Origin of the sequence: Streptomyces sp. NPDC018019 (assembly GCF_044327805.1) — a bacterium.
Classification (GTDB): Bacteria; Actinomycetota; Actinomycetes; order Streptomycetales; family Streptomycetaceae; genus Streptomyces.
The window spans coordinates 226,611-339,356 of the sequence record NZ_JBIRGD010000005.1; the positions used below are offsets into that span (position 1 = coordinate 226,611).

Sequence of the window (112,746 nt, forward strand, 5' to 3'; positions counted from 1 at the left end):
TCTGGTGACAGAAAGACTGCCGAATGAGCGCCTGTGACAAGTCAAATGTCTCACGTGTGACAACCAGGCTGCCTCGGTCGTCGCCATTCACCAGCTCAGCCGGTCCCGCTAGTGACAACTCCTGAGCTTCGGCTCATTTCGCTCACCTCGGCCCCCAGCGGCGGGGCACGATGCAGCAACAATCAGTTCGTCGCTGCGGTCACGAGCGGAGCCAGATGAGGAGTGCGGCGGCGGTGACAGTGCCGAGGAAGACGTATCCGCGCTTGTCATAGCGGGTGGCGACCGCTCTGAACTGCTTCAGCTTGTTGATCGTCCGCTCCACCGTGTTGCGATCTTTGTATCGTGCCTTGTCGAAGCCCGGCGGGCGTCCGCCGCGTGACCCCCGTCGCAGGCGGGCGGACTTGTGGTCCTTCTTCTCGGGGATCACGTGCCGGATGCCGCGCTTGCGGAGGTAAGCACGGATCTTGCGGTTGCTATACACCTTGTCGGCGGAGACGCTGTCCGGGGTGCGGCGGGGCCGCCCGAGTCCTGTGCGGGGAACGCGGATCTTGTCCATGACCGGTTCGAACTGAGTGCAGTCCGCCCGCTGCCCCGGCGTGATGAGCAGGGACAACGGGCGGCAGCGGCCCTCGGCGGCTACGTGGATCTTGGTGGTCAGCCCGCCGCGGGAGCGGCCGAGAGCCTCGCCCGGGGCACCGCCTCCTCCGGCCGGAGCCGCAGGGAGATGTGCGCACGCAGGTGAACTGATCTTTGTGGCACCCCTTTTGAGGAGCCGACGGGGGCAGGCGGCGGCTTCTTGAGGGCACCGGCGGCATGCTGATGGGCGCGCACGGAGGTGGAGTCGACGTTGACGTTCCAGTCGAGGTCCCCCTCGACATCGGCAGCGGCTTGGAGGTGTTGAAGGAGTATCTCCCAGGTGCCGTCGGCCGACCACAGCAGATGCCGCTTGTGGACGGTCCTCCATGAGCCGAAGCGTTCGGGCAGTTCACGCCACTGAACTCCGGTGCTGAGCCGATGAATGACGCCGTTGATCACTTGCCGGTGGTCTCGCCACCGGCCGCACCGGTTGTTGCTCACCGGCAGCAGCGGCTCCAGTACTGCCCACTCGCCGTCCGTCAGATCCCCTCTGCTGAGCATGCCCAGGACAACGAACTACCTGATCGAAGAGACACGCCCTAGGCCCACGGCCTACGTGGCACCCCGTTGTCTTCACACACCTAGGCTCCAAAGCATGAGCACGTACGAGGAGCACCGTCATGTCCGCATCTGCGCCGCGCCCGACGAGACGACGATTGCCGAGATCGACGGCCACGATGTCGCCTCGTCGGTGGAGGCGTACCGGATCACCCAGACCGTGGACGAGGGACCCGAGGTCACGCTGTACGTGGCCCAGGGCTGGAACGGTGTGCGGTTCGAGGGCCTGGCGGACGTGGTGATCGAGCCGGCGGATGTGCGGCAGGTCGTGGCCGGGTTCCTGGACGCGATGGACTGGCGCAAGCTCGATGAAGCCGTCCTCGCCCGTGATGATCTCGACGGTGAGCCGGGGGAGCTGACGCGCGGGGTGCTGGCGCAGCTTCGGGAGTGGGTGCTGAGTGCTTGATCTGCGCGGTCTCGCCCGGTTCGCCGAGCGGCACCTGATGCCGGACACGGTGCTCGTCACCCGTGAGGTCGGTGAGGACGCGCTCGACCCGCGGACGGGCGCCCTCGTGCCTGCTCCTGCGCTGGAGGTGCACTCGGGCAAGGCCGGGCTGTACGGGCACCAGGAACGGATCCGCAGCAAGGGCGGCCACGAAGGTGCGTGGGTCGAAGAGGTGCGGGCCGGGTACCGGCTGTTGCTGCCGCTCGATGCGCCCGAGCTGCGCGAGGACGACACCGTGAAGATGGTCGAGGCCCGTGACAAGCAGGCCGTCGGCCGTACCTACCGGGTCGCGGCGCTCGGCGAGGTGTCCTCGGTTCCCGCGCTGCGCACGGTGTGGCTGGAGGAGCACAACCGCAAGGCGGACGCATGAACGGCGGCGCGTTCACCGACCCCGCGGCGCTGGCCGCCGCCCTGGAACGAAGGGCCGCCCAGACGCAGGCCGCGATGAACGCCGTGATGCGGCACCGCGCCCAGGCGCTGGTCGAGCAGGTGCAGCACAACGCCTCCGGCCGCCCGGGACCGCGCGTGATCACCGGCAAGTATCGGGCCTCCTGGCGCTCCGACGTACAGGCCGCGGGCCCTGTGGTCATCGCCGAGGTAGGCACCACTGCGGCGCAGGCGCGGCGGCTGGAGTTCGGATTCGTCGGCGCCGACAGCCTCGGCCGACACTACGCGCAACCACCCTTCCCACACCTGGGCCCGGCCGTCGACCAAGCCGGGCCTGTTCTCGTGCGGGAATTGACCGACGCGGTGAAGAGGTCGCTGTGAACGAACTGCCCGAAGAGATCGAAACGGCCTTGGCGGAAGTCTTCGGCGACTGGGAACTGGGCATGCTCGCCCGCGCCGTCGTGATCGCCGAGGTCCTGGACGAAGACGGCGAACGCACCCTGCCCGTGATCACCACACCAGGCGTGCCCGACTGGGACACCGTCGGACTGTGCCGGTACGGAACCCTGTCCATCGAAACCGGCAGAGGATTCCCGGGAGACGACCAATGATCGACCGCGCTGCCGTGTCCCAAGCCTTCCGCCGCACACTGGCCGAAGCCACCGGCAGACCGTGCGGGCTCGGGAAGCTGCCGATCGTCGAAGGCCAGCCGGCCGAGATGCCGTACCTGGTGCTGTACCCGCAAGGCGGCCCCGTTGGCGGCGCGCCCCTGGCCGACGCGTCGGAGGACTCGGAGCTCCTATACCAGGTGACAGCCGTCGCCGCCCGTACAGATCAGGCGGAGTGGATGGCCGACCGAGTACGGCGCGCGGTCCTCGAACGCACCGCGACCGGCGGCTGGTGCTGTCCGATTGACGTGCCGGACGTCGACGTCTGGGCGCGGGAGCTGAAGGTCGATTCCGGCACGGACGACGTGGAGTCCGCCGCAGGTGTCGTCAGCTACCCACAACGGTTCTGCCTGTCTGCCAGCGGGCGAGCGTCCGGGGCGAGATCGCCGCGGCTGGATGTACGTACAGCGAGTACTCCCGAATGCACTGCGGAGTGCGTTGGGTGGTCTGTAGAGTCTTAAGAGACATTGCGTTAGCGCGCGATGGAGGCTGACGAGAGTGCTGACCTTCCCGGGACCTGCACCCTCGCCGCCTCTTCACCGCGGGGGATCAGTCGTTAGGTCGGTCAGGGCAGATCGAGATCAGCAGGCCGATATACGGGCCCGCTGCCTTGAGCACCTTGACTAAACCGCGACTGATCCTCCGCAACCGGGACAACATCGACCCTCGACCACGCCGGTGTTTACCGGTCATGCTCTGCCTCCTCATCTCCATCTGCCGGAACCGCTTGGAGTGAGGGAGTGAGGTAGGCACGTCTCGTTGCTGCCTGAGCGTCAGGCTACGTGAACGCACCGACGCGCGCGCGTGATTGTCGGTATCTCGGCCGATCAGTTGTCACGGCCAGGTGTTGAGCCACCAGGCGGGCGCAGTTGACAGTAGAGCTCTGGCATCGGCCGTTCGTCTGGAAGTGCCAACCTGTGCGCGGAAAGCCGTTCGGCTGGGCGCAGTATCGTGATCAGTGCACGACTCGGCATTCGGCTTCGCTGAGCTGGTCGCGCCCTCACCGCGGAGGCCCCGCGCGGACGCCCACCCGGTTCTTCGGGATGGGCCGGTTCCCCGACACGACGTCGAGGGGCGGGGCCATCCCACCACTGCACGTATGGCTGCCGTCCCGGAATCGGACAGCAAGCCTTGCAGGTCAAGAAGTACAGCCGCCGGGGCGTCACCCGTGTTCTGTGGCTGGAGAAGGTTGCCGACAGCGGCAACGTGCCCACCCGCCCGGAGCTGAAGGCCGGCACGGACCTGACGAACGCCATCGCCTCCATCGACGGGTGGACGCTCGCCAACCAGCCCATCGAAACGCCGGACCTGGGCAGCACGTTCGAGAGCAGCATCCCGGGCAGCGACAAGGCCGACGACTCCTCGCTGGGGTTCTACGAGGACAAGGTCAGCGACGAGATCGAGCAGCTGCTCACCAAGGACGCCACGGGCTGGGTCGTGTTCCTGCGCAAGGGCGACGTGCCCGGCAACCGGTCCATGGACGTCTTCCCCGTCCGGATCGGCTCCCGGTCGCCGAACTACTCGACCGACAACGAGGCCGCGAAGTTCACCGTGTCGTTTTCGATCACGGAGAAGCCGACGCAGGACGCCGAAGTTCCGGCCGCTGATACCCCGTCGCCGCCGAAGTTCGACAAGTAACCCGGCCCCCTCCCGCTCCCGGCCGGGTGCGCACGCAGCGGCGTCCCACCCCCTCCTCGGCGCCTGCCCGCGGCCCGGCCGGGCCTGTTCTCCTGGAGTCCTCCATGCCCGGCACCTCCCCCTTCCCCGCTGCCCCGCCCGCTGAGGCGGTCGCTCGTGACGCGCACTGGGCGCGCAAGCTCGCCCGGCTCCGCGCGAGGCAGCTTCCCGAGTACACGCTGCGTCTGTGTGACGACCTGGCTGCGAAGAAACGTTTGGACCAGGCGAAGCTGGAGGCCGCGCGGCTGCGCATGGCCGACGCCGAGACGGGCGCTGATCCTGCGGAGGTCGAGCGGGCCGAGGTGGAGCTGAAGGAGGCGCAGACCGCGTACGAGGCGGCGTCGCTGTCGCTGACGTTTCGGGCTCTGCCGCGGCCGGTGCTGGACGGTCTGATCCGGCGGTTCCCGCCGACGGAGGAGCAGGCCGAGGACGGGGATGCCTGGAACCCCGAGACGTTCCCGGCCGCTCTGGTCGCCGCGGCGCACATCGAGCGGGACGAGTCCGGGGCCGAGGTCGAGGGCCTGTCCGAGGAGGACGCCCAAGATCTGCTGGATTCCTGGCCGGCGGGTGAGGCGAACGCGCTGTTCGCGGCGGCGTGGCAGGCGCAGCAGATCAGCCGGGCCAGTACGGAGGAGTTGGGAAAAGACTGATCGCGGACGCGCAGCTTCGGGCGGAGCTGGAGCTGTGCGACCGCTACCGGATCCCTCACTCGTTCTTCCTCGGGGCCGGGGACGGCCGCTGGTCGCAGACGGACCGGGTCAAGGCGCTGGCGTTTGAGGCGTACCGGCGCAGCGTGTGTGAGCAGTGCGGAACCCGGGCCGCGGAGTGGGACGAGGAGCAGGGTGGTGACCGGTATGCGTACGTGACGACCACGGTGCGGTGCGTGGGCTGTGAGCTGATCGCCACGGAGCAGGACCAGGTGCCGGACGGCCCCGCCGGCTACGGGGTGCGTATCGGTCTGGTGCCGCGCGAGCAGCACCACCAGCAGTAGCAGTAGGACCTCCGGCGGCGTTGGGGCGACGCCGCCGGGGTGAAGGGCAGGGCGCGGGGAGTTAGGGCGCCGCCCGGTGTCGAACTACACGCTCAGCGTGCAGATGCGCGCTGATGCGGCGCATCTGCTCTCGCAGGTGCGGCAGGCGTCGCGCGCGATGCGGGAGCTTCGGCGCGACACCGACGCCCTGCGCGGCGGCCTGGGCCGTATCGGCGACGGCGGCCGGGCCGCTGCCGCCGGCCTGCGGTCGGTGGGCCGCTCCTCCCACGAGGCCGGGGCGGGGCTGCGGCGGGTCGGCGCGGACGGGCACGCGTCGATGAGCCGCCTGCGGCACGGTGTGCTCTCCGCCCGGCAGGAGCTGCACCACCTGCGCGACCTGGTGGTGGGCGGCGGCATCGTTGCCGGTCTGGCGGAGATCGCCAAGGAGGGCAACGAGTACCAGCGGTCCATCAACAAGTGGGGCGCAGTCACCGGCGCCTCGGGCGTCGAGATGGTCCAGGCCGCGGCCAAGGCCCGCGAGCTGGGTGCGGACCTGACGCTGCCGGGCACGTCGGCGGCCAAGGCCGCGGAGGCGATGCTGGAGCTGGCCAAGGCCGGTCAGACTTCCACCTCGTCGCTGGCCAACGCCCGCGCCGCGATGCAGCTCGCCGCCGCCGACAACCTGTCCGCGGCCGACGCCGCCCGCTACCTGGGCGACGTGATGGACCAGTTCGGTCTGTCGTCGAACAACGCCGGACGGGCCGCGGACGTGCTCGCGGCGTCGGCGAACGCCGCGTCGGGCGGGTTGCAGGATATCTACTACGCGATGTCCTACACCGGCCCCGTCGCCGCACAGCTGGGCATCTCGATCGAGGACTGTTCGGCGGCGGTGGCGATGCTGGCCCGCTCGGGCATCCTCGGCTCCAAAGCAGGAACGTCCTTGCGCGGGATGCTCACCAACCTCGCCAAGCCGACCGCGGCCGCGAAGCGGGGCCTGACGGAACTGAACATCGAGGCGTGGGACTCGCAGGGCAACTTCAAGGGCCTGCGGACGGTGATTGAGGGCTTGGAGAAGGCCCAGCACCGCATGTCCCAAAAGGACTTTCTCGCCGCGGCCTCCGCGGTGGTGGGCAAGCCGGCGCTGGCCGGTGCGGCGGCTCTCGCCCACCAGGGCGCTGCGTCTTTCGACCAGATGCACACGGCCATCGCCCGTACGGGCGCGGCCGGGGAGATCGCCGCATCGCAGACCAAGGGCCTGTCGGGTGCGGTCAGCCAGCTCAAAACGCAGTGGTCCAACACCGGGCAGGTCCTGTACACGGCGGCGGCGCCGGGGCTGGAGAAGGTCACCCGGCTGCTGACGGCCGGGCTCGGCGCCGCCACCCCGCACATCGCGTCCGGGCTCGACTACCTGCATGACCTGTACACCCTGGCCCGGCCGGGGCTGGCCAAGGCTGCCTCCGATGAGATCGACGACCTGACGGACTCGTTTTCCGGGCTCGGCAAGCCGCTTAAGGATCTCGCCCTCGACACCGTCGCCGCCGGGCTGAACATCCTGGTCAACGTCGGCCGTGCGGGCCTGCGGGTACTGCACAACATCGGGGATGCCGCCTCCCCCGTCGCCGAGGCCATCAGCGACGTGGCGAGCGAAGCGGGCGGCGGAGCGTCGGCGCTGGACATGGTCGTCACGGCCGCGAACCTGGCCAGCCGCGGCTTCGGAATGCTGTCGGGCGTGCTGGTGCCTATCGGGCATTTCATCGCCGCGCTGGTGCACGGTTTTGCGGCGTTGCCGGGCCCGGTGCAGACGGCGATCGCCGCGATGCTGCTGGCGCGCCGGGTCACGCCGATGATGCAGAACCTGGCCCGCACCGTGACCGGGCCGGTGGTCGGGGCGTTCCGGTCGGCCGGGGCGCAGATGCGCGAGCAGCAGCAGCTCGCCGCCGCGAACGGCCGGGAGATCGGCCGGATGGGTGCGGCGTTCGCCGTGCTGGAGAACCGGGTGCCGGTCGTGGGCCGGATGGCGTCGGCGTTCCGCTCCGCTAACGGCCCGGCTTCCGGGCTAGCCCGCTCGATCGGGGCCGGGCTCAGCGGGGCTGCGCGCGGGCTGATGGGGGCGCTGGGCGGGCCGTTCGGTGTGGCGATCGCCGGTGCCGGTGTGGGGCTGTCGATGCTGGCCGACCGGCAGCAGCAGGCGGCGCAGGAGGCCGCCGAGCATCAGTCGCGCATCAGCACGCTCACGCAGGCGCTGCGGGAGTCCAACGGGGCGATCACCGACAGTGTGCGGGCGACGGCCGCGCAGTCGGTCATGGACACCAAGGTGTTCGACGGCAAGAGCCGCCTGGTGGATGTGATGCGCGGCGCCGGGGTGAGCGTACGGCAGCTCACCGACGCCTACCTCGGGCAGAACGGCGGGCTGGAGGCGCTGGAGCGCAGCCTGCGGCTGACCGCCAGCGCCAACAGCGACATGCGGTACACGGCCGCGGGCGCGTTCCGTACGTACTCGGAGAAGGGGCAGGCCGCCTACGACGCGGCCAAGGCGCTCGGCTCGGTCAAGGGCGAGATGAACCAGGCCGCCAAGGACGCCCGGGATCTGGCGGATGCGACCGGGCGCAGCGGGGCGGGGGCGAGCGCGGCGCTGGGCCCGTTCGGGAAGTTCTCTGACGCGATGCGGCGCCTGTCCGACACCACCTCGGACGCCGACAGCCGGGCCCGCGCCCTGCACGACGCCCTCAACGTTCTGGCCGGCGGGTCGGTGAACCTGTCGGCCGCCCAGGCCAGGTTGAACCGGTCGGTCTCCGACGCCAAGGACTCGCTCAAGGGCGGCGTGGACGAGGCGGACGGCTACCGCGATGCGCTGCTGAACGTGGACGGCTCGCTGTCCACGGTTACCCGCAACGGCCAGAAGCTGTACGACACCCTTCAGGGCCTGTCCACCAACTCCGCGGACGCGGCGCAGGCGGCTTACGAGTTCGCGCAGTCGCAGGGCAAGAGCGTGCCGGAGTCGCTGAAGGCGGCGCAGGCGGAGATGGCCAAGGCCCGCGCTTCGGCGATCGCCACGGCCGAGGGTTACGGGCTGAGCGCCGAGCAGGCCGCGAAGCTCGCGGATGCGGCGGGCCTGGTGCCCGCCAACGTGTCCATCCTGCTGCAGACCGCCGGCATGGAGCCGGTGATGGCGCAGCTCATGGCCGTGCAGCAGACGCTGAAAGCCACCCCGGACCAGAAGACGATCACCGTCTCCAGTCTGGACAACGAGGCCCGGGAGAAGCTGACCAGCCTCGGCTTCAAGATCAAGGACCTCAAGGACCGCACCGTCCAGGTGACCGCGCCGACCGATGCGGCGCGCAGCAGCCTGGACCAACTCATCGCGAAGATCGCGGCGACGCCCGGCGCGAAGCACGTCGCTGTCTCCTCGTCGACGCAGGCGACGATCACGAGCCTGGAGGCGGTCCGGCAGGCAGTCGCGGGGGTGCCGGGCGGCAAGACGGTCACGGTCGCCGCGCCGACCGGTGAGGCGCGTGCGCAGCTCGAAGCTCTGGGCTTCTCGGTCAATGACGTGCCCGGCAGCAAGACCGTGACGGTCACGGTGCCCACCGGACCGGCCACCTCCAATGTGTCCGCGATCCAGCAGGCGATCAACTCTCTGAGTGGGCGCACCATCACCAACTACGTCCAGACCCGCTATATCGGCGCGCAGGTCAACGGTGTGCCGCTGATGAAGCAGGCCAGCGGCGGCATCGTCACCTACGCCGACGGCGGTACGCGCGAGAACCACGTGGCGCAGATCGCCAAGGGCGGCGAATGGCGCATATGGGCGGAGGACGAGACTTTTGGGGAGGCATACATCCCTTTTGCCTCCTCCAAGCGGGCCCGGTCGAAGGCCATTTTGGAGCAGGTGGCCAACCGCTTCGGCGGCACCGTCACCTACCACGCGGCCGGCGGGCTGTCGGACTGGTCGTACCAGCCGGTGGGCAGCACCGGGCTGACCGTCTCGGATGTGGTGTCGAAGTCGCAGCGCAAGGACAAGCACGGCGACGAGCACTTCGACTTGGGCCTGTTCGAGCGCAACCTGCACTCCTCCGTACGCACCGCGCAGGCATGGCGCGGCGATCTGGCCACCGTCGCGCGGCGCGCGGGGTCGGAGGTCGCCAAGGCGCTGGAGGACATGGGCGAGGACGGCATCGCCCTGACGCGGAAGATGGCCCGCGGCTCCAACCGCTACATCAGCGACATGGCCGCCCAGTTGCGGTCACTGGCCGGGGCGGCGCGGTCGTCGCTGGCCGACTACACCGGCCAGCTCGCGGGCGCGGTCAAGGACGCCACCGCCTTCCAGAACAACCTGGCCCGCCTGGCGGGCAGCGGCTACGGCGACCTGGCGAGGCGCCTGGCGCAGCAGGGCGACGCCAACGCCGAAGCCCTCGCCGCGCAGGCCGTCAAGGACAACAGCAAGGCCCGGCAGGCCAACCAGGTCGCCAAGGACGCGGCGAAGGTTCTCGACGGTGACCAGCTCACCGACCTGGTGAAGATCATCAGCTCCCTGGCGAAGGGCCGCGGGCTGCATGCGGTCGCAGAGCTCGCGGGGCTGGAGGAAGACCGGCTGATCGAGGTCGCCAACCTGTCCACAAACCAGATCCGCGGCACCGGCAAGGCTGACCGGTTCCTGTCCGACCTGGTGAAGGCGAACGCCGGGCGTGCCTATGCGGACGGCGGCATGTGGGCGCCGGGCATCTACTCCTCGCCGTCACCGAACGGGCTGATTAAGTTCGCCGAACGCTCCACCGGCGGCGAGTCCTACATCCCGCATGCGGCGGCCAAGCGCGGCCGGGCCACGGCGGTGCTGGCGCGCACCGCTGACCGGTTCGGCTACGACCTGGCGCCGCGCCGTCTGGTCGATGCCGCCGCCGGCCGCTCCCGGGTGGTGATCGTGCACCAGGCCCCGGCGATCGGCAGCCAGACCATCCACGTGCGCCAGAGCACGGCGTCGGCGAACGACATCGCCGACGTGGTCGCGTACCAGATGCGTCGGGCCAAGCGCGGAGGCGCCCTGCGATGAGCGCCCCGGAACTGAAAGAGTGGCAGTTGGAGTTCGGCGGCATCGTGATCGGCCACGGCACGCCCGTGCCGGTCGCGGAGATTGAAGGGCTCGGCCGCGCCGGCGTGCGCGGTGAACCGGTCCCCCGGCCCGGCGCCGACGGAGCCTGGCCGTCCCCGGACTTCTACGAGCCGCGCACGGTCCGCATCGACTGCGCGGTCAAGACGCCCGGCGATCCGGCAGCGGCACGGCAGATCGTCGCCGACCTCCAGCGCGCGGCCGACGACCCGCGGCTGCGCCTGAGCGGCGGGGCGGTGATGCCACTGCGCATCAAGTGGCCCGGCTCCCCGGTCCGCGTCCTGTTCGGGCGGCTGACCAAGCTCGATCCCACGTGGGCGGATGCGGCCCACGGCTGGGTGCCGCTCGACATCGAGTTCACGGCCACCGACCCGCGCTTTTACGCCGACGCCGAGCAGCAGACTGCGCTGCGGCTCGGCTGGCTGTCCGGCGGCGGCTTCACCGCCCCCGTGCACGCCCCGATCAAGGTCACCAGTGGCACGGCGTCCGGGCAGCACCGGCCGGGCTGGGTCACCAACGCAGGCGATCTCGATACCCACCCGGTGATCACGGTGTACGGGCCGTGCGCCAACCCCGCGATCATCCATGCCGAGACCGGCCGGACGCTGCGGCTGCCGGTGGTGCTCGGCGCCGGCCAGTGGGTGCGGGTGGACACCCGGCCCGGCCAGGCCATGGCCGTGCGCGACAACGGCGGCACCGTCGCCGTCCCTGACCGGCTGGACACCTTCGTTCTGTCGCCCGGCCGCTCCGAAATCCGCTGGACCGCTGCCGATCCGACCGCCACCGCCCGCCTGACTGTCGCCTGGCGCGACGCCTTCATAGCTCTCTGAACAAGGACACATACGACCGATGACGCTCGCCCAGGCCCCGCTGCTTGTCGACGGCGCCACGCACTCCGCCCAGACGTTCCGCATGATGATCCGCGATCTGTCCCGCGGCGGTGAAGGCATCACCGAGGCCGCCGACCTGAAGGTCACCCCGCTGCCGGTGCCCGGCGGAGGCGTGCAGATCGCGGACGGCTCGGCCGTCATCCGGGGGCAGGCCAACGCCTGGCAGGGCTCCTACACCGCCTACAACATCGGCGCCGCCACCATCCCCATCGCACCCACAGGCGCTACACCGCGCTCGGATTTGATCGTGCTGCGCATCACCGACCCCGAGTATGAGGGCGGCCTCGACCCGGCGAAGGACGCCATCAACACCTTCGATGTGATCCCCAACGTCCCCACGACCGCCACGGCCCCGCCCCCCGGGGTGACCGGCATCGCGCTCGCCCGGCTCGACATACCGGCCTCCACCGCCACCATCACCGCCGGCATGATCCAGGACCTGCGCAACGTCGCCAACCCGCGACGGGAGCGGTCGCTGCGCACCTCCTACCCGCACACCCTGTCCAAGGCGTGGCAGGACGACGACCAGTGGCACACCTGGCCCCCGGAGGCCCAGTGGAAGATCACTATTCCCCCGTGGGCAACGAAGGCGATCATCGTGCTCACGCTCGCCGGGCTGCGCCTGGACTTCGACAACGTCTACGGCGTCGTGCGCCTCGTCCTGGGCAACCGGCCCAGCGAGGGCACCGTCATCGACGACGACCAGGGCAAGGGCGTGCGCCGCACCACCGCCGTGATCGCCGACACCCTGGCCGTGCCAGCCGAATACCGCGGCACCACCCAACAGCTGTACCTCGAAGCGCGGATGGCCACGACCATGAAGGGCGACCTGTCGGCTGATGAGGGGACTTCCATCGTCTGCGATGTGGAGTTCACCGAGGGCCCGGTGTGAGCTACCGCTACCTGACCCAGCACGCCCTGACCGGCCAGTGGCTCACCCAGCACCTGCCGCTGACCGACGTGGAATTCGGTGAAGAACTCAATGGGCCCGGCCACCTGCGCGGCTCTCTGAAACCGCACCTGGCTGGGCTGGTTCCCGAGCTCGCCAGTCCGGGAACGGTCGTCCTCTACGCCGAGCGCGACGGGTTCCTGCGCTGGGGCGGCCTCGTGTGGCAGGCCGAACCGGAGGGCAACGAGTTGAAGATCGAAGCCGCCGGTTGGACCTCGTACCTTCAGCGCCGTCATGACCTGGACGGCGAGCTCGGCGGCCGGGGCCCGTACGTGCACGGGGACCCGTGCCGCATCATCCGCGACATCGTCGCCTACGCCCAGTCCATCCCCGACGGAGACCTCGGAATCACCGTCGATCCGGCCGTCTCTCAGGGGACGGTGGGCACGCCCGGCGAGCCGTGGCATTCGCGCTGGTGGGAAACGCCGGTCCTCGGCGACCAGATCGATGACCTGGTCAAGGCGCCCGACTCCCCCGACTACTCCTGCACCACCTGGTGGGACGCCGACGGCCGCCCGGTGCGCCGCATCCGGCTCGGCTACCCACGGCTCGGCACCCGGCGCCGCGACCTGATGTTCGCCAGCGGCCTGAACATCACCGACCGCGCCCCCGTCACCTACAGCGCCGATGAGTACGCCCAGGTCGTCATCGCCACCGGCTGCGGCGAAGGCCGCGCCCAGCAGCGCGCCATCGACGCTGTGCGCAACGGCCGTCTGCGCCTCGAACACGTCCTGGAACTGCCCGATGTACGCAGCACAGACGTCCTCGCCCAACGGGCGAAGACCGAACGGGCCTGGCGCCAGCAGATGGGCGAAGTCGAGCAGATCACTATCCGCAACCACCCCGCCGCCCCCTTCGGGTCCTGGCAGGTCGGGGACGACGTACAGGTCACCATCCGCGACGAGTGGGGCGACTGGTCCGGCTGGTGCCGCATCACCGGCTGGACCCTGCACCCCGACACGGATGCCGGCGAGACCGCCACCCTCGACCTGCGCCGCGCCGACACCTTCCACTACGCCACCGCCGTCTGACCTCTGACGAAGGAGATCCACACAGTGCCTGCTGACCTCGGTGCCCGCATTACCCAGATCGAGCGGATGCTGCGCACCGTCATCCGCTCCCCGCGCCTGACCAACGCCTCCATCGAAGGCGGTGCCGTCCAGGTCTACGACGAACACGGCTCTCTGCGCGCGCTGGTCGGCCAGCAGCCCGACGGCACCAGCGGCGTCACCGTCGTCAACGGACCCCAGCCCCCGACCCCAGCGCCGCCGACCGTGGCTCCGGCACTGGCCGCCCTCACTGTTACGTGGGATGGCGCGTTCACCGACGAGGCTGCCGCGCCACTGGACTTCGCCCGTATCGAAGTACACGTCGGCCCGGATGCCGGCTTCGAGCCGTCGCAGGGCACGTTGCGCGACACCATCGAAACCGCCCAGGGCGGCACCGTCACCGTGCCCCTTCCCTACACCGCCTGGTGGGTCAGGCTGCGGGCGCGGACCCTGGCCGGCGTCGCCGGGCCCGCGTCGACTGCCGTGGAGAGCACTCCACGCCAGGCTGCGGCGGCTGATATCCAGGCCGGGGCGGTCACCGCCGAGAGCCTGGCGGCCGACGCCATCACCGGCAAGCGCATCGTCGGCGGCCGCATTGACGGCGCCATCGTCACCGGCAGCACGGTACGCACCGGCGCCGACGGCAACCGTGTCGTCGTCACCCCGACCCCGCCCGCGCCGCTGGAGCAGATTCCTTCCGTGCTGCTGCACTCGGCATCCGACCTGGAGAAGGCTCCCGGTGCGCTGCGGGCCAACAACAAGTCGGACGGCACGGCCTTTCCGACCGTGGAGCTGACCGCGCCGGCCGTGCAGATCGACCGCTGGAACCGGCCCGATACCTCCGCCCTGCAACTGCGCTCGCCCCAGCTTCACGAGCACGGCGGCGCTTTCACGCTGACCGCCTCAACGGGCCTGAACCGGGAGCAGGGCAACGTCACCATCTACGGTGCCAGCGGCAGGGGCCCCGCCGAGACCGCGTTGTTCCGCATTGATGTGGAAGACGGCCCCGAAGCCCCCGGCGACTCGGACGGGCAGTTGCGCGCCAACACCACCGTTGAAGCCACCGGCACCCAGTTCTCCGTCACCACCGTTTCCGACCGGAAGGTGGCCTCAGCCACGCTGACCTCGGACGGCATAGCTGTGGAGGGGTGGATCACGCGCCCCGCCAGCGACTGGCAGCCGCTCACCCTTGTGCCCAACGTCACCTCGGGCTCCCAGTACCCGCACGTACGAGTGACGGCAACGGGCACCCTCGAACTGTGCGGGTACGTCAACCTCGCCGACCCTGAGATCCGCAGCGGACGCCTGATCGCCGCCCTCCCCGACGGCTACCAGCCCCCCGGCGTTCGCCGCGTCCTGGCACCGTCGTCTGCCGGCGGCACCATCATCCGTCTGGACATCAACGCCGATGGTTCACTGCGGCTGTACCCGATGGTCGGCAGCCGGGCCTCCTGGATCGGCTTCGACGGCATCACCTGCCGCGCCAGCTGAGCGCCGATTTTCTGATTCTCTGCTCCGGCAGCGGTCGTTCGCCGTAGGCTCCCCACCGTGTGACAGCACGTGCTGCCTCCGTTCACTCGTGTACCCGGACATCGGGTCCGGGGCGAATACCGGAGGTGGGCATGCGTCGCCGTTTAGGGAACCTGGTCAACCGGCTGGGCCGACGTGAACTGGCGCTACTCGTCATCGGAGCAGTCGTCTCCGCGGTGGCGGCCAAGCTCGTCGACTCCGTGCTGTAGCTGGCGAACCTGGTGCCTAGGCCGCACCAAGTTCGCCAGCCGCTCAGTGAGCCTGTCAGCGTTCCGCCCCGGGAGGGCGCTCCGGCGCCCTCCCGGGCCTCATCGACCGGCACTCGCCAAACGGCATGCCACCCGGGGGCAACGACTCGACTACCGGGCCACACCCGTTACAGCTCCATGCCTGACCACCCCCTAAAGTTCGGGGGTGGTCAGCGTCGTTCGAGAATGTCACATCCCAACTTGACGGGGGGGCGGGTATGGCAAATTAGTACAGCGCACGTCGCCGGGCCGCCCCCGCCCCAGCGCATTCATCAGGTCGGTAGCAGTCCGCGCGACGGCGTCCTGCCTGCACGGTCCTGTCGGCCGGTGGGAAGCACCACGAAGACGTAGGTGGGCCCGAAGGTGAGGATCAGTGCGGTCACAGGCAGGTTTCACGGCCAGAGCGTATGGCCGCCCAGTCGGCACCTGAGACACGAAGCCTCTCGTAGAGCCGGGGTGGATACTCGCGCCGAGCCGCTACGGCTCACGCATGGTTGCTGGTGCAGCCCGGATGGCCAGGCCAGTCCGCGCAGAAGGAAGGATTTCCTGATTCTCCGATCAGGCAGTGGCGATTCGCCGTAGGCTCCTCACCGTGTGACAGCACGTGCTGCCTCCGTTCACTCACGTACCCGGGCATCGGGTCCGGGGCGAACCACTGGAGGTGGGCATGCGTCACCGTTTAGGGAACCTGGTCAACCGGCTGGGCCGACGCGAACTGGCATTGATCGTCATCGGAGCACTCGTCTCCGCGGTGGCGGCCAAGTTCGTCGACGCGCTGCTGTAGCTGGCGTCCCCGATGCTTGCGACATCGGGGCCGCCAGCAGCTCAGCGGGCCGGACAGCGTTCCATCTCGGGAGGGTGCTCCGGCGCCCTCCCGAGCTCGCTGATCACCGTGTGGTTGTCAAGTTCGGCTCCGCTCAATTTGCGAGCACACTTAAGTTACCGGTGGCGTGAGCCTCCCACATAGCTGTTGTGTACGCACCCGTTAAATTCAAATCGACGCCGCCGCACTTGCCGGTCGGACCACGGTTCCCCACTTCGTTGGGCACCGTACGATCGTGATCAGGCGTGGGGTTGCCGGGAGTGATTGCGGTGTCTGTGCCGCCGGGTGCCGAGCCCACGCTGTGGGAGCTGCATCGTGCTGTCTCGCAGTTGCGGGAGGACCTGCGCGGTGACCTCGCCCAGCTCGCCGCCCGTCTCGATCATGTGGTGACCGAAGATGTGTATCGGGCGGATCAGCGGGTGGTCGAGCAGCGCATCGGTCAGGTCGAAGCCGGCCTGTCGGCGCTGCGGAGTGAGCATGAGCAGGTGGTCGAGCGTGGTGCGCAGCAGCGTCGGGAGGATCAGGCGCAGGCGGCTGCGACGCGGCGGCTGGTGATCAGTTCGTTCGTCTCGCCGCTGCTGGTGATGACGTTGCAGCTGTGGCTGGCGTCGCACGGGTCGGCGTCGTAGCCGGTCGAGGGGTGAGTTTGTGGGTGCGGGGAGATAGTGAGCGCCGAGTTGGCGACGCCGATGAGCCCTGACCGTCTGGTGACTGCCTTGCGGGCAGAGGGTGTGAAGGTGGTGGAGCGTCCGGGCTGGCGGACGCACAACCGCAATGGAAAGGGGCCGTGGGGCCCGGTGAACGGGGTGATGATCCACCACACCGTCACCTCCGGCACGAGCAGCACGGTCAGCATCTGCGAGAACGGTTACGCGGGTCTTCCGGGGCCGCTGTGCCATGGAGTGATCGCGAAGGACGGCACGGTCTACCTGATCGGCAACGGCCGTGCCAACCATGCCGGCCGTGGGGACGGCGATGTGCTGCGCGCTGTGATCGCTGAACGGGCGCTGCCCGCGGCTGACCAGGCCGATACCGACGGCAACACGCACTTCTACGGGTTCGAGTGCGAAAACCTCGGTGACGGCTCGGATCCGTGGCCGGACGTGCAGCTGGAGGCGATCGAGCGGGCGGCGACCGCGCTGTGCCGGGTGCACGGCTGGGGCGCCGGGTCGGTGATCGGTCACCGGGAGTGGCAGCCCGGCAAGGTCGATCCGAAGGGCTTCGGCATGGGTGATCTGCGTGCGCGAATCGCCGCACGTCTGAAGGGGCGGCCGACCGGTGGCGGCTCCAGCACCGGCGGGGCGACCGCTTCGACGTACACGGTGCGGCCGGGCGAGACCCTGTCGGGCATCGGCGCCAAGCTGAAGATCAGCTGGAAGGCCATCGCGCAGGCGAACGGCCTCACCGCCCCATACGTGATCACCCCTGGCCAGCAGCTCAAGCTCCCGGGCACCGGCGCGCCCTTCGGCGGCGGCAGTTCGTACAGTCCCCCGCCGTTCCCCGCCGGGCTCGCACCGAACCACAGCTCACCGTCGGCGCGCGGCCTCCAGCAGGCGCTGAAGGACACCGGCTGGCTGGACCCCTCGGTGCCGCTGTCGGACAACTACGGGCCGCAGACGCAGAAGGCCGTCGCGGGCTTCAACCGCAAGCACAACCTGTTCACCACCGGCCATCCCTATGACCCGGCCATCGGCCGCCGTGGCTGGGACCTGCTCCACCGACTCGCCTACGGAAGCTGAAGCCTTTGCTCACCTTCATCCACACGCACAGCACCCGGCTGTACGCCATCGCCGCAGCCGCCCTCGCCCTGGTCGCCTACTACGTCCCCGACCTTCCGACCGAACTGATCCTCGCCCTGGCCGCCGCCATCCTCGGTACGGGAGAAGCAGTCCAGCGGATCGAGGACGCCAAAACGACCAAGGCGCTCAGCAGCACCGCACAGGTCACGACTGCCAGCACCCAGTAGATGCCTGATGGTGGTCCCCCTTCGCTCGGTCAGCGAAGGGGGACCGACGCGTGCTCCGAAAACCTGCCGTCGGCTATCACACGCACAGCACCCGGGTGTAAGTCATCACCGAAGCCGCCCTCCCCCTGGTTGCCTAGTACGTTCCCGACCTGCCAACCGAACTGCTCCTCGCCATGACTGAAGTTATCCTCGGTTCAGGCGAGGCGACCCAGCCTGCCGAGAACGCCAAGACCACCACGGCGATCAAGGCGCAGTGCCGCCCGCGGCCCCCGCCACCTAGTAGGAATCCAACGCTACGGCTCCTGCGTCCGATCGGCGGGGGCCTTGCGGTTCACCTGCTGAAGTGCGTCGGCCTGGCCAACGAACTGGATGGTGACCGCAAGGGCGAAGCGCCCCCTGCCACCCGCCGCGAGGTGCAAGGTGCTTCCGGGTGGCCGTTCGCAACGACGAAAGACCACAACTGAGCGGGCCAACCCACTAGTTGGCGCGTATGCGCAACCTGCTACTGGTACGCTACTTCCCAGGCAGCAGCGCCGCCCGAGCCGCTACGTCGTGCCCACACCACGACGTTGCCCCCGGCCAAGGTCCTTGGTGGATCGCGCATTACTGGTTCGCGTGCAGACCAAGGCGAGGTGTGGGTAATCGCCGGTGACGGAACTAGATGGTTCGCCATGCAACCAGGAAACGCGCCGCACAGCTCGTCAAAGCAGCTTCAGGGGTGCCTTACTCCGTAGCGCGCCAGCAGCGCAATTCACTCAGGGTAATTTCACGCGACGTCTTTCACCATCCGTACATCGCAGCAGTCATCAAGCAACTGGACTGCTCGGGTGTCAGTGTCCTGCATTGGTTCGCAAAGTTCGATCAAGGGCACAGGTCGGCAGAGATCAACTTCTCACCTTGTGACGGCGCCGCTGGCATCGGGCTGCTCTGCTGGGAATACGCCGCCTCGCACCCTCGCGGGTGGGGCCTGAAGACTTGCACCACACACACGGAGACCATCGCCCTGCTGCCCGGCGAGGTCGCGCCTAGGCCGAGTGATCTTGTTGAGGCCGTAAAGGCAGCGTACGCCAGTGAGGCAAACGAGCAGCCGCTGATCGAGTACCCCTACAGGCCGCTCGTTTGGGACACTGGCTACGACGACTTGAGTGTGTTGTTGTCGCGCTACGTGAGTAGTGCTGAAAAACTTAGCGGGGTGGCGCGTTGCTGTGCCGCCGGGTCCTGCTACCCCACCAAAGAAGGGGTCCTCGGTGACGCGCTCGCCTGACGGAACTGGTCGAGGCCATGGCTCCTCTGTCGCTCTAAACTGGTTCCTTGCCATAACCGGGTTCCTGGCCGTCGTGACTGCGGCATTCCTGTCGTGTAAGGGAGAATTTGCTGCTGCTGTAGCCGTAGCTACAGCCGGCGGCAGTACGTGCTTCGCCAGTCACATCCACGTCAATGTGCAGGTGCGCAGGCGCGAGCCACGTTAACCAGGCAGGCCCCGCCACTGGCGGGGCCTTCAGCCTATTCCCGTGGGTCCGGCGGAGCAGTCAACCACGCCCTCCTACTGCGTGTCAGCGTGGGCTTGCCATTCGTCCTGGAGGATCGCGTACGTGATGGAGTCACGCCATGCTTCCCGGACGTAGACGTGACCGCGGATGCGTCCCTCCTCAACCATGCCGGCGGCGAGGAGGGTCTTGGCGGATGCCTCGTTGCGCGGGGCCCGTGCTGCCCATACGCGGTGGAGGCCGAGTTCGGTGAAGGCCAGGTCGAGGGTCAGCCGTACGGTCTCCCGGCCGTAGCCGACGCCCCAGGTGTCGGGCCGCAGGGCGAAGCCCATGGTGGCGGCCTTCTGCTGGTGGGGGTCGGTGGCCAGGCGGGTGACGCCGATGAGGTCGCCGTCGTCCCCCTGCGTGACGACGGCGAGTACGTACTCTTGGCGCGGGGTGGCGGTGGCTGCGGCGATGCCCCGGGCGACGATGCCGCCGACCTCATCGCGCGTGCGCGGCGTGAAGCTGAGGTGTTCGGTAACCTCCGGGTCGCCGTAGATGGCGTGCACGGCGTCCACGTCGTCGATCGTCAGCTCGCGCAGTGCGAGGCGGGTGCTGTGGCGGGTGACCGGGTACATGACCGCGGATGCTACTCGCCGATCACCGGGGCAGAGCGAGGGGGCGCAGACGACCGAACGCTTCGATCTCCTCCCGCAGGTCGCGCGCCGCCACGGAGTCGCGGCTATATCCGGTGTTCAGCTGGCCAGCGACACGGTTGACGGAGTAGACGATGCCGGCGTTGCGTTGCCGCAGCGGCAGGTCGAGGACTGGGCGGACGGCTTCCATGGCGCCGTCCAGCTCGGCGGTGTACAGCCGGGCCAGTGCCAGGTCGGTCTGTGCTCCGGCGGCGTCACCGAAGGCCCAGTGCGGGTCGGTGGGGTCGCTGTATCCGCGGACCGTCTCCTCGGCCTGTGCCACCAGCCGGGCGTCCCCGTGGCCCAGGAGGGCCTTGGCTTCGACTTCGTAGTAGTCCTGCCGGATCTTGGGGAAGACGAGCAGGCCGCCGAGAGAGTCGAGCTCGTCCGGCTCGCAGAATTCGCGCAGTTCGGTGGCGCGCCGGTTGGCCTGGCGGACGGTCTCCTCGTCGCCGAGCAGGGCGGCGGCGCGGGCTTCCAGGCTGGCCGCCCAGACGGTGACGCTGCCGCGCTGGCCCTCAGCGGTCTTTGCGGCGGAACGCGCGAAGTGCAGGGCCCGGCCGGGCTCGCCCGCCCAGTAGGTGATCAGGGATTTCAGGCCGCTGACCCAGGCTTGCATCGGGGTGTGACCAGCTTTGGTGGCGCAGACGCTGGCGGCGCGGGCGTGCATCATCGCCGAGCCGGGATCGGCCAGGTCGTGACATGCCTTGGCATACATGCCGCTGGTCAGGGCCGACAGCAGGTACAGGTCCCGGGACTGGTCCGGGGTGGCGCGGTCGCCTTCCAGCAGGGTGAACGTTTGCTCTTGGGTTTCGGTGAGGTCATCGAGGATTTCCGCGAGCGGGACGCGGGTGTACCGGGCGGCGAGGTCGCGTACGCGGTCTTGGACGTAGCCCATGGTCTCCTCTCCGATCTGCCCGTGTTCGGCTCCTATCGCGAATTGCATTGCGCGCCGTGCGGCCATGGCTGCTTGCCGTCCCATCTGTTGTAGGTGTGCGCCGTCGTCGGCGCTGGTGTCTGTTGCTGCGGCGCCGTGCGGGTGGGCCGGGGGTAACTGGGCGGGAGCCTGGGCCCACAGTTCATCGATCGAGTAGCCGAACATGTGGACCAGGACTCGCCGGGCGTCCCCGCGAGGGGTGTGCGTGCCGTAGTACCAGCGTTCAAAGGTGGCGTCGGACAGCGTCAGAGCCTTGAGTGCCGGGTTGTTGTCCTCGGCGGCGGCGACTTCCTTGGCTGCCTGCTGGTACCGCGATCGGAATGCCGGGAACGCCTTCCACTCGCGTTGGTCGATCAGCGCCCGGAACAGCGTGTGCATCCTGTGCCTTCCCCTCGGCTCAGCACTTCCCTTTCGACGGTAGAGCTATCTGTTCCCAACTCTCGGCAAAAAGCGGCTGGTTTGCGGACTATGAGGCGCATATGAGGGAGCCGCGCACCGCCCGCCCGCCGCAGTGAGGGAGATGTGAGGTGGGCCTGCGGATGGATCTGGGGTTTGTCAACGAACAGGCTCATAGCGTCTCGCCGAAACGATCGCGGTCCCGGACTCTGCGGAAGCTGTGCCCGTCGTACACCGGTGTGTTCCGTACCGCAGCTGCCGGCTTCGGTCCGTTGGCGAGGCACCTGTGCAAGCACACCGAAGAGCCCGGGGTGATGCTTCCCCGGGGCCCGCCTGCGCCACGCATTGGAGCGCACATGATGCCCCCCGCGAGAATCACGGCCCACGCCTTCGAAGACACGCACCCGTCGTTGATGATGGAAATGGCGCACAGGGATCGGGAGCCGCAACGCCCCTGGGGTGTCGAAGAGTTACAACGAGCTTTGGTCTGCCTCAGGGCTGGCCGTGACGGCGACATCGTCCGCGAGGCTGCCCATGCGGCCGATGCGGTGTTGATGAAGGACGCGCCGCTGCTGGCGGACGCCGAGGTGCACCGCCGCATCGCCGGGCTGAAGAAGCACCTCCAGGACGTGACGGCCCTTCTGAGTGACCAGGCCGCTGAAGACTCTTCGCATGTCCTGCGGCTGCTGCTCGCCCGTGCCCGGCACGTCCAGCAGGAGACGCCGCCCGGCCCGCTGGGCCCGACGCTGCACATGGTGCACCTGGCGGAGGTGCTCCAGCAGCAGGTGTGCTATCTGAGGGCGGGGCCTGACGCCTTGAACCGCTGCCCGGCCCCGCCAGCCGCCGCCGTCGCCGCGCGTCTGCCCCGGCACCGCACCGGGCCGGTCAGCCAACGGCCACCGGCACCGTCCCGGACCCGCCGCCGGCGTGCGGGGTGTGCGCGCCGTGCCGCCGGGGTGTTGCGGCGGCACCCGGGCGCAGCGGTGCTGACGGCCGTGGTGTGCCTGCCGTCCCTGTACGGCCTCGGCGAGCTGGTCACCGTCCTGCGCGCCTGACCGGACGACGTCTTCCGGCCTCCCGTATCGCCCCTTCGCCGGGCCCCGTGGTCCATGCCTGCTCCCGGCGGAGGGGCCCGTCCCTCCCGCTCACTCGCCTCGAAAGAAGCCATGACCTCCCACTCCCTCGTACCACCGTGGTCGGTGCGCCGCCCGGGCCCGGCCCCGCAGTACCTCGGGCGGGTGCGTATAGAGCGCACCCCCGCCGGGCCGATCACCGTGCCGCTCCACGCCAGCGCGCCCCTGCCTGCCACCGCACCTGAGCCCCTCCACACTCCGGATGGTGCGTCGTGAGCGGCATCGAGGTGGAGGTTCGTGACGAGACCGGCCGGGCGCGCCGGCTGGCCCGGCAGATCCGGCAGGTGCTGACCGAGGCGGCACCGCGGCTGGAGGAGATCACCGGCCTGGCCACGCCCACGGTCACCTTCCGGCTGGTCACGCCCCGCACCTGGCGGAGGGAGGTGGTGGCCTACGTCGAGCGTGGCGTGCAGCAGGCGTTCGCCGGCTCTGAGGTCTACGAGCGCGAGCGGGCGGAAGCCGCGCACAAGGTGGAGTCCTGGCGCAGGAGGACGGCGCTGACCTGGCCGCTGCAGGAGGGCATGACGCTGACCGACCCGGACGGCCGGCCGCAGACGCTCATCGCGCCGCGGGCCCTGCACCACACCGGGATCCGGCGCGACCGCCTGGCCCTGCACCGGTTTCTGGTGCACGAGTGCGTTCATCACGGGCAGGTGCTCGCCAGCCAGGGCGCGGTCGTCCCGCCCCGCCTGTCGGTGCGCCGCTACGCCTTCGACGACCGTGCGGTGCCCGTCCTGTTCGAGGGCCACGCCGAATGGGCCGAACGCCACTACACCAGCGAGACGTTCGGCGGGCCGTCGGCCGAGAACGTCTTACGTCGTTCCTGGCGCTACCGGCTGCATCAGCGGCTCTGTCGCGAGCAGAACCGCCGCGCACAGCAGCACACCCCCGCCCCGCCGGAACCATCTGGTACGGCCCTGGACCCGCGCGACGACGGGGCGCGCTTCGTCGCCGCGGCCGTGGCCGGTGTCGGTGACATCGCGCGATTCAACAAGGTCTGGCACGAGCTGTGCCTGGTGCCGACCGACGAAGAGATCCACCAGCCCGAGGCGTGGCTGCGCCGCGTCGGCCTATGAGACCGCGCGCCCCCAGCCCCGTACTCCTCTCCATGGACACAAGAGAACGAGCCCGCCATGACCATCCCCGTAACCGCACCAGCAGAACCCGCCACCGGCGTCCCCTGGCCGCCGGAACTCGTCCCGTACGTCAGCCGCTGGAGCGCCGAGCATGAACTTCCCGCCCCCGTCATTCTCGCCCGGGGCGGGGACGGGATCGCCTTCGCGGACGAGCAGCTGCACGACCGGGACCGGCACGGTGTGCTGTGGGTCCGGCGCCAGGTCAACCAGGGCGCAGGCAGTCCGCTGTTTGCCAAGGTGCACTCGGTGCGCCAGCGGTACGCGATGCGGCGCCTGCGCTGCCAGGTGTGCCGCCAGCCGGCCGACCGCAACGGGCAGGGCATCAGGTGGCTGCTGGAAGACGGCCGCGCCGACCGGCCGGACTGGCCGGACGGCGAGCTGACCGTCCACCCGCCCGTATGCCGCGGCCACTGCGTCGAGAAGGTCACCGAGCGGTGCCCGCACCTGCGGGACAACTGGGTCACCGTGCGCGTACGCGAACCGCTCCTCGACGGCATCTTCGGACGGCTCTACCTCCCCGGCCGGCCGCTGCCCGTCCCGGCCGCGAAGGTGATCCGGCTCTACGACGCCCCGGACGTGCGCTGGGTGCTGGCTTCCCAGCTCGTGGCCACCCTGACCGGCTGCACCGTCGAATCGGCCTGGGCACCGCAGCCCTCCCCCGCCACCGGCACCCGCCCCGGACCCGCCCCCTCACGCACCGGTGCCACACACGCTCGAAGGAGAAGCCGATGACAACCCCCAACCCGGCGCACGTCACCCCGCGGGAGAAGCAACTGCTCATCCTGGTCGCACAGGGCAAAAAGAACCAGGAGATCGCAGACGCACTGTTCCTGGCCCCGACGAGCGTGCGCACCTACCTGGTCTCGCTACGCCGCAAACTCGGCGTCAACGGTCACCGCGCGGCCTTGGCCCGCATCGCCTTCCGCGACCGGCACCTGGACCCCGGCATGCCTCGGGGCCAAGCCCCCACGCTGGACGGCGGTGAGAAGCGTCTGCTGCGGACCGTGGCCACCGGCCTGACGCTGACCGAGATCGCAGAGCAGACCGGCCAGTCCTCCGACCAGGTCAAAGTCCGCGTGGCGCAGCTGTTCAGCAAGCTGGGGGCCGAGGACCGCATCGACGCGATGCGCATCTGCGAGCAGCACCGCCTCCTCAACGAGACCGCGTCCGGCTCCGGCCCGGCCGACCCTGCCCGCACCGGCCGGGCGGCCTGAAAGCGTCCGCTCGGTACGCCGGAGCGATCACACCCGGCGCACCGAGCGGCACCCACTCACCATCCCTCCATCCACGCCGCGAGGAACCCCATGACCGAGCACAACACCAGCGAGCCGGACGACCAGAACCCGCCGGAGGGCGAGGGCTGCATCGGCTGCGGCACCACCGAGGGCCGCTGCATGGACCCCAGCCGGCACGGCCTGATGTAACGGCCGTCAACGCGTCGTGAAAGGACTGCTCATGTGCCAGCACCAGCCGCCCTGCCCGACGGCCGACGCCACCGACCGGGACGCCGCCCACCTGATCGCCTCCCATCCGGAACAGGGCTGGAGCCTGTTGTGCAACGGTGTCGTGCACTTCGAGGACACCGGGGATCTGCTGCCCGACGGCCAGGTGATCCGCCCGTGCCGACCCGGCCGCCGTGAAGTGGCAGGCAGGGTGACGTGACCTACCGCCTCAACCCCCAATCACGGCTGCTGAAGGGCACGACTTGGCAACCGTGTGAGGCTCCCGCCACCGCGCTGCGGGCCCCGCACACCATGTACGTCTCCCCCGCCATCAAGGGCGCCTTCGCCGGCATCCACCGCATCGACACCTGGTTCGGCGCCCGACTGCTACGGGCACTCACCATGCACCTGATCATCTCCGGCACCTGGACGCACTCCGTCGAGCGCGGGCTGTACTGCGTACGCGACCGGAGCAACAACCGCGGCCTGTGCCACCAGATGGTCGTGGGGAAAACCGGGCTGCACGCCTACGAGTACCGCACCAGCCACCCGGCGGCGTCCTGCCACCTCCAGGCGAACCCGCCACCGCAAGGAGCACGGTTGTGGCTCCCGCCGGTACACGGAGCCCTGCCCCCCGCCGACAGCATTCTTCCCTGGCGCTACCTGCTCTCGTTCAGTTCATCGCTGCCGGTCAGGATGAGCGAAGACGTGGTGTGGGACTACGCCCAGCACGTGAACAGCGGCGGCGTTCTCCCGCCGCTCGCCGACGCCTACATAGCCGCGGCGCAACGCGCACGAACCGTTGCCGAGCTGGCCCCCCGCCGGCCCGGCCGCTACGAGGTCAGCGACGATGACGGCCTTGCGTGGCAAGTGCTGGTCGACCGCCGTATCCACGAGAAACCTCTCGTCAGGGGCATCCGGCACACGGTAGGGCGGTTCGACAAGCCCGTTCGGCGCATGCGCAGCCCGGGCATCCCCTTCCAAGTGCCCATCGCTGATCGCCCGCCGCTCCGCGGACGCCCTGGGCACAGCGAACACGCTGATCCGTCCAGTGCCAGGTGCGAATGGTGAAGGCCCCACATGCGTAGGACGCGGGGCCTTCACTACGCCTTCTGGAGAGTGCGGTTCCAGTTGTTCAACGGCGAGTAGGCCGGTGTGCGGCCTCCCATAGTCGGCCGGCCGCTACGGGCGAGTTCCAGACTTCTCATACCACTGGCGCCACAGTGACGTCTGAGCCACGAGCAGCCCAAAGCGGCTCAGTCGACGCACGGTAAACAGGCGCTTGAAGCGGAAGTTGTTATTCAAGTGAAGCATGATGCTCATGGGACGCAAAGGATGCTCGGGTTCCCTGGGGCTGACGCATTCAAACCCTGCTTTGAGAGACGTCCAGAACACTGAACATAGGGCCGCTAATCGCACGGACGCTCGACTTCGTGTTGGTAGCTTCCTCCTCGTCGCCTCAAGAGGGGCGACATGCTGAGAAGGGGGAACAAATGACCATTGTCCGCCGTATGGCTGGCGTTGGGCTGTCGACCGTTGCCATGGTGGGGGCCATGGCGGCCTTCGGGCCGTCGGCTCAGGCCGCACCTGCCATCACCGCCGGCACCTCCTGCGTCAACACCGGCAGTGGCAGCCTGTGTCTGTCCGCCGACCCGAAGGGTTACGACATCAGCTACCACAAGACGCGTGGTGGCAAGGCACACGCGGACTTCAACCTGGTGTGTGACAACGGGCGTTGGTTCGGTGACGAGGGGTCGTTCTACATCTCCGCGGGGCAGGTGAGGACCTACGTCTTCTCCGTGGGCAGCCAGGGCGCCTGCCGTGGCAAGCTGATCGACAAGAACACTGGGGGCACCTGGATGACCGGCAAGGTCAGCCGGTAACCAAGCCAATACCTGGGCGCATCAGCGTCCCAGCACCAACGCGGGGCCGGAGCAGGGATTTCCCTCTCCGGCCCCGCCGGTGTTTCCGCCCGCCGGCCGGATGCCCTCTACCGCTGGAACAGGTTGCGCCCCACGTCCGCGGGCACCTGTTCACGGACCGGAGTGCTGCCGGGACCGGGACGGCTCCTGCCCGGAATAGGTACGGGGCTCACGCGGCGCAGCAGCACCACCCCGTCCCGGCGCCACACATCCTGATACCCATGGGCCAGCAGCAGACTGATCCGGTCGCGCTGTTCGGTCACCGTGGCGAAGGGGAAGGCACGTTTCTTCTCCCGCATCAGGACCCAGTCGGCTCCGCGCGGGGTCGCATCGACGATGACGACGTCGGTTCGGGCCGTCAGACGCGGGGCGATGGTGTTGTCCGCCTCGACGGTGGCTCCGTCGGGGATGCGCCCGGCCGCCTGGGCCAGGGCGCGTTTGTCTGCCGGGGGCCGCCAGGAGCCCGGGTACACCAGGATGCCCAAGCCGAGGAAGACCGCGGCCGCCGAGCTCAGCATGAGGCCGGCGATCGCCCATCGCCCCGGAAGCCGGGGGCACCGGGCAGCCGGTTGCCTCACTCGGCGTCGATGCCGCCGCGCCAAGGTTTCCAGGGCGGCGGTGAGCAGGATCGGCCACAGGAAAGCGTCGTAATGGTTGATCACGGGCCAGTGGTTGGGGTTGTCGGACAGCACCCGTTCCGCCAGCAACGGCAGCGCGAGAAGCATGGTGGGCGAGCCCAGCGGCAGCAGCGCCAGAGTGCCCAACACCCATGCGAGCATGGCCACCTTGATGGCCGGGGTACAGGCGACCTGAAGTAGCACCCATGGTTCGGCGAGGATGTGCCGCAAGGCGCCGCCCGGGGCTGCTCCCAGGCGGCCGTAGGACCAGTAGTAGCCGGCTGGGCTGCCCATCACCGGCAGGAACCAGGTGATCACGGCAGCGGAGACCAGTGGCCCGGCCACCATCACCGCTACGCCTATGGCCCGTCCGGCGCGGTGGCCCGAGCGGTGTGCGCGTACCGCCAGGACGAGCCCGAAGATCCCGGCCACCAGCCCCATGTCTTCTTTGACCGTGCACAGCAGAGCCGCCCACAGCGCCGCGGCGCCGTAGCGGCGGGCCAGGCCCCGCTCGATCATCAGCAGGGTGATCGGCACGGCGAAGGCCACCTCGTGGAAGCCGGCGTACGAGGCGTTCAGCAGCGGCCAGCCCAGCGCATACACCAGCCCCGCCCCATCGGCCGCTCGCCGCGTGACAGACGGAGCGGCGTCTGCGAAGCAGTACCGGGCGATCCTGCGCACCACGGGCACCCCGGCGGCGAACAGGATCGCCTGGGCGAGGATGAGCATCCGCGGGTCGTCCCACACCCAGTACAGCGGCGCCAACAGTGCCAGCACAGGAGAGAAGTGATCACCCAGGAGGGAGAAGTCCGGCGGGAACTCGTGATGCACGTTCTTGATCGGCGACCTAGGCAGCTCAAAATGGGCATACGACCGAATTGCCTGGTCGAAGATCCCGAGATCGAAGCCCGTCACCCGCAGGGCCGTCCAGGACTGCCACCCCAAACCGCAGCACACGAGAAAACACAACAGCGCCAGCGCCCAGCCCCGCCCTGCGCCACCGCGCCACGGCGCAGGGGTCGACGAGCACGGCCGCTCAAGGTCGCCAACCGAGACAGCAGCCTGCCCAGCCGGGCGCTGACGTGGTAAGTAGACGGCGCCCTGGCCCGGTATTCGGTCCCGTCGCAGAATCATGGCGACGACGCTACTTCGCCCGGCCGCGCCGCGTCCCGAAACTTGATCCACACGCCCTGCACCGGCCTACCCAGGTCAACTCTGAGAGGCAGCGAACAAGCTGATGCCTCCAGCGCCAGGTGTGAACGGTGAAGGCCCCGCATCCATGGGAGGCGGGGCCTTCACTACACCTCTTGGAAAGGGTGCCTTCACCCTAGCAGTGGCTACCGACAGTCCCGCCCGGCATTCGACCACACGACGCTTAAGCGTATTCTGCTACTCCTGGTTCGGGACGGGAGAGGAGACCGTTGTGGCGAAGCCGCTGCTGTTTGGCCGTAAGGAAATCGCGCGGGTGTACAACATCGCACCGACAGCGGTCAGTGACCGATGGGTGCCGGCCGGGATCTTGTCGTACGAGGATGCGGCGATCGTCTCCGGCAAGCCGTTCTGGCCGGGCGGGCTCGTCATTGACGTTGCGCTGCCGCCCGGCGGCAAGGGGCGCCAGTTGGATGAGGGTCTGCTGGAGGAGGTGCTGGAGGAACAGCAGGCGACCTCACGCCCGAAGAGGAAGGGCGAGCTGCCGCCCCTGGTCGGCACGCAAGAGTATGGAGAGCTGTTCGGGGTCGGCGAGGTGGCAGCTGCCCAGGCGGCGACTCGGAACACGGGGATGCTGCCGCCGGCGGACTATGTGCTGTCGGGCTCCCGCGTGTGGCTCCTGGACACGGTGCTCGATGCCGCCGAGGTGACGATGCAGAAGTCCCGGAAGTCCACATGGCAGCTCCAGCAGGAGGTTGCGGAGGCGTTGCGGGCGGGCCGGTACGACGGGCCGGGTTCGTTCATCGCGAAGCGCGGTGCGGCCGCGAAGAAGGCGCAGCAGGAGCAGTAAGGCGGGGCAGGTGGCGGTGGTGACCAGGCGGTCATCGCCGCCATTTCCGTAGTTGACCCCCACCCCAAACATAGTAGAATTTATTCACCGAAGGGGGGCATGTTGATCAGGTGCGCCCCATGCCGCAAAATAGGCCGCAGCATTTGAACGGAGGGGGAGGATCATGGTTCCCGAACAGCTGGAACTGCCCGTTGCGCCTTTGCGGCACCCCGAGACGCCCGGAAGCGCGAGCATCCAGGACCGTTTCGAGTCGTTTCACCAGCTCAACCCGTGGATCCTGGACCAGCTGGAGGCGCTGACCGCCGACTGCGTCAATCAAGGAATCAAGCGCGTGGGCATCGGGATGCTGTTCGAGGTCCTGCGCTGGCAGTACGGCAGGGCGACTCGCGGCGAGTCGTGGAAGCTGAACAACGACTACCGGTCCAGGTACGTGCGCAAGCTCATCGACCTGCACCCAGAGTGGTCGCACCTCTTCGAGCTTCGGGGCCTTCGCTCGGCTTAGTAATAGGCCGTCGTTTTTAAAACCTCTTGGACTGGAGCTACCGTATGACCACCCCTACCGTCCCGAAGCTGCGCACCCGCAAGCCGACGGGCGCCATCCCTTGGCCGAAGATCCTGCTCGAAGGTGAAGAGAAGGCAGGCAAGAGCTACCTGGCCGCCTCCTTCACCGGGTGCGACCGCACCGGCCAGGCGTACTGGCTGGAACTCGGCGAGGACACCGCCGACGAGTACGCCGCCGTACCCGGGGCCGACTACTTGCTGATCGAGCACAACGGCACCTACCGCGACATTCTCGGCCAGATCGAAGCCGTGCACGCCGAAGCCAAGCGCGCCGCCGCCGCAGGAGAGCCGCCCGTCGTGCTGGTGATCGACTCGGTATCTCTGCTGTGGCGGATGCTCGTGAACTGGACGCAGGACCGCGGCCGGCGCAGCAAGGCCGGGCAGAAGAAGCTGCGCTTTGACCCTGACGCGGAGATCAAGCCGGGCATGAACCTGTGGAACGACGCCACTGAGCGGTGGAACCGGGTGATGTACCTGGTGCGCACCATGCCCGGCATCGTGCTTCTGCTGGCGCGCGGCAAGGAAGTGCAGGCCATCGACGGAGCGGGAGAGCCCATACCGAACACGAAGACCTGGCGCGTCGAGGGCCAGAAGTCGCTCGCGTTCGACGCCACCGTGTGGGTGCGGCTGCTGCGCGGCGACGATCACGCCTACGTGGTGGGGGCCCGCTCCCTGAAGTTCCAGGTCCCCCGCGAGGGCAAGCCCAAGGCGATGCCGAACTTCTCGATCGAGTCGCTGGTCTTCGACCTGATGGGCTGCGGCCCCCACTCGGCGCCGCGCCAGGCCCCGCAGTTGACCGGGGACCTGGCTCAGCCCTGGATCGCGAAGGTGGAGGAGACGGCCGAGAAGCACGGGGTTCCGGGGCTTCAGAAGCTGTGGAAGGAGGTCGGGGCGGACAAGACCTTGACCCGGGACGAGGTCAACGTGGTGCGTCACGCGATCACCCAGCAGGTAGCGGCGTTGAAGAACCCGCCGAAGATCGAGGACCCGACGAGCGACGCGGCCAGGCTGCGTGCCGCGGTCCTCGCCGAGCAGGACGAGCAGGGCGAACCGGAGCCGGATCCGTTCGATGAGGACCCGTACGCCCCCACCGCCTGATCTTCCCTGCCTCGTTTCACGCTGGCCCGCCGTTGCGGGCGAGCCAGCGTGCCCTTTTGGAGAACCGCGTGACTGCAACACTGACCGAGCCTGCCCCGGTGTCGATCTGGGATGCCGCTGCCGCCGTCGACGCCCGGCGCCCCCGGTCACAGCAACGACAGCTCGGAGCGTCCGACACCGTGTGCCAACGGCGCGCCGGATACGTCGTGCACCAGGTACCGCCCACGGACACGCCGGACAAGAAGGCCGCGATCCTCGGCACCTACATCCACGCCGGACTGCTGGAGTCGGCCCGCACCGAATACGGCTGGCTGGTGGAACGCGCCGTCGCCGACGACCGGATCCGCGGGCACATCGACGTCGTACAGCTGGATGCCGCAACGGCTGCTCGCCTGCCGAAACGGCACCGGCCACGCCAGCCGGCCGAGGTGCTGACGGTGGAGGACGTGAAGACGAAGTCCAGCCGCGTATGGGACCGGGTCGTGCGGTACGGGCCGACGGCCGCTGAGATGCGGCAGGTCCTGCTGTACGCCGATCTGCTGCGCACAGTCGGATTCGCTGATGTGCCGGGGCAGCGATACCTGCACCGGATAGGCCCGGTGAACGTCGAACGAATCCGCTTCCGCTTCATCTGCCGGGACACGGGCGAAGAGCACATTGACGAGATCGACTTCGATCCATGGCTGGCGGATGAGGCCCGGTGGTGGGTGGACCGGGTTCTGGAAGCAGACTCCCCCGAGGAGTTGTCCCGTGATCACGACGGTCCGGGGTTGCCGACGAAGACGCTGTGCGACTACTGCCCGTGGGCGTCGGCGTGCTGGCCAGGCGCGGCTCCGGGCACCCCGGTGCAGACGATCTTGGTGCACGACGACGAAGACCGCGCCGCGGCCCTGGCGGAGTACCACCGTCACCGTGAGCGGGAGAGCGCGTCGAGGAAGCGCAAGCAAGTGCTGCGGGCGATGCTCGACGACTCACCCGAGGGCGCCTACGGGGACAACGCGCTGAGCTGGGGCGGCGGTAACCCGAAGGAGGAGCCCGACGTTCAGGCGTTGGTCGACACATTCGAGAACGCCGGGCTGACGGTTCCCATGGTTCCGGACGTGGACGGCATGGTGGCCGTGGCCCGTCGCGCCGGCGTGGCGGTGCCGATGCGCAATGCGGCGGGGCAGAAGACGCCGCGCACCATCAACGTCACACGTACCCGCAAACGCCCCTGAAGCCCTCTTGGGCGGCCCCGTACGCGCGGTGCGGGGTTCGCCCTTCCTTTTGATCTTTTCGCGCCCTGTGCTGCCTTGGAGGCATGTTCCGTGACCATTCTGCGCCGCCACCTGAGTTCCGGGTTCACGGTGTTGCCCAACAGCACCTTGAACGATGAGCGGCTCAGTTTTCGGGCTCGGGGCATCCTGGCGTGGCTGATATCGAAGCCGGACAACTGGCAGGTGCGGATCACGGCGATCGCGGCTGCGGGCAAAGAGGGCCGTGAAGCCGTGGCGGAGGCGGTGCGGGAGCTGAAGAGGTTCGGCTACTACCGGGTGGTGACCGAGCGGGGGCCTGGTGGAAGGTTCGTGCGGTTCACCGAGGTGTACGACACGGCACAGGACTGGGCGGCTGAGGAGTACGAGCAGCTGGAGGTACGCCGGTTGTCCAGGAAGCTGGCCAAGAAGCTGGAGTCCGAGGCGCAGGATCCATCGGCGACCGAAGACGGGTTTCCGGGGGTCGGTTCACCGGGGGTCGGTTCACCGGAGGCGGGTGCTCCGGGGGTTCTAGGTAGTAACCACAACCAACACCTTCAGAAAGAGATCCCCCCTACCCCCGCGGCTGATGCCGCAGGGGAGCCGTTGCCCGGTGGCGGTGGGGAGCCTGCGTCTGCCGCCGTGGAGGTGGAGGGGATGTCGAGCCGGGGGTGTGCCGCTCACCGGGATGTTCCGGGGCGTTCGTGCCGGGCGTGTGGGACGAGTCCGCGTGCGCAGCGTGAGGCGGAGAAACGGGCAGAGAGGGAGCGGGTCAAACGGGCTGAGCGGGCGGCGAATGAGAGCACGTTGGCGGAGGTTCGGAGTCGGCCGGGTGGGGATGGCTTGTCTGAGGTGGCTCGGCGCCGGATTGAGGAGATGCGCAAGGCGCGGCAGCGGGCCGTGGACGAGTGCGCTGAGACGGGGGTGACGCCACCCAAAAATAGGCCGCCGTTTATGATTCCGAGCGGACCTTTCACCGGTCACCACCCCTGGAGCAAGCAGGGCAGCCAGCCAAGGGACGTCAGCGACTACTGGCGCCCGGCAAAGGCAACGGGACCCCCACCGGAGGCGGCGAGCAGAGACAGGCAGTAATAGGCCGCAACTTTAGAGATAGGTAGGACATGGTGGACACATCCACTCCCGCGCCGACCGACCCCACAGAGCCGCATGAGCCGACAGCGCCCCCCTCCGCGATCACGACGGAGCTGGCGGAAGAGGACCGGCAGATGGCCGTTCACGGATTCTTCTCCGCGGCCGAGCTGCTGGAGTTCATCGATCTCGCCGACGCGAAAGCGCGCGCCGCGTGGGCGGTGCGCCACTTCGCGCGACCGACAACCCCCCGCCGCATACGGCGCGTACAGGGCGAGCCCGACGCCGGAGCCCCAACCCGCTGGACTCCCGACCGGGGTGGATTCACGTACGAGGTGCAGACGTCTTCGGGCACACGCGCCGGGCGCCTGTCATGGACGGACGTGCACGACAGGCTCACCGAGCGGCTGACGCCCGTGCGCTACGGGGCCCTGCGCCAAGCAGTCGAGGCCGAACAGGCCCACGAAGCGGCGTACGTGACGTGCCCCCTCCCCTACCGGACAGCCGAGCTGTGGGACGCCCTCTTTTACCGCTCATGGTCACGCCGCTCGGCCGCCCTGTCCCTGCGCTCGACAGCCGCACTGAACGCTATTGCGCCTGCCGCCGCGGCCCACCCGCCCCTCTTCTGACGTCGCGAGGAACATTTCGTGATCACCCCCACCAAGCCGTCCACCTGGATCGACCTTGTGCCGTGCGCCGCCAGGGACGGCTACGTGCCCGACGCCTCACAGGTTGACTCCCCCAGCGAGTTGATCGCCGCGAGCACTCCACTGATGCAGGATTGCGCGGACTCCTGCCTATTCATCTCACGGTGCTACGAGCGGGTGCGCCCGGAAGCCGGCCGGTTCGACGGCGTGTGCGCAGCCCGGTTGTGGATCAACGGAAGGGTGATCGCGAAGGCCGAGGGCGCTCCGGCGCTAGGCAAGCTGCCGTCGCGGGCCGGGAGTTGCGGCACCAGTGGCGGGGTGGCCGGTCACGAGCGAGTGGGGGAGCCTTTGTGCGGACAGTGCCGGGAAGTGGCGCTGCGCGCCCAGGTGCGCTCGGCCGGCCCGGCGAGTATCCGCAAGCGGTCACGGGGCAAGAGTTCCGCCACGGCGGCGGCGTGATTGAACTGCGGGCCGGGGGGAACTGCAAGCCCGCGCGCAGTGCGCCGCCAGGCTTCTGGCCTGCGCGTTCGTGATTGACACCCCCACTACGCATAGTAGAATTTAGCTATAACAGGGAGGGGGAACCCACCTGCTGAACGAAAGGACTCCCCATGAACGCGCCCACACCCGACCCGCTGACCGTGCTCGCAACCGCCACCGAATACAGCATCACCGAGCGCCAGGCGGAGGCCGCGCTCCTGCTGGCAGCGAACTACCTGGTGGACAGCTGGCAGTTGCACGCCGACGCGAGCGGCCAGGACCGCAGCGACGGACCAGCCATGGAGCGGTGGGCGCAGCAGTTCACTCCCTGCCACCGCCGAGCCGTACTTGAGGAGTCCATCACCGCCCTCCTCGCCGCCGGCACCGAGCCCTCCTCGATGTCCCGATGCGCGTTCTCCGGCCCCCGGCTGCCGCGCGTCATGCGCACCAGCCGACCCCGCGTACACATCCGCTGACCACTCCTGACACGCAACGGCCCGCCCCGACCGGGGCGGGTCGCGTCACGCGCCACTCGCTCACCCGAGCCAGTCGGCGTCCCGCCACTTCCTGGAAGAACTTCGCCCCTGATGCCGCATAAACACCTACCACTACTGGCGGTTGCCGAAGTCATCAGCAACCTCGACCTGGACTCGATACAGATCCGCCGCGCCACCGCGGCCATGGAGCACATCGTGCAGCGGGCGTTCACCCGGCGTACCGACGCCAAACGGCACCTGAATTACGAGGAGTTCGCGGACACGGTGCCCGAATGCCACTGGACGCTGATGTTCGAAGTCTGCGCGCTTATCCACCTGGGCCGCCTCGCGGAGGCTTACGCACTGACCAGCGCAGCACAAGCCCTTCACTCCTCCCCGACGCCGATTACTGACCCGGCGCCGAAGGACCGCGAATCCACTGCAACGAAGAGAAACCAATCGTGAGCGACAACGCATCCCTGTACCGCACCCTGATATCCACTTCCCGCTTCCTGGCCGACTTCTCTCACCCCGAACCGCACCTCGCGCTCGCCAACCACCAAGCACTGCTGCACTTGTGGGGGCAACTCTCCCCCACCCGCCGATGCCGGTTGCTGCTGGTCGCCTCATGGGCCGCACGCGACACCCAGGCCGCGCGGGGGACCTTCCACGAGGACCGCTTCGCCCACGAACTGATCGATGCCGCGCGCAAGTGGACGGCCGACAATGAGGGCGGCTCCCTGGACCAGTTCTGCGACGGACTGCACCCCGCCTTCTTCGCCTGCACCTGGCTGACCAGCGAGACGAACAACAACCTCTCCCTGACGGTCTTCCTGTCCCTGGCCGTACTGCTGTCCGCAGGTGACAACAACGGGGCAGTCGTGAATTCCGGTGACTTCGTCTGGCTGCGTCACACCGATGGACGCCACGTCCTCGACTCCGAGGGCTCGCCTGTGAACTTCGAGATCACGTCCGTCGACACTCTCGCCGCCGGCACCTGGTACCTGCTGGCCACCGACCATCCGGCCGGTCACGAGATCTTCAGTGGCTGGTACCCCCGCCACCGCGTCACCCGCCCCCGGGAGGAGATGCGGCAGCGGCAGAACACCGCCGCGGGCGCTCCCTCGGGTGACGCAGCGTAGTTGACCCACGCCTCAGGCATAGTAGAATTTAGTTAATGGTGAGGGGGAGCCACACCCCCTCACCCACCCCACCGAGACACCGGAAGGAAACACCCGACCGTGCACCACGACATATCTCCCAACGGCGCCCACCAGGACGACCGCGCCCTCGCCCCTTACCTGATGGGCCTTACCCCCACCCCCCGCAACCTGGTCTCAGCCATGGTCGCCTTCGCCCGGATCGACGAACTCGGCTGGGCCCCCCGCTCCGGCTACCCCGGATCCGACGTCCAGTGGCCCGTCCAGTGCATGGTCTGCGGCTGGCAGGGCGAACGCTTCTACAGCCACCTGCGACGAGCCAAGCCCCTCAAGCGCCACGAGGGCTGCGCCTCGATCAACAAGCACGGCCGCGCCCTCAACGCCCTCAACTCCTACGCGGCCAGCACCTGCCCCTGCCGCACCCCGCACGCCACCAGCCCAGAAGACATCGCCAGCCTGGTCAACATCACCGAGCGCGCACGGCGCCACCGCGACACCGGCCGCCTCCTCGCCGCGATGAAGCACCTCCTCGACCCATGCCCCGCCACGGCTACGCGCGCCGCCGCCGCGAAGGCGTACGCCACCACAGCCCAGAAGTGACCAGAACCGGAAGAGAGCACATGACCGCCCCCGCCCCCTACAAGCCCGGTGACCGCGTCTGCGCGGCGTACGACGCCCAGGACGGCCCCGCCATCGTCTACAACCGCTTCGTGATCGAGGTCGGCCCCCGCGAGGAGTACGGCCACCGAGTATGGATCGACCTGCCGGAAGACGCCGTCGGCGGAACCGTCGGCATCTACCACACCAGCATCGCCAACTTCACCCTGATGGACATCCCACTCCACCTCCAAGCCCCACTTCAGATCGGCGCCAACACCCACTGGCACGCCGACCACGCCGCGCCCGGCTCCACCCGGCCGACCTGGCCACGCGGGCGCCACCACGCCCGCGTAGATGTTCCGCTCACCCGCAACGAGCGGGAAAAGCACGCAGCATTCGCCGCCCTCTACTCCGAGCACTGGATACGGCACGACCCCGCCGGCTTCGGCCTGTGGCTGTCACGCATGGTCTCCGAAGCATGGGGAGACGACCGGTGAAGCGCGCGCCCCATCAGGCGGAGCCGTTCCACGGCGCGTGGCGCATCGACTTCCACGACCCCACCCGCGACAGCGGCACCTCGTCGTACCTGCTGTCCCCCAGTGCCGTCACCACCGAAGCTGCCGCCAGGACCATCGCGTGCGTCAGGCACCTAACGGCATCGGCAGGGACGGCCAGGCGACACCTGACCCCGATGGTGATCTGCGAGGTGGCCTTCAGGCCCAGCACCTCGTGCCGGGGGTGCGCTCTGTCCTGGGCAGCCCGCGCGGACGCTGGCGCCGCCGAGCCATCGGAGCCCCGGCTGCCGATCGAGGAGTATGAAGCGAAAGTGGTCGGATTCGGTGATTCCGTGGCTGACGTGATCGTCTCTGCCAGCCCCGAAGGTACCTGGGGCGTGGAGCCCTACCGGGACCCGTTCGGCCGTGTGAACTGGGCGAACGTTCGAGTCGACATCAGCAAGGCGGCAATGAGCACGCTGCGGCAGACCCCATACGGGCTGCTCTGGCTCGACCAGGGCTGAATACGGGACTCGATCGTTTGACCACACCGCCATCCATAGTAGAAAACGCTCTACATGGATGATGCTGCCACGGCGGCCCGCCTGGTTTGGCGGGCCGCCGCCCGATTGGAGAAACTCCATGTCTGACAGCATCCGCAAGCTCCGCGCGGAGAAGAATCCGGCCCGTACGACGATCACCGATCCACCCGTGCTCGCCCCGCGCACTGCGGTACGGATGGAGCGCGCACGCCTGATAACGGCCGCCGCGGAGGCTCGGCCATCTGCGCGAGGCCGGTACGGGACTTGGCGCATGTGCATTCGCCGGCCCGAGGACAGCCTCGCGGAATGGCACTACCTGTTCTCCACGAAGCGCGCTCGCACGTTCAGCCAGGCCCACCGCCTGGCGTACGAGCTGCACTCCGAGCTCATGGAGCGGCAGGGGCGTCCGCCGCTCGGCAAGGGGGTGGCGCTCGGCGCCTGGACGTTCACCCCGGCCGCGCGGTCGCGTGAACGCGCGGTGGCGTGGGCCGCCCTCATGGATGCGGCGGAGATGGAGCCGGACTGCGGCTGGCAGCCGACCAGCGACGGTCCCCTGCGGCGTCACCGGCTCCGAGACCTGCACGATTCTTATCGGAAGCAGGTCGTGGCGTTCGGCAACAACTACACCCAGCTCTTCGCCTCGGTAGTCGGTACGCGTGCCGACTGGGACCTGGAGCCGTACCGGGACCGGTGCGGGCGGATCGACTGCTCGACGGTGGCCGCCGCCATTGAGGAGCACGCAGATTTCGCCACGCGGGTTACTCCGTACGGCGTGCTGTGGCTCGGCCACGCTTAGGCACTGTTTCTCGGCTCTCCTGACGGCAGTGAGGCTTGGGTCCAGGCTGGCTGCATGGGACGCGAAGACCTCACGAACGCGGAGTGGGATCGGCTTAAGTCGTTCGTGCATCGCGGCGGCACGCGGAGGCCGGTGGAGAAATCACCGGCGGGTGAACGACGGGGACACCCAAAGCTATCTTCCAGCTGAGTGCCCGCTGCCCGATGAACCAAGCGCGTCCCCCTTCCAACGGGCGCGGTCGTGGTCCCACCGGTCACGCTGGGACCAGGTAAGCCACGCATTCGCAAAAGTCAGATCCCGACGGCCCCGGTGGTGCTTCCCTCACTGTCATCCGGCGGCCCCAACGAGGCGGGCATTCCTCCCCCGGGGCCACCGGACTTGCACTCCATGTCGTACAGCTTGCAGCCGTCAGGCCTGGTCGGCTCGGCGGTGGGCCGGGACCGTCGGCGGCTGCGACGGCATCGGGTCGGGCGTGATATCACTGCCATCGAAAGCCTCGATCTGGCTCGTTGATGACGGGAACGGCACCGGCGAGAGCGACAGTGCGCCGCGAGGGCGGGGGAGCACTCATTCACGAGTCCTTCCGTGCAGGGATGGGTCGCCGCAGAAGGTGGCGGGTTCGTACGGTTTGCGTCGCGCGCTGGCCGCGCGCCGCCGGCGTGAGTCGGCCACCCGCCCGCAAGGCGCGAATGCCCAGTCGAGGCGAAGACCGCTCAGACCGATAGTCGTGAGGGGTTCTAGCTGCCCACTCAGATACTGAACTTGGAACCTGATCACGCATGGCAACCACGGCCCAGCTGCCCGTGCCCGCCGCAAGGTGACAAACACCCGCCGACGGGATGTTATGACGGGTTGGAAGGTGGGGGTTCCGCGGATGCTGCACGCACAGCGGCCAGGTTTCTTTGCACCGCGGTCGTCAGAGGATGCGCGTCGCTGAGGACGCGGTCGCACGCGCTGAGGGTGCGTTCGTACAGGGAGATGGCGCGGGTGAGATCCCCCGCCGCCTGATAGGCGGCCGCCAGGTTGCTGCGTGAGGTCAGGGTGTCGGGATGGTCGTCACCGAGGACGCGTTCGAACGCGGTGATGGACCGTTCGTACAGAGAGATGGCGCGGGTGAGATCCCCCGCCGCCTGATAGGCGGCCGCCAGGTTGCTGCGTGAGGTCAGGGTGTCGGGATGGTCATCACCGAGAATGCGGACCCGGTCGATGAGGGTGCGTTCGTGCAGGGTGATGGCGCGGGTGAGATCCCCCGCCGAGCAGTAGGCAACTGCCAGGTTGTTCCGTGAGTTTAGGGTGTCGGGGTGATCGTCACCGAGGACGCGGACCCGGTCGATGAGGGTGCGTTCGTGCAAGGTGATGGCGCGGGTGAGATCCCCCGCCCAGTAGTAGGTGGTCGCCAGGCTGTTGCGTGAGGTCAGGGTGTGGGGGTGGTCATCACCGAGAATGCGGACCCGGTCGATGAGGGTGCGTTCGTGCAGGGAGATGGCGCGGGTGAGATCCCCCGCCGCCTGATAGGCGGTCGCCAATCTGCTGCGTGAGGCCAGGGTGTCGGGATGGTCGTCACCGAGGACGCGTTCGAACGCGGTGATGGACCGTTCGTACAGAGAGATGGCGCGGGTGAGATCCCCCGCCGCCTGATGGGCGGCCGCCAGGTTGCTGCGTGAGGTCAGGGTGTCGGGATGGACCTCGCCGAGGACGCGTTCATACCCGGTGACGGCGCGTTCGTACAGAGAGATGGCGCGGGTGAGGTCACCCGCCGAGTAGTAGGCGGCCGCCAGGTTGTTTCGTGACCCCAAGGTGTCGGGGTGATCGTCACCGAATATGCGGACCCGGTCGATGAGGGTGCGTTCGTGCAGGGTGATGGCGCGGGTGAGATCCCCCGCCGCCTGATGGGCGGCCGCCAGGTTGCTGCGTGAGGTCAGGGTGTCGGGATGGTCGTCACCGAGGACGCGTTCATACCCGGTGACGGCGCGTTCGTACAGAGAGATGGCGCGGGTGAGATCCCCCGCCGAGTAGTAGGCGACTGCCAGGTTGCTGCGTGAGGTCAGGGTGTGGGGGTGGTCGTCGCCGAGGACATGTTCGTACGTGGTGTGAACGCGTAAAAAGTATCTGATGGCGGATGCTGTTGCGCCCTGTCCAAGGAGGAAAGCGGCGGTCCGGAACAGGAGTGCGGTTGTCGTGGTGTCGTGGTCGGGCAGGGTGTGCTGGGCCAGGGCCTCTACGTGGGGCAGGAGGGACCGGCACTGCGGCCAGTGGCCAGGCTGATCGATGTCCGCGGGAAACGTGTCTTCGAGACGTGTGGCGGCGTGGTCGCGAGCATGGTTGATATCGGCTGCTGGACGGTGGGGGTCGTCGAGGTCGGGGGTTCGGGCGAGGGCTTGGAGCAGGCGGTGCACGCTGAGGGTGCCGTCACCGTTTTCGGTGATCATGCTGTACCCGAGCAGGCGCCCCACAGCGTGGGCCAAAACGGGTGGTGGGGCAAGGCCGCCGAGCAAGGTACGGGGGATGTGGTCGGGGGCGTACCAGGCCAGGATGCGCAGGATCTGACCGGCCAGTGGTGTGTCGGTCAGACGGTCGAGGGTGATGCGCCAGATCCTGGCGATGGTGCGCTCGGAGTCGCAGCCTTCGGGGCCGGCGGCGAACATCTCGGCCGGCCACTGGCGCAGCATGGCGAGATAGGCGCGGGGGCTGGTGGCGGTCTCGGCGCAGAACGCGGCGGCTTGTTCGACCGCGAGCGCCAGATGCCCGAGCTCCGCGCACACCTGGGCTGTGCCGTCGCCGTCGCGGGGACCGTTGTGGGTGAGGACCTGGATGAACAGGGCGGTGGAGTCGGCCGGGGTGAGGACCTCGAGAGGAATGGTGGTGGCGAGCCGGTGCCAGCCGGTCGACCGGCGGGTGGTGATAAGGGCCCGGCCGCCCGGTACCCGGTCCACCAGAGGACGGATGTGGTCGGGGTGGTCGACGTTGTCCAGCACTATCAACCAGTCACCGTGTCCGGCGAGCCAGTGCAGGGCTCGTTCCTTCCGCAGTTCGGCGGGCAACTCGGTCAGGCCCGGCTGCAGGGCGACGGCCAGGTCCGCCACGCCCTTGTCGACAGCCGCCGCGCTGTCGGCGGTGATCCACCAACGCAGGGCGGCGGTGGCCCGGTGCGCGGCCCAATGGGCGGCCAGCGCGCTCTTGCCGACCCCGCCCAGCCCATAGACCGCGTGCAGCACTACTGCCCCCGGGTCGGCGAACGCTGCATCCAGCGTATCCAGCTCGTCGGCGCGGCCCACGAAGCCTGCGGTCCTAGGGATGTTCGACAAGCCGTTCTGGGCGGCTTCGTCGGGGATCAGCCCGTACGCCGCTTCTGGCAGCAGTTTCGCCTGCTCCGCGTACAGGGCAACCGAGTTGATCACATCGCGGCCCGCGGCATTGGCCCCCTGCGCCGCGGACACCTGCGGCGGCTCAGCGTCCTCGCGGCGGCGGGGCGCTTTCAACGCGGGCTCCGGTGTGCGGTGGATCCTTCGATGTCCTCGCCGGCCGCGTTCGATCCGCCGCTCGCCGAGACGCCCGTCCCGCCTGTCGCCGTGGCTGCCCGGGGCGCGGCATCCCGAGCCTGGGAGTCGCGGATGGTTCCCCCCGCGGCGTTCGCCCCGCCCTCAGCCCGCACCGGCCTCGGCGGCACCCGGACGGGCGGCGCCGTCACGGAGGCCTTCAGCTGCCACAGGGCGACCCCCAGAGCCAAGACCCCGGCCAGCGAACCGACCACCCCCCAGGCCTGACTCGACCGTTCCAGGTTCGCGGCTGACACCCACAACAGCAGCCCGACCGCCGCGCCAGCACCGGCCGCCGCCAGCCCCCACCACCAAGCTCGCCGCCACCCCGTCATGAAACCGCCCCTCCCGCCAGAGCGCATGTCCTGGATCCTCCTGCCGACACCACGCACCGGCCCACCGCACACTGCTCCCTGCGGGCGCCTGTGCCGCGCGCACGTCGCCGCCTGACGTAGGCCCGTACACGAGCGATCGTCACACGAACTAGGCAGTTTCGTTTGGATCGGTTGGTCGTTGGTCCAGGTATGCCGTTAACCGACGTGCAGTGGGCACGGATCGAGCCGTTGCTGCCGGACCGGGCACCGAGGCGGGGTGGTCGCTGGCGCGATCACCGAGTGGTGATCGACGCGATTGCCTTCAAGTTCCAGACCGGCACGCAGTGGGTGCACCTGCCGGAGAAGTACGGCAACTGGAGAGGTGTCTACAACCGGTTGCGGATGTGGGCCGTGGACGGCACATGGGAGCGGGTGTTTACCGCGCTGATGGCCCAGGCCGACGCCGACGAGGACCTGACCTGGGCCGTCTCGGTGGACTCCACGATCGTTCGGGCTCATCAGCACGCGGTGGGGGCCCGCAAAAAGGGGCCCCGGCCGGCGAGCCGGCCGACCACGCCATCGGCCGGTCCCGCGGCGGACTGACCACGAAGATTCACCTCGTCGCCGACGGCCGCTGCCGTCCCCTCGCCTTCGTCCTCACCGCCGGGCAGGCCGGGGACGCACCCGCCTTCGAGGCGGTCATGGCCCGCTTGAGCGTTCCCCGGCGGCGTGGCCGCCCGCGTACGAGGCCGGACGTGGTGCTGGCGGACAAGGCGTATTCCTCCCGTGCGATCCGTGACCACCTGCGCAAACGCGGCATCCGGGCGGTGATCCCGGTCCCGGCCGACCAGCGTGGCCACCGGCTGCGGCGGGGCAGCCGAGGCGGCAGGCCACCAGCCTTCAACCGCGAGGCATACAAACAGCGCAACACCGTCGAGCGGTGCATCAACCGTTTGAAGCAGTGGCGCGGGATCGCCACCCGCTATGAGAAGACCGCCACTATCTACCTGGCCGGACTGCACATCGCTGGCATCTTCCTCTGGTCCGCTCGCTGATCCAAACGAGAGCCCCTAGCCCTCAGCGCGAACACCGATAGCCGGTTCCCCTTCAGGTCTTCCGCAGCAACGCGCTCCGAACAGCGATGAATTGTCTCCACTAGTACTCCAACCGCCCAGCCAAGCCCACAGGCCAGACAGCGAAGTCCTACTGTGGCACCAACTCGGCGTCGCACCAGAGCAGTTGACCTCACCCCTGAACATAGTAGAATTTACCTATCGGTTGGAGGGGCCCTCCGACCCTGGCCCGCCCCGCACCCACGGGGCGGGCCGCCGCATTTTCACCACCCCGACAGAAACGAAGACCCATGACGCAGCAGCTCGACCTCTTCGCCGGCCTCCAGCCATCCCCCGCTCCGCCCCGCACCAAGACCCCGGCAACCTTCACCGCAAAGCCCAACCGCAACACCGCCCCGCCTTCACCCGCACCGCGGCCAGCCCACAAGCAGCTCACCGCACCGGCACGTCCGCGCACCACCAGCATCCACCCCCCAAGCAACCCCCACGCCCAGGCTCTGGAGATCGGCGAAGCCGTCGCCGGCGCCTGGAACCGGCAGCACGGGGGCAACCACATCCACGTACCGATCGGCATCGTGGCCGCCCTTGGCCTGATCGGGCAGAAGGACCCCAACGGCCCCGACCTCGCGACACAGATCCTCAGCCTGAACGACACGAACTTGATCGCCATGTACCGAGAGATCTGGTCCACCCACTGGGCACACCGGCCCGACCTCATCGACCGGGCCCGCATCCTCCACGAGTGGCTGAACGACACGGACGTCGACAAGCACCGCATATCCGCCGTTCGCGCCGTCACGGAAGCGGCCCTGAAGAACGGCCTGCTCACCCTGACCGGGTACACCGACCCCTACCTGCGCTCCATGACCGACGTACTCTCGCCCGTGATGATGCTGCTGCGGAGCCGCGGCGCCCAACAGGGACTCGGCGAGTTCCACACCCCGGCTTCCGTCGCGGAAGCCATGGCTGAATTCATGGGCTTCAACACTCTCGACATCATGATGGCCGCCACTGAGGCTGGCCAGCCGCAGCCGGGCCAGCACATTCACGACCCGGCCGGCGGCAGCGGTGGCCTGCTGCGCGCCGCAGCGCAGAACCTGCGCGAGAAGCACCTGGACCCCGCCGATTTCCAGTGGTCGATGTGCGATATCGACGAGATCGCCGCCGCCTGCGCAGCAGTCAACGCCATCATCTGGGGCCTCGGCCCCCACGTCACCGTGGCCTGCGCTGACACCTTGGCCAACCCCAAGGCCATCGAAGAGGCCGCCGAGCATGCTCGCGCCGTGATCGAGCACCGCAACACCGTCCTCGACAAGGCCAAGATCATTGCCGCCATCCGGCAGACCCAGCGACTGCTTGACCAGAGCGCGGAGCGCGCGGCGTGAACGTGATCAGCTACGGCGGAGGGGTGCAGAGCACTGCGCTCATGGTCTTGGCCGCCCGCCACGAGATTCCGTATCGCACCCTGCTGTTCGCAAACGTTGGCGACGACAGCGAAGACCCGGCAACGCTTGAGTACGTAGCGAGGCCGTACGCGGCAGCCAACGACCTTGACCTGCATGTCCTGCATCGCACGCTGCGCGCCGGCGGGAGGGAGACACTGTGGGGCCGAATGATGAAGCAGGGCTCTCGCGCCCTGCCCATACCCATCCGCATGTCGAACGGTGCGCCCGGAACGCGAGGCTGTACCCGGGACTTCAAGATCAGCGTCACGGGCAGGTGGCTGAAGGCAAACGGCGCGACTCCCGGCAACCCGGCGACGGTCGGCGTCGGCATCTCGCTCGACGAGGTCACGCGAGCAGCCAACCGGCGAATCGAGCCGTACGAGCAGCTGGCCTACCCGTTGCTTGACTTCAAGCTTCGCCGCATCGACTGCCAGCAGATCATCGCGGACGCGGGCCTGCCGATCCCCCCGAAGAGCGCATGCTGGTTCTGCCCTCTGAAGTCGCTCGGGGGCTGGAAGGAAATGCGTCGCGACCGCCCAGGGCTTTTCCTGCGCGCCTGCTGCCTTGAGGAGACGCTGAACGAGAACCGGCAGTGGGGCGGCAAGGAGGATGCGGTGTTCCTGACCCGCACCGGTCGGCCGCTGCTGGAAGCGGTCGAGGCAGCACAGGAGGAGCTGCCATTTGATGTGGGCTGCGACTCCGGCTGGTGCATGACCTAGCCCCTCTGACCTGCAGCTTCGCAGTTGACGCCCCCCTTAGGCGTAGTAGAATTTAGTCAACGGGTTGGGGGAAAACCACAACCCAACACCTCTTGGAGACACCCCCATGACCACCAACACCACTCAGACCCCCGCCGCCGACAACGAGACCGAACCCGCCCCCGCCAGCCTCTCCCTCATCGACCTCTACCTGCTCGCCGACAACATCGTCGAAAAGCTCGGTGACGGCTGGAGCAAGGACGACGACACCAGCGACAACTCCGACCCGGAAACAATCCACTTCGCCCACCAGGACGGGCGCGCCTTCGGAATCCGCCGCCTGTGGAACGGATCCGCCGCCCAGACCTTCGCCCGCGACCCCAAGACGCCCGGCCCCCGCTACAACGCCGCCTGCCACTTCACCACCACCGAAGCACCCCTGGACACCCTCCTCGACACCCTCCTCCTGCGCCTGTTCCCCGTCTTCCAGGGCCACCGCGCCAAGCTCCGCTACGACCGCACCCGCATTCCCGCCCCGGCCCCCACCGAGACCACGCCCCAGCAGACCGACCAGCCGGACACGCCCGCGACCAGCGAGCCGGCCGCAAAGGACGCCCCCGCGAAGAAGACGGCCGCCAAGAAGGCCGCGCCCGCCAAGACCACCCCCAAGAAGCCCACTACAGCCAGCAAGACCAAGCCCGCCCCCAAGCGCCCGGCGAAAAGGGCCCCCGCAGCCACACGCACCAAGACCACCACCACGGCGCAGGCCAAGCGCAAGACCAAGCCCAAGGCCGTACCGGCCGCCGCCTGACCCACACGCCGGGGGGCGGGTGCCGCGCCCGCCCCCTCCTCTTCACCCTCGGAGTTCACATGACGACCACAACCGCCCCCACCTCCCCCGACAGCACTGAACCCCCGCCTGCACAGCCAGCCTTCGAAGGCCGCTTCGCCTGGGTCGATCCCTACGAACTCGTCATCGACCCGTACAACCACCGCCAGCACCGCACCGAAGGCGAACCGGACGGAACCGAACCCGACCCGGACCTGATCGCCTCCGTGGAAGAGGTCGGTGTGCAAAGCCTGGTCCTGCTGCGCCCGCAGACCGGAGACAACGAAGGCAAACTCGGCATCATCTTCGGGCAGCGCCGCTGCAAGGCAGCGATCATCGCCGCCGACAAGGCCAATGACGAGGGCCGCTCCTACATGCTCGTTCCCGCCTTGATCCGCGACGACCTCCGCGGCGTCGATGACGAAGCACTGACCCTGTCGGTCATCGAGAACAAACACCGTCGGGACGCAAACGCCCGCGACTACGTCGAAGCCGCCCGGCAGCTATCCCTGATGCCGCTGCCCCAAGCAGCCAAGGAACGCCACGCACGCGCGCTCGGCCTGTCCGCCGCCGAACTCTCCGCCGCCGGCAAAGCATCGAAGCTGGACGACAAGAACCTCAGCGCCGCCGCCCACGACTTCGACCTGGTGGAGCTTGCCGACTACCAGGAAGTCGCACACATCAGCAACGCCCGCAGCCGCCTCGAAGCGGCGAAGGCCCGGGACCGCAACGACGGCGCCGGCACGCGCGGCCACTGGGCACACGCCCTTCAGTGCCTCAAGGACGAAGCAGCCGAGAAGGCCAAGCGCGCCCAGCTCAAGCAGGACCTCGCCGCCGCCGGAGTCACGCTCGTGGACTGGCACTGGCAGTGGCGCGAGACACCCACACGCCCCCTCACCGACCTGGCCACGGCACTGGGCACCCCCATAACCGCCGACCAGCACGCCAAGTGCCCCGGCCACGCCGCCACCCTCAACCCGTTCAAGCCCAAGGTGGTCTGGCTGTGCACCAGGTGGCAGGCCAACCAGCACAAGCTGAGCCCCGAAGCATCCGGATCAGCAGCCCCGAACGCCGCCGAGATGGCAGCGAAGCGACGCAGAACCATCCGCTACAACGCGGCCTGGCGCCAAGCCCGGCCTGTGCGACAGGAATTCATCGCCAACCTGTGCGCCCGCCCCGGCGACGCTCCCGATGAGATCTGGAAGCTGATCCTCACCACGATCACCGGCACCTCCGACACCTACTCCCGCTACATCTCACGCCAGCGCACCGACCTCATCTCGACCTTCCTGAAGATCAAGGACCCCAACCACGACAGCGAACCGTGGCGACGAGTCCAAGACCCCTTCGGGCCGCTCATCGCCCGCACCGGACCAACCGCACGCTGGAGGCTGCTCTTCGCCCAGGTAGCCGCGATGTACGAACACCAGGCCATGTCCGACCAGGCGTGGCGGGACCCCATCAGCAAAGACACCACTGACTGGCTGGCCTTCCTCCAACGACAGAAGTACGCACTCAGCGACGTCGAGGCCGAAGTCCTCGACACCGTCCCCGAACGGTCATCCGGCACCGCGGCCTGACCACTTCCGGCACCACACCACGCCCCTCTCTTAGCCCCCGGCACCACCCCTCAGCCATAGTAGAACCTAACCTACGGCCTGGGCGGGGTGCCGGGCCGACCCGAAAGCCCCCATGCCCGAGCACCAGCGCACCCTCCTCGTCGGAGGCGCCACCGTCAGCGTCAGAACCAGCGACCGCACCACCCTGGCACTCGACGTCACCACATCAGGCACCATCGTCGTCCGAGGCCCCCGCCACACCACCGACGCCGAAGCGACCGCACTCGTCGAACGCCGCCGCCGATGGATCTACCGGCAGCTCAACCACCTCGCCGAGACCACCCCCCGCTCCCCTAAGCGGCACCTCGCCGACGGGGAGCAGTTCACCCTCCTCGGCCGCCCGCACCGATTCCGCATCGTCCCCGACGACGCACTTCCCTCCCCTGCCGCACGGCAAGAAGACCCCAAATCGGGCGCCGCTGTCCTCATGCAGCGCACCACCTCGCTAAACCTGGACAAAGCACGCCGAGAGCTGATCTACCTCCACACCAAAACCGCACAGGAATGGCTGAAAATCTACGGGCCCCATATCACCCGATACACCAACACACCAGACATGCCCCTCATCGCATCCCCCCGCCTCCGCACCACATGGGCCCGCCACCACCCCGACCGCGGCCTCACCCTCCACTGGGCCACCGCCCAACTCCCACCCCCACTCCTCCGAGAACTCCTCCATCGCTCACTCGACCTCCACACCATCGCCGACACCCACCAGCTCGACAAACAACTCCGGAACCTATGGCTCGGCGACCTCACCGACACCCCACTCCCACACCCGAAGCCGGCACCGAACGGCACCTGCCCCGCCTGCTCAGCCCCCCGCGGCGCCCTCCACTCCGCCCACTGCGACATCGCCCGCTGCGCCCTCACCGGCCGCCAGCGCGGCAACTGCCACCCCGCCGAACTCTGCAACACCGTCTGGACCGGCCAGTACCCCGGCGAAGCCGAATGCGCCGAGTACGGCTTCTACTACCGCCACGGCCCCAACGGCTACGAACCCTGCAACGCCGACGACCCCGACGCCCACCACGACCTCAACCGTCTCTACAGCGAATGCCACTGGGACATCGCCACCCAGCGCATGGTCCTCCCGGCATGACCTGACCTCACGAGAACCCTCATCTGCCCACCTCTGGCCTTGAGGACGCGCGGCTTCCCTCAGCCGCCCGCGCGAGCCCTCAAGCGCCACCGAAACGACGCGGCTACCAGGCCCCGGCAGGCTGCTGGAGCAGACTTGCAGGCTCGGTAGAACCCGGGAGAACAGCTCCGCTGCTCTCCGGCCCCTGGGTTACGCGTTGTCCACGTTTTGTCCACGGACCGGCTTCAGAGGGCGAAAAACGCCCCTCCGGAGGATCTTCCGGAGGGGCGTTCTCGGCGCGTTTTACCTGGTCACAGCTAGAGCCCCCTGTCGGATTCGAACCGACGACCTACGCTTTACAAGAGCGTTGCTCTGACCAGCTGAGCTAAGGAGGCGTGCCTGGTGAAGTGTACCCAGGCACGCAGCCTACCTGGCGCCGCTGTTTCGTGACCCGCGGGCTACTGACACCGGGCGTCGGCGCGGGTACCGTCACGGTCAGTCCACAGCAGTGGACTACACCACTCCTTTTACTCGGATCGTCCGGCACGTTCCTGCCGGTGAAGGGACACACCATGGCTACGGTCACGTACGACCAGGCAACCCGCATCTACCCGGGTTCCGAGAAGCCCGCCGTCGACAAGCTGGACATCGAGATCGAGGACGGTGAGTTCCTCGTCCTGGTCGGGCCGTCCGGGTGTGGGAAGTCGACCTCGCTGCGGATGCTGGCGGGGCTGGAGGACGTCAACGACGGTGCGATCCGCATCGGGGACCGGGACGTCACGCACCTGCCGCCGAAGGACCGGGACATCGCCATGGTGTTCCAGAATTACGCGCTGTACCCGCACATGACCGTGGCCGACAACATGGGCTTCGCGCTCAAGATCGCGGGCGTCAACAAGGCGGAGATCCGGCAGAAGGTCGAGGACGCGGCGAAGATCCTGGACCTGACCGAGTACCTGGGGCGCAAGCCGAAGGCGCTCTCCGGTGGCCAGCGCCAGCGGGTGGCCATGGGCCGCGCCATCGTGCGGGAGCCCCAGGTGTTCCTCATGGACGAGCCGCTGTCCAACCTGGACGCGAAGCTGCGCGTACAGACGCGTACGCAGATCGCCGGCCTGCAGCGGCGCCTCGGGATCACCACCGTGTACGTCACGCACGACCAGGTCGAGGCCATGACCATGGGCGACCGGGTCGCCGTCCTCAAGGACGGGTTGCTCCAGCAGATCGACTCGCCGCGCAACATGTACGACCGGCCCAGCAACCTCTTCGTCGCGGGTTTCATCGGGTCGCCGGCGATGAACCTGGTCGAGGTGCCGATCACGGACGGTGGTGTGAAGTTCGGCAACAGCGTCGTGCCGGTCAGCCGGGAGGCGCTGGCCGCCGCGGCCGACAGGGGCGACCGTACGGTCACCGTCGGCGTCCGTCCCGAGCACTTCGACATCGTCGAGCAGAACGGCGGCGCCGCCAAGTCGCTCTCCAAGGAGGCCGCGGATGCCCCGGCGGGCCTCGCCGTCACCGTCAACGTCGTCGAGGAGCTGGGCGCCGATGGGTACGTCTACGGGTCCGCGGTCGTCGGTGACGAGCACAAGGACCTGGTCGTACGCGTCAACGGGCGGCAGGTGCCGGAGAAGGGCACCGAGCTGCATGTCGTACCGCGACCGGGTGAGACGCACGTCTTCTCGACGTCGACGGGTGAGCGGCTGAGTGACTGAGCGGTCAAGGGGCTGAGCGGCTAAGCGGTTCCGTTGGCTCAGCAGCCCCCGGCACAAGGCGGTGGCGGTCCTTCAGGGCCGCCACCGCCTTTTCCGTACGCAGCGCAGGGCGCAGGGCCCGTGCCCCAGAGCCCAGGACTCCGGACACAAAGCACGAACCGACCTCCGCACCTTGTCGACAAATACCCCGGCACAGCCGTCATTTCGAGCCTGTACGTCAACATCGCGCACGCCCGGAGAGCGAAAACATCGCTCGATTCGGTGACTAAATGTCGCCAAATCATCACTACTCGCTACCATCGCCCCGTGAACTCCGCAGCCCGCCGTATCGGCCGAACCCTCGCCCTCGTCCTTCCCGTCGTGCTCGTCCTGTCCGGGACGCTCGCCGTCACCCGCGTCCCGTGGGCGTCGCCCGGGACGGACTCGCAGATGCTGACCGCGTCCTCCGAGAACGCCTCCACCAAGGCCGGTTCCCGGGCGCCGCAGGACCTGCTCCGCGACCGGCTCCTGGTGGAACTCCAGGAGAAGGATCCCGGTGTCGCCCTGACCCATCTCCAGGAGGAGACCACCAAGCGTCCCTCGCTGGCCAAGCACTGCATGGCCATCGCCCGTGCCCTGGGCCGTGCCGCGGTCGCCAAGTACGGCGGTGCCGCGCACCGGGCGCAGGCATGGTCCCGGCCGGTCTGCGATACGTCGTTCGCCACCGGCGTCGCCTCTGTCCAGTGAGTCCGACTCGCACCGCATAGGGTGCGAACCATGACAGCCCCCTACCCGCACCCCACGCAGGCCGTGGTCCTGGCCGGAGGCCAGGGTTCGCGCCTCCGCCCGTACACCGACGACCGTCCCAAGCCGATGGTCGAGATTCCCGGCACCGGAACCCCGATCATCGGCCATCAGCTCGCCTGGCTGGCCGCGGAGGGCGTTACGGACGCGGTGGTCTCCTGCGGCCACCTGGCCGAGGTGCTCCAGGACTGGCTGTCCCAGGCACAACTTCCCCTGCGGGTGACGACCGTTGTCGAGACCGAGCCGCTCGGTCGCGGTGGCGGTCTCAAGTACGCCGCCGCCTCGCTGCCCCGGCGGGACGAGCCCTGGTACGCGACCAACGGCGACATCTGGACCCGCTTCTCCCTGCGCGAGATGGCGGACTTCCACCATGAGCGCGGCGCGGACGCCACCCTCGCGCTGGCCCGGCCGCGCATTCCCTGGGGCGCCGTGGAGACCGACGAGTTCGGCCACGTTCTCGACTTCATCGAGTCGCCCCCCTCGCCTTATCTGATCAACGCCGGTGTGTACGTCTTCTCCGCCGCCTTCACCGGGCTGCTGCCGGAGCGCGGGGACCACGAGCGCACCACCTTCCCCCGGCTGGCCCGCGAACGCCGGCTGGCGGGTTTCCCGCTGCCGCACGGGGCGTACTGGCGCGCCATCGACACGGCCAAGGACCTGACCGAGGCCGCCAAGGAACTGGGCGCGCAGGGGGCTTGAGGCCCGTAGGCCCGTAGACCCGTAGGCCCGTACGACGCCGTCCCCGCGCCATCCGACAATTCCCGCGGTACAGCTCCCGCCAGCGCCCCTCACGGCCACGCAGCAAACCGCCCCCGCATCAGAGCCCGCGGGGGCGGTTCGTTCGGTCGAGGACTCCGGGCTCCCGGGTTTCCACGCCCCGGGCTTCCAGGGCTCTCAGGACAGGGCCCCGGAGCCCCGTAAGGCGCCTTCCGGCGTCTCCGAGGCCCCGGGGCCCCACCTCACCCCAGCAGCCCGCCCAGCGTGCTCCCACGGCCCCTGCCGCTGCTGGAGCTGCTCGAACCGCTCTCGCTCGCACCGCCGTTGGTGCCGCCGGCGGTGCCGCCGACGGACGGTGCCTGGGGGGTCGTCGCCGGCGCCCGGGTCGGTGCGGACTGCCGCGGCGGGGTGCCGCTGGACGTACGGCCGGGCTCCTGCGCCGACCCGGTGACGCTGCCGGTGGCGCGCGCCGTACCGGGGGCCGAGGCCGACGGGGCCTTCGCCTTCGGGGAGCCCGCCTTGCGCGAGGCACCGGCCGACGGCTTCCCGGAGTGCTTCGGCGCCTTGCCGGTGTGTCCGGGGCCGTGCCGGCCCTTCGCGCCGCCGGGCTGCGACTGCTGGGGCAGCGGCGAGCCGGGCAGGTTGTTCGTCGCCGGCTCGCCGGGCTCCGGTACGGACGGCACCGTGGCGGACCGTACGGCTCCGCCCAGCAGCGACCCGACCAGCAGCGTCAGCCCGGCGATCACGGCCGTCAGGACGGCGCCGCGGCGCAGTACCCGGCGCCGCAGGTCCCACAGCTCGACCCGCGGGCCCAGCCGCCGCCACGCCTCCCCGGCCAGCCTGGAGTCCATCGAGTAGACCGGCGCGCCCGCGATGACCAGCGGGCTCCAGGCGGCGAGGTAGATGATGTCCGGCGCGTCGTAGACCGGTACGGTGCGCCAGCTGACCGTCATCAGGAGCGCGGCGGAGAGCAGCGCGCCGAACGACGCGGCGACCCGCTGCCACAGCCCGCACATGGTCAGCACGCCGACCACCACCTGGAGGAAGGCCACGGTCAGGCCGGCTCCCACCGGGTGCGACAGCGCGAAGTCGCGCAGCGGCGCCACCAGCGTCCACGGGTCCAGCGAACGGAGCCACTTGACCATCGAGCCGCGCTCGCCGCCGTCGAAGTAGACGGGGTCGCAGAGCTTGCCCATGCCCGCGTACACGCTGATCAGGCCGAGGAAGACGCGCAGCGGCAGCAGGACGACGCCGAGGTTCATCCGGTGGCCGGGGTAGTACGCGTGGCGGATCGTCTCACCGCGCCGCTTGGGCTCGTCGCCGTACCGCTCGTACGCGGCGGTTTCCTCGTTCGGATACGGCGGCTCGTCCTCGTAGTGGTCGTAGGCGCCGGTGGTCGGCCGGACGCCCTTGAGCAGCGTGGTGTCCGCGTCCACGGGGCCGCGCTGGCCGATCACGGTCGAGCCCGGACCACCGGAGCCGGCGGCGGGCTGCTCCTCGTCGATCCGGACCCTGGGCAGAACCTGGGTCGTGGTGCCGGCGTCCTCACCCCGATCGGCGGCGGTGGTCCGGCCGGAGTTCCGTACGGCGTGCAGGAGTTGGCTGGTGGCCGCGGTGGTGCCGCCCGGATCGGTGCGGCCGCTCCACACCACGGGCGCGCGGCGTCTGCCCACCACCGGCTCCCGGACCACGGGGATGCGTGCGGTGTCGGCCATGGCGCTGCCGGTTGTGGCGGGCGCGGCGAGCTGCACGCGGAAGCTGGCGTGATTGACGATGACCTGCGCGGGATCGCACGGCACCTTGACCGAGCTCAGCACCGGCTCGTCATCGAAGCCCGGCGAGCGTCCCCCCGTAGGCGTGCGGGGTGTTCTGGTGTCCACGCTCATCTAACCGAGTGACCCGCGTTTAAGACACTGCCTTGACCACGCCTATCTGTCCGAGGCCCGTCAAGGGAGCGCGGGATCACCGGCGGTCGTACGGATGACCTCCGCAAGGCCGCGGGGAGCCTCTGACGTAAGCGTTTCGGCACCCGTCGCCGAACAGCCTTACGGATGACCCGTCGGACGCCCGTCCGAAAACAATGGGCGGGCGCGGACGGACGGCGGTGCACAAGCCGGTGTTCCTCGGCCGCACACGAGGCGAGAAGCCGTATCCATCGACGGCAGCCACCGCAACGGTCCCGCCGCGCCGGCGGCACCCGCCGAAAAGGGGCGGGCGCGCGGCCCGGTGCTCCCGGCCGCGCGCCCTCACCACCTCTACCGGCTCAGGCCGCGCGCCGGCGCGCGGCCTCCCACAGGACCACGCCCGCCGCGACACCCGCGTTCAGCGACTCCGCGCCGCCCGGCATCGGGATCCGGACGCGTACGTCACAGGTCTCGCCGACCAGGCGCGACAGGCCCTTGCCCTCGCTGCCGACGACGATGACGACCGGGCCGTCCAGCACCTCCAGGTCCTGGAGCTCCATCTCGCCGTCCGCCGCCAGGCCCACGACGGTCATGCCCGCCTTCTGGTAGCCCTCCAGGGCGCGCGTCAGGTTCGTGGCGCGGGCGACCGGCGTACGGGCCGCCGTGCCCGCCGAGGTCTTCCACGCGCCGGCCGTCATGCCGGCGGCGCGCCGCTCCGGCACGACCACGCCGTGCCCGCCGAACGCGGCCACGGAGCGCACCACGGCACCCAGGTTGCGCGGGTCGGTGACCCCGTCCAGCGCGACGATCAGCGGGTCCTCGCCCCCGTCGAAGGCGGTGGTGGCCAGGTCCTCGGGGTGTGCGTACTCGTAGGGCGGCACCTGGAGGACCAGACCCTGGTGGTTGAGCCCGTTGGTCATCCGGTCGAGCTCGGGGCGCGGCGCCTCCATCAGGTTGATGTTGCCGCGGTCGGCGGCGAGCTGGAGCGCCTCGCGCACCCGCTCGTCGCTCTCGATGAACTGCTGCACGTACAGCGTCGTCGCGGGCACGCCGTCACGCAGCGCCTCGAAGACCGGGTTACGGCCGACGACCAGCTCCGAGGTGCCCTTGGCGCCGCCGCGGCGCGGGGCCGGGCGCCGGTTGGCCGCCTGCTTGGCCTTGGCGGTGGCGATGCGGTTCTTCACATGTCCCTTGCGCGCGGACGCGGGCGGGGTCGGGCCCTTGCCTTCCAGGCCCCGGCGCCGCTGGCCGCCACTGCCGACCTGCATGCCCTTCTTGTTGGACGTGCGGCGGTTCCTGCGCTGGCTGTTGCCGGCCATGGGTCACCTGTCTCTTCACTGCTCTCGACGTCTCGCGACGTGGAGTGGATACGTACGTACGGATGTGTATGTCTGGTGCGCCGGACGCGGGTGGGCTCCGCGTCCGATGCGTGTCTGCAAGAAGTGTCGCCCGGAGACGGCCGGTACGGCCAACCGGCACCCCGCCGAGGCGGTCGCCCGCATCAGCCGAGGCGGCCGCCTGTCCGTGACGGGCCCCGTCCGGGGCCGGTGGCCGTCCGCAGACCGATGCCCTCAAGGACCTGCGGCCCGGTACGGCGAGCCGCCACCGGGCCGGAGCCGAAGGCGGTCGGCCCACGGCCTCGGCCGCCCCGCCCACCGACCGGCGACGATCACCTCAGGACAACGACCAGCGAGGCCCCGAAGGAGTGTCCTCGATGGCCAGGCCGGACTGCTGGAGCTGGTCGCGGATGGCGTCGGCGGTCGCGTAGTCCTTACGGGTACGGGCCGCCTGGCGCTGGTCCAGGACCAGCCGGACCAGCGAGTCGACGACGCCGTGCAGGTCCTCGCCGCGGTCCGTGCCGCCGCCCGACCAGTGCTCGTCCAGCGGGTCCAGGCCCAGCACGCCGAGCATGGCGCGGACCTCCGCCAGCCGGGCGACCGCCGCTTCCTTGTCGTCGGCCGTCAGCGCGGAGTTCCCCTGCCGGACGGTGGTGTGCACGACGGCGAGCGCCTGCGGGACGCCGAGGTCGTCGTCCATCGCCTCGGCGAAGGCCGGCGGCACCTCGGCGGCGGGCTCGACCGGACCGGCCTTCTCCACCACGCGCTGGATGAAGCCCTCGATCCGCGCGAACGCGGACTCGGCCTCGCGCAGCGCCTCCTCGCTGTACTCGATCATCGAGCGGTAGTGCGGGGTGCCCAGGTAGTAGCGCAGCACGATCGGGCGCCAGCGCTTGAGCATCTCGGAGACCAGCACCGAGTTGCCCAGGGACTTCGCCATCTTCTCGCCGCTGATGGTCACCCACGCGTTGTGGCACCAGTAGGCGGCGAAGTCGTCGCCGTACGCCTTGGCCTGCGCGATCTCGTTCTCGTGGTGCGGGAAGACCAGGTCGACGCCGCCGCCGTGGATGTCGAAGGCGGTGCCCAGGTACTTGTGTGCCATCGCCGAGCACTCCAGGTGCCAGCCGGGGCGGCCGCGGCCCCACGGGGTCTCCCAGCTCGGCTCGCCCGGCTTCGCCGCCTTCCACATGGCGAAGTCGCGCGGGTCGCGCTTGCCGGTCTCGCCCTCGCCGGAGGGCTGGAGGAGGTTGTCCAGCTCCTGGTTGGACAGCTCCAGGTAGTCCGGGAAGGAGCGCACATCGAAGTAGACGTTGCCGTCCGCCGCGTAGGCGTGGCCGCGCTCGATCAGCCCCCGCATCATTTCGATCATCTCGGGGACGTGACCGGTCGCGCGTGGCTCGTAGGTGGGGCGCAGGCAGCCGAGCGTGTCGTAGGCCGTGTTGAAGGCGACCTCGTTCTCGTAGCCGATGGCCCACCACGGGCGGCCCTGGTCGGCGGCCTTCGTGATGATCTTGTCGTCGATGTCCGTGACGTTGCGGATGAACGTCACGTCGTAGCCGCGGTACAGGAACCAGCGGCGCATGATGTCGAAGTTCAGCCCCGACCGGATGTGCCCGATGTGCGGGGCGGCCTGCACGGTCGCGCCACACAGGTAGATCGAGACACAGCCCGGCGTGAGCGGGGTGAAATCACGAGTCTGCCGGGCGCTGGTGTCGTACAGGCGAATAGTCACGCGTCAAGGGTAGTCCGAACCGGACAGTGCCCGGCGCCCCCACAGGGACACGGTCACAGAAGCGTGATGTTCCCCTTGACACGTAGCGTGTGGTCACCGTGGTTCCGGAGCCGGTGCGCGCCCCTGTGGGAGGTGCCGTCGCACCTCCCCGCCCAACGCCGCTCCCCCACACGGGATCGCGGCGCCCCCTCGCTCCCGGGCCCCGCCCGGTCTCCGTCCGGCTAGATCCCCGGCACCAGCAATGCCGTGGCCACCGCCGCCAGGCCCTCCGCGCGGCCCGTCAGGCCCAGGCCGTCCGAGGTCGTGCCGGAGACCGAGACCGGTCCGCCGGCCGCTTCGGAGAGGACCTTCTGGGCCTCGGCGCGCCGCTTGCCGATCTTCGGGCGTACGCCGATGACCTGCACCGCGATGTTGCCGACGACGAAGCCCTCGGCCCGTACGATGCGGGCCGCCTCGGACAGCAGCGTCACGCCGGAGGCACCGGCGTACTCCGGGCGGTCGGTGCCGAAGTGCGCGCCGAGGTCGCCGACGCCGGCGGCCGAGAAGAGCGCGTCACAGGCCGCGTGCGCGACCACGTCGCCGTCGCTGTGCCCGGCCAGGCCGTACCCGTCACTGGCCGCGTCGTCCCAGAGGAGCCCGGCGACCCACAGCTCGCGCCCCTTCTCGAAGGCGTGCACATCGGTGCCGATGCCCACCAGCGGCACCCGCTGCGGCTCATACATACCCATCGGTGGCCCTCCTGCGGGCGAGTACGGCTTCGGCGAGCACCAGGTCCAGCGGCCGGGTCACCTTGAACGCTTCTTCATGTCCGGGCACCACCACGACGGGCGCGCCGAGCTGCTCGACCATGCCGGCGTCGTCGGTGGCGCCATCACCCTGAAGGGTGACTGTTTCGTGGGCCTTGACCAGGGTCGCCCGATCGAAGCCCTGCGGAGTCTGTACGGCGCGCAGCCGCGCCCGCTCCGGGGTGCCCACCACCGGCTCCGGCTCGCCCGCCCGCTCGCCGGTGCGCGGCTCGACCTGCTTGACGGTGTCGGCGAGCGGCAGCGCGGGCACCACGGCCGGGGCACCGTCGCGTACGGCGGCGATCACCGAGTCGACGGTGTCGGCGGGGACCAGCGGGCGGGCCGCGTCGTGCACCAGCACCACGTCGATGGCGTCGGGCAGCGCCTCCAGACCGCGGCGCACGGATTCCTGGCGGGTCTCGCCGCCGGGCACGACCACCAGGTCGGTGCGGTCGGGCAGCGGGTGCTGGTCCAGCAGGTTGCGGACCTCGGTGGCGCCGTCCGGCGGAGCGACGACCACGACGAGGGAGACGGCACGGGAGGCGGCCATCGCGCGTACGGCGTGGACGAGCATGGGTGTGCCGCCCAGCGCTCGCAGCGCCTTGGGGGCGCCCGGGCCCAGCCGTACGCCGCGTCCGGCCGCGGGGATCACCGCGGCGGTACGGGGCCGGGGCGCGCCGGAGTGTCCGGCGGAATCTGGGGATACGTCTGACATCGGTCGCTCCGAAGCCCGGGGAGACCCCGGAATTAGCGCAGACAGGTTTGTTTCCTGAGCCGACATGGGTATGGCCGCAGTGTGCCGGGCGCGACGCCCCGATCCGGACCCTTCCGTGACAACGGGTCGGGACAGCTGCCCGAGCCCGGCACGCCATAAGCCGACGGGACGGCGGATCTTTTCGGGGACGGACACGGGGGCGGTCACCACGGGCAACGATCACAGAGTGCGGTGGTGGTGCACGGTTGCCGTATGCCCCGCATGGCTGCGCAAGGCGCCGCATGCGGGTGGCGCGCGTGTCGCCAGATATGCCGCAGCGCCCGGCAACTGACCGCTCCGAGCCGGAGTCGGCCGCCACTCGGGCACCGCGGCATTCTTACGTCGTCAGGACGCGAGGACCTCGTCGAGCAGGGCCTCGGCCTTGTCCTCGTTCGTGTTCTCCGCGAGGGCGAGTTCGCTCACCAGGATCTGGCGGGCCTTGGCGAGCATCCGCTTCTCACCGGCGGACAGACCGCGCTCACGCTCACGACGCCACAGGTCACGCACCACCTCGGCGACCTTGATCACGTCACCTGAAGCGAGCTTCTCCAGATTTGCCTTGTAGCGACGGGACCAGTTCGTCGGCTCTTCGGCATATGGTGCGCGCAGCACCTCGAAGACCCGGTCCAGCCCGTCCTGGCCGACCACATCGCGTACGCCGACGAACTCCGCATTGTCCGCTGGTACGCGAACAGTCAGATCGCCCTGGGCGACCTTCAGCACCAAGTAGGTCTTGTCCACGCCTTTGATCTGGCGAGTTTCGATGGCCTCGATCAGCGCGGCCCCGTGATGGGGATAGACCACGGTGTCGCCAACCTTGAACGTCATGTGACAGGTACCCCTTCCGTGGCTATCCATGCTAACACGGGAACGGGCTGTTCTGAATGGCGTTTTCGCAGGTCAGGGCATATCTCGGGGCTTGACAACAACGGCCGGAACGTGCTTCGACAGGCCTCCGGGTGCAGGAATTCGCAGGTCGGAGGCGCTTCGCGGGCGGGCGGAAACACGTACGTCACACCCCGGGAGAGGCCCGTCGCGGCACCCGTACGTCCCGTTTTGCCGGGATCAGGATGCCGCCGTTTCGCTACGCCGTTCGGTTCCGGAGGTCAGGTGTCCGCCGAATCGTGAATTGATCATCGCGTACCGGACGGCGTACGTGATCAATTCCGGGAAGCCGTCCCATTCCCTGCGAATGCCGATTTACCTCGGAGGAAACCGGTCCGGCTTCACCCGATCGGGCGCTTGCCGGATATTCGGCTTTCTTCTAGGGCCGTGTCGGCCCCTTCCACGGAGCGGCCGGGAAACGTCCCCGGTGACGGGTGGTCCGCGGCATTCGGGCGTACGGCGGAGGACGGTCGCGGCGCGCCGGGGAGGGATGTCACGAGGGTGTGATCGTCCTGGGGGCGGGTCGGGTGCGGCGGCCCGGGGGCGGCTCGGTAACCTAGCGGCGCTGACACACCCTTAGGGCGGCTTTACGCGGACGTCGACACGGCGGCCGTGTGCGGGCCGCCCAGCCGCCCATCGCGACCGGGCTCGAAGTTCGGCCGCCGTAGTTCGTCCAAGGAGATGCCGCCGCCGTGAGCCGCAGCCTTCGACGCGGCGTCCTCGCCGCCACCGTTCTCACGCTCTCGATCGCCACGCTCTCCGCGTGCGGAGCCGGGAACGACGCCCAGACGCTCCAGGTCAAGCCGGACAACGCCGCGACCAGCGTCGGCGACATCAAGATCCAGAACGCCTCCGTCGTCACCCAGCCCGACGCGAACGCCGAGGGCCCGGCCGTGGTGACCGCGACGGTGTTCAACAACGGCAGCAAGGACCAGACGCTGCAGTCCATCAAGGTCAACGGTACGAACAAGGAAGCGAAGCTGGCGCCCGCCAAGGGCTCCGGGCCGATCGTGGTCCCGGCCGGCCGTTCCGTCGTGATCGGCGGCAAGGACAACGCGTCCGCCGTGCTGGACAGCGGCCGCGAGTCCGTGAAGAACGGCGACGCGCAGTCCGTGACGTTCGACTTCAGCGCCGCCGGGAAGGTCACCCTGCGGGCGTTCGTCGTCCCGGCCAAGAGCTACTTCAAGGACTTCGGCCCGAGCGAGGTGCCGTCGCCGTCCGGCTCGGCCCGTCCGTCCGGCAGCCCCGCCGTGCCGTCCGGCAGCCCGTCGGGGACGGCCAAGCCGAGCGGTTCGGCCAGTGCCGGTGCCGGTGCCGACAGCAGCGGCACGCCGCAGTCGCCCGAAGCCGGCCGCTGAGGCCGTAGCGGCGTAGCACCAGCCGTACCGCAGTAGCACCGCGAGCGCCGTGCGGACCGGAGTGTTCCGGTCCGCACGGCGCTCGTGTACGCCCGGCCGCCTGGCAACGCGGTACCCGGGGCCGGGCATGGTGACGCGGGCCCCGCGGGCCGGACCGGCGGCAGACACCGGCCGGCACCAGCAGAGCCCTGCGACTCGTCTTCTCGAAGCTGTGGCTGGGCTTACGGCTCGAACTTGTACCCCAGGCCACGGACCGTGACCAGATACCGCGGCGCGCCCGGGTCCGGCTCGATCTTGGCCCGCAGCCGCTTCACATGGACGTCCAGCGTCTTGGTGTCCCCCACGTAGTCGGCACCCCAGACACGGTCGATCAGCTGCATACGGGTCAGTACGCGGCCCGCGTTGCGCAGCAGCATCTCCAGGAGGTCGAACTCCTTCAGGGGCAGGTCGACCTTGCCGCCGGAGACCGTGACGACGTGCCGGTCCACGTCCATCCGGACCGGGCCGGCCTCCAGGGCCTGCGGCGCGACCTCCTCGGGCTCGCCGCGGCGGCGCAGCACCGCGCGGATCCGGGCGACCAGCTCGCGAGAGGAGAAAGGCTTGGTGACGTAGTCGTCGGCTCCTATCTCCAGGCCGACCACCTTGTCGATCTCGCTGTCCTTGGCGGTCACCATGATGACCGGGACGTTGGAGCGGCCGCGCAGCTGACGGCAGACCTCGGTACCGGGCAGGCCCGGCAGCATCAGGTCCAGCAGGACCAGGTCGGCGCCGTTGCGCTCGAACTCGTCCAGGCCGTCGGGGCCGGTGGCCGCGACGGCGACCTCGAAGCCCTCCTTGCGGAGCATGTACGACAGGGCGTCACTGAACGATTCCTCGTCCTCGACGACGAGCACTCGGGTCACGGAAGGACCTCCGGGGCAGGGTGAGCAGGGAGCGGATCGTTGAAGGTCTCGTACGGGCGGTCCTCGTCGTCGAGGCCCTCCGCGGATGGGTCGGAGCCGGTACGCGCGCGGTCGCGCACGGCGCCGGCCTCCGGGAGACGCAGGGTGAAGGTGGAGCCCTGTCCCTCAGCGCTCCAGACCGTGACCTCCCCGCCGTGCGAGGCGGCCACGTGTTTGACGATGGCGAGACCCAGGCCGGTCCCGCCGGTGGCGCGCGAGCGCGCCGGGTCCACGCGGTAGAACCGCTCGAAGACGCGGTCCCGGTCCTTCTCCGATATCCCGATGCCCTGGTCGGTCACCGCGATCTCGATCATGTCGCCACCGTGCGCCTGGACACGGCGGCCCGCGATACCGACCCGGGTACGGGCCGGTGAGTAGTTGACGGCGTTTTCGACGAGGTTGCCCAGAGCGGCGGCGAGCTGGCCGCGGTTGCCCCAGACGTGCAGGTCGGCGGTGCCGGCGGCGGCCATGGTGATCTGTTTGATGCCGGCCTGCTGGCGGCAGCGGTCGATCGCCTCGGCGACCAGTTCGTCCACGCGCACCGGCTCGGCGTCCTCCAGCGGGTCGTCGTTCTGCACCCGGGAGAGGTCGATCAGTTCCTGGACGAGGTTGGTCAGCCGCGTGGCCTCGTTCTGCATGCGCCCCGCGAAGCGCTCGACGGCCTCGGGGTCGTCGCTCGCGTCCATGACGGCCTCGGACAGCAGGGACAGCGCGCCGACCGGCGTCTTCAGCTCATGGCTGACGTTGGCGACGAAGTCGCGGCGTACCGCCTCTATGCGCCGGGCCTCGGTCAGGTCCTCGACCAGCAGCAGCACCAGCCGGGAGCCGAGGGGCGCGACCCGCGCGGAGACCGCCAGGGCCTCGCCGCCGCGGCCCGTACCGCGGCGCGGCAGATCCAGCTCGACCTGGCGTATCTCGCCGTCGCGACGGGTTTCGCGGGCCATCTGGAGCATCGGCTCGACGGCCAGCTTGCCGCCGCGTACCAGCCCGAGCGCGTAGGCGGCGGAGCTGGCCTTGACCACGGCGTCGGCCTCGTCCAGGACGACGGCCGAGGAGCGCAGCACCGACAGGACCGTGTCCACGCCGGGCGGCAGCACCGCGTCCGTGTGCAGGGAGGTACGCGTGGGCTTGGCCTGTTCCCGCTCACTCCAGCGGAACGCCAGCATGGCGAAGACGCCGGTGCACAGACCGGCGATCGCTGCCACTGCGGCGACGGCCGCGTCCACGTTCATGACTCCAGGTTATGCGTCGCCTGTGACACTTCCCCAGCCGTTCGAGGGCCTGCTCGAACACACGTCGCCCAGAGTTCACCTCGGTGTCGGCACTGGTTCACTCCGGATGGCAGAACCGGTCGCGTTCCGGACGGAACGTGGGAGCGTAGGGGCTCCGGCCCCACGTCACCACCCCGGACGACACCTCACCACCCCGAGCGATACGTCACCACCCGAACCGAGAGAAGGTCACTGATGCGGGACGCGTACCACGAGGAGCTGGACTCGATCGGCGAGGGCCTCGTCGAGATGGCCAGGCTCGTCGGCTCCGCGATCGGGCGCGCCACCACGGCGATACTCGACGCGGACCTGAAGCTGGCCGAGGCCGTCATCGCCGCCGACGAGAAGGTCGACGACCTCCAGCGGGACCTGGAGGCCCGCGCGATAGCCCTGCTGGCGCGCCAGCAGCCGGTCGCCACCGATCTGCGGATCGTCGTCACCTCCCTGCGCATGAGCGCCGACCTGGAACGTTCCGGCGACCTGGCCCAGCACGTGGCCAAGCTCGCCCGGCTGCGCTTCCCGGAGACGGCCGTACCGCGGGACCTGCACGCCACGATCCTGGAGATGGGCCAGCTGGCCCAGCGCCTGATGGCCAAGGCCGCCGAGGTCATCATCACCAAGGACGTCGACCTGGCACTCCAGCTGGAGCAGGACGACGACGCGATGGACCTCCTCCACCGCGCCCTCTTCCAGCACCTGATGGACGACCGCTGGAAGCACGGCATCGAGACGGCCGTGGACGTGACGCTGCTGGGCCGCTACTACGAGCGGTTCGCCGACCACGCGGTGTCGGTCGCCAAGCGCGTCGTCTACCTGGTCACCGGCGAGCACGCGGACGAGATCGCCGCGCCGGCGCCGGTGGAGGGCGCGTAGCGGCGCTCGGCTCGGCACGGCACGGCACGCACGCCCCGGCCAGGCCCGTACGGCGGCGCGCCGTGCCACCACGCGCCGTTGATGCGCCTCGGTGAGCGGGCCTCCAATGGAAGCGAACGACATTCGATGCCCCTCTTCCCAAGGAGGCAGATCATGACGCGTTCCACTGCTCCCGAGCCCCGGCAGAGCGACTGCAGCTGCGGCCCCGGCTGCTCCTGCGGCTGCCAGTCCGGCGGCCCCTGCCAGTGCGGCGGCGGCTGCGGCTGACCCGGCCAGCGGTTGGGGCCGACTTCCTGCGGCCACTTCAGCCACAACCGCACCACACCCAGGGTCCCGCCCGGCACCCAGCCGAGCGGGGCCACTGACCTGCCCCCCAGTGCCCACTTGCCCTGTTTCTGGCGGACCTGTGGATGGTCAGGACACTCGGATCTCCGGTTGGTACATGTCCAGCCAGGTGGCGATGTCGTTTATCCGGTCGAGCTGCTCGCGCCCGGCGTCCGGCATCGTTGCCGGGTCCATCTTCACCATCTCGTCGATCGATGTCCGGTTCACGACCTGGAAGACCGGGTGGTCCGGCTCGGAGAGCAACCGCCTGCCCATCTGCTGCAACCCGGCTGCATAGCGTGCGTCCTGGGTGGACGGGAAGGGGCTCTTCAACCGGTCCACCACCGACCGCGGGAGCAGGTCGCCGGCGGCTGCGCGGAGCAGGCTCTTCTCCCTGCCGTCGAAGCTCTTCATCGACCACGGGGTGTTGTAGACATACTCCACCAGCCGGTGGTCGCAGTACGGCACCCGGACCTCCAGGCCGACCGCCATGCTTATCCGGTCCTTGCGGTCGAGCAGCACCGGGAGGAACCGGGTGAGGTGCAGGTGGCTCATGACACGCATACGCCGTTCGTGCGCGTCCTCGCCGGGCAACATCTCGATGCCGGCGACCGCTTCGCTGTACCGGTCCTTGATGTACGTCACCAGGTCACTCGTGGCCACCAGATCCGGGTTGAGCAGCCCCTTCGCGTTCGTCGTCTTGGCCCACTCGGACAGTACGGGGACCATCCACGGGAAGATGCCGGCACGCTGCGCCACCGGGTCCTGGAACCACGGATAGCCTCCGAAGAGCTCGTCCGCCGTCTCACCGGAGAGCGCGACCGTGGAGTGCTCGCGGATCGCCTTGAACAGCATGTACAGCGGTACGTCCACATCGGCGAGGCCGCAGGGGAAGTCCTTCGCGGCCAGGACCGCCCGGCGCGCGTCGGGATCGGTGAGCGCGGTGTGGGGCAGCACGATGTCCTCGTGCATCGAGCCGACGTGGCCGGCCACGTCGTGCACGTACGGCGAGTCCGGGGTGGCCCGCATGCTGTCGGGCCGGAAGTTGTCGGCCAGCCCGGTGAAGTCGACGGAGAAGCTGCGCACCTTCTCGCCGTGCGCGGCCAGCTCCCGGGCGGACAGCGCCGTGAGCGAGCTGGAGTCCAGTCCTCCGGAGAGCAGCACGCACTGCGGCACGTCCGCGACGAGCTGGCGCCGCACGATGTCGTCGAGCAGCTCACGGATCTTGGCGATCGTGGTGTCCCGGTCGTCGGTGTGCTCCCGGGTCTCCAGCTTCCAGTACGTCCGCTCCCGCACACCGGCGCGGTCGACCGTCACGAGCCTGCCCGGCGGGACCTCGCGCATATCGGACCAGATCGCGTGCCCCGGTGTCTTGCACAGGCTCAGCAGTTCGGCCAGGCCGTCGGCGTCGATCACCCGCTTGAACATCGGGTGCGCCAGGATGGCCTTGGGCTCCGAGCCGAAAAGCACGCCGTCGGCGGTGGGATAGAAGTAGAAGGGCTTGATGCCCATGCGGTCGCGGATCATGACCAGCTTCTCGTGCCGGGAGTCCCAGACCGCGAAGGCGTACATGCCGTTGAGCCGGTCGGCCAGTGCCTCGCCCCACTCCAGGTAACCGCGCAGCACGACCTCGGTGTCGCTGGCCGTCCGGAAGCGGTGGCCATGGCCGCGGAGTTCCTCGCGCAGTTCCGTGAAGTTGTACACCTCGCCGCTGTAGGTGATGACCACCGGGCCGTTGGGGGTGTCGACACGCATCGGCTGCGTGCCGCCCTCGATGTCGATCACCGCCAGCCGGCGGTGGCCGAGTGCCACGTGCCGGTCCACCCAGGTGCCTCTGGCGTCGGGGCCCCGGTAGGCCATGGTGTCGGTCATCGCGTCCACCGTGGCCTGCTCTTTGGTCAGGTCGTGGTCGAATGCGAGCCACCCCGAGATTCCGCACATTTCGGCACTCCCGTCGTCGTCATGGGCCGATGTGCCCACGGCCGGGATCGTCCCGCGGATTGATTAGTGTTTCTTTCAAACAATGCCTAGCAGACCCGTCGGATGCTCCCGGTCAAGGCAGGGTGGGGCATGTGAGGCGGATGGACCCGCGACAGGCGCGGCGGCCACGCCCGGCGTACGTCGCTGCATGAGCATCACTGGACACGGATGCCCGAAAGAGACCACGGCCCCTCATCCGCACCGAACGTGCAGATGAGGGGCCGTGATCGCGGTCTTGCGGTGCTTACTTCTTCTTGCCCTGGTTCTTCACGGCCTCGATGGCGGCCTTGGCGGCCTCGGGGTCGAGGTAGGTGCCGCCCGGGTTCACCGGGTGGAAGTTGGCGTCCAGGTCGTAGGAGAGCGGGATGCCGGTGGGGATGTTCAGGCCGGCGATGTCGGCGTCGGAGATGCCGTCCAGGTGCTTGACCAGGGCGCGCAGGGAGTTGCCGTGGGCGGCGACCAGGACGGTGCGGCCGGTGGCCAGGTCCGGGACGATGCTGTCGTACCAGTACGGCAGCATGCGGACGACGACGTCCTTGAGGCACTCGGTGCGGGGGCGCAGCTCGCTGGGGATGATCGCGTAGCGCGGGTCGTCGATCTGGGAGAACTCGGCGTCGTCCGCGAGGGCGGGCGGCGGGGTGTCGTACGAGCGGCGCCAGAGCATGAACTGCTCCTCGCCGAACTCGGCCAGGGTCTGGGCCTTGTCCTTGCCCTGGAGCGCTCCGTAGTGCCGCTCGTTCAGGCGCCAGCTGCGGTGGACCGGAATCCAGTGGCGGTCGGCGGCCTCCAGGGCGAGCTGCGCGGTGCGGATGGCGCGCTTCTGGACGGAGGTGTGCACGACGTCGGGGAGCAGGCCGGCGTCCTTGAGCAGCTCACCGCCGCGGACTGCCTCCTTCTCGCCCTTCTCGTTGAGATTGACGTCCACCCAGCCGGTGAACAGGTTCTTCGCGTTCCACTCGCTCTCGCCGTGGCGAAGGAGGATCAGCTTGTACGGTGCGTCGGCCATGCCTTCGAGCGTAATCCACATTCGGCCATGGGATCGCCGCGGCCCACGGTCAGGGGTCCGGGTGCGGATCGGACATCGAGATGATCTTCGTGGGGGCACGGTCGCCGATACGGGTGCTGGCACGATCGCGTCGCACCGACGGCTCCGGGAGGCTGGCTGTGGGGCCGGGGACCCGCGCCGGACGGTGGCGGGCGGATGGCCTGAACAGGTTGCCGGAACGGGGAGACCACACATGACGACCTACACACGCCGTGCCTGTGTGACGGCGGGGCTGGCCGCTGCGGCAGCGCTGGCCCTCGCCGACCCGGCGGTCGGAAGCGCGACGGCGGCCGGGCACGCGCGGACGGCTGGTACACGGGGCGCGGCGCCGGTCCGGATGACGCTGCCTCCGCCGACCGGGCCGTACGGAGTGGGGATCGCTTCGCTGCGCCTGGTGGACGGCGGGCGCCGTGATCCCTGGGTGGCGGAGCGGCCGTACCGGGAGCTCATGGTGAGTGTGCGCTATCCGGCCCGCGCGGTTGCCGGTCGCCCGTTCGCGCCGCAGATGCTGCCGGGGGAGGCGGCCGCGTTCGATGAGTGGAGCAACTTCTCGGCGGCCATTCCGAAGGGGACCGCCGACTGGGGCGCCACCCGTACGCATGCGCGTCCGGACGCGCCGGTCGCGCGGCACGAGGGTCGGCCGCGGGGCTTCCCGGTGGTGCTGTACTCGCCCGGCGCGGCGGACCCGCGTGAGCTGGGCAGCACGCTCTGCGACGAGCTGGCGTCGCGCGGGTACGTCGTGGTCGGCATCGATCACACGTACGAGCCGCCTGGGGTGCAGTTTCCGGACGGGCGGGTCGCGTACAGCCGGATGCCGGAGGAGGCCGGGAAGGCCCAGGGCAAGCCCGAGCTGCTCACCGCGCTGCTGAAGAAGCTGGTGGCGGTGCGGGTGGCCGACACCAGGTTCGTCCTGGACGAACTGGCTCGGCCGGCGGCGCTGCCACGCTCGCTGCGCGGCGCGCTGGACCTGCGGGCCGTGGGGATGTTCGGGCAGTCCGGCGGCGGGTTCACGGCGGCGCAGGCCATGCACGACGATCGCCGTATCAAGGCGGCGGTGAACATGGACGGGGTGATGGGCTACACCCAGGACCCCGGTGATCCCGCCAATCCGTCAACGGTCGGTACGGACGGGCTGGACCGGCCGCTGCTCCTGATGGGCAAGGAGGGCGACGATCACCACACGGTCGCGTCCTGGAAGGCGGTGTGGGAGCGCAGTCCGGGATGGCATCGGGACCTGACCCTGACCGGCGCCCAGCACGCGAGCTTCACGGACGCGCAGTCGCTGGTGCCGCAGTTGGCCCGGAAGGCCGGACTCCCGCGCGCGACCGTCGAGAAGCTGGTGGGTACGGTCGCGCCGGAGCGGGCGGTGGCCGCGCAGCGGGCGTATGTGACGGCGTTCTTCGACCGGTGGCTGCGGGGGCGGGACAGCGGCCTCCTGGACGGGCCGTCGGCCCGCTTCCCGGAGGTCCGGTTCGTGTGGTGACGAGGCGGCGGGCCGTTACTCGGACGGCCGTTGCGTCAGGTGGCTGAACGCCTCCAGGTTGCGCGTGGACTCCCCGCGCGAGACCCGCCACTCGTACTCCTTGCGGATGGCGGAGGCGAACCCCATCTCCAGGAGCGTGTTGAAGCTGCCGTCGGCGTTCTCCAGGACCGTGCCGAGGATGCGGTCGAGTTCGTCGGGGGTGACGGCGGCGAGCGGCAGTTTGCCGACGAGGTAGATGTCGCCGAGCTTGTCGATCGCGTAACCCACCCCGTACAGGCGGGTGTTGCGCTCCAGGAGCCAGCGGTGCACGGCCTCGTGGTTCTCGTCCGGGCGGCGGACGACGAAGGCGTTGATGGACAGCGAGTGCTTGCCGACGACCAGGGAGCAGGTCGTCGAGAGCTTGCGGGTGCCGGGGAGGGTCACCACGTACGTGCCGGCGGTGGGCGATTCCCACTCCAGGCCGGCGTCGTCGAGAGCCGCCTCGATCACCTGTCGTGCCGCGTCGTCAGCCATGGGGTGATCGTAGGTGACGGCGCCGCTCCTGCATCGCCGCGGTGTACACCTCGGCGGTCGCGGCGGCGGCGGTGTCCCAGCCGAAGGACCGGGCGTGCCGGGCGGCGGCCCCGCCCATCCGGCCCGCCAGGGAGGTGTCCCGGGCGAAACGGCCCAGGGCGCGGGCGTAGTCGGCCGGGTCGTGGCCGGATATCAGGAAGCCGCTGACGCCGTCGCGGACCGCCACCGGCAGGCCGCCGACGGCCGCGGCGACGACCGGGGTGCCGCACGCCTGGGCCTCGATCGCGACCAGCCCGAACGATTCGCTGTAGGACGGCATGACCAGGACGGACGCGGCGCGGTACCAGTCGGCGAGCTGCTCCTGCCCGACCGGCGGGCGGAAGCGGACGACGTCGGCGATGCCGAGGCGGGCGGCCAGCTTCTGCAGGCCCTCGGGCTTGGCCAGGCCGCTGCCGCTCGGGCCGCCGACCACCGGGACGACCAGGCGCGACCGCAGGGACGGGTCCTCGTCGAGCAGGACGGCCACGGCGCGCAGCAGGATGTCGGGGGCCTTCAGCGGCTGGATGCGGCCGGCGAAGAGCGGGATCAGGGCGTCCTGCGGCAGGCCCAGGCGGGCGCGGGCGGCGGAGCGCGAGGCGGAGGTGCCGGTGTCGTCGCCGGGGGCGCCGGGGTGGGGGTCCGCGCCGGGGCCGGGTCCTGTAGGGCGGAAGCGGTCCAGGTTGACGCCCGGGTGCACCACCGCGACCTTGTCCCGCTCGGCCTCGTAGTGGCGCATCAGCTCGCCGGCTTCCTCGTCCGTGTTCGCGATCAGCCGGTCGGCGGCGCGCACGATCTGGGTCTCGCCGATGACGCGCGCGGCGGGCTCGGGGGTGTCGCCCGCGGCCAGCGCGGCGTTCTTGACCTTGGCCATGGTGTGCATGGCGTGGACGAGCGGGACGCCCCAGCGCTCGGCGGCGAGCCAGCCGACGTGGCCGGAGAGCCAGTAGTGGGAGTGCACCAGGTCGTAGTAGCCGGGGCGGTGCCCGGCCCAGGCCTGCATCACGCCGTGGGTGAAGGCGCAGAGCTGGGCCGGCAGCTCCTCCTTGGCCAGGCCCTCGTACGGGCCGGCGTCCACGTGTCGTACGAGGACGCCGGGGGCCAGCTCGACGGCGGGCGGCAGCGTGCCGGTCGTGGCGCGGGTGAAGATCTCCACCTCGATGTTGAGGGCGGCGAGCTTCCTGGCCAGCTCGACGATGTAGACGTTCATGCCGCCGGCGTCGCCGGTGCCCGGCTGGTGCAGCGGGGAGGTGTGCACGCTCAGCATGGCGACCCGGCGGGGACGGCGGACCGCTCCGGGCAGCCGCAGTCCGGAACGCCCCGGGAACGGACCGTGGGAACGGCTGCGGAGCCTGGACACGTATTGGCTCACTGCGGGCTACCTCCTAGCCGGTACGGCCTTGGCCGGGGCGTGCGGCGCCTCCGAAGCCCGTAACAATGCGACCGGCGCGTGCATTTCCCGGTGAGCCCGCTCCCTCCGCACTTTGCCAAAGCGTGACCTTGGAGCTCAGGAGGCGACCGGATCAGCAGGTGACCGGGGCACGACGAAGCCACCGGCTCAGGAGGTGACCGAGGCACGACGAAGCGACCGGTTCGGGAGGTGAGCAGTGCCTGGCGGGACGGGTGGGGCCGCTGTGCACATAAAGTCAGGACATGGTCCGCAGCTCGTCCCCCTCTTCCGCCTCGTCTGCCCCTCCCCCGTCCTCCCGCCCCCTGGGGAACGCGACCCGCGGAACCACCAACCCGAACCGGCTGCGCCGCATGGACCGCTGGATCGCCGCCACACACGCCACCGCGCTGCGCCGCGGCCCCGCCCCCGTCGCCGTGGACCTCGGTTACGGCGCCGCGCCGTGGACCGCCGTGGAACTGCTCGCCCGGCTGCGTACGGTCCGGGCCGACGTACAGGTGGTCGGCATCGAGATCGACCCGGAGCGGGTCGCCGCGGCGGCGCCGTACGCGTGCCCGGGGCTGGTCTTCGCCCACGGAGGCTTCGAGGTGCCGCTGCCGGGACGGCGCCCGCCGGTGCTGATCCGGGCCGCGAACGTACTGCGCCAGTACGCCGAGGAGGAGGTGACCGCCGTCTGGGAGCGGCTGTGCGCGCGGCTCGCGCCGGACGGGCTCCTGGTGGAGGGCACCTGCGACGAGATCGGGCGGCGGCACGTGTGGGTGGCGCTGGGCCCCGAAGGGCCGCGTACGGTCACTTTCGCGGCCCGGCTCGGCGCCCTGGAAACCCCTTCCGACCTGGCGGAACGCCTGCCGAAGGCGCTGATCCACCGCAATGTGCCGGGCCAGCCCGTGCACGCGTTCCTGCGCGACTTCGACCGGGCGTGGGCGGCCGCCGCCCCGTACGCGTCACTGGGCGCGCGGCAGCGGTGGATGCGCAGTGTGCTCGCGCTGAGTACGGCGTGGCCGCTGGCCGACGGGCCCCGGCGGTGGCGACAGGGCGAGGTCACGGTCCGGTGGGAGGCGTTGGCGCCGGTGTGAGGCGCACTCCTGTCGCCGCCGGAGAACGCGCGGCGGACGCGGCGGTGCCCGGGGGACGGCACCGTCGCGCCTCAGCCCTGCGTCACTGGGAGATCTGCTTGCGCGAGCTGCCGCCCGTGATCTGGATCTTGCGCGGCTTGGCCTGCTCCGCGACCGGGATGCGCAGCGTCAGGACGCCGTTCTCGTACGCCGCGTCCACCCGCTCGCTGTCGAGCGTCTCACCGAGGAACAGCTGCCGGCTGAACTTGCCGGTCGTACGCTCGCTCGCGATCATCTCGGCGCCCTCGGGGGCGGCGGAGGCGCGCTCGGCGCGGACGGTGAGCACGTTGCGCTCGACGTCGAGGTCGATCGACTCCGGGTCGACGCCCGGCAGATCGAAGTGGATCACGAACTCGTCGCCGGACCGGTACGCGTCCATCGGCAGCGCCGCCGGGCGCGCCGTGGTGCCGAACACCTGCTGGGTGAGGCGGTCGAACTCGCGGAACGGATCGGTGCGCATGAGCATCACGGGTCATCTCCTTCCGAAGGCAGTGGGTGCGATGCCCTTCGCCTTCTGGTATAGCCCCGCGAAGAAAAATTGACAAGCCCGGACTCAAGAAGATTGCCCGCCAGTGGCAGTGCCCCAGGTCAGATGGGACGCGGCGGTCGCCGGCGCAACGCACGAAGCCCCCTCCGGGCACTCGGAGGGGGCTCGGCGAAGCCGGAGTCGTTCAGACCGGCATGGCCTTGGCAAGGCCCACGAAGGCGGACCAGGCCGCCGCCGGGATCATCAGATGCGGCCCCTCGGGGGCCTTGCTGTCACGCACCGGGACGACGCCGGGGATACCGGGGGCTATTTCGATGCAGTTGCCGCCGTTGTCGCCGCTGTGGCTGCTCTTGAGCCACGTCGCCGCGCGAAGAACCTGCCTGTCCATGCTGCCCGTACCTTCCCATCAGGTCTCTGATCAGAGCGGCTGAGTCCGGGGCTGAGAGAGCGTCGGCCCTGAGCACATCATAGGTCTGGGAGTGCCGCGCGAAGACCTGCGGATCGTCGTTGAAATGACCGCGGTCGAGCGACTCGCTGTAGACCCACTCATGCCCATCAGGCAGCTTGATCAGGGACATTGAGGTGGTGGGACGCCTGAGCCCGGGTTGGTCGGCCGGGGCGACCTGAATGCGGATATTGGGGCGTTCTCCGACAGTCAGCAGGTGCGCGCACTGCTCACGCATTCCCGCCGCGCTGCCCATGACCGAACGTAGACAGCTCTCGTCAAGCATGGCTACGTACAGGGGCCCGTCCGCCGCCAAAAAGCGCTGCTGACGGCTGAGTCGCGCTCGTACAAGTCCCTCGACCTTGGCGCTGTCCTGGTAGCGACGCGAGTACAACGAGCGCGCGTAGCTTTCCGCCTGCAACAGCCCTGGCACGACGCCGCTTTGGTATTCGCGCAGCGTCACCAGCTCCGCGTCCATGTCGGCGCGTCGCTGGAACCAGTCCGGGTGTTCGATCTGCGAGTACCAGTCGATCCGGCGCCAAAGGCGCAGCAAGGTCCCGCCCGTGCGGAGCAGTTGGTCGCAGGCGATGACGAGTGGTTCGTCCGGCACCCGGGTGCCGGCTTCGATGCGCGTCACGTGGGAGCGGTCGCAGTGCAGCAGCCGGGCCAGGTCGGCTTGTCTGAGGCCGGCCGCTTCCCGGTGATGGGCCAGCAGTTCCCCGAACACTTCTGCGGGTCGCCGCGCCTGACCATTCTGAGCGTTGCGCCTCCTCATGACCCTCCTATGTGCCAGCCGACGAAAGACACCTTTCGCGCATTGTGGGCCAACCACCGTTGGGAAATGCTGGGTTCGACAAAACCCCACCACACCGGAGGACGGCACATGATGACCGCCGACGAAGACGCAAGGTCGTTCGAATCAATGGGGCTCGCCGCCGTGCGGGAGCGCAGGGACCCGGAGGCCGACGGGGATTGTGCCATCGACGGAGTGCCGAAGTGCGTGCACTGTCGTTGCCTTATCCTCTGGACGGACGAAACAGGTATCTGCCTCTTCTGCAAGAAGCCTCTGGACGGGCGAACTCCGTGAAAGAGGCCGGAGGCGCCGGTGGAAACAGCGGCGGGCCGTTCAGGTTCACCGTCTATCGGAGGAATGCGGCTGGTGACGCGCGGACGGCCGAGCGCCGCGAAGTCACCTTGTACGAGTGGCGCAGGCTCGGCCGTGACTGGAAGACGTGTACGTGCCCGCTCTGCTTTCCGGGTGGGCCCTCGACGATCACGCCCGGGATGCGGCCGTCCCCCGGTCGGCACAGCGACGAGCAGGAAGGAGCCGGTGAAGATGGGTAAGCAGAAGGGAGAGGAGTGGGCCCCGCAGGAGAACGAGGGGGCCGTCACCGACCCCGACACCCGGGTGTCCCGGAACGGTGACGTGCACAGCAGCGTGGCCGGCGATAAGGACCGCGAAGGGACGTAGCCCGTGATGCACGGCGAAGACCTGGCGAGAGAACTGCGGCGGGAGTACGGGTTCGTGCACGTCGGGCGTACCAAGGACGGGCAAGCCGTGATCATGCGCAAGGGGGCCCGCTGGACGGTGGTGCCGCTGCGGTTGCTCAATCAGGAGGCCGTGGATTCGATCCGGTCGCAGGCCGGTCTCGACCTCGTCTAGGCGGCCGGGCCTCCGCCCCCTGCCGCTACTGCCGCCCCACTTCCTGCACCGCCTCCAGCAACGCGTCCACCAATTCCCGGTCCCTTTCCTGGGTGAGGATGCGGCGGGCCTGGGCCGGGGGCAGCCACAGGAGCCGGTCCACCTCGATGTTCGGGTCGAAGGTGCCGCCGGTCGCTTCCGCTGCCCAGTAGCGGACTTCTTTGGGGCGGCCGTTGGCGACGTACCGGACAGTGGGGAGTTCGGTACCGGGACGGCAATGCATGCCGGTTTCCTCGGTTACCTCTCGCAGGGCGCCGGGCAGCCAGTCCTCGCCGCGTTTGAGTTTTCCTTTGGGGTGCGACCAATCGCCGTACTTAGGGCGGTGAATGAGGGCGATTTCCAGTGCGCCGTCGGCGGGTGAACGGCGCCACAGTACGCAGCCGGCCGCTCTGACGGGTTTGCTCGGCACCGACATTTTCTCCGTCATCCCTTCCGGGTTCTCCGTCATCCTTTCCGGACCGGCTGAGGACTTTCGGGAGCCGGTCCGGGAATCCAGACGCGGCCGAACACGTAGCGGGCCGCCTCGACTTCGTGCCGTTGGTCGGCGTGCAGGACGCCCAGCGCGTACGCGGTGGCCGGGGCGATGCGCGGGGTACGGGCCGCGGCGGCAGCTGCGGCAGCTGCCTCGGCCGCGTCGCGGTGGCGTTCCAGGGCGCGGCCCGCCTCCGCGAGGCGCGGGTCGATGCCGTCGGGGTCGAGTACCTCCTGGGCGTACCGGCTCAGACGGGCCAGCAGCCGGACGTGGTGCCAGGGGGCGTCCTGCCGGGCGTCGGCGGTGAGCGCGTCGGCGTTGTACGGGTGGCCGGCGCGGGCGAGCGGCAGTGCCGCGACGCCCTCCGCGAGCCGCCGGTGGGCCTGCTCGGCCAGCGGCGCCAGCACGTCCGCCGCGGGCCGGTCGGCGGCAGCGGTGAGCGGCGCTTCCGAGGCCAGTACGGCGACGGCGTCGGCGACCGCGTGGAAGCGGGAGGAGCCGAGCGCCTGGAGGGCCGCGGTGTGCGCGCGGGTGCGGGCGAGGGTGATCTGCCGTTCCAGCAGCGCACCGGCCCGCGCGGCCCCGGCGGAGAGGACGGCGTCGGCCTCGGTGCCGGACGCCCCGTCCCGGCCGGAGCCGGGGGAAGGTGTTTCCAGGGACGTGCCGTGGCCCGTACGCGCGGGGTCGCGGTCCCGGTCGGCCCGGCCGGTCAGCCGCTGCAACGCGCCCAGCAGGCGGTCCAGCCGTGCCGTACTGGCGTGCTCGCGGGCCAGTGTCCCGGACAGCCAGGCCAGTTCGCCCCGCAGGTGGTCGGCCCACTTCTCGTCCGTGAGGGGGCGGAAGGTGTGCAGGGCGCTGCCGATGCGCCGTGCCGAGGTGCGGAGTTGGGCCGCGGCCTCGCGGGTGCCTTCCGCGTCGGAGCCGCTCTCGCGGTGGGCGCGCAGGCTGCGCAGGAAGTCCGTCGCCTGGTGGTGCAGGTAGGCGGCGAGGATTTCCCTGGCGGTGTGCCCGGTCAGCATGGAACGCTCGGTTCCGTACGGGTGCGGGCGGCTGCCGGGGCGCGACGGCGGGCCGTCGGCCAGCGCGGCGGGCGCGCCGCCGGGCCCGGCGGGCTCGTAGCGGAGCGGGGGGACGTCATGTCGCTGGGCCACGCCGGCGCCTCCGGGCGTCAATGAGCATTTCCTGTACGTTGCGCAGCGGCGCGCCGTCCGCGTCGACCGCGTGCCGGGTCCAGTTGCCGTCCGGCCCCAGGTGCCAGGACGAGGTGGCGTCCGACGTACCGGTCTCCAGCAGCCGGTCGAGGGCGGCCCGGTGGCCCGGGTCGGTGACCCGGACCAGCGCCTCGATCCGCCGGTCCAGATTGCGGTGCATCATGTCGGCGCTGCCCAGCCAGACCTCCGGCTCGCCGCCGTTGCCGAAGGCGAACACCCGGGAGTGTTCGAGGAACCGGCCGAGGACGCTGCGGACCCGGATGTTCTCGCTGAGCCCCTCGACGCCGGGCCGCAGGGCACAGATGCCGCGCACCCACACGTCGACCGGCACGCCGGCCTGCGACGCGCGGTACAGCGCGTCGACGACCGCCTCGTCCACCATCGAGTTGACCTTGATGCGGACGTAGGCGGGCCGCCCGGCGCGGTGGTGCGCGACTTCCTTCGCGATGCGCTGGACGAGGCCGTCGCGCAGCGACTTGGGGGCCACCAGCAGCCGCCGGTAGGTCTCCCGGCGGGAGTAGCCGCTGAGCCGGTTGAAGAGGTCGGAGAGGTCCGCGCCCACCTGCGGGTCGGCGGTCAGCAGCCCCAGGTCCTCGTACAGCCGGGCCGTCTTGGGGTGGTAGTTCCCCGTTCCCACGTGCGAATAGCGGCGCAGCATCTCGCCTTCCTGGCGGACGACGAGCGACAGTTTGCAGTGCGTCTTGAGCCCGACCAGCCCGTACACGACATGGCAGCCCGCCTCCTCCAGTTTGCGCGCCCATTTGATGTTGGCCTGCTCGTCGAAGCGCGCCTTGATCTCGACCAGGACGAGCACCTGTTTGCCGGATTCGGCGGCGTCTATCAGGGCGTCGACGATCGGCGAATCACCGGATGTGCGGTACAGCGTCTGCTTGATGGCGAGGACGTCCGGGTCGGCGGCGGCCTGCTCCAGGAACGCCTGCACCGAGGTGGAGAACGAGTCGTACGGGTGGTGGAGCAGCACGTCACGGGCGCGCAGCGCGGCGAAGACGTCGGGCGCGGAGGCCGACTCGACCTCGGCGAGGTCGCGGTGGGTGCCCGCCACGAACTTCGGGTACTTCAGCTCCGGCCGGTCCAGGGCGCCGATCCCGAAGAGCCCGGTCAGGTCCAGGGGGCCGGGCAGCGGGTAGACCTCGGAGTCGGAGACCTTCAGCTCCTGGACGAGCAGGTCCAGCACGGCGGGGTCGATGGACTCCTCGACCTCCAGGCGCACCGGCGGCCCGAAGCGGCGCCGCATCAGCTCCTTCTCCAGCGCCTGGAGCAGGTTCTCCGCGTCGTCCTCCTCGACTTCGAGGTCCTCGTTGCGGGTCACCCGGAACATGTGGTGCGCCCGCACCTCCATCCCGGGGAACAGCTCCTCCAGATGGGCGGCGATCACGTCCTCGATGGGCACGTACCGCTGCGGGGCCGCCTCCAGGAAGCGGGAGAGCAGCGGCGGCACCTTGACCCGCGCGAAGTGGTCGTGGCCGCTGACCGGGTTGCGGACGACCACGGCCAGGTTGAGGGAGAGGCCGGAGATGTACGGGAACGGGTGGGCCGGGTCGACCGCCAGCGGGGTGAGGACGGGGAAGATCTGCTGGCGGAACAGGGTGAACAGCCGGGCCTGCTCCTTCTCGGTCAGGTCGGGCCAGCGGATCAGGTGGATGCCCTGGTCGGCGAGTTCGGGGGCGACGTCCTGCTGGAAGCAGGCGGCGTGCCGCGCCATCAGCTCGCGCGAGCGGGTCCAGATGAGGTCCAGCACCTCGCGGGGCTGGAGGCCGGAGGCGGAGCGGGTGGCGACGCCGGTCGCGATACGCCGTTTGAGGCCCGCGACGCGCACCATGAAGAACTCGTCCAGGTTGCTGGCGAAGATCGCCAGGAAGTTGGCCCGTTCGAGGAGCGGGGTGGCCGGGTCCTCGGCCAGCTCCAGCACCCGTTCGTTGAACGCCAGCCAGCTGCGCTCGCGGTCCAGGAACCGGCCGGCGGGCAGGTCCTCGTCGGCGCCGGCCGCACCGGACTCCTCGTAGTCGTCCAGGTCGGCGTCGAGGTCCGGCTCCAGCTCGGGCACCGGTACGGCCACCGCGTGCGGGCGGTGCGCGGCTATGGAGCCCACCGACGGCTGCGCGGAGGGCGGCAGGTGGGCCGCCGCCCGGGACGCGGTCGGCTCGGTCCGGTCCGGTGCCTGGGCGCTGGGCTGCTGGTTCATGACCTTATTCTTCCGCGCCGAGGGCGTTGCCAGCCCGTCGGACGGAGTCGGTACGGGGTGCAGGCGGCGACCGGCGGCGTTCGGGACAGCGGGCTGCATTCAGCGATGCTCGCAAGCGACGTTGAATCACCGGTAACGCGGATATGGCGGCCAGGCAAGCGGGCCGCTACCGGCCGGTGTTTACCTTCCCGTGTCTTGTGCGGGCGGGGGCGCACCCCAGGGCGCACGAGGGAGCGCGCGACAGCCCCGTCGCGCGCTCCCTGCCCTCGGCGGCCCCGTCGCCCGCCGGCTCGCGGTCAGACGTCCCAGGTGACCGGGAGGCTCTTCACCCCGTAGATGTCCGCGGCCTCCGGGCGCAGCTCGACCTCCTCGGCCGGTACCGCCAGGCGCAGCGTGGGAAAGCGGCTGACCAGGGCGGAGAAGGCGACCCGCATCTCGGTACGGGCCAGCTGCTGGCCCAGGCACTGGTGGACACCGTGGCCGAAGGCCAGGTGCCCGCCGCCCTGCCGCCGGATGTCGAGCACGTGGGGCTCGGCGAAGCGCTCGGGGTCGCGGTTGGCCGTGTTGAGCGACAGGATGACGCGCGTACCGGCCTCGAGGGTGTGGCCGCCCAGCTCCACGTCCTCCAGTGCCGTCCGCATGAACGTCTTGGCGACGCTCAGGTACCGCAGCAGTTCCTCCACGGCCCGGTCGGCGAGCGCGGGCTCGGCGCGCAGCGCGGCCAGCTGCGCCGGGTTCCGCAGCAGTGCGAACGTGCCCAGTGCCAGCATGTTCGCGGTGGTGTCGAGCCCGGCCGTCAGCAGGACCAGGCTGATCCCCTTCAGCTCCTCATCGGTCAGGTCGCTGTCGGTGAGGTCGCTGAGCACATCGTCGGTGGGGTGCGCGCGCTTGGCGGCCACCAGCTCCGCGAGGTAGTCCTGGGTCGCGGTGTAGGCCGCTATCAGGTCCTCGTCGCTCGTCTCCCCGTTCATGAACGACTCGACCTGCGCCTGGAAGGAGCCCCGCTCCTCGTACGGCACGCCCAGCAGCTCGCAGATGATGATGGCGGGGATGGGCCTGGCGAACGCGGGCACCAGGTCCGCCGGCGGCCCGGTCTTCTCCATGGCGTCCAGGCAGTCGGCGGTGATCTGCTCGACGCGCTCGGTGAGCAGGCGCATGCGCCGTACGGTGAATTTGCCCATCAGCGGCTTGCGGTAGCGCCGGTGCTCCGGGTCGTCCATGAGGACGAACTCGCCGGGCGGCGCCGGGGGGACCTCGATGCCTCCGTAGTCGACGGTCGGGTGGAGCATGAGCTCCCTGCGCGAGCTGAACCGCGGGTCCGCCAGGACCGACCTGACCAGGTCGTATCCGGTGATCAGCCAGCCCGGTTCGCCGCCCGGGAAGGTGTAGCGGCTGACCGGGCCGTGCCGGCGGGCCTCGACCAGCTCCGCCGGCGGGGCGAAGGGGCAGCCGGACCGGCGTCCCGTCGGCAGCGTCGTCATGGTGTGCAGGGATTCCCCCATGGCCATTCCTCATTTCGCGAAGGTACGTGTTTGAGGCACCTCGAAAGCTACGTTGCATTCAGTGTTTCGTCAACGCTGTAAGCGCGCTTTTCCCTGCACTGGCGGCGAGTTGATGCAATGACGCTAGACGCAAACGCAATGGCGCGTTGCAATGAGATTGGGCTAAGGCAATGCCCGGCGACCCGGCCGGACGAACGGCCTCGTCAGTTCCAGTCCACCGTTCCGGACTGGACGATGCGGCCGATGAAGTCGGTGTCGGCGAGGTCGGTGCCGCCGCACTGGTTGACCGACCCGCCGAAGGGGAGTGCGACGAGCAGCCCACCGGGCCCTGCGCCGTACGTGGTGGCGCCGCCGGTGCGGGGCCCGGTGTGCTGGGCGCAGGCGTTGCCGAACGCCGGGGAGAGGAAGGCGCCGACGCCACCCGCGAAGGCCGGTGCGGCAGCGGTGAGACCACCGGCGAACGCAGCGGCAGCCACTGCCAGAACTGTGCCGATCCGAAGCGTCATCAGAGGTGGTAAACGACTGCCGTCGTGAGTTGGTCACCCCGGCCCCACCGGTCGGCGCCCACGGGCCGCGCCGCCGGTGGGGCACGAACACACACTCCAGGGGCCGCCGACGGGCCCGGCCCGTCCGCGTGGAGGCCGTCGGTGAGCGCCCGCTCAGCGGCGTCGCAGCACCCGCGCGGCGACCAGGGCCAGCACCACCGCCGTCACCGCTGCCGCGCCCGTCACCAGCGCGGACTCCAGCCACGCCAGCGGCCAGCGGTGCGCGGCGGGGTGGCTGTCCACGTAGCCGCCCACCACCTTGTGCAGGCGCAGGCAGTCCGCGTACCCGTCGCCCGCGGAGCAGCTGCCCGCCGGCAGCCGCTCGCCGGACTCGGTGCGCAGCCCGCCGCCCTGGTACCAGGAGTCGTCCGGCAGCTCGGAGGCGTCGGTGCCGTCCGACGCGGCCCGCGTGGTCACGGTCGCCATCAGATGCGGGCGTACGGCGTCGAAGGCGTACGCCAGGAGGCCGGTCAGCAAAACGGTGACCGCCATCGCGGGCACCGTGCGCCGCAGCACCAGACCCGCCAGTACGCCGATCACCACCGACAGCAGGCAGTACGCGACCGGGACCGGGCCGAGCGCGTTGAACGTACCGGTGCTGTACCAGTACGCGCCGGACACCTCGTCGACGGCGGGCGCCAGGCACCAGGTGACCAGCGCGGACAGGGCCGACACCGCGGCCAGTACGAGCACCAGGGGCACCGCGCACTTGGCGGCGAACCACCGCACCGGGCTGACCGACTGCGTCCAGGCCAGCTTGGCGGTGCCGTTCTCCAGCTCGCGGGCGATCAGCGGGGCGCCGGCGAACATGCCGGCCGCGGCGGGCAGCAGCACCATCACGTCGGTGATCGTCCCGATGAGCGGCCCGTATGCGGCGCGGAAGGCGGTGACCGCCTCCTGGGTGCCCGCACAGGCCGGGAGCCGGGAGATCTCCGAGCAGCCCGCGATGTGGTGGCTGTCGATGTAGCCGGCCATCCGGGCGCGCAGCACCACGGCACCGGCCGCGGCGAGGAGCACGAACACCGCCAGCAGCCGGGCCGCCCACCGGTGCTGCCGCCAGACCAGCCAGGTCGCACCGTGCAGCGGGCCGCGCCAGACCCGTACGGCGTGCCGGGCGGCGCGGTCCTCGGTCGTGCCGGTGCTCACGTGCTGCGGGCCCCTTCCGAGGCGCGGGCCTCCCCCGGGCGGCCGGACGCGCCGGGGGGACGCGGCGCGGCGAAGGAGGTGCCGCGCGGACCCGCGGCGCGGGGTTCGGCGCTCGGGGCGATCAGTTCGGGCGCCCCGGGCTCGCGCAGGTAGGAGAGCAGCAGCTCTTCGAGCGTGGGGTCGGCGGCCTCCCACGGGCCGGTGACCGGGCCCTGGCGCCGGACGAGGGCGGTGAGCTGCCGCCCGGTGACACGGGACTCGATCACCGTGTGGGCGGCGATCTCCGGCGGCAGACCGCCCGCGGCGGCCCCGGTGTACGGGCCGCGCAGCAGGGTGTGCGCGCCGAGCACGTCGTCGGCCTCCCCGGCCACCCGGACCCGGCCGTCCGCGAGGACCAGCAGGTAGTCGCAGACGCCGTCCAGCTCGGCGAGGACGTGCGAGGACATCACGACGGTGGTGCCGTGCTCGGCGGCCTGGGCCATCAGCAGACCCACGATCTCGTGGCGTACGAGCGGGTCGAGGTCGGCCAGCGGCTCGTCGAGCAGCATCAGTTCGGGCCGCTTGGCGAAGACCAGGGCCAGCGCGACGCGGGTGCGCTGCCCGGACGACAGCGTGCCGACGCGTACGTCGAGGGGCACCTTGCCCTCCCGTACGATCCGCTCCGCCGTCTCGCGGCTCCACCGGGCCCGGTTCAGCTCGTACCCCATGCGCAGGGTCTCGGCGACGGTCAGCCGCCGGTACAGCGGCTTGTCCTGGGTGAGGAACGCGACGTGGGCGCGGCCCTGTGGCGTGGCGGGGTCCACGCCGTAGACCGTGACGGTGCCCTCGGACGGCCGGCGCAGCCCGGAGACCAGCGAGAACAGCGTGCTCTTGCCCGCGCCGTTGGGGCCGACCAGGGCGCACAGGCGGCCCGCGGGCAACCGGAAGGTGCAGTTCCGAAGGGCCCAGCCGCGGCGGACCCGCAACCCGAGTCCGACCGCCTCGATGGCGGTGTGTCCCGCGATCCGGCCGGCCGGGTCGCTCCTGCGGCGCAGCACTGTCCTGCCCCTCCCCGGTCTCCGGCCCCGTCGGTTGTCCGACGAAACAGTGGCAGGTTCGGCCACGTGTGCGACACCTGTCAACCCGCGTCCACGGGCCGAGCCCGGGGACGGGGCGCTGGGGTGGCCCGTGCGCAGTGCCCCGTGTGCCGGGTCAGCGGGCCGGGGGCGCCGGCCGTACGGAGACCGTCAGCCGGCCGTACGGTCCAGACCCCATCCCGTTAGGACTCCCCAGGGTGGGCGGGTGTTCCGGGAGGACGGAGGTGCCGGAGCCCGGGCCGCCGTCGGAGACGCGGCAGCGGGGCGGGTACGCGGAGGCAGCGGGACGGGTACGTGGAGGCGGCGGGGCGACGGGCGCCGCCGGCCCGGAGTACGGGACGACGGCGCCCATGGTCCGCCTCAGCGACGACGGCGCCCGTGGTCCGCTTCAGCGCGGAACTCGATCGGTTTCAGCGCGGAAGACGATCGGTCGCGTCAGCTCTCCGTCTCAACCGAGCACGGTGCGCGGCGGATCGGGAACGGGCGCCCGTGGGGGCGCGGCCGTCCTCAGGTCTCCGTGCGGTACATCAGGTCCGTCTCGTGCGTGGTGAAACCGAGCCGCTCGTAGACGGTCACGGCGGGCCCGTTGTCCGCGTCGACGTACAGCATCGCCGTCGGCACGCCCTGCGCCGCCAGGTGCCGCAGCCCGATCGCGGTGAGCGCCTTGCCGAGGCCGCCGCCCTGGGCGTCCGGCCGGACCCCGACCACGTACACCTCGCCCAGCCCCTCCTCCGCGTGGATCTTGGTCCAGTGGAAGCCGACCAGCCGGCCGTCCCGCTCGGCGAGGAAGAAGCCCTTGGGGTCGAACCAGGGCTCGCCCTTGCGGTCGTCCAGGTCCCGCTGGGTCAGCGAGCCCTGCTCGGGGTGGTGGGCGAAGGCCGCCGCGTTCGCCGCCAGCCATGCCGCGTCGTCCGCGCCCGGCTGGAAGGTCCGTACGGACACACCGTCCGGAAGCACCGGCTCCGCCAGATCCAGGCCGGTCAGCGGGCGGCGCATCTGCCGCAGCTCGCGGAAGAGCGTCATGCCGAGGGTCTGGGCGAGGTGGCGGGCCGCGGAGTGGCCGCCGTGCGCCCACACCCGCAGGCGGCGGCCGGACTGCTCCAGCAGCCCGGTGCCCAGCGCGCGGCCGTGGCCGTGGCCCCGGTGGGACGGGTGCACGACCAGCTCGGCGGCGGGCGCCTCCACGGGGTCGGTGTCCTCCAGCTGTGCGTACCCGGCGAGCACCCCGGCCTCGTCGTCCGGCCCGCCCGGTACGTACAGCAGCAGGTGCCGTACGCCCTCGCGCCGCCCGCCGCGCAGCTGGAGCCGCCCCTGTTCGGACACGGCGGGCTGCCCGTCCGTCGCCGCGGCCAGCTCGATCAGTTCGAGGACGGCGGCGGCCGCGTCCGGCGACAGCTCGTCCGCCACCACGATCCGCCGGCCGGTCCCGGCCTTGTCCTGTGCTGCGTCAGTCATGCTTCGAAGCGTACGACCCGGACGCCGGTACACCCGATGCACACCGCCCCGTCACCCGGTACCCCCTGTTCCGCTACGCGCGTTGACCGTACGCTACGTCCGCTCGGACACCAGCCCACAAGGGGGACCCACCATGTCACCGAGACCGCAGCGGCGGCGCGCGGCGCGCGCCCTGACGGCCGGGGCGGCGGCGCTCGCCGTGGCCGCCGGCCTCACGGCCGCGGCAGCGCCGGCCGGCGCCGAAGGCACCGCGACCGCCTCGCCCGCCCGGCCCGCCGGCCACGGCCACGGCGGCCACTCCGGCCGCACCGTCGACGTCCAGCTGCTCTCCTTCAACGACTTCCACGGCAACCTGGAGGCCCCGCAGGGCTCCTCCGGCACCATCGAGGAGGTGCAGCCCGACGGCAGCCGCAAGAAGGTCGAGGCAGGCGGCGTCGAGTACCTGGCCAACGCGCTGCGCACCGCGCGCAAGGGCCACCCGTACTCGGTCACCGCCGCGGCCGGTGACATGGTCGGCGCCAGCCCGCTGCTGTCCGGGCTCTTTCACGACGAGCCGACGATCGAGGCGATGAACAAGCTCGGCCTGGACGTCACCTCGGTCGGCAACCACGAGTTCGACGAGGGCCGCGCCGAGCTGACCCGCCTCCAGAAGGGCGGCTGCCACCCCACGGACGGCTGCTACGAGAAGGGCAGGCGTTTCCGGGGCGCCGACTTCCCGTACCTGGCCGCGAACGTCACGGACGAGAAGACCGGCCGCCCGATCCTCAAGCCCTACACGGTCTGGAAGCACAAGGGCGTCAAGATCGGCTTCATCGGGGTCACGCTGGAGGGCACGCCCGACGTGGTCAGCGCCAACGGCGTCAAGGGCCTGAAGTTCCACGACGAGGCCGAGACCATCGACAAGTACGCCAAGGAGCTGGACCGGCAGGGCGTGAAGTCGATCGTGGCGCTGGTCCACGAGGGCGGCATGCCGGCCTCTACCGCGTACAACTACGACTGCGACAGCCCCGGCCCCGGGTCCGGGATCTCCGGGCCGATCGCGGAGATCGCCAAGAAGGTCACGCCGAAGGTGGACGCGCTGGTCACCGGCCACACCCACCAGGCGTACGCGTGCACGATCCCGGACCCGTCCGGCATGCCGCGCACCGTCACCTCGGCCGCGTCCTTCGGCAAGCTCTACACGGACACCACGCTCACCTACGACCGGCGCACCAAGGACATCGTCCGTACGTCGGTGAAGTCGGCCACCGCGCGCAACCACGTCGTCAACCGCACGCAGCCCAAGGCCGCGGACATGACCGCGCTCATCCGGCGCTGGAACAAGCTCGCCGCGCCGGTCGCCGACAAGCCCGTCGGCTACATTTCCGCCGACATTCCGGGCCGCGGGCAGGCGACACCCGAGACGCCGCTCGGCGACCTGATCTCCGACGCGCAGCTGGAGGCCACCGCGGCGGCGGACAAGGGCGGTGCGCAGCTCGCCCTGATGAACCCCGGCGGCATCCGCTCCGACCTCGCGTACAAGGCGTCCGGGAGCGAGGGCGACGGCGTGGTCACGTACGGCGAAGCCTTCACCGTGCAGCCCTTCACCAACATGACCAACGTGGTGTCGCTCACCGGCGCGCAGCTGCTGACCACGCTCCAACAGCAGGTCAGCGGACCGAACGAGGCGTCCCCGAAGATCCTCCAGGTCTCCAGGGGGCTGACGTACACCCTGGACCTGACCAAGTCGGGCGCGGACCGCGTGGTCAAGGACTCGGTGCGGCTGAACGGCGCGCCGGTCGACCCGGCCAAGACCTACCGCGTCGCCATGAACGAGTTCCTGGCCGGCGGCGGTGACGGCTTCACCGCCCTCAAGGAGGGCAAGGACAAGTATGTCGGACCGTCCGACCTGGACGCCTTCACCGCCTACCTGACGGCGCACTCCTCGGCCACCGCGCCGCTGGCACCGCCGAAGGCGGACCGGATCACGGTCGTGAAGTAGCTGGAGCAGCCCTGCGGTTGTCCGGCATACGGCCCGGCGGGCACATCCCCGCCGGGCCGCTTGCGCGGCGTCCGCGTCATCCGCGCTCCCCTTCCCGGGACCGGCTGTCCGTTCGCGCGTGGAAGCCGCCCGCCAGGAGCGGGACGTCGTCGCCGGTGTAGACGGACAGGCTGTCGTGGCCCAAGCGGTACCGGGCCTCCTTGCGGAAATCCCGCAGCATGCGCTGTTCCACCGATGCGGCGCTCTCGCCACACGGCCGGTCCGTCGTGGTGGCCGCACCGGAGAATTCCATGGTGGCCGGGCCGATCTCCGCCTTCGCCTCGAAGTCGTTGCAGCCGAGGGTGCCGTGTACGGTGCCGTCGCTCTCGAAGACGACGTGGACCTCGCCGATGCCCGGGGCGATGTCGTCCGGTGCCACCTGGCTGTCGTACTCGAACAGGGAATCCACGGTCCACTCAGTACCGAGGAGAGGTGCGGGAACACCGCGTTGCAGCTCGAACCCGTCCTTGCGGGTGTTGACGAGAAACACGGTGTCCGCCGACGGGGCGCGGTCGGCCCGCAGTTCGCCGCGCAGCAGCAGCTTCACGTACTTCTCGAACGTGGCGCGTTCACGGCCGCAGTCCGCCTTGCCGTCTTCCGGGCCCGGCGATGAGACGGCTGCGGACATCCGCACGTCACCGATGCGCACCCGGCTGTCGTCGATATCGGCGGCGGCCCGGAAACGGTGGCATCCGAGGCTGCCCTCGGCGTGCCCGGTGCCGTCGAAGGTGATCCAGGCCGAGCCGTGCGGTGCCGCCGTCACACCGCCGTCCAGCCTCAGCCGTTCGATGTTCCAGTGTGTGCCGGTGATGGGGGGCCGGGAACGGGACCGCTCCGGCGTCGGGGCATCGGACTTCGCGCCCTCGGTGCCCGTGGGCGCCGTCCTCGTGGGCGCGGCTCTCGTGTCCTGGCTGCGCACGCCATCGGAGCCCGGCTGCGAGCCGCACGACGACAGTACGGCGATCGCTGCCAAGCCCCCGGCCCAGATGACGGCCCGGCGGGTCCGGACCCGTCCTTTCCGCGCTTTCCCCAGCGTCATGGCCCCCGCTCCCTCACACTCGACACGCCTGCGTCGCCCACCACTCTCTCAGCCTGCCTCCCCCAAGGAACCGGCCGCGCACTCCCACGCCCCTGGAAGGGACAGCCCATGACGCCGACCTCCGGCCTCCCCGGCCCCGCCCGGCCCGCCCACTCCCCTCGCGGCCCCCGCCGCTCCCGCCGCCCCCGGCTGCGTCCGGCCGCTCTCGCTCTGAGTGCCGCGCTGCTGGGCGCCGGGACACCCACCGCGTACGCGGCACTCTCCGACGGCTCCCGGCCCGCCGCCGCGAACGCCGCACCGTCCCAGCAGGCCGCCGAGGGGCGCCCGTACGTCGAGACCAGCCTGCTGTTCGGCACCGCCCGGCCCCACGGCGGGCCCCCGGTCACGGACAAGGAGTTCCACGCCTTCGTGGACGCGTTCGTCACCCCACGCTTTCCCGACGGCCTCACCGTCCAGGACGGTTACGGCCAGTACCGCGACTCCCACGGCACGATCGAACGCGAGCGCTCGTACGAGCTGATCCTGCTCTATCCGGCGTCCGAGGCCCGGCCCAACGACCCCGAGATCGAGGAGATCCGCGCCGCCTACATGAAGCGCTTCGGCCAGGAGTCCGTGGCCCGGATCGACGACCGGGCGCGGGTGGACTTCTGAGGCCGGTGCGGTCGTGTGCGACGAGGATCAATCCCGCCTCCGCGCCATGTTCACTCTGGAGTGAACATGGGCTAGGGTGGCGGCATCCCGGCCGGATGCGTCAGAGGCGCACCGCCCCGCTCCCGGCCGGGCCGACGATCCGCCACGACAGCAGCGAGGTTGAGGGCCATGCCGACTCTGGGAATCATCGGGAGCGGGCACCTCGGCGCGGCGGTCGCCCGGCTGGCGGTGGCCGCCGGCATCCCGGTCGTGATGGCCAACTCCCGCGGCCCGGAGAGCCTTGCCGGGCTCACCGCCGGGCTGGGGCCGCTGGCCACCGCGGGCTTCACCGAGGAAGCCGCACGGGCCGGTGAGTTCGTGGTGCTGGCCGTCCCGCTGACGGCCGTACCGGCCCTGCCCGCCGCGGCGCTGCGCGGCGGGACGGTCCTGGACGCCTGCGCCTACTCCCCGCGCCGCGACGGCCGGATCACCCCGCTCGACACCGAGGAGCTGACCACCGGCGAACTCGTACAGGAGCACCTGCCCGGGGCACGCCTGGTCAAGGCGTTCAGCAACGTCCTGGCGCACCATCTCCCCCAACTCGCCCGCCCCACCGGCGCACCGGACCGCTCCGCCCTGCCGGTCGCGGGCGACCACAGCGACGCGAAGCGCGCGGCGGCGGCCTTGATCGACCGGCTCGGCTTCGACACGGTGGACGCCGGGCCGCTGTCCGCGAGCTGGCGGTTCGAGCCTGAGTCGGCCGCCTGCACCCGGCTGTACGCCGCCGATCCGGACGTACCGCGCGACCGGCTGCGCGAGGTGCCCGCCCTGCCCGTACCGGCCGAGGGCCTGCGGGCCGCACTGACGCAGGCCCGGCGCGTACGCGTCGCCGACCGCGCCCACTGACCGGCAGTCGGGCGGGCCGGTGCCCCCGGCCTACCTGCCCCTGGCCTCCGCGAGCGTGTGCGCAACCAGCGCGTTGGCGTGCCCGTGCCCCATCCCGTGCTCGGCCTTCAGCCAGCCGACCAGCTCCATGTGCTTGCTCGGCGGCGCAGCGCGGATAAGCTCCTGCCACTCGGCTATCGCCCGCCCGTATTTCTTCTCGATCGACGGGAAGTAGCTCGCCGGGCCCTTCACAGCGGTTTCGGTCATGCCCGCAGTCTTGCACCCGCCACTGACAACAGGCCCGGCCCAGCCACGGCGCCAAGGTGCGGCCCACCGCCCCGCGTTCAGCGGAAGTCGGCCACGTGGTCCTCGGCCCACTGCTCGAAGGTGCGGGCCGGGCGGCCGGTGACCTGCTGGACCGTGTCGGTGACCGGCGCCGTCGTGCCGACGGCGGTCGCGAAGAGGCGGAAGATCTGGAGCAGGGCCTCCTTGGGCAGGCCCGGCGTCGCGTGCTCCTCGGCGGCCTGCTCCTCGGAGATCTTCTCCATCCGCGTCGGGCGGCCGAGGACCCGGCCGATGACGGCGGCCTGCTCCTCCCTGGTGAGGGACGCCGGTCCGGTGACGGCGTACACCTGGCCGACGTGCGTGCCGGTGCCGTCCAGGAGGGCCGCGGCGGCGACGGCGGCGAGGTCGTCCTCGTGCACGGGCGAGACGGCCGCTCCCGGGTGCGGGTCGCGGATCACGTCGCCGGACCGGATCGCCTCGGCCCACTGGAGCGCGTTGGCGGCGTACGCGCCGCCGCGTATGAAGGTCCACTCCAGGCCGGAGGCCCGTACCGCGTCCTCCACGGCGCCGTGCATCCGGGAGAGGAAGTTGCCCTCGTCCTCCGGGCCGTCGGTGACGGCAATCGAGGAGTTGAGGACGATACGGCGCACCCCGGCCCGCACCGCGGCATCGACGACCGTGCGGGCCGCGTCACCGCCGCCCGCCGCCAGGTTGAGGAACAGGGCGTCGGCGCCGGCCAGGGCCGGTTCGAGCGACGCCGGGTCGGTCAGGTCGGCGCGTACCGTCTCGGCCGCGGACGGCAGCCCGGCCCGCTCGGGGTCGCGGGTCAGCGCGCGGACGGCGGCGCCTTCCGCGAGCAGCTGTCCGACCAGGCTGCGGCCGATGTTGCCGGTGGCTCCGGTTACTACGATCATCACTGGGCCCTTTCAGGAGGCGTGGTGCGGGCGCAGGTGCCCGACCGCTGACTTCGATCAACACCGGACCGCGCCGGGAATTCCCCGCGCCACCGGTCCGCCGGGTGCCCTCCGCCCCGCGTACCGGCGGGTTTTGGCCACGCGGGCGGGACAAGCCCGTGCATACCTCTCTTACCGCCAGTAGGACTTGCGTTCGAGGGCCGTGCGCATGGTGGGATGTCCTGATGCGCATCCCCACACGCATACCCTCACCCTCCTCGGACCCTCCCCCCGCACCGGACGCATCGGAAACAAGAACAACAGCGCAGCGAGCGGCGACGGGCCGGACGGTCCCCACCGCAGCCGCGCGTGACGAACAGGGCAGCACGGGCGACATGGACAGTACGGGCCATCCGGCCGGTTCGGGGGAAAGCGGCGGAGCGGGCCATGCGGGCGGCGGCGCTCCCGACCGCGGCACCGGCGACACCGCCCGGTTCGAGAAGATCAACCCGTATGCGGACCTGGCCGCGCTCGCCGACCCCGAGCCGGACCCGGACGCGGACCCCGCGACCGGCCCGGCACGGCTGACCCGGCGTACGTACCTCAACGAGCGCGACGACAGCGACGACCCGCTGGGCCTGGGGCTGCGCTCCGAGGAGGACGACCCGGAGGCCGCCTGGACACCGCCCGACCACCGCCGCCGCAAGCGCGGGATCAGCCGCTTCGCGGCCGTATCGAAGACGGTGAAGCTGCTGGTCGCGGTCCTGGTGTGCGCGGCGTTCCTGGGGCTGTCCGACCGGTTCGCCGTGCTGTACGCGCAGCACGCGGCCGAGGAGAAGCTGAAGGAATCGCTGCACCTGAACGCCACCCCGGAAGTGGACATCAAGGGCTTCCCCTTCCTGACCCAGGTGGCCGGCAAGCGGCTGGACCAGGTGGACGTCACCGTCCCGGACCTGGCGGCCGACCGGGTGTCGCTGGCCAAGGTCGAGGCGACCGCGAAGGACGTCCGGCTCGACGGCGACCTGCCCGCCTCCCTCACGGGCGCCACGGTCGGCACCATGCAGGGCACCGTGCTGCTGTCGTTCGACGACATGAACCGGGAACTGGGCGCCTCGCAGGTCAGGTTCAGCGAGCTGGGCCCGAACTCGGTCCGCGCGGTGGGGCAGCTGCCCATCGCCGGGCACGAACTGCGCGTCCAGGCCGAGGCGCACATCCGGCAGGCCGGTGACCGCGGAATCTCCACCGACATCAGCAAGATGCGGCTGGACATCGCCGACGTGGCCGTCTACCGGCCGGGTACCGGCAAGGAGGAGGGCCTGCGGCTGACCCGCAAAGCCGCGGCCGAGGTGAGCCGGCAGGCCGCCAAGGTCAAGGCGCTGCTCGGCGTGCCCGCCATCGCCCACCGCCTGGGGATCCCGCAGGAGGCCATCGACGACGCGCTGCGCAGCGAGGAGAAGCTGCACGAGCTGACCGGCGCGCCGCGCTTCATCGAGCAGCTGATGAAGGTCAACCTCGTCGACGTGGTGATCGACCACCCGTGGCTGCTCCAGAAGGTCGGCATCGACCCGAAGATCCTGGGCGCGCTGTCCGGCCTGACCAAGCCGCAGCTGGCCGACCGGCTGTCGCTGTCCTTCCGGCTGCCCAAGACGCCCGGTGACGTCCGGCTGCGGGACATCTCCGTGGAGCAGGACGGCATCCGGGTGAAGTTCTCGGGGGCCGCGCTGCCGATCGGCAGCGCGGCGAAGGGGAAGTAGCGGGACGCATCGTGGGGGCGGCCGGCGGGCCGCCCCCACGTCCTATGCCGTCGGCAGGTCCGGCGGCGGTGCGGCCGCCCCCGGCAGGCTCAGCAGGGCCTCCGCGCCACCGCCCGCCGCCGCCCGCAACTCCACCGTGCCGCCCGCCTGGTACGCCGTGCGCGCCACGATCGACAGGCCGAGACCGCTGCCCGGCAGACTGCGGGCCGACGGCGAGCGCCAGAACCGCTCGAAGACGTGCGGCAGCTCCTCCTCGGGGATGCCCGGCCCGTGGTCGCGCACCCGCAGTTCGCCCTTGCGCAGACTGACCTCCACGGCCCCGTCCTCCGGGCTGAACTTGACCGCGTTGTCCAGCAGGTTGACCACCGCCCGCTCCAGCGCGGCCGGCTCGGCCCGTACGTACCAGGGGTCCAGCTCGGCGGTGATGTCCAGGGTCGGGCCGCGCAGCCGGGCGCGGCGCAGCGCCGAGTCCACGATGTCGTGGAGCGCGACGACCGGTACCCCGGCCGAGCCGCCCGGCCCGGTCTCCGGCGTACGGGAGAGTTCCTGGAGGTCGCCGATGAGCGCGGCCAGCTCCCCCATCTGCGCCTTCACCGAGGACAGCAGCGCCTCCTTGTCGTCTGCGGGCAGCTGCCGCCCGGACCGCTCACTGCGCACCAGCAGGTCGATGTTGGTACGCAGCGAGGTCAGCGGCGTCCGCAGCTCGTGCCCGGCGTCCGCGATCAGCTGCTGCTGGAGGTCACGGGAGGAGGCCAGCGCGGCGGTCATGGAGTTGAAGGAGCGCGAGAGGCGGGCGATCTCATCCTCGCCCTCGGCGGGGATGCGGATAGTCAAGTCCTCCGTTCGGGCGACGTGTTCGACGGCTTCGGTGAGCCGGTCCACGGGTCTGAGCCCGGTCCGGGCCACCCACAGGCCCGCGGTGGCGGCACCGAGCACGCCGATGCCGGTGACGATCAGGAGGATGAGGGCCAGCTGGTTGAGGGGCTGGGTGACCGGGTCCATGGGGGTCGCGATGGAGATCGCGATCCGGTTGCCGAGCGCGTCGACGAACGGGCCGTCGTAGGGTCGGGTGATCACCCGCATCTCCTCGCCGTTGGCGGCCCGGGTGGTGTGCAGCGCCTGCCTGGACTCCCCCTTGGCCACCGCCACATCGCTCGACTGCACCGGGATGCGGGTCTTCTCCCACCAGGTGCAGACGCCGCCGTCGGACGTCACGATCTGGACCGTGTACTGCGTGGGCAGGCGCAGCCGGACGTCGCCCGGCACCGGATTGTTGCACCGGGACGCCAGCGCTTGCACGTACTCGGCGTCCACTCCCTGGTGATTCAGGGTCTCGTCGACCTGCCGGGTGAGCTGGTCGCGGGTCACCAGCCAGCAGGCGGCGGCGGAGGCGGCCACGGCGAACGCGACGGCGACCGTAGTGAGCATGGCCAGCCGGGAGCGCAACGGCAGTTGCCGGTAGCGGCGGACGATGCGCTCCTTGAGCCCCGGGCGCCCGCCGCCGGTGCCGGAAGCCGGGGCAGGACCGCCCTCGATCACTTCCCGTCTCATTCCGCCCCGCCCTCGGTGCGCAGCACGTACCCCACCCCGCGCACCGTGTGCACCAGCCGCGGTTCGCCGCCCGCCTCCGTCTTGCGGCGCAGGTACATCACGTACACGTCCAGGGAGTTGGAGGTCGGCTCGAAGTCGAAGCCCCAGACCGCCTTGAGGATCTGCTCGCGGGTGAGCACCTGGCGCGGGTGCGCGAGGAACATCTCCAGCAGCGTGAACTCGGTACGGGTCAGCTCCACCGGCCGGCCCCCGCGGGTCACCTCCCGCGTCGCCAGGTCCATCCGCAGGTCGGCGAAGGTCAGCGCCTCGCCGTCCGCGGGCTGCGCGCCGGCCGCGGCCGCGTACGAGCTGCGGCGCAGCAGCGCGCGGATACGGGCCAGGAGTTCGTCCAGCTCGAAGGGTTTGACGAGGTAGTCGTCGGCGCCGGCGTCCAGGCCGGTGACCCGGTCGCCGACCGTGTCGCGGGCGGTCAGCATCAGGATGGGTACGGTCACGCCGCCCGCCCGCAGCCGGCGGGCGGCCGTCAGCCCGTCCATCCGGGGCATCAGCACGTCCAGGACGATCAGTTCGGGGTCGTACGAGGCGACCTTCTCGACCGCGTCGAGGCCGTCCACGGCCTGCTCGGTCCCGTACCCCTCGAAGGCGAGAGAGCGCTGCAGCGCCTCCCGGACGGCCGGCTCGTCGTCGACGATCAGGATGCGGGCGGGCTGATCACCGTGCTCGGCGGGGCTCATGGCTGTGACTACCTCGGATGTCGATGTGGGCGGCGGACCGGGGATTCCGCGGTCCTGCCCGTCAGCCTCGCACGTCGGTGACCGGGGCACGCCGCTCGGCACGGTGTTCGCGATGCGCAGCGGGGCACGTGCCGGGGCGCAGGGGCGCGGCGGTCACCTCCGGGCGGCGGCCCGGGGCGGCCGGGCCACCGTCGCGGTGGGCCGCTTGGGGCGGGGCCGCGCCGTCGCCACCTCGGCCGGCCGCTCGGCGCGGGCCGCCGCCACCCGGGCCTCGGCCTCGGCCAGGTCGAGGGCCAGGTCCAGGTCGGCGGGCCCGGTGCGGGCGTCCGCGCCGTGGTCGACGCACCGCATGCCCGCACTGCGCCGTTCGCCGCCCGCGCTCCAGGCGATGGCGGCCGCGAGGGCACGGCGGGCGCGGTGGACGGGGACGGTGATCTTGCTGGCCATGGGGGCCTCCTCAGACGTGAGGTTCGGGGGTACGGGAGGTTCGGGGCGGGGAACCGGGTAGGCCGGGGAAAGCCGGGCGGGGCGGGGCAGAAACGTTTCAGGGGAGAGTGGGCGACCCGTTCGGGGAGGCGGGAGCGCGGCCCGGGAAGCAGGCCGGACAGAGCCGCGGCGCCGAGGCCGGGCCCATCCCCCGGGCCCGGTCCCGGCCGGCCACCGCCGTGCCTCAGCTGTTGCTGCTGCCGCCCGCCCGGAGATTGGCGAGGTCCGCCTTGACGGTGTTGATCGGGATGGCGAAGCCGAGGCCGACGCTCCCCGCGGAGCTGCTGCCCTGGGCGGAACTCGGCGAGTACATCGCCGAGTTGATGCCGATGACCCGGCCCTTCATGTCGATCAGCGCACCGCCGGAGTTGCCGGGGTTGAGCGCCGCGTCGGTCTGGATGGCCTTGTACGTGGTTTTCGACTGCCCGGTGTCGCCGTTGTACTGGTTGCCGCCGAACTCGAACGGCCACCGCGGCCCGCCCTGCTCCTGCTGCTGTTGCCCCTCGTCCTTGGGGACCGTCACATCGCGCTTGAGGGCGGAGACGATGCCGCTGGTGACCGAGCCGGTGAGCCCCTCCGGCGAGCCGATGGCCACGACCTCGTCGCCGACCGCGAGCTTGTCGGAGTCGCCGAGCGAGGCGGTGGTCAGGTTCTTGGCGCCCTTGACCTTGAGCAGCGCCAGGTCCTTGTCCGGGTCGGTGCCCACCACGTCGGCCTGCTTCTTGCTGCCGTCGCTGAAGGTGACCTCGACCGAGTCCGCGCCGGCCACCACGTGGTTGTTGGTGATGATCTCGCCGTCCGGGGTGATGACCACGCCGGAGCCGGTGGACTGGCCACTGGCCGTCCGCGCCTTGATCTCGACTATGGCGGGGCTGACGGCCTTGGCGACCGCCGAGACGCCGCTGCTCTTGGACGAGCCCGCGTTGACGGCCGGGGTGGTGGTGTTGGTCTGCTGCTGCTCCGTCGCGTTCCCGATGAGCGCGGCGCTGCCGCCGCCGATCAGACCGGAGGCGAGCGCCACGGCCGCGATCAGCGCGACGGGACGGCGGGCCCGGCGGCGCGGCGCGGGCGCTCCGGTGGCCTCGGGGTCCACGGGGCCGCCCGGTCCGCCGGTTCCGGCCGTGCCGCCCGGGCCGACGGGGGTGTCCTGACCTGCCGGGGCGCCGGCCGCCGAGTGCTGCGCGCTGTACGGCGGGTGGGGCGGGGGCGGCGGGTAGCCCGTCCCGCTCGTCCCGCCCTGCGCCTGCGGCCCGTGGGCGTAACCCTGGTACTGAGGTGTGTCGTCGCCGCTACGGCGGTAGCTCTCGGTCATGTACCCGACTGTGCGAGCCGATCATGAGAACCGTCTGAGAACGTCCTGAGAGGCCCGACAGAAGTAGGTATGCCCGGTGTAAGGAAGATCAGTGGCGGGGTGGCCGCCGGCTCAGGCGCGCGGCGACCGGTCGACGCTCGGCACCGAACCGCCGGCGGCCGGACCGCAGCCGCACGAGCCCCGGACCACCAGCCGCGCCGGGAACTGCCGCAGCCGCTCGCGCCGCGAGCCGACCACCCGCAGGCCGTCGTCCAGCACCAGGTCCACCGCGGCCCGCGCCATCGCCTCCCGGTCCGAGGCGACCGTGGTCAGCGGCGGGTCGGTCAGCGCGGCTTCCTTCACGTCGTCGAAGCCGGCCACCGCCAGCTCGCCCGGTACGTCGATGCGCAGCTCGCGCGCCGCGCGCAGCACGCCGATCGCCTGGTCGTCGGTCGCGCACATGATGGCCGGCGGCCGGTCCGGGCCGGCGAGCAGTTCCAGGGCGACCTGGTAGGCGTCGTAACGGTTGTACGGCGCCTGGAAATACCGGCCTTCGAGTGACTTTCCGGACTCCTCCATGGCCCGGCGCCACCCCTCCAGGTGATCGGTGACCGGGTCGCCGGACTTGGGCGTCTCTTCCGTGCCGCCCAGGAAGGCGACGTACGGATGGCCGTGTTCCAGCAGATGGCGGGTGGCCAGCTGCGCGCCGCCCACGTCGTCCGTCATCACGGCCACGTCGTCGATGGCGTCGGGCCTGCGGTGCAGCAGCACCACCCGGGCGTCCCAGGCGTCGATCTCGGCCGCCGCGTGCTCGCTGGGTCCCTGGCTGATCAGGATCAGGCCGGCCACCCGCATGCCCAAGAAGGCGCGCAGGTAGTGCACTTCACGCTCGTCGAGGTAGTCGGCGTTGCCGACCAGCACCATCTTCCCGCGCTCGGCGGCAGCCTGCTCGACGGCGTGTGCCATCTCCGCGAAGAACGGCTGCCGGGTGTCCGGCACGATCAGACCTATCAGGTCCGTCCGCCGGGACGCCATCGCCTGCGCCACCCGGTCCGGGCGGTACCCCAGCTCCTTGATCGCGTCGAGCACCCGCTCGCGCGTGGCCGGGGCGACCGGCCTCGGTCCGTTGTTGATGACGTAACTCACCACGGCGGTCGAGGTACCCGCCAGTTTTGCCACATCATCCCGCGTCACCTTGGCCACGCGCGGCAGTCTACGCGGGTGGTTCTACCTCTTGGCAGGCCGAGCCGCGGCGGCTTCCATCCCGGTGCCGGCGCGCGAGGGCGCGGTGCGGCGCACGCCCGCGCCCGCGCCGTCCTCCGTGCCGTCGCCGTTCGCCGCGGCCCGGCCGCCGCGCTTGTCCTGCGGGTCCCGGTCCTCCGCCGCGCGCTCGGGCTTCTCCGGCGTCACGAAGCGGTAGCCGACGTTGCGCACGGTGCCGATCAGCGACTCGTGCTCCGGGCCCAGCTTCGCGCGCAGCCGCCGGACGTGTACGTCGACGGTGCGCGTACCGCCGAAGTAGTCGTAGCCCCACACCTCTTGCAGCAGCTGGGCGCGGGTGAAGACCCGGCCCGGGTGCTGCGCCAGGTACTTCAGCAGCTCGAACTCCTTGAAGGTCAGGTCCAGGACCCGGCCCTTGAGCTTGGCGCTGTAGGTCGCCTCGTCCACCGACAGGTCGCCGTTGCGGATCTCCATCGGGCTGTCGTCGGCGGTGATCTGCTGGCGGCCCATGGCCAGCCGCAGCCGGGCCTCGACCTCGGCCGGGCCGGCGGTGTCCAGCAGGACGTCGTCGATGCCCCAGTCCGCGGTGACGGCGGCCAGGCCGCCCTCGGTCACCACCAGCATCAGCGGGCAGCCGGGGCCGGTGGAGCGCAGCAGCTGGCACAGCGACCGTACGTGCGGCAGGTCGCGCCGCCCGTCGATCAGTATGACGTCGGCGCCGGGGGTGTCCACCAGGGCCGGGCCCTCGGCCGGGGCGACCCGCACGCTGTGCAGCAGCAGGCCGAGCGCGGGCAGCACCTCCGTCGAGGGCTGGAGTGCGTTGGTCAGGAGCAGCAGCGAGCTCATCGCCGACCACCCGCCCGGGTCGCGGCCGGCCGTTTACTGCCCTTCGTGTCCTGCACGCTTCGCTCGCCCATTACGTCTGGTTCCTCCTCGGTCCCTGCGAACGGGGCCCCTCCCATGCCGTTCTTCCCGGCCATGGGGGCGTATGCGGCACTGCTTCGTACGGACGGCTCCCCTGCCACCCGAAGGGCCCTGTGGAGCGCCGGTGCGCTCATCCGCGCGTGAACGCGGTTGAAAGCACAAAAGGACCCGGGGGCAACGCTGCCCGGATCCTTCTTGCCCAGCAGAATAGCCCACATGACTTCCGGACCCGAGGCGGATTTTGCGCGATCTTGTGTTCCGTCGATCACTTCGAGTGGCCGGCGCACGTCGCTGTTGACGGAGGACGGGGTCCGGATCGACGCCGCGTACACGCCTCGGCGCGCCCCCTCGGCCGCCCCCGGGGACGGCCTCGCGGTGGTCCTCGCGCACGGCTTCACCGGTGCGCTGGAACGGCCCGCGCTGCGCCGCGCGGCCGAGGTCTTCGCCCAGCGTGCGGCCGTGATCACGTTCTCCTTCCGCGGGCACGGGCGGTCCGGCGGACGGTCCACGGTCGGCGACCGCGAGGTGCTGGACCTGGCCGCGGCGGTCGGCTGGGCGCGCGCCCTGGGCCACCGCCGGGTGGCGACCGTGGGCTTCTCCATGGGCGGCTCGGTCGTCCTGCGGCACGCCGCGCTGTCCGGAGGGGCGCGCGGGGGGCGCACAGATGCGCGGACCGACATGGTGGTGTCGGTGAGTGCTCCCGCGCGGTGGTTCTACCGGGGTACGGCCTCGATGCGCAGGCTGCACTGGGTGGTGACGCGGCCCGCGGGACGCCTGGTGTCGCGCCTGGGGCTGCGGACCCGCATCCACCCGGAGGACTGGGACCCCGTGCCGCTCTCCCCCGTCGCGGCCGTCCCGCGGATCGCCCCCACCCCGCTGCTGATCGTGCACGGCGACCGGGACCCGTACTTCCCGCTGGACCACCCGCGGATGCTCGCCGCGGCCGCCGACCCGGCGACCAGCGATCTGTGGCTGGAGCGGGGCTTCGGCCACGCGGAGAACGCGGCGCCCGAAGCGCTGCTCACCCGGATCGCGGCGTGGACGGCCGAACGGGCGGCGGAGGCGGACGGAAACTGACGGCGGCGGCCCGCTCCCCGGGGAACGGGCCGCCCCGCTCACTCCGCCTCGGCCAGCGGCTCCGCGAACTGGGCCGCGTACAGCCGCGCGTAGGCGCCGTCCGCTGCCAGCAGCGCGTCGTGCGTGCCCTGCTCGACGATGGCGCCGGACTCCATGACCAGGATCAGGTCCGCGTCGCGGATCGTGGAGAGCCGGTGCGCGATCACGAAGCTGGTGCGGCCGGTGCGCAGCTGCGCCATGGCGTGCTGGATGAGGACCTCGGTACGGGTGTCGACCGAGCTGGTGGCCTCGTCCAGGACCAGGATCGCCGGTTCGGCGAGGAACGCCCGGGCGATGGTGATCAGCTGCTTCTCGCCCACCGAGACGTTGCCGCCCTCGTCGTCGATCACGGTGTCGTAGCCGTCGGGCAGGGTGCGTACGAAGCGGTCCACATGGGTGGCCTTCGCCGCCTCGATGATCTTGTCCATCGAGATGCCCTCGGGCGCGCCGTAGGCGATGTTCTCGGCGATGGTGCCGCCGAAGAGCCAGGTGTCCTGGAGGACCATGCCGATGTTGGAGCGCAGCTCCTCGCGGGTCATCGTCCGGATGTCCACACCGTCCAGGGTGATCCGGCCGCCGCGCACCTCGTAGAACCGCATCAGCAGGTTGACCAGCGTGGTCTTGCCGGCGCCGGTCGGGCCGACGATGGCGACCGTCTGGCCCGGGTGGACGGCCAGCGACAGGTCGTCGATGAGCGGCTTGTCCTCCTCGTAGCGGAAGGAGACGTCCTCGAAGACGACGTGTCCGCCGACGTGCTCGGGGCGCTGCGGCGCGGCGTCGTCCGGCTCCTGCTCGGCGGCGTCCAGCAGCTCGAAGACCCGCTCCGCCGAGGCGACGCCGGACTGCACCAGGTTGGCCATCGAGGCGACCTGGGTGAGCGGCTGGCTGAACTGCCGGGAGTACTGGACGAACGCCTGCACGTCACCGATGGACAGGGCGCCGGAGGCCACCCGCAGGCCGCCGACCACCGCCACCAGGACGTAGTTCAGGTTCCCGATGAACATCATCGCGGGCTGGATGATCCCGGAGATGAACTGGGCCCGGAAGCCCGCTTCGTACAGCGCGTCGTTCTGCTCGCGGAACAGCGCGGCGGACTCCTTCTGCCGGCCGAAGACCTTGACCAGGGAGTGGCCCGTGTACATCTCCTCGATGTGCGCGTTCAGCTTGCCGGTGGTCTTCCACTGCCGGACGAACTGGGGCTGCGCCCGCTTGCCGACCTTGGTGGCGACGACGACCGAGACCGGGACCGTGACCAGCGCGACCAGGGCCAGCAGCGGCGAGATCCAGAACATCATCGCCAGCACGCCGACAATGGTCAGCAGCGAGGCGAGGATCTGGCTCAGGGTCTGCTGGAGCGTCTGCTGGATGTTGTCGATGTCGTTGGTGGCGCGGGAGAGCACCTCGCCGCGCGGCTGCTTGTCGAAGTAGCGCAGCGGCAGCCGCGCCAGCTTCTCCTCCACCTGCTCGCGCAGCCGGAAGACGGTGCGCTGGACGACGAAGGTGGCGATCCTGGCCTGGACGAAACCGAAGGCGGAAGCGCCCACGTAGATCAGGAAGACCCACAGCAGGACCACGCCGACGGCGCCGAAGTCGATGCCCTGGCCGGGCACGACCGGCATCGTGCCGAGCATGTCGGCCAGCCCGTTCTCGCCCTGGGCGCGCAGGTGCGCGACGGCCTCGGCCTTGGAGACGCCGCCGGGCAGCTGCTTGCCGACGATGCCCGCCATGATCAGGTCGGTGGCGTGACCGAGGACCTTGGGGCCCAGAACGGACAGCGCGACGCTGAGCACCCCCAGCGCCACGGCCACCCACATGACCGCCCGCTCGGGCTTCATCTGGCGCAGCAGCCGCAGGCCGGAGCCCTTGAAGTCCATGACCTTCTCGGTGGGCTGGCCGCCCATCATGCGCGCGGGCCCGGCGGCGGGCGCCGGACCGCGCCGCTGCGGTGCTTCCTGGCTGCTCACGCCGCCTCCTGCTCGGTGAGCTGGGACAGGACGATCTCCCGGTACGTCTCGTTGCCGGCCATCAGCTCGGTGTGCGTACCGGTGCCGACCACCCGGCCCTCGTCCAGGACGACGATGCGGTCGGCGCCGCGGATCGTGGACACCCGCTGGGCGACGATCACGACGGTGGCCCGGTCCGTCTCGCGGGCCAGCGCGGCCCGCAGCGCGGCGTCCGTCGCGTAGTCCAGGGCCGAGAAGGAGTCGTCGAACAGGTAGATCTCCGGCTTGCGCACCAGCGCCCGCGCGATGGCCAGGCGCTGCCGCTGCCCGCCGGAGACGTTGCCGCCGCCCTGGGCTATCGGCGCGTCCAGGCCGCCGTCCATCCGCTCGACGAAGTCGCGGGCCTGGGCGGTCTCCAGCGCGTGCCACAGTTCCTCGTCGGTGGCGTCCGGATTGCCGTAGCGCAGGTTGGTGGCGACGGTCCCGGAGAAGAGGTACGGCTTCTGGGGGACCAGGCCGATGACGGAGGCCAGCGTCTCGGGGGCGAGGGTGCGCACGTCCACGCCGTCCACCAGCACCTGGCCGCCCGTCGCGTCGAACAGCCGGGGCACCAGGCCCAGCAGGGTGGACTTGCCACTGCCGGTGGAGCCGATGACGGCGGTGGTCTCCCCGGGCCGGGCGGTCAGCGAGACGTCCTTGAGGACCGGTTCCTCGGCGCCCGGGAAGCGGAACTCCACGCCGCGCAGTTCCAGTTCGCCGTGCCGGCGCAGCTCGGTGAGCGGGGCCTTCGGCGGGGTGACGCTGGTGTCGGTGGCCAGCACCTCCTGGATGCGCTCGGCGCAGACCTCGGCGCGCGGCAGCATCATCACCATGAACGTCGCCATCATGATCGACATGAAGATGTACATCAGATAGCTGAGGAAGGCGGTCAGCGCGCCGATCTGCATGCCGCCGCTGTCGATGCGGTGCCCGCCGAACCAGACCACGGCCACGCTGGAGACATTCACGATCAGCATGACCAGCGGGAACATCAGCGACATCAGCCGGCCGGCGCGCAGCGAGACGTCGTACAGGTCGTGGTTGGCGCCCGCGAACCGCTCGCGCTCGTACCCGTCGCGCACGAACGCGCGGATGACCCGTATGCCGGTGATCTGTTCGCGCAGCACCCGGTTGACGGTGTCGATACGATCCTGCACGCCGCGGAAGAGCGGGCGCATCCGGCGCACGACCAGCGACACCAGGATCGCCAGGACGGGCACGATGACCAGGATGAGGGCGGACAGCGGCACGTCCTGGTTGAGCGCCATCACCACACCGCCGACGCACATGATGGGCGCCGCGACCATCATCGTGAACGTCATCAGGACCAGCATCTGGACCTGCTGCACGTCGTTGGTGGTACGGGTGATCAGGGACGGCGCGCCGAACCGGCCCACCTCGCGGGCGGAGAAGGACTGCACCCGGTCGAAGACCGCGGCCCGGATGTCCCGGCCCAGCGCCATGGCCGTACGGGCGCCGAAGTACACCGCGCCGACCGAGCACACGATCTGGAGCAGCGTCACGCCGATCATGACACCGCCGACGCGGAGGATGTAGCCCATGTCCCCCTTGACGACGCCGCCGTCGATGATGTCGGCGTTCAGGGTGGGCAGATAGAGGGTGGCCAGCGTCTGGATCAGCTGGAGCAGGACGATCAGGGATATCGGGCGCATATGGGGTCGCAGATGCGCCCGCGCCAATCGGACCAACACCATTCGAGACTATGCGAGCGGTGCCCCCCGGCAATCGGATTTCCCGGCGCCACTCGTACGGTCCATGAGGTTTTGCCAGAACTTGTCCGGACACCGGCCCGACTTGCCCGGAACAGGGGCCGCCGCGGCGTACGCCATCATGGAGGCACCCTGAACGACGCACGACGAACGACGATGAAGAGGCCGCCGTGACAACAACTGGCACCGTGCGCTACTGGGCCGCGGCGAAGGCCGCCGCCGGCACCGCCGAAGAGCCGTACGCGGCGGCGACGCTCGCCGAGGCACTGGCCGCGGCACGCGAGCGGCACGCGGCGAACCCGGAGTTCGCCCGCGTCCTGCTGCGCTGCTCGTTCCTGGTGGACGGCGATCCGGTCGGCAGCCGCGACCACGCGGCGGTCCGGCTGGCCGAGGGCGGCACCGTCGAGGTCCTGCCGCCGTTCGCGGGAGGATGAGCGAGAGCATGAGCGAGCACCAGTCGCCGAATCCGTACGGGTCCTACGACCCGTACCGGCCGCAGGACCAACAGCAGCCGCAGCAGCCCGCGGCCGATCCGCAGGCGCCGTACGACGCGCACGGTTCCCATGGGTCCGGGGACCCGTACGGGGCACCGGCGGCCCAGCCCTACGGCGCGCACGACGGTACGTACGGGCAGGCCCCGCAGCAGCCGTACGGCCACCAGGCATACGGAACCCCGGCCTACGGGCAGCAGCAGCCCCCGCAGCAACACCCCCAGCCGACCTACGACGCATACGGCCGTCCACAGCAGACCTCCTGGCCCGCGGCGGCCGGACAGCAGCAGCAGACCGGCCAGTACGGCCAGCAGGGCCGGACCGGTCAGTCCGGCCAGTACGCCGCCGGGCCCGCGGCCGGGCCCGGCTACGGCCAGAACCCGTCCGGCGCCGCGCCGTACGCCTCCGACGCCTACCCCGCGGGCGGCGGCCACGAGGACCCGCAGACCCAGATCTGGTCGGCGCCGACCTGGGACACCAGCGCCCAGCTGCCCGTCATGGGCGACCCGGCCCCGTCGGCACCGGACCCGTCCGCCGCCGAGACCGCGTACCTGCCGAAGCAGAGCCCGGCACCGGCGGCCGCCCGCGCCCCCCAGCCGCAGGCGCAGCCCCGGGCGCAGGCCCGGCACCGGTCCGCGCCGGAGGCCGAGCGGCCCGCGGCGGAGCCCGCGCCCGACCTGTCGCGGCTCGCGCCCAACCAGCGCGCCCGCGCCGAGGGCCGGTCGCCGATCATTCCCCCCGGCCTGCAGCCCGCCGCGCTGACCGCCGCGCTGGCCCTGCTCCTGGCGCTGGCCGCGCCGCTGCCCCGGGTGGCCCTGATGGTGCCGGTGGTGCTGCTCCAGGCCGTCACCGCGGCCGGCTGGTTCCGCCTCAACGGCATGTGGCCGGCCCGGCAGGGCATCGCGCTCGCCTTCCTGGCGGGCCTGACCACCGACATCGCACTGCTGGCCACCGAACGGGACCAGGCCCCCGTGGTCGCCATCGGCACCCTCGGCGTCTGGTGCCTGTTCATCCTGGTCCTCCAGCTGCGCAACCGCAGCAGCGCCGACGAACGGATGTACGCGCTGACCGCGGGCCTCACCTCGACCGCCCTCGTGGTGCTGGCCGCCGGCCAGCTGGCCGCCGCGGCGAACGCGGTGACGGTGGGCTGCGTCGCGGTGGCCGTGGCCACCCTCGCCCGCGCGCTGCCGCTGCCCCCGGTCCCCTCGCTCGCCGTCGCCCTGCTCGGCGGCGCGGGCGCGGGCATCGCGGCCGGCCGGCTCACCGGCCTCGGCGCGGCCGGCGCCCTCCTCGGCCTGGTCGCCGCCGGCTGCGCCCTCATCGGCCTCCGCGTCGCCAGCTACGACTACCCGTCCCGCTTCGTCCACATGACGGCGGGCGTCGCCCTGCCGCTGACGCTGGCGGCCCCGGCGGTGTACGTGCTGGGGCGGGCGCTGGTCTGACGCCTGTGGCGGGTGGGCCCGTATCGCTTACGGGCCCACCCGGACGGTTGCCGGCCCGTCCCGCGCTTGAGGACCCGGTGACCCGCCCCGGGGCGGGCCCGCAGCTCACGGCCGGCCTCACCCCGCCCGCAGGCCGGAAAAATCATCCGCCACTCCAGGCCGGTTAGGCTCAACGGCAACAGACCGGGGGTCTGACCCGGAAAAACCGGGCCGATTTCGGCCCACGCCTGGGGGTAGTGGTTCGATGCGCGCACTACGAGTGCTGTTGGTGATCGTCGTGATACTCGGCGGCCTGTTCGTGGCCGCCGACCGCGTGGCCGTGAACATCGCCGAGGACAAGGCCGCGGACAAGATCCGCAGCAGCCAGGGGCTGGACCGTACGCCCGAGGTCTCGATCACCGGCTTCCCGTTCCTGACGCAGGTCGCGGGCCGCAGCCTGGACGAGGTGGACGCCAGGATCGACGGCCTGAGCGCCAGCGCCGAGGGCCGCACGCTGCGGATCCAGGAGCTGTCGGCGCAGTTCCACGACGTCAAGCTGACCAGCGACTACACCTCGATCGAGAGCGCCGCGAGCGCCACCGGCGAGGCCCGTATCTCCTACGCGGACCTGACCACCGCCTCCGGCAGGAACGTCAAGGTGAGCTACGGCGGCGAGAAGAACGGCAAGAGCCAGGTGAAGATCTCGCCGAACCTGCCCAACCTGCCGATGCTGAACTCGCTGGAGGTCACCGGCACGGTGAGCGTCGTGGGCGGCGACACCGTACGGCTGCGCGCCGACGAGCTGCCCGCCCTGTGCTCGCGGCTGTCCGCCTGCCGTGACCAGGTCCGGGCGCAGACCGACCACGAGTGGAAGCTGAACCGGCTGCCCGGCGGCCTGAAGCTGGACAAGGTCGTCTCGACGCGGGACGGCATCTCGATCTCGGCCAGCGGGACGAACGTCAAGCTGCCCGGCTGATCCGCCGCCCGGCCGGGGCACCCCCCACCCCCGGCCGGCCGACCGCCAACGGTGCGAATCACCGCGAACCGCCCGGCCGTCCATGCACTGAGACATCCCGTCCCGTAAGCCAGACCCCCACCGGCGCGCGGGCCCCGGACGCCCGGCCCGCACCCCTCCTCCACCCGGTCCGCGTACCGCGATACGGACCGGCGCGTCTCAGCATCCGACACACCGGTGACACGTCCCGCCGCCCCTCCCTACGATCGGTCGCATGCAGAGCTCTCTGAGCGGTTCCCGTTCGCGGGGACAGGCGAATCTCACGAAGCGGCGGGCAGTCGACCTGTGCCGCGTCGCCGCCATGCTCTGTCGCTCTGCCTGACGGGCGGCCTCTTCCCCCGTACACGCCCGGCCCGCTGAGGCCCCCCTGCCACATCCCACGCAGCGCCGCGATCCCCGCCGCAGCGCGCATCGGCGTACGCGTGCCCCGCAACTGCCCCGGAGGAGAACAACATGAGCCGTAGCGACGTCCTGGTGGACGCCGACTGGGTCGAGGCCCACATCGACGACCCGAAGGTGGTCCTCGTCGAGGTCGACGAGGACACCTCGGCCTACGACAAGAACCACATCAAGAACGCCGTCCGCATCGACTGGAAGCAGGACCTCCAGGACCCGGTGCGCCGCGACTTCGTCGACCAGGCGGGCTTCGAGAAGCTGCTCTCCGAGAAGGGCATCGCCAACGACGACACCGTCGTCCTCTACGGCGGCAACAACAACTGGTTCGCCTCGTACGCGTACTGGTACTTCAAGCTGTACGGCCACGACAGCGTCAAGCTGCTCGACGGCGGCCGCAAGAAGTGGGAACTGGACTCGCGCGACCTGGTCGACGGCTCGCAGGTGCCGAACCGCCCGAAGACCGACTACAAGGCGAAGGCCCAGGACACCTCCATCCGCGCCTTCCGGGACGACGTCGTCGCCGCGATCGACAACCTGAACCTGGTCGACGTGCGCTCCCCCGACGAGTTCAGCGGCAAGCTGCTCGCCCCGGCGCACCTGCCGCAGGAGCAGTCGCAGCGCCCCGGCCACGTGCCCAGCGCCCGCAACATCCCGTGGTCGAAGAACGCCAACGACGACGGCACCTTCAAGTCGGACGAAGAGCTCAAGGCCCTCTACGAGGCCGAGAACGTGGACCTGTCGAAGGACACCATCGCCTACTGCCGCATCGGCGAGCGCTCCGCCCTCACCTGGTTCGTCCTGCACGAGCTGCTCGGCCAGTCCAACGTCAAGAACTACGACGGCTCCTGGACCGAGTACGGCTCGCTGGTCGGCGTGCCGATCGAGCTGGGCGCCGCGAAGTAACGCACCGCCGCAGCACCGCCTTTCGTTTTCCCCCAACCACCAAGGAAGTACCGACATGTGTGGAGCACAGGCCGGCGGCCCGGACGCTTCGACCGCCAAGCCGGGCGAGACCACCATCCAGGGCAGCGTGACCCGCGACGGCCAGCCCGTCACCGGTTACGTGCGCCTGCTGGACAGCACCGGCGAGTTCACCGCGGAGGTCCCCACCTCGGCGACCGGTCAGTTCCGCTTCTACGCGGCCGAGGGCACCTGGACGCTGCGCGCCCTGGTCCCGGGCGCGACCGCCGACCGCACCGTGGTCGCCCGCAAGGGCGGTCTGGCGGAGGTCGCCATCGCCGTCTGACGGGCGGCGCCACCGCGTACGCCGTACGGCCGGAGGGCCGCACCCCAGGGGTTTGGACGCCATGGCTGGGGGTGCGGCCCTCCGCGCTTCCCAGGCGCCCCCGCCGGACCTACGGTGGAATCATGTCCGCGCATCGGCGTCCACCCGCGCAGCGCCGGCACCGCCGGTACTTCGCCCTGATGGGCGTGTGCATCGCCCTCTTCGTCCTGGCGTGGGGCGTGGTGCGGCTGTGGTCCGTCCCGGCGGCCGTGGCGATGTGCGTGGTCGCCATGGTCATCCCGCCGTTCGCGGCGATCGTCGGCAACCGGCGGGAGCCCGGTGAGCGCTGGTGGGACGAGTCGGGCGACCCGGAGTCCGACCGGTGGTGGCGCGAGCTCGACGACCACGGTCCCGGTTCCGGACGCCGCTGAGCCGTGGCCCCGGGTCCGCCGCCTCGGTGGGAGCCGGGGCGCGTTCCCGGGCCCGCCGCCCTCAGTAGACCAGCGCCTGCACCCCGTCCGGCATGACCTCGCTCACGAAGACCTGCGCCCCGGCGATCCGGGCGCCCTCGATCAGGTCCTTCTCCTCGATGCCCCGGCGGGCCGCGCACTGCGTGCACACGGTGATGGTGCCGCCGCCCGCCGTGATCCCGTCGATCAGGTCCGGCAGCGGGGCCGCGTGCGGCAGCTCGAACTCCGCCGCGCGGCCCGGCAGCGCGAACCACGCCGACTCCCCGGTCAGCCACAGGGACACCTGCACCCCGCTGGCCACGGCCACCGCCGCCACCGTGAACGCCTGCGAACACCGCTCGGGCGCGTCCGCCCCCGCCGTCACCTTGATCACCAGCTTCTTCGCCATACCCGCACTCTAGGGCGCCCCGGCGCCCTCCGGCCGCCCGCGCGCGGGGCGGGACCGACCTCACAGCGCCGTCACCGACCGCGCCGACTAGACTCGCTCCCGGTCCGTAACACCTCACTGACGTCCGAGGAGCGCGCTCGTGCTTGAGGCAGTCTTCACCACCCTGCTCGTCCTGGTCGCCGTCGGCGTCGTCGCCTTCGCCGGGCTGACCTGGAAGAAGCTGTACCAGGGCCAGCGCTGACCGAGACCCAGACCCCTTCCCCACACAGATCGCCTGAGCTGATGATCGAGATCCCGTCCGACCTGAACCCGGCCCTCGTGCCCCTCGCCTTCCTGCTGGGCAACTGGGAGGGGGCGGGCGTCGCCGACTTCCCCGGTGCCGAGAAGTGCAACTTCGGCCAGGAGGTCACCTTCACGCACGACGGCCGTGACTTCCTGGAGTACACCTCGCACAGCTGGGTGCTGGACGGCGAGGGCAAGAAGGTCGCTCCGCTGGAGACCGAGTCCGGCTACTGGCGCATCGACAAGGACCGCAAGGTCGAGATCGTGATGATCCGCGACGGTGGGGTCGCGGAGGTCTGGTACGGCGAGCTGGCCGACCAGAAGCCGCAGATCGACCTGGCCACCGACGCCGTCGCGCGCACCGCCGCCTCCGGCCCGTACACCGGCGGCAAGCGCCTGTACGGCTATGTGAACGGCGACCTGATGTGGGTCGGCGAGAAGGCCACCCCCGAGGTGCCGCTGCGCCCGTACATGTCCGCGCACCTGAAGAAGGTCGTGGACCCGCGCGAGTGGGCCAAGGACATCAAGGACCTGCCGGACGACGGCATCGCGTTCTTCAAGTAGACCGCCGTACCAGCACACACAGTCGCAGAGCGCCCCGCGGGGGAAGTCCGGTGAGAGTCCGGCGCTGACCCGCAACGGTAAGCGGAAGCCTTGTTCCGCAAGCCCGATCGCCCGCGGGGGCGCCCCGTTCCTGACAACTCGCCGTGGACTGCGAGGGGACACCGCCGCCGGCCTCGCGCCACGCGCCGGCACCCTCACCGTACGGACGCGGCCCGAGCCGAAGGCACTCCTTGGCCGTACCCGCCCGCAGCGCCGCTCCCCCGGACCGCCGTACCGCGGCCCCCCTCGGCACCGTCCCGCTGGTCGCCGGACTCACCGCCGCGCTGCTCGGCTCACTGCTGTGCGGCGTCGGCCTCGGCGCCTCCGGCGTCGGCTGGGCCGATGTGCTGCGCTACCTCGGCGCCGGGCTGAGCGGCGGCACCATCGCACCCGACGAGGTCTCCGCGTACACCATCGTCTGGGAGCTGCGCTTCCCGCGCGCCGTCCTGGCCGCCGTGGTCGGCGCCGGGCTGTCCGCCATCGGCGTCGCCGTGCAGGCCCTGGTGCGCAACGCCCTCGCCGACCCGTTCGTGCTCGGCATCTCCTCCGGCGCCGCGGTCGGCGCCAACGCCGTCCTGCTCTTCGGGTCGCTGAGTGCGCTCGGCGTCTGGGCGCTGTCCACCGCCGCGTTCGGCTCGGCGCTGCTGGCCATGGTGCTGGTGTACGCGGCGGCCCGCAGCGCGCACGGCCTGACCCCGCTGCGGCTGGTCCTGACCGGCTCCGCGATGTACTACGGCTTCTCCGCCGTCTCCACCCTGATGGTCTTCGCCGCCGACCGCGGCGAGGCGGCGCGCTCCGCCATGATGTGGCTGCTCGGCAGCCTCAGCGGCGCGGGCTGGGGGTCGGTGCCGGTCGCCGCGGTGGCGGTGGCCGGGGCGCTGCTGTACCTGATGCTCTCCGCCGGCCGGCTCAACGCGCTCGCCATGGGCGACGAGTCGGCCGCGGCGCTCGGCGTGGACCCCGGGCGGCTGCGCCGGGAGCTGTTCGCCGTCACGGCGGCCGTCACCGGCGCGGTGGTCGCGGTCAGCGGGGCGATCGGGTTCGTCGGGCTGATGGTGCCGCACGTGACGCGGATGCTGGTGGGCGCCGGGCACCGCCGGGTGCTGGCGGTGGCGCCGCTGCTGGGCGCGGTGCTGCTGGTGTGGGTGGACATCCTGTCCCGGGTGCTGCTGGCGCCCGTCGAGCTGCCGGTCGGGGTGATCACGGCAGTCATCGGCGTGCCGTGCTTCGTCCTGCTGATGCGTCGGCGCGGCTACACGTTCGGGGGCGGGGCCTGATGAGAGGGCGAAGCCTGACACGCGGCCACGGCGGCACGTACGGAGGCGGGATCTGATGCGGCTCGACATCGACGCGGTGTCCGTGGACGCGGCCGGGGCCCGGCTCGTGCACGACGTCACCCTGCACGCCGGCAGCGGCCGGATCGTCGGGCTGATCGGTCCCAACGGCAGCGGCAAGTCCACCCTGCTGCGCTGCGCCTACCGCGCGCTGCGCCCGGCCGCCGGCACGGTGCGGCTGGACGGCGCCGACCTGCACGCCATGGGCGTACGCGAAGGGGCCCGTCAACTGGCCGCGCTGCCGCAGGAGTCGGCGACCGAGTTCGGCTTCACGGCCGCCGAGGTGGTCGCGATGGGGCGGCTGCCGCACCAGCGCGGCGCGGGACGGCCGAGCGCGGCGGACCGGAAGGTGTGCGAGGCCGCACTCGCCCGTACCGGCGCCGCCCACCTGGCCGGACGCGCCTTCCTGAGCCTGTCCGGCGGCGAGAAGCAGCGTGTGCTCATCGCCCGCGCGCTGGCCCAGGAACCGCGGGTGCTGGTGCTGGACGAGCCCACCAACCACCTGGACATCGCGCAGCAGCTGGAGCTGCTGGCGCTGGTGCGGGACAGCGGGCTGACGGTGCTGACGGCGCTGCACGACCTGAATCTGGCCGCCGTGCACTGCGACGAGCTGTACGTCATCTCCGGTGGCCGGATCGTCGCCTCCGGCGCGCCGCACGACGTGCTGGGCCCGGACCTGCTCGCCGAGGTCTTCGGGGTGCGCGCGCACCGCGTACCGCATCCGGAGACCGGCGCCGTCCAGCTGCTGTTCGACCGGCTGCCCGCCCGTACCGATTCGCCGCCCGACCCGTGACGACCACGCCGAAGCCCGTCGCCGAGCACGCCACCGTGCCCATCGCCCCGAGGACCCCCAAATGCGCACCCGCCACCGCTCCGCCGCCCTGCTCACCGCCCTCGCCCTCGCCGCGCTCACCGGCTGCGGGGCCCACGTCGCCGAGGACGGGAAGGACGGCGCCGCCGGGGCGTCCGGGGCCGGCCGGTCCGGGCACTACCCGGTGACGGTCGAGAACTGCGGGACGAAGACCACGTACGACAAGGCGCCGCGGCGGGTGGTCACCAACGACGTCGGGATCGCGGACATCATGTTCGCGCTCGGGCTGGAGGACCACATGGCCGGGTACGTCATGCCGGAGTACCGGGGCCGGATCGACGCCGTCGCCTGGAAGGACGCGTACGCCAAGGTGCCGTGGCTGTCCAAGAAGGCGATCACCAAGGAGATCGCCCTGGACGCCAAAGCCGACCTGGTCTTCGCCGGCTGGAACTACGGCTTCGGCGAGGACAGCGACGTCACCCCCGCCTCCCTCAAGAAGCTCGGCATCGGCAGCTATGTGCTGACCGAGTCGTGCCGCAACGGGACCGACGGCGGCAAGGGCACCGCGCGCGGCGTGATGCCGCCGCTGGAGGCGCTCTACACCGACCTGAAGACCCTCGGGAAGATCTTCGACGTCGAGGACCGCGCGGACGCGCTGATCGCGCAGTACCGCAAGCAGGTCGCCGACGCGCAGGCCAAGGCCCCGAAGGACGGCGCGCGGCCCACCGTCTTCCTGTACGACGGCGGCCAGGACAAGCCGATGACCTCCGGCCGCTTCGCCGGACCGCACGACATCATCACCAAGGCCGGCGGTGACCACGTCATGCAGGACCTGAAGGACACCTGGACCACGGTGGGCTGGGAGACGGTGGTCGAGCGCGACCCGGACGTGATCGTCATCAACGATTACGGCACGCCGACCGCCGAACAGAAGAAGTCGTTCCTCAAGTCCTACGGGCCACTGAAGAACGTCTCGGCGATCAAGAACAACCGTATTTACGTCATGGACTACGCGGACCTGGTGGAGAGCCCGCGCAACCCCGCGGCCGTCACGGCGCTGTCCGGATACCTGCGGAGCGTACGCAGCCACTGAGCGCCCTCCTACACTGGGAGCGTGGTGAGCACCGACTGGCAGAGCGACCTCCGCAAGCGCGGC

General features: G+C 70.5%; 109 protein-coding genes, 1 tRNA gene, 3 pseudogenes and 1 riboswitch (1 of these 114 cut by a window edge). Of the genes and pseudogenes, 72 read left to right on the forward strand and 41 right to left on the reverse strand.

Translation table 11 applies throughout. From position 1 onward, the window contains the following. Positions 1-199: 199 nt before the first annotated feature. Positions 200-1,137: pseudogene (locus ACH4FX_RS11105) on the reverse strand (IS5 family transposase). 94 nt (positions 1,138-1,231) lie between these two features. Between ACH4FX_RS11105 and ACH4FX_RS11110 the strand changes: the two are divergent. From ACH4FX_RS11110 to ACH4FX_RS11200, 19 genes and pseudogenes are all read left to right on the forward strand, one after another. Beyond that, complete coding sequence (locus tag ACH4FX_RS11110; protein ID WP_398477411.1) at positions 1,232-1,600, forward strand: hypothetical protein; 369 nt, start codon at positions 1,232-1,234, stop codon at positions 1,598-1,600. Beyond that, on the forward strand, positions 1,593-2,009 hold the full coding sequence (locus ACH4FX_RS11115) for a DUF6093 family protein (protein WP_398477413.1): 417 nt from the start codon (positions 1,593-1,595) through the stop codon (positions 2,007-2,009). Before ACH4FX_RS11110 ends, ACH4FX_RS11115 begins: the two co-directional genes overlap by 8 nt. After that, the gene (locus tag ACH4FX_RS11120; RefSeq protein WP_398477415.1) at positions 2,006-2,407 is read left to right on the forward strand and encodes an HK97 gp10 family phage protein; all 402 of its coding nucleotides are present in this window, start codon (positions 2,006-2,008) and stop codon (positions 2,405-2,407) included. Before ACH4FX_RS11115 ends, ACH4FX_RS11120 begins: the two co-directional genes overlap by 4 nt. Further along, entirely contained in the window at positions 2,404-2,637 is a 234-nt protein-coding gene (locus ACH4FX_RS11125; RefSeq protein ID WP_398477417.1) for a hypothetical protein, read from the forward strand. The genes ACH4FX_RS11120 and ACH4FX_RS11125 overlap by 4 nt, the downstream gene beginning before the upstream one ends. After that, positions 2,634-3,155: a hypothetical protein gene (locus ACH4FX_RS11130; RefSeq protein ID WP_398477419.1), complete on the forward strand. Its 522-nt coding sequence runs from the start codon at positions 2,634-2,636 to the stop codon at positions 3,153-3,155. Before ACH4FX_RS11125 ends, ACH4FX_RS11130 begins: the two co-directional genes overlap by 4 nt. 670 nt (positions 3,156-3,825) lie before the next feature. Further along, entirely contained in the window at positions 3,826-4,332 is a 507-nt protein-coding gene (locus tag ACH4FX_RS11135; RefSeq protein ID WP_398477421.1) for a hypothetical protein, read from the forward strand. Between the two features lie 104 nt (positions 4,333-4,436). Beyond that, positions 4,437-5,021 carry a hypothetical protein gene (locus tag ACH4FX_RS11140; RefSeq protein WP_398477422.1) on the forward strand — a complete coding sequence of 195 codons (585 nt, stop codon included), beginning with the start codon at positions 4,437-4,439 and terminating at the stop codon, positions 5,019-5,021. Next, positions 4,967-5,362: a hypothetical protein gene (locus ACH4FX_RS11145; RefSeq protein ID WP_398477424.1), complete on the forward strand. Its 396-nt coding sequence runs from the start codon at positions 4,967-4,969 to the stop codon at positions 5,360-5,362. Before ACH4FX_RS11140 ends, ACH4FX_RS11145 begins: the two co-directional genes overlap by 55 nt. A 76-nt stretch (positions 5,363-5,438) precedes the next feature. Then, a complete protein-coding gene (locus ACH4FX_RS11150) occupies positions 5,439-10,388 on the forward strand; it encodes a phage tail tape measure protein (protein ID WP_398477426.1) in 4,950 nt (1,649 codons plus the stop codon). Beyond that, entirely contained in the window at positions 10,385-11,275 is an 891-nt protein-coding gene (locus ACH4FX_RS11155) for a hypothetical protein (protein ID WP_398477428.1), read from the forward strand. The genes ACH4FX_RS11150 and ACH4FX_RS11155 overlap by 4 nt, the downstream gene beginning before the upstream one ends. A 19-nt stretch (positions 11,276-11,294) precedes the next feature. Then, positions 11,295-12,227, forward strand: coding sequence for a hypothetical protein (locus tag ACH4FX_RS11160; RefSeq protein ID WP_398477430.1), 933 nt, complete (start codon positions 11,295-11,297; stop codon positions 12,225-12,227). Beyond that, on the forward strand, positions 12,224-13,315 hold the full coding sequence (locus ACH4FX_RS11165) for a hypothetical protein (RefSeq protein WP_398477432.1): 1,092 nt from the start codon (positions 12,224-12,226) through the stop codon (positions 13,313-13,315). The genes ACH4FX_RS11160 and ACH4FX_RS11165 overlap by 4 nt, the downstream gene beginning before the upstream one ends. Positions 13,316-13,339: 24 nt before the next feature. Next, positions 13,340-14,824 (forward strand): hypothetical protein, encoded by a 1,485-nt coding sequence (locus tag ACH4FX_RS11170; protein ID WP_398477434.1) that lies wholly within the window; start codon positions 13,340-13,342, stop codon positions 14,822-14,824. Between the two features lie 1,379 nt (positions 14,825-16,203). After that, on the forward strand, positions 16,204-16,563 hold the full coding sequence (locus tag ACH4FX_RS11175; RefSeq protein ID WP_398477436.1) for a hypothetical protein: 360 nt from the start codon (positions 16,204-16,206) through the stop codon (positions 16,561-16,563). A 48-nt stretch (positions 16,564-16,611) separates the two neighbouring features. Further along, positions 16,612-17,385, forward strand: a pseudogene (locus tag ACH4FX_RS11180) (N-acetylmuramoyl-L-alanine amidase); the annotation flags it as partial. A gap of 99 nt (positions 17,386-17,484) precedes the next feature. Beyond that, positions 17,485-17,673 (forward strand): annotated as a pseudogene (locus ACH4FX_RS11185) (N-acetylmuramoyl-L-alanine amidase); the annotation flags it as partial. 5 nt (positions 17,674-17,678) lie between these two features. Beyond that, entirely contained in the window at positions 17,679-17,900 is a 222-nt protein-coding gene (locus ACH4FX_RS11190; protein WP_398477437.1) for a hypothetical protein, read from the forward strand. 173 nt (positions 17,901-18,073) lie between these two features. Then, positions 18,074-18,364 (forward strand): hypothetical protein, encoded by a 291-nt coding sequence (locus tag ACH4FX_RS11195; RefSeq protein WP_398477439.1) that lies wholly within the window; start codon positions 18,074-18,076, stop codon positions 18,362-18,364. Between the two features lie 197 nt (positions 18,365-18,561). Then, a complete protein-coding gene (locus ACH4FX_RS11200) occupies positions 18,562-19,164 on the forward strand; it encodes a hypothetical protein (RefSeq protein WP_398477441.1) in 603 nt (200 codons plus the stop codon). Between the two features lie 279 nt (positions 19,165-19,443). On the opposite strand, the gene ACH4FX_RS11205 is transcribed toward ACH4FX_RS11200, so the two are convergent. Next, complete coding sequence (locus ACH4FX_RS11205) at positions 19,444-20,007, reverse strand: GNAT family N-acetyltransferase (RefSeq protein WP_398477443.1); 564 nt, start codon at positions 20,005-20,007, stop codon at positions 19,444-19,446. A gap of 22 nt (positions 20,008-20,029) precedes the next feature. Beyond that, complete coding sequence (locus ACH4FX_RS11210; protein WP_398477445.1) at positions 20,030-21,379, reverse strand: hypothetical protein; 1,350 nt, start codon at positions 21,377-21,379, stop codon at positions 20,030-20,032. A 572-nt stretch (positions 21,380-21,951) separates the two neighbouring features. Here ACH4FX_RS11210 and ACH4FX_RS11215 point away from each other — a divergent pair. The 7 genes from ACH4FX_RS11215 (at position 21,952) to ACH4FX_RS11245 (ending at position 26,991) form a co-directional block, all read left to right on the forward strand. Then, complete coding sequence (locus ACH4FX_RS11215; protein WP_398477447.1) at positions 21,952-22,452, forward strand: hypothetical protein; 501 nt, start codon at positions 21,952-21,954, stop codon at positions 22,450-22,452. Positions 22,453-22,742: 290 nt separating this feature from the next. After that, positions 22,743-23,606 carry a hypothetical protein gene (locus ACH4FX_RS11220; RefSeq protein WP_398477448.1) on the forward strand — a complete coding sequence of 288 codons (864 nt, stop codon included), beginning with the start codon at positions 22,743-22,745 and terminating at the stop codon, positions 23,604-23,606. Positions 23,607-23,663: 57 nt separating this feature from the next. Continuing rightward, positions 23,664-24,398: a hypothetical protein gene (locus ACH4FX_RS11225; protein WP_398477450.1), complete on the forward strand. Its 735-nt coding sequence runs from the start codon at positions 23,664-23,666 to the stop codon at positions 24,396-24,398. Then, positions 24,395-24,880: a LuxR C-terminal-related transcriptional regulator gene (locus tag ACH4FX_RS11230; RefSeq protein WP_398477452.1), complete on the forward strand. Its 486-nt coding sequence runs from the start codon at positions 24,395-24,397 to the stop codon at positions 24,878-24,880. Before ACH4FX_RS11225 ends, ACH4FX_RS11230 begins: the two co-directional genes overlap by 4 nt. A gap of 241 nt (positions 24,881-25,121) precedes the next feature. After that, positions 25,122-25,328 (forward strand): DUF5999 family protein, encoded by a 207-nt coding sequence (locus tag ACH4FX_RS11235; RefSeq protein WP_398477454.1) that lies wholly within the window; start codon positions 25,122-25,124, stop codon positions 25,326-25,328. Further along, on the forward strand, positions 25,325-26,179 hold the full coding sequence (locus ACH4FX_RS11240; protein WP_398477456.1) for a hypothetical protein: 855 nt from the start codon (positions 25,325-25,327) through the stop codon (positions 26,177-26,179). Before ACH4FX_RS11235 ends, ACH4FX_RS11240 begins: the two co-directional genes overlap by 4 nt. A gap of 422 nt (positions 26,180-26,601) precedes the next feature. Continuing rightward, on the forward strand, positions 26,602-26,991 hold the full coding sequence (locus ACH4FX_RS11245; protein WP_398477457.1) for a hypothetical protein: 390 nt from the start codon (positions 26,602-26,604) through the stop codon (positions 26,989-26,991). Positions 26,992-27,098: 107 nt separating this feature from the next. On the opposite strand, the gene ACH4FX_RS11250 is transcribed toward ACH4FX_RS11245, so the two are convergent. Next, positions 27,099-28,562: a DUF2079 domain-containing protein gene (locus tag ACH4FX_RS11250; protein ID WP_398477459.1), complete on the reverse strand. Its 1,464-nt coding sequence runs from the start codon at positions 28,560-28,562 to the stop codon at positions 27,099-27,101. A 508-nt stretch (positions 28,563-29,070) separates the two neighbouring features. Between ACH4FX_RS11250 and ACH4FX_RS11255 the strand changes: the two genes are divergently transcribed. From ACH4FX_RS11255 to ACH4FX_RS11320, 14 genes are all read left to right on the forward strand, one after another. Then, positions 29,071-29,646 (forward strand): hypothetical protein, encoded by a 576-nt coding sequence (locus ACH4FX_RS11255; protein WP_398477460.1) that lies wholly within the window; start codon positions 29,071-29,073, stop codon positions 29,644-29,646. Positions 29,647-29,809: 163 nt separating this feature from the next. Beyond that, a complete protein-coding gene (locus tag ACH4FX_RS11260) occupies positions 29,810-30,148 on the forward strand; it encodes a hypothetical protein (protein WP_398477462.1) in 339 nt (112 codons plus the stop codon). A 44-nt stretch (positions 30,149-30,192) separates the two neighbouring features. Beyond that, entirely contained in the window at positions 30,193-31,305 is a 1,113-nt protein-coding gene (locus ACH4FX_RS11265; protein ID WP_398477463.1) for an AAA family ATPase, read from the forward strand. A gap of 32 nt (positions 31,306-31,337) precedes the next feature. Next, positions 31,338-32,522 carry a PD-(D/E)XK nuclease family protein gene (locus tag ACH4FX_RS11270; protein WP_398477465.1) on the forward strand — a complete coding sequence of 395 codons (1,185 nt, stop codon included), beginning with the start codon at positions 31,338-31,340 and terminating at the stop codon, positions 32,520-32,522. Between the two features lie 90 nt (positions 32,523-32,612). Continuing rightward, positions 32,613-33,629 carry a hypothetical protein gene (locus ACH4FX_RS11275; protein ID WP_398477467.1) on the forward strand — a complete coding sequence of 339 codons (1,017 nt, stop codon included), beginning with the start codon at positions 32,613-32,615 and terminating at the stop codon, positions 33,627-33,629. A gap of 134 nt (positions 33,630-33,763) precedes the next feature. Further along, positions 33,764-34,255: a hypothetical protein gene (locus ACH4FX_RS11280; RefSeq protein WP_398477469.1), complete on the forward strand. Its 492-nt coding sequence runs from the start codon at positions 33,764-33,766 to the stop codon at positions 34,253-34,255. A gap of 18 nt (positions 34,256-34,273) precedes the next feature. Beyond that, complete coding sequence (locus ACH4FX_RS11285; protein WP_398477471.1) at positions 34,274-34,732, forward strand: hypothetical protein; 459 nt, start codon at positions 34,274-34,276, stop codon at positions 34,730-34,732. A gap of 152 nt (positions 34,733-34,884) precedes the next feature. Further along, positions 34,885-35,229 (forward strand): hypothetical protein, encoded by a 345-nt coding sequence (locus ACH4FX_RS11290; protein ID WP_398477473.1) that lies wholly within the window; start codon positions 34,885-34,887, stop codon positions 35,227-35,229. A 111-nt stretch (positions 35,230-35,340) separates the two neighbouring features. Beyond that, positions 35,341-35,694 carry a hypothetical protein gene (locus tag ACH4FX_RS11295; protein WP_398477475.1) on the forward strand — a complete coding sequence of 118 codons (354 nt, stop codon included), beginning with the start codon at positions 35,341-35,343 and terminating at the stop codon, positions 35,692-35,694. After that, the gene (locus ACH4FX_RS11300) at positions 35,691-36,371 is read left to right on the forward strand and encodes a hypothetical protein (protein ID WP_398477477.1); all 681 of its coding nucleotides are present in this window, start codon (positions 35,691-35,693) and stop codon (positions 36,369-36,371) included. Before ACH4FX_RS11295 ends, ACH4FX_RS11300 begins: the two co-directional genes overlap by 4 nt. A 99-nt stretch (positions 36,372-36,470) precedes the next feature. Next, positions 36,471-36,989 (forward strand): hypothetical protein, encoded by a 519-nt coding sequence (locus tag ACH4FX_RS11305; protein ID WP_398477479.1) that lies wholly within the window; start codon positions 36,471-36,473, stop codon positions 36,987-36,989. Between the two features lie 20 nt (positions 36,990-37,009). Beyond that, on the forward strand, positions 37,010-37,486 hold the full coding sequence (locus ACH4FX_RS11310) for a hypothetical protein (RefSeq protein ID WP_398477481.1): 477 nt from the start codon (positions 37,010-37,012) through the stop codon (positions 37,484-37,486). Then, on the forward strand, positions 37,483-38,007 hold the full coding sequence (locus ACH4FX_RS11315) for a hypothetical protein (RefSeq protein WP_398477482.1): 525 nt from the start codon (positions 37,483-37,485) through the stop codon (positions 38,005-38,007). The genes ACH4FX_RS11310 and ACH4FX_RS11315 overlap by 4 nt, the downstream gene beginning before the upstream one ends. Before the next feature lie 118 nt (positions 38,008-38,125). Further along, positions 38,126-38,821, forward strand: coding sequence for a hypothetical protein (locus tag ACH4FX_RS11320; RefSeq protein WP_398477484.1), 696 nt, complete (start codon positions 38,126-38,128; stop codon positions 38,819-38,821). A gap of 842 nt (positions 38,822-39,663) precedes the next feature. Here ACH4FX_RS11320 and ACH4FX_RS11325 read toward each other — a convergent pair. Then, a complete protein-coding gene (locus ACH4FX_RS11325) occupies positions 39,664-42,300 on the reverse strand; it encodes a tetratricopeptide repeat protein (RefSeq protein WP_398477486.1) in 2,637 nt (878 codons plus the stop codon). A gap of 581 nt (positions 42,301-42,881) precedes the next feature. On the opposite strand from ACH4FX_RS11325, the gene ACH4FX_RS11330 reads away from it, so the two are divergent. The 6 genes from ACH4FX_RS11330 to ACH4FX_RS11355 all read left to right on the forward strand — a co-directional run bounded on the left by ACH4FX_RS11330 (position 42,882) and on the right by ACH4FX_RS11355 (position 49,437). After that, positions 42,882-43,726 (forward strand): IS5 family transposase gene (locus ACH4FX_RS11330; protein WP_398477488.1). Its coding sequence is split into 2 segments (ribosomal slippage): positions 42,882-43,235 and positions 43,238-43,726, totalling 843 coding nucleotides; the frame shifts between segments, so codons are not numbered across the junction. 308 nt (positions 43,727-44,034) lie between these two features. Continuing rightward, complete coding sequence (locus ACH4FX_RS11335) at positions 44,035-45,129, forward strand: N-6 DNA methylase (RefSeq protein WP_398477490.1); 1,095 nt, start codon at positions 44,035-44,037, stop codon at positions 45,127-45,129. After that, positions 45,126-45,908 carry a phosphoadenosine phosphosulfate reductase gene (locus ACH4FX_RS11340; protein ID WP_398477492.1) on the forward strand — a complete coding sequence of 261 codons (783 nt, stop codon included), beginning with the start codon at positions 45,126-45,128 and terminating at the stop codon, positions 45,906-45,908. The genes ACH4FX_RS11335 and ACH4FX_RS11340 overlap by 4 nt, the downstream gene beginning before the upstream one ends. 106 nt (positions 45,909-46,014) lie before the next feature. Further along, positions 46,015-46,698, forward strand: a complete 684-nt coding sequence (locus tag ACH4FX_RS11345; RefSeq protein ID WP_398477494.1) for a hypothetical protein — start codon at positions 46,015-46,017, stop codon at positions 46,696-46,698. Between the two features lie 59 nt (positions 46,699-46,757). Then, on the forward strand, positions 46,758-48,296 hold the full coding sequence (locus ACH4FX_RS11350; RefSeq protein ID WP_398477495.1) for a ParB/RepB/Spo0J family partition protein: 1,539 nt from the start codon (positions 46,758-46,760) through the stop codon (positions 48,294-48,296). 112 nt (positions 48,297-48,408) lie between these two features. Continuing rightward, entirely contained in the window at positions 48,409-49,437 is a 1,029-nt protein-coding gene (locus tag ACH4FX_RS11355; protein WP_398477497.1) for a YgjP-like metallopeptidase domain-containing protein, read from the forward strand. A gap of 300 nt (positions 49,438-49,737) precedes the next feature. On the opposite strand, the gene ACH4FX_RS11360 is transcribed toward ACH4FX_RS11355, so the two are convergent. Further along, positions 49,738-49,811 (reverse strand) — tRNA-Thr (locus tag ACH4FX_RS11360). 177 nt (positions 49,812-49,988) lie between these two features. On the opposite strand from ACH4FX_RS11360, the gene ACH4FX_RS11365 reads away from it, so the two are divergent. From ACH4FX_RS11365 to ACH4FX_RS11375, 3 genes are all read left to right on the forward strand, one after another. Beyond that, positions 49,989-51,125 carry an ABC transporter ATP-binding protein gene (locus tag ACH4FX_RS11365; RefSeq protein WP_398477499.1) on the forward strand — a complete coding sequence of 379 codons (1,137 nt, stop codon included), beginning with the start codon at positions 49,989-49,991 and terminating at the stop codon, positions 51,123-51,125. Positions 51,126-51,431: 306 nt separating this feature from the next. Continuing rightward, positions 51,432-51,851, forward strand: coding sequence for a hypothetical protein (locus ACH4FX_RS11370; protein ID WP_398477501.1), 420 nt, complete (start codon positions 51,432-51,434; stop codon positions 51,849-51,851). A gap of 30 nt (positions 51,852-51,881) precedes the next feature. After that, complete coding sequence (locus ACH4FX_RS11375; RefSeq protein WP_398477503.1) at positions 51,882-52,607, forward strand: NDP-sugar synthase; 726 nt, start codon at positions 51,882-51,884, stop codon at positions 52,605-52,607. A gap of 260 nt (positions 52,608-52,867) precedes the next feature. On the opposite strand, the gene ACH4FX_RS11380 is transcribed toward ACH4FX_RS11375, so the two are convergent. The 6 genes from ACH4FX_RS11380 to ACH4FX_RS11405 all read right to left on the reverse strand — a co-directional run bounded on the left by ACH4FX_RS11380 (position 52,868) and on the right by ACH4FX_RS11405 (position 59,965). Continuing rightward, on the reverse strand, positions 52,868-54,511 hold the full coding sequence (locus tag ACH4FX_RS11380) for a DoxX family membrane protein (RefSeq protein WP_398477505.1): 1,644 nt from the start codon (positions 54,509-54,511) through the stop codon (positions 52,868-52,870). A gap of 377 nt (positions 54,512-54,888) precedes the next feature. Next, positions 54,889-55,848 (reverse strand): 23S rRNA (guanosine(2251)-2'-O)-methyltransferase RlmB, encoded by a 960-nt coding sequence (rlmB, locus tag ACH4FX_RS11385; RefSeq protein ID WP_398477507.1) that lies wholly within the window; start codon positions 55,846-55,848, stop codon positions 54,889-54,891. A 355-nt stretch (positions 55,849-56,203) separates the two neighbouring features. Beyond that, entirely contained in the window at positions 56,204-57,598 is a 1,395-nt protein-coding gene (cysS, locus tag ACH4FX_RS11390; protein WP_398477509.1) for a cysteine--tRNA ligase, read from the reverse strand. 221 nt (positions 57,599-57,819) lie between these two features. Then, positions 57,820-58,320, reverse strand: a complete 501-nt coding sequence (gene ispF, locus ACH4FX_RS11395) for a 2-C-methyl-D-erythritol 2,4-cyclodiphosphate synthase (RefSeq protein ID WP_398477710.1) — start codon at positions 58,318-58,320, stop codon at positions 57,820-57,822. Continuing rightward, positions 58,313-59,098, reverse strand: coding sequence for a 2-C-methyl-D-erythritol 4-phosphate cytidylyltransferase (ispD, locus tag ACH4FX_RS11400; protein ID WP_398477511.1), 786 nt, complete (start codon positions 59,096-59,098; stop codon positions 58,313-58,315). Before ispD ends, ispF begins: the two co-directional genes overlap by 8 nt. 384 nt (positions 59,099-59,482) lie before the next feature. Then, positions 59,483-59,965, reverse strand: a complete 483-nt coding sequence (locus ACH4FX_RS11405; protein WP_003953493.1) for a CarD family transcriptional regulator — start codon at positions 59,963-59,965, stop codon at positions 59,483-59,485. Between the two features lie 749 nt (positions 59,966-60,714). Between ACH4FX_RS11405 and ACH4FX_RS11410 the strand changes: the two genes are divergently transcribed. Continuing rightward, positions 60,715-61,380 carry a DUF461 domain-containing protein gene (locus ACH4FX_RS11410; RefSeq protein ID WP_398477513.1) on the forward strand — a complete coding sequence of 222 codons (666 nt, stop codon included), beginning with the start codon at positions 60,715-60,717 and terminating at the stop codon, positions 61,378-61,380. 221 nt (positions 61,381-61,601) lie between these two features. Here ACH4FX_RS11410 and ACH4FX_RS11415 read toward each other — a convergent pair whose 3' ends face one another. Both ACH4FX_RS11415 and ACH4FX_RS11420 read right to left on the reverse strand, forming a co-directional pair. Beyond that, entirely contained in the window at positions 61,602-62,282 is a 681-nt protein-coding gene (locus ACH4FX_RS11415; protein WP_016572018.1) for a response regulator transcription factor, read from the reverse strand. Continuing rightward, complete coding sequence (locus ACH4FX_RS11420) at positions 62,279-63,553, reverse strand: sensor histidine kinase (RefSeq protein WP_398477515.1); 1,275 nt, start codon at positions 63,551-63,553, stop codon at positions 62,279-62,281. The genes ACH4FX_RS11415 and ACH4FX_RS11420 overlap by 4 nt, the downstream gene beginning before the upstream one ends. Before the next feature lie 234 nt (positions 63,554-63,787). Between ACH4FX_RS11420 and phoU the strand changes: the two genes are divergently transcribed. Beyond that, on the forward strand, positions 63,788-64,465 hold the full coding sequence (gene phoU, locus ACH4FX_RS11425) for a phosphate signaling complex protein PhoU (RefSeq protein ID WP_398477517.1): 678 nt from the start codon (positions 63,788-63,790) through the stop codon (positions 64,463-64,465). 414 nt (positions 64,466-64,879) lie between these two features. Here phoU and asnB read toward each other — a convergent pair whose 3' ends face one another. Together asnB and ACH4FX_RS11435 are read right to left on the reverse strand one after the other, a co-directional pair. Next, positions 64,880-66,730, reverse strand: a complete 1,851-nt coding sequence (asnB, locus tag ACH4FX_RS11430) for an asparagine synthase (glutamine-hydrolyzing) (protein WP_398477519.1) — start codon at positions 66,728-66,730, stop codon at positions 64,880-64,882. A gap of 283 nt (positions 66,731-67,013) precedes the next feature. Continuing rightward, the gene (locus ACH4FX_RS11435; RefSeq protein ID WP_398477521.1) at positions 67,014-67,775 is read right to left on the reverse strand and encodes a phosphoglyceromutase; all 762 of its coding nucleotides are present in this window, start codon (positions 67,773-67,775) and stop codon (positions 67,014-67,016) included. 232 nt (positions 67,776-68,007) lie between these two features. On the opposite strand from ACH4FX_RS11435, the gene ACH4FX_RS11440 reads away from it, so the two are divergent. Continuing rightward, a complete protein-coding gene (locus ACH4FX_RS11440; protein ID WP_398477523.1) occupies positions 68,008-69,297 on the forward strand; it encodes an alpha/beta hydrolase family protein in 1,290 nt (429 codons plus the stop codon). A gap of 15 nt (positions 69,298-69,312) precedes the next feature. Here ACH4FX_RS11440 and ACH4FX_RS11445 read toward each other — a convergent pair whose 3' ends face one another. Together ACH4FX_RS11445 and ACH4FX_RS11450 are read right to left on the reverse strand one after the other, a co-directional pair. Continuing rightward, positions 69,313-69,810, reverse strand: coding sequence for a YbjN domain-containing protein (locus ACH4FX_RS11445; RefSeq protein ID WP_398477525.1), 498 nt, complete (start codon positions 69,808-69,810; stop codon positions 69,313-69,315). Further along, complete coding sequence (locus ACH4FX_RS11450) at positions 69,803-71,218, reverse strand: glycosyltransferase (protein WP_398477527.1); 1,416 nt, start codon at positions 71,216-71,218, stop codon at positions 69,803-69,805. The genes ACH4FX_RS11445 and ACH4FX_RS11450 overlap by 8 nt, the downstream gene beginning before the upstream one ends. Positions 71,219-71,499: 281 nt before the next feature. On the opposite strand from ACH4FX_RS11450, the gene ACH4FX_RS11455 reads away from it, so the two are divergent. Next, a complete protein-coding gene (locus ACH4FX_RS11455) occupies positions 71,500-72,330 on the forward strand; it encodes a class I SAM-dependent methyltransferase (protein WP_398477528.1) in 831 nt (276 codons plus the stop codon). Positions 72,331-72,412: 82 nt separating this feature from the next. On the opposite strand, the gene ACH4FX_RS11460 is transcribed toward ACH4FX_RS11455, so the two are convergent. The 3 genes from ACH4FX_RS11460 to ACH4FX_RS11470 all read right to left on the reverse strand — a co-directional run bounded on the left by ACH4FX_RS11460 (position 72,413) and on the right by ACH4FX_RS11470 (position 74,076). Next, entirely contained in the window at positions 72,413-72,835 is a 423-nt protein-coding gene (locus ACH4FX_RS11460; RefSeq protein WP_398477712.1) for an Hsp20/alpha crystallin family protein, read from the reverse strand. A 205-nt stretch (positions 72,836-73,040) separates the two neighbouring features. Next, positions 73,041-73,172, reverse strand: a complete 132-nt coding sequence (locus tag ACH4FX_RS11465) for a DUF397 domain-containing protein (RefSeq protein WP_398477714.1) — start codon at positions 73,170-73,172, stop codon at positions 73,041-73,043. Further along, positions 73,129-74,076: a helix-turn-helix domain-containing protein gene (locus ACH4FX_RS11470; protein WP_398477530.1), complete on the reverse strand. Its 948-nt coding sequence runs from the start codon at positions 74,074-74,076 to the stop codon at positions 73,129-73,131. The genes ACH4FX_RS11465 and ACH4FX_RS11470 overlap by 44 nt, the downstream gene beginning before the upstream one ends. A gap of 561 nt (positions 74,077-74,637) precedes the next feature. Here ACH4FX_RS11470 and ACH4FX_RS11475 point away from each other — a divergent pair. Beyond that, positions 74,638-74,772 (forward strand): hypothetical protein, encoded by a 135-nt coding sequence (locus tag ACH4FX_RS11475; protein WP_398477532.1) that lies wholly within the window; start codon positions 74,638-74,640, stop codon positions 74,770-74,772. Positions 74,773-74,778: 6 nt separating this feature from the next. Continuing rightward, entirely contained in the window at positions 74,779-74,964 is a 186-nt protein-coding gene (locus tag ACH4FX_RS11480) for a hypothetical protein (protein WP_398477716.1), read from the forward strand. Positions 74,965-74,989: 25 nt separating this feature from the next. On the opposite strand, the gene ACH4FX_RS11485 is transcribed toward ACH4FX_RS11480, so the two are convergent. The 8 genes from ACH4FX_RS11485 to mshD form a co-directional block, all read right to left on the reverse strand. Then, positions 74,990-75,418, reverse strand: coding sequence for an NUDIX hydrolase (locus tag ACH4FX_RS11485; RefSeq protein ID WP_398477717.1), 429 nt, complete (start codon positions 75,416-75,418; stop codon positions 74,990-74,992). Between the two features lie 29 nt (positions 75,419-75,447). After that, positions 75,448-76,647, reverse strand: a complete 1,200-nt coding sequence (locus tag ACH4FX_RS11490; protein WP_398477534.1) for a CHAD domain-containing protein — start codon at positions 76,645-76,647, stop codon at positions 75,448-75,450. After that, positions 76,610-78,889, reverse strand: coding sequence for an RNA degradosome polyphosphate kinase (locus ACH4FX_RS11495; protein WP_398477536.1), 2,280 nt, complete (start codon positions 78,887-78,889; stop codon positions 76,610-76,612). The genes ACH4FX_RS11490 and ACH4FX_RS11495 overlap by 38 nt, the downstream gene beginning before the upstream one ends. 296 nt (positions 78,890-79,185) lie before the next feature. Then, on the reverse strand, positions 79,186-80,391 hold the full coding sequence (locus tag ACH4FX_RS11500) for a cytochrome P450 (protein WP_398477538.1): 1,206 nt from the start codon (positions 80,389-80,391) through the stop codon (positions 79,186-79,188). A 203-nt stretch (positions 80,392-80,594) separates the two neighbouring features. Continuing rightward, positions 80,595-80,867, reverse strand: a complete 273-nt coding sequence (locus ACH4FX_RS11505) for a hypothetical protein (protein ID WP_398477540.1) — start codon at positions 80,865-80,867, stop codon at positions 80,595-80,597. 183 nt (positions 80,868-81,050) lie between these two features. After that, positions 81,051-82,082 (reverse strand): ABC transporter permease, encoded by a 1,032-nt coding sequence (locus tag ACH4FX_RS11510; RefSeq protein WP_398477542.1) that lies wholly within the window; start codon positions 82,080-82,082, stop codon positions 81,051-81,053. Beyond that, positions 82,079-83,119, reverse strand: a complete 1,041-nt coding sequence (locus ACH4FX_RS11515) for an ABC transporter ATP-binding protein (protein ID WP_398477543.1) — start codon at positions 83,117-83,119, stop codon at positions 82,079-82,081. Before ACH4FX_RS11515 ends, ACH4FX_RS11510 begins: the two co-directional genes overlap by 4 nt. A gap of 546 nt (positions 83,120-83,665) precedes the next feature. Next, positions 83,666-84,613 (reverse strand): mycothiol synthase, encoded by a 948-nt coding sequence (gene mshD / locus ACH4FX_RS11520; protein WP_398477545.1) that lies wholly within the window; start codon positions 84,611-84,613, stop codon positions 83,666-83,668. 133 nt (positions 84,614-84,746) lie between these two features. Here mshD and ACH4FX_RS11525 point away from each other — a divergent pair, with 133 nt between their 5' ends. Beyond that, positions 84,747-86,594 (forward strand): bifunctional metallophosphatase/5'-nucleotidase, encoded by a 1,848-nt coding sequence (locus ACH4FX_RS11525; RefSeq protein WP_398477547.1) that lies wholly within the window; start codon positions 84,747-84,749, stop codon positions 86,592-86,594. A gap of 76 nt (positions 86,595-86,670) precedes the next feature. Here ACH4FX_RS11525 and ACH4FX_RS11530 read toward each other — a convergent pair whose 3' ends face one another. Then, positions 86,671-87,672, reverse strand: coding sequence for an META domain-containing protein (locus tag ACH4FX_RS11530; RefSeq protein WP_398477549.1), 1,002 nt, complete (start codon positions 87,670-87,672; stop codon positions 86,671-86,673). A gap of 108 nt (positions 87,673-87,780) precedes the next feature. On the opposite strand from ACH4FX_RS11530, the gene ACH4FX_RS11535 reads away from it, so the two are divergent. After that, positions 87,781-88,323 carry a DUF3574 domain-containing protein gene (locus tag ACH4FX_RS11535; RefSeq protein WP_398477550.1) on the forward strand — a complete coding sequence of 181 codons (543 nt, stop codon included), beginning with the start codon at positions 87,781-87,783 and terminating at the stop codon, positions 88,321-88,323. A 168-nt stretch (positions 88,324-88,491) separates the two neighbouring features. Next, complete coding sequence (locus tag ACH4FX_RS11540) at positions 88,492-89,208, forward strand: NADPH-dependent F420 reductase (protein WP_398477552.1); 717 nt, start codon at positions 88,492-88,494, stop codon at positions 89,206-89,208. 30 nt (positions 89,209-89,238) lie between these two features. On the opposite strand, the gene ACH4FX_RS11545 is transcribed toward ACH4FX_RS11540, so the two are convergent. Continuing rightward, entirely contained in the window at positions 89,239-89,454 is a 216-nt protein-coding gene (locus ACH4FX_RS11545; RefSeq protein WP_398477554.1) for a DUF4287 domain-containing protein, read from the reverse strand. Between the two features lie 77 nt (positions 89,455-89,531). After that, a complete protein-coding gene (locus tag ACH4FX_RS11550; protein ID WP_398477556.1) occupies positions 89,532-90,386 on the reverse strand; it encodes an NAD(P)H-binding protein in 855 nt (284 codons plus the stop codon). A gap of 374 nt (positions 90,387-90,760) precedes the next feature. Between ACH4FX_RS11550 and ACH4FX_RS11555 the strand changes: the two genes are divergently transcribed. Beyond that, the gene (locus ACH4FX_RS11555) at positions 90,761-92,119 is read left to right on the forward strand and encodes a DUF2993 domain-containing protein (RefSeq protein WP_398477558.1); all 1,359 of its coding nucleotides are present in this window, start codon (positions 90,761-90,763) and stop codon (positions 92,117-92,119) included. Positions 92,120-92,161: 42 nt separating this feature from the next. Here the strand turns inward: ACH4FX_RS11555 and ACH4FX_RS11560 are convergent, their stop codons facing one another. From ACH4FX_RS11560 to ACH4FX_RS11585, 6 genes are all read right to left on the reverse strand, one after another. Continuing rightward, a complete protein-coding gene (locus tag ACH4FX_RS11560) occupies positions 92,162-93,670 on the reverse strand; it encodes a sensor histidine kinase (RefSeq protein ID WP_398477560.1) in 1,509 nt (502 codons plus the stop codon). Further along, entirely contained in the window at positions 93,667-94,404 is a 738-nt protein-coding gene (locus ACH4FX_RS11565; protein ID WP_398477562.1) for a response regulator transcription factor, read from the reverse strand. The genes ACH4FX_RS11560 and ACH4FX_RS11565 overlap by 4 nt, the downstream gene beginning before the upstream one ends. 153 nt (positions 94,405-94,557) lie before the next feature. Beyond that, a complete protein-coding gene (locus ACH4FX_RS11570) occupies positions 94,558-94,851 on the reverse strand; it encodes a hypothetical protein (protein ID WP_398477564.1) in 294 nt (97 codons plus the stop codon). A 223-nt stretch (positions 94,852-95,074) separates the two neighbouring features. Beyond that, positions 95,075-96,202 (reverse strand): S1C family serine protease, encoded by a 1,128-nt coding sequence (locus ACH4FX_RS11575; protein WP_398477566.1) that lies wholly within the window; start codon positions 96,200-96,202, stop codon positions 95,075-95,077. A 111-nt stretch (positions 96,203-96,313) separates the two neighbouring features. Beyond that, on the reverse strand, positions 96,314-97,384 hold the full coding sequence (locus ACH4FX_RS11580) for a LacI family DNA-binding transcriptional regulator (RefSeq protein WP_398477568.1): 1,071 nt from the start codon (positions 97,382-97,384) through the stop codon (positions 96,314-96,316). 24 nt (positions 97,385-97,408) lie between these two features. Beyond that, positions 97,409-98,248 carry a winged-helix domain-containing protein gene (locus ACH4FX_RS11585; RefSeq protein WP_398477570.1) on the reverse strand — a complete coding sequence of 280 codons (840 nt, stop codon included), beginning with the start codon at positions 98,246-98,248 and terminating at the stop codon, positions 97,409-97,411. A gap of 294 nt (positions 98,249-98,542) precedes the next feature. Here ACH4FX_RS11585 and ACH4FX_RS11590 point away from each other — a divergent pair, with 294 nt between their 5' ends. After that, the gene (locus ACH4FX_RS11590; protein WP_398477572.1) at positions 98,543-99,403 is read left to right on the forward strand and encodes an alpha/beta hydrolase; all 861 of its coding nucleotides are present in this window, start codon (positions 98,543-98,545) and stop codon (positions 99,401-99,403) included. Between the two features lie 38 nt (positions 99,404-99,441). Here the strand turns inward: ACH4FX_RS11590 and ACH4FX_RS11595 are convergent, their stop codons facing one another. Both ACH4FX_RS11595 and ACH4FX_RS11600 read right to left on the reverse strand, forming a co-directional pair. Continuing rightward, positions 99,442-101,343 (reverse strand): ABC transporter ATP-binding protein, encoded by a 1,902-nt coding sequence (locus ACH4FX_RS11595; protein ID WP_398477719.1) that lies wholly within the window; start codon positions 101,341-101,343, stop codon positions 99,442-99,444. 59 nt (positions 101,344-101,402) lie between these two features. Further along, positions 101,403-103,136: an ABC transporter ATP-binding protein gene (locus tag ACH4FX_RS11600; RefSeq protein WP_398477574.1), complete on the reverse strand. Its 1,734-nt coding sequence runs from the start codon at positions 103,134-103,136 to the stop codon at positions 101,403-101,405. Between the two features lie 188 nt (positions 103,137-103,324). Between ACH4FX_RS11600 and ACH4FX_RS11605 the strand changes: the two genes are divergently transcribed. The 7 genes from ACH4FX_RS11605 (at position 103,325) to ACH4FX_RS11635 (ending at position 108,133) form a co-directional block, all read left to right on the forward strand. Next, entirely contained in the window at positions 103,325-103,588 is a 264-nt protein-coding gene (locus ACH4FX_RS11605; RefSeq protein ID WP_208853437.1) for a MoaD/ThiS family protein, read from the forward strand. Positions 103,589-103,596: 8 nt separating this feature from the next. Beyond that, positions 103,597-105,087, forward strand: coding sequence for a hypothetical protein (locus ACH4FX_RS11610; protein WP_398477576.1), 1,491 nt, complete (start codon positions 103,597-103,599; stop codon positions 105,085-105,087). 244 nt (positions 105,088-105,331) lie between these two features. Beyond that, entirely contained in the window at positions 105,332-106,042 is a 711-nt protein-coding gene (locus ACH4FX_RS11615; protein ID WP_398477578.1) for a DUF2993 domain-containing protein, read from the forward strand. A gap of 253 nt (positions 106,043-106,295) precedes the next feature. Further along, a complete protein-coding gene (locus tag ACH4FX_RS11620) occupies positions 106,296-106,403 on the forward strand; it encodes a putative leader peptide (RefSeq protein WP_398477580.1) in 108 nt (35 codons plus the stop codon). Between the two features lie 131 nt (positions 106,404-106,534). Further along, positions 106,535-107,380, forward strand: a complete 846-nt coding sequence (locus ACH4FX_RS11625; protein WP_398477582.1) for a sulfurtransferase — start codon at positions 106,535-106,537, stop codon at positions 107,378-107,380. 55 nt (positions 107,381-107,435) lie between these two features. Next, positions 107,436-107,723: a DUF1416 domain-containing protein gene (locus ACH4FX_RS11630; protein ID WP_398477584.1), complete on the forward strand. Its 288-nt coding sequence runs from the start codon at positions 107,436-107,438 to the stop codon at positions 107,721-107,723. 122 nt (positions 107,724-107,845) lie between these two features. After that, entirely contained in the window at positions 107,846-108,133 is a 288-nt protein-coding gene (locus tag ACH4FX_RS11635) for a DUF3099 domain-containing protein (protein ID WP_398477586.1), read from the forward strand. 61 nt (positions 108,134-108,194) lie between these two features. On the opposite strand, the gene ACH4FX_RS11640 is transcribed toward ACH4FX_RS11635, so the two are convergent. After that, entirely contained in the window at positions 108,195-108,560 is a 366-nt protein-coding gene (locus ACH4FX_RS11640) for a DsrE family protein (protein ID WP_398477587.1), read from the reverse strand. A gap of 282 nt (positions 108,561-108,842) precedes the next feature. Between ACH4FX_RS11640 and ACH4FX_RS11645 the strand changes: the two genes are divergently transcribed. From ACH4FX_RS11645 to ACH4FX_RS11665, 5 genes are all read left to right on the forward strand, one after another. Then, on the forward strand, positions 108,843-109,406 hold the full coding sequence (locus ACH4FX_RS11645) for an FABP family protein (protein ID WP_398477589.1): 564 nt from the start codon (positions 108,843-108,845) through the stop codon (positions 109,404-109,406). Beyond that, positions 109,394-109,540, forward strand: a riboswitch (cobalamin riboswitch). Its footprint overlaps the gene before it by 13 nt. 96 nt (positions 109,541-109,636) lie before the next feature. Continuing rightward, a complete protein-coding gene (locus ACH4FX_RS11650) occupies positions 109,637-110,722 on the forward strand; it encodes a FecCD family ABC transporter permease (RefSeq protein WP_398477590.1) in 1,086 nt (361 codons plus the stop codon). A gap of 55 nt (positions 110,723-110,777) precedes the next feature. Then, the gene (locus ACH4FX_RS11655) at positions 110,778-111,572 is read left to right on the forward strand and encodes an ABC transporter ATP-binding protein (protein ID WP_398477591.1); all 795 of its coding nucleotides are present in this window, start codon (positions 110,778-110,780) and stop codon (positions 111,570-111,572) included. A gap of 61 nt (positions 111,573-111,633) precedes the next feature. Next, on the forward strand, positions 111,634-112,683 hold the full coding sequence (locus tag ACH4FX_RS11660) for an ABC transporter substrate-binding protein (RefSeq protein ID WP_398477593.1): 1,050 nt from the start codon (positions 111,634-111,636) through the stop codon (positions 112,681-112,683). Between the two features lie 21 nt (positions 112,684-112,704). After that, positions 112,705-112,746, forward strand: the 5' end (the start) of a protein-coding gene (locus ACH4FX_RS11665) for a Fur family transcriptional regulator (RefSeq protein ID WP_398477595.1). It continues 441 nt past the right edge of the window; the window shows 42 of its 483 coding nt (coding positions 1-42); it begins with the start codon at positions 112,705-112,707; the stop codon falls past the right edge of the window.

Coding starts and splice junctions, on each gene's coding strand:
- ACH4FX_RS11110 (WP_398477411.1), top strand. CDS start 1,232: ATGAGCACGTACGAGGAGCACCGTCATGTCCGCATCTGCGCCGCGCCC.
- ACH4FX_RS11120 (WP_398477415.1), top strand. CDS start 2,006: ATGAACGGCGGCGCGTTCACCGACCCCGCGGCGCTGGCCGCCGCCCTG.
- ACH4FX_RS11130 (WP_398477419.1), top strand. CDS start 2,634: ATGATCGACCGCGCTGCCGTGTCCCAAGCCTTCCGCCGCACACTGGCC.
- ACH4FX_RS11140 (WP_398477422.1), top strand. CDS start 4,437: ATGCCCGGCACCTCCCCCTTCCCCGCTGCCCCGCCCGCTGAGGCGGTC.
- ACH4FX_RS11155 (WP_398477428.1), top strand. CDS start 10,385: ATGAGCGCCCCGGAACTGAAAGAGTGGCAGTTGGAGTTCGGCGGCATC.
- ACH4FX_RS11160 (WP_398477430.1), top strand. CDS start 11,295: ATGACGCTCGCCCAGGCCCCGCTGCTTGTCGACGGCGCCACGCACTCC.
- ACH4FX_RS11195 (WP_398477439.1), top strand. CDS start 18,074: ATGACTGAAGTTATCCTCGGTTCAGGCGAGGCGACCCAGCCTGCCGAG.
- ACH4FX_RS11200 (WP_398477441.1), top strand. CDS start 18,562: ATGGTTCGCCATGCAACCAGGAAACGCGCCGCACAGCTCGTCAAAGCA.
- ACH4FX_RS11205 (WP_398477443.1), bottom strand. CDS start 20,007: ATGTACCCGGTCACCCGCCACAGCACCCGCCTCGCACTGCGCGAGCTG.
- ACH4FX_RS11210 (WP_398477445.1), bottom strand. CDS start 21,379: ATGCACACGCTGTTCCGGGCGCTGATCGACCAACGCGAGTGGAAGGCG.
- ACH4FX_RS11215 (WP_398477447.1), top strand. CDS start 21,952: ATGAAGGACGCGCCGCTGCTGGCGGACGCCGAGGTGCACCGCCGCATC.
- ACH4FX_RS11225 (WP_398477450.1), top strand. CDS start 23,664: ATGACCATCCCCGTAACCGCACCAGCAGAACCCGCCACCGGCGTCCCC.
- ACH4FX_RS11230 (WP_398477452.1), top strand. CDS start 24,395: ATGACAACCCCCAACCCGGCGCACGTCACCCCGCGGGAGAAGCAACTG.
- ACH4FX_RS11235 (WP_398477454.1), top strand. CDS start 25,122: ATGTGCCAGCACCAGCCGCCCTGCCCGACGGCCGACGCCACCGACCGG.
- ACH4FX_RS11245 (WP_398477457.1), top strand. CDS start 26,602: ATGACCATTGTCCGCCGTATGGCTGGCGTTGGGCTGTCGACCGTTGCC.
- ACH4FX_RS11260 (WP_398477462.1), top strand. CDS start 29,810: ATGGTTCCCGAACAGCTGGAACTGCCCGTTGCGCCTTTGCGGCACCCC.
- ACH4FX_RS11265 (WP_398477463.1), top strand. CDS start 30,193: ATGACCACCCCTACCGTCCCGAAGCTGCGCACCCGCAAGCCGACGGGC.
- ACH4FX_RS11280 (WP_398477469.1), top strand. CDS start 33,764: ATGGCCGTTCACGGATTCTTCTCCGCGGCCGAGCTGCTGGAGTTCATC.
- ACH4FX_RS11290 (WP_398477473.1), top strand. CDS start 34,885: ATGAACGCGCCCACACCCGACCCGCTGACCGTGCTCGCAACCGCCACC.
- ACH4FX_RS11295 (WP_398477475.1), top strand. CDS start 35,341: ATGCCGCATAAACACCTACCACTACTGGCGGTTGCCGAAGTCATCAGC.
- ACH4FX_RS11310 (WP_398477481.1), top strand. CDS start 37,010: ATGACCGCCCCCGCCCCCTACAAGCCCGGTGACCGCGTCTGCGCGGCG.
- ACH4FX_RS11320 (WP_398477484.1), top strand. CDS start 38,126: ATGTCTGACAGCATCCGCAAGCTCCGCGCGGAGAAGAATCCGGCCCGT.
- ACH4FX_RS11335 (WP_398477490.1), top strand. CDS start 44,035: ATGACGCAGCAGCTCGACCTCTTCGCCGGCCTCCAGCCATCCCCCGCT.
- ACH4FX_RS11345 (WP_398477494.1), top strand. CDS start 46,015: ATGACCACCAACACCACTCAGACCCCCGCCGCCGACAACGAGACCGAA.
- ACH4FX_RS11350 (WP_398477495.1), top strand. CDS start 46,758: ATGACGACCACAACCGCCCCCACCTCCCCCGACAGCACTGAACCCCCG.
- ACH4FX_RS11355 (WP_398477497.1), top strand. CDS start 48,409: ATGCCCGAGCACCAGCGCACCCTCCTCGTCGGAGGCGCCACCGTCAGC.
- ACH4FX_RS11365 (WP_398477499.1), top strand. CDS start 49,989: ATGGCTACGGTCACGTACGACCAGGCAACCCGCATCTACCCGGGTTCC.
- ACH4FX_RS11375 (WP_398477503.1), top strand. CDS start 51,882: ATGACAGCCCCCTACCCGCACCCCACGCAGGCCGTGGTCCTGGCCGGA.
- ACH4FX_RS11380 (WP_398477505.1), bottom strand. CDS start 54,511: ATGAGCGTGGACACCAGAACACCCCGCACGCCTACGGGGGGACGCTCG.
- rlmB (WP_398477507.1), bottom strand. CDS start 55,848: ATGGCCGGCAACAGCCAGCGCAGGAACCGCCGCACGTCCAACAAGAAG.
- ispF (WP_398477710.1), bottom strand. CDS start 58,320: ATGTATGAGCCGCAGCGGGTGCCGCTGGTGGGCATCGGCACCGATGTG.
- ispD (WP_398477511.1), bottom strand. CDS start 59,098: ATGTCAGACGTATCCCCAGATTCCGCCGGACACTCCGGCGCGCCCCGG.
- ACH4FX_RS11405 (WP_003953493.1), bottom strand. CDS start 59,965: ATGACGTTCAAGGTTGGCGACACCGTGGTCTATCCCCATCACGGGGCC.
- ACH4FX_RS11420 (WP_398477515.1), bottom strand. CDS start 63,553: ATGAACGTGGACGCGGCCGTCGCCGCAGTGGCAGCGATCGCCGGTCTG.
- phoU (WP_398477517.1), top strand. CDS start 63,788: ATGCGGGACGCGTACCACGAGGAGCTGGACTCGATCGGCGAGGGCCTC.
- asnB (WP_398477519.1), bottom strand. CDS start 66,730: ATGTGCGGAATCTCGGGGTGGCTCGCATTCGACCACGACCTGACCAAA.
- ACH4FX_RS11435 (WP_398477521.1), bottom strand. CDS start 67,775: ATGGCCGACGCACCGTACAAGCTGATCCTCCTTCGCCACGGCGAGAGC.
- ACH4FX_RS11440 (WP_398477523.1), top strand. CDS start 68,008: ATGACGACCTACACACGCCGTGCCTGTGTGACGGCGGGGCTGGCCGCT.
- ACH4FX_RS11445 (WP_398477525.1), bottom strand. CDS start 69,810: ATGGCTGACGACGCGGCACGACAGGTGATCGAGGCGGCTCTCGACGAC.
- ACH4FX_RS11455 (WP_398477528.1), top strand. CDS start 71,500: ATGGTCCGCAGCTCGTCCCCCTCTTCCGCCTCGTCTGCCCCTCCCCCG.
- ACH4FX_RS11460 (WP_398477712.1), bottom strand. CDS start 72,835: ATGCTCATGCGCACCGATCCGTTCCGCGAGTTCGACCGCCTCACCCAG.
- ACH4FX_RS11470 (WP_398477530.1), bottom strand. CDS start 74,076: ATGAGGAGGCGCAACGCTCAGAATGGTCAGGCGCGGCGACCCGCAGAA.
- ACH4FX_RS11475 (WP_398477532.1), top strand. CDS start 74,638: ATGGGTAAGCAGAAGGGAGAGGAGTGGGCCCCGCAGGAGAACGAGGGG.
- ACH4FX_RS11480 (WP_398477716.1), top strand. CDS start 74,779: ATGCACGGCGAAGACCTGGCGAGAGAACTGCGGCGGGAGTACGGGTTC.
- ACH4FX_RS11485 (WP_398477717.1), bottom strand. CDS start 75,418: ATGTCGGTGCCGAGCAAACCCGTCAGAGCGGCCGGCTGCGTACTGTGG.
- ACH4FX_RS11495 (WP_398477536.1), bottom strand. CDS start 78,889: ATGAACCAGCAGCCCAGCGCCCAGGCACCGGACCGGACCGAGCCGACC.
- ACH4FX_RS11500 (WP_398477538.1), bottom strand. CDS start 80,391: ATGGGGGAATCCCTGCACACCATGACGACGCTGCCGACGGGACGCCGG.
- mshD (WP_398477545.1), bottom strand. CDS start 84,613: ATGACTGACGCAGCACAGGACAAGGCCGGGACCGGCCGGCGGATCGTG.
- ACH4FX_RS11525 (WP_398477547.1), top strand. CDS start 84,747: ATGTCACCGAGACCGCAGCGGCGGCGCGCGGCGCGCGCCCTGACGGCC.
- ACH4FX_RS11530 (WP_398477549.1), bottom strand. CDS start 87,672: ATGACGCTGGGGAAAGCGCGGAAAGGACGGGTCCGGACCCGCCGGGCC.
- ACH4FX_RS11535 (WP_398477550.1), top strand. CDS start 87,781: ATGACGCCGACCTCCGGCCTCCCCGGCCCCGCCCGGCCCGCCCACTCC.
- ACH4FX_RS11540 (WP_398477552.1), top strand. CDS start 88,492: ATGCCGACTCTGGGAATCATCGGGAGCGGGCACCTCGGCGCGGCGGTC.
- ACH4FX_RS11545 (WP_398477554.1), bottom strand. CDS start 89,454: ATGACCGAAACCGCTGTGAAGGGCCCGGCGAGCTACTTCCCGTCGATC.
- ACH4FX_RS11550 (WP_398477556.1), bottom strand. CDS start 90,386: ATGATCGTAGTAACCGGAGCCACCGGCAACATCGGCCGCAGCCTGGTC.
- ACH4FX_RS11555 (WP_398477558.1), top strand. CDS start 90,761: ATGGACAGTACGGGCCATCCGGCCGGTTCGGGGGAAAGCGGCGGAGCG.
- ACH4FX_RS11560 (WP_398477560.1), bottom strand. CDS start 93,670: ATGAGACGGGAAGTGATCGAGGGCGGTCCTGCCCCGGCTTCCGGCACC.
- ACH4FX_RS11565 (WP_398477562.1), bottom strand. CDS start 94,404: ATGAGCCCCGCCGAGCACGGTGATCAGCCCGCCCGCATCCTGATCGTC.
- ACH4FX_RS11570 (WP_398477564.1), bottom strand. CDS start 94,851: ATGGCCAGCAAGATCACCGTCCCCGTCCACCGCGCCCGCCGTGCCCTC.
- ACH4FX_RS11575 (WP_398477566.1), bottom strand. CDS start 96,202: ATGACCGAGAGCTACCGCCGTAGCGGCGACGACACACCTCAGTACCAG.
- ACH4FX_RS11585 (WP_398477570.1), bottom strand. CDS start 98,248: ATGAGCTCGCTGCTGCTCCTGACCAACGCACTCCAGCCCTCGACGGAG.
- ACH4FX_RS11590 (WP_398477572.1), top strand. CDS start 98,543: ATGACTTCCGGACCCGAGGCGGATTTTGCGCGATCTTGTGTTCCGTCG.
- ACH4FX_RS11595 (WP_398477719.1), bottom strand. CDS start 101,343: ATGGGCGGCCAGCCCACCGAGAAGGTCATGGACTTCAAGGGCTCCGGC.
- ACH4FX_RS11610 (WP_398477576.1), top strand. CDS start 103,597: ATGAGCGAGCACCAGTCGCCGAATCCGTACGGGTCCTACGACCCGTAC.
- ACH4FX_RS11615 (WP_398477578.1), top strand. CDS start 105,332: ATGCGCGCACTACGAGTGCTGTTGGTGATCGTCGTGATACTCGGCGGC.
- ACH4FX_RS11620 (WP_398477580.1), top strand. CDS start 106,296: ATGCAGAGCTCTCTGAGCGGTTCCCGTTCGCGGGGACAGGCGAATCTC.
- ACH4FX_RS11625 (WP_398477582.1), top strand. CDS start 106,535: ATGAGCCGTAGCGACGTCCTGGTGGACGCCGACTGGGTCGAGGCCCAC.
- ACH4FX_RS11630 (WP_398477584.1), top strand. CDS start 107,436: ATGTGTGGAGCACAGGCCGGCGGCCCGGACGCTTCGACCGCCAAGCCG.
- ACH4FX_RS11635 (WP_398477586.1), top strand. CDS start 107,846: ATGTCCGCGCATCGGCGTCCACCCGCGCAGCGCCGGCACCGCCGGTAC.
- ACH4FX_RS11640 (WP_398477587.1), bottom strand. CDS start 108,560: ATGGCGAAGAAGCTGGTGATCAAGGTGACGGCGGGGGCGGACGCGCCC.
- ACH4FX_RS11645 (WP_398477589.1), top strand. CDS start 108,843: ATGATCGAGATCCCGTCCGACCTGAACCCGGCCCTCGTGCCCCTCGCC.
- ACH4FX_RS11655 (WP_398477591.1), top strand. CDS start 110,778: ATGCGGCTCGACATCGACGCGGTGTCCGTGGACGCGGCCGGGGCCCGG.
- ACH4FX_RS11660 (WP_398477593.1), top strand. CDS start 111,634: ATGCGCACCCGCCACCGCTCCGCCGCCCTGCTCACCGCCCTCGCCCTC.